The sequence below is a fragment of the Cupriavidus sp. 05T41 genome (genome assembly GCF_056396525.1).
In genome coordinates this window covers 1-114120 of the sequence record NZ_JBFTLQ010000013.1, presented here as the reverse complement: position 1 = coordinate 114120, position 114120 = coordinate 1, and the positions used below count along the sequence as shown (strand labels likewise).

The 114120-nt window shown below is 68.4% G+C and carries 99 protein-coding genes, 1 tRNA gene and 2 pseudogenes; 49 read left to right on the top strand and 53 right to left on the bottom strand.

The genetic code is table 11. The features are described 5' to 3' along the window. Nucleotides 1-96: 96 nt before the first annotated feature. On the bottom strand, nt 97-1020 hold the full coding sequence (locus AC1DKV_RS11115; protein ID WP_441649943.1) for a LysR family transcriptional regulator: 924 nt from the start codon (nt 1018-1020) through the stop codon (nt 97-99). A 164-nt stretch (nt 1021-1184) separates the two neighbouring features. Here AC1DKV_RS11115 and AC1DKV_RS11110 point away from each other — a divergent pair, with 164 nt between their 5' ends. After that, nucleotides 1185-2399 (top strand): MFS transporter, encoded by a 1215-nt coding sequence (locus AC1DKV_RS11110; protein WP_441620340.1) that lies wholly within the window; start codon nt 1185-1187, stop codon nt 2397-2399. Nucleotides 2400-2492: 93 nt separating this feature from the next. Here the strand turns inward: AC1DKV_RS11110 and AC1DKV_RS11105 are convergent, their stop codons facing one another. The 10 genes and pseudogenes from AC1DKV_RS11105 to AC1DKV_RS11060 form a co-directional block, all read right to left on the bottom strand. Then, a complete protein-coding gene (locus tag AC1DKV_RS11105; protein WP_441620187.1) occupies nt 2493-3449 on the bottom strand; it encodes a LysR substrate-binding domain-containing protein in 957 nt (318 codons plus the stop codon). Nucleotides 3450-3695: 246 nt separating this feature from the next. Further along, entirely contained in the window at nt 3696-4133 is a 438-nt protein-coding gene (locus tag AC1DKV_RS11100; protein WP_441620189.1) for an SRPBCC family protein, read from the bottom strand. A 9-nt stretch (nt 4134-4142) separates the two neighbouring features. Further along, nucleotides 4143-5165 carry an aldo/keto reductase gene (locus AC1DKV_RS11095; protein WP_441620191.1) on the bottom strand — a complete coding sequence of 341 codons (1023 nt, stop codon included), beginning with the start codon at nt 5163-5165 and terminating at the stop codon, nt 4143-4145. Nucleotides 5166-5369: 204 nt separating this feature from the next. Beyond that, nucleotides 5370-5474, bottom strand: a pseudogene (locus tag AC1DKV_RS11090) (acetaldehyde dehydrogenase (acetylating)); the annotation flags it as partial. Between the two features lie 41 nt (nt 5475-5515). Then, nucleotides 5516-6322, bottom strand: coding sequence for a 2-keto-4-pentenoate hydratase (locus AC1DKV_RS11085; RefSeq protein ID WP_441620193.1), 807 nt, complete (start codon nt 6320-6322; stop codon nt 5516-5518). Next, nucleotides 6319-7116, bottom strand: coding sequence for a 2-keto-4-pentenoate hydratase (mhpD, locus tag AC1DKV_RS11080; RefSeq protein WP_441620195.1), 798 nt, complete (start codon nt 7114-7116; stop codon nt 6319-6321). Before mhpD ends, AC1DKV_RS11085 begins: the two co-directional genes overlap by 4 nt. After that, nucleotides 7113-7328, bottom strand: a complete 216-nt coding sequence (locus AC1DKV_RS11075; protein WP_441620197.1) for a tautomerase family protein — start codon at nt 7326-7328, stop codon at nt 7113-7115. Before AC1DKV_RS11075 ends, mhpD begins: the two co-directional genes overlap by 4 nt. A gap of 25 nt (nt 7329-7353) precedes the next feature. Next, the gene (locus AC1DKV_RS11070; protein ID WP_441620199.1) at nt 7354-8088 is read right to left on the bottom strand and encodes a transporter substrate-binding domain-containing protein; all 735 of its coding nucleotides are present in this window, start codon (nt 8086-8088) and stop codon (nt 7354-7356) included. A gap of 46 nt (nt 8089-8134) precedes the next feature. Then, a complete protein-coding gene (locus tag AC1DKV_RS11065; RefSeq protein ID WP_441620201.1) occupies nt 8135-9139 on the bottom strand; it encodes a Bug family tripartite tricarboxylate transporter substrate binding protein in 1005 nt (334 codons plus the stop codon). 31 nt (nt 9140-9170) lie between these two features. Then, a complete protein-coding gene (locus AC1DKV_RS11060) occupies nt 9171-10061 on the bottom strand; it encodes an amidohydrolase family protein (RefSeq protein ID WP_441620202.1) in 891 nt (296 codons plus the stop codon). 156 nt (nt 10062-10217) lie between these two features. Here AC1DKV_RS11060 and AC1DKV_RS11055 point away from each other — a divergent pair, with 156 nt between their 5' ends. After that, a complete protein-coding gene (locus AC1DKV_RS11055) occupies nt 10218-11120 on the top strand; it encodes a LysR family transcriptional regulator (protein ID WP_441620204.1) in 903 nt (300 codons plus the stop codon). Nucleotides 11121-11315: 195 nt separating this feature from the next. Further along, nucleotides 11316-13346 carry a S8 family serine peptidase gene (locus AC1DKV_RS11050; RefSeq protein ID WP_441620206.1) on the top strand — a complete coding sequence of 677 codons (2031 nt, stop codon included), beginning with the start codon at nt 11316-11318 and terminating at the stop codon, nt 13344-13346. A 27-nt stretch (nt 13347-13373) separates the two neighbouring features. Here AC1DKV_RS11050 and AC1DKV_RS11045 read toward each other — a convergent pair whose 3' ends face one another. Further along, nucleotides 13374-14561: a hypothetical protein gene (locus tag AC1DKV_RS11045; RefSeq protein ID WP_441620208.1), complete on the bottom strand. Its 1188-nt coding sequence runs from the start codon at nt 14559-14561 to the stop codon at nt 13374-13376. A 165-nt stretch (nt 14562-14726) separates the two neighbouring features. Between AC1DKV_RS11045 and AC1DKV_RS11040 the strand changes: the two genes are divergently transcribed. Genes AC1DKV_RS11040 through AC1DKV_RS11030 form a run of 3 tightly spaced genes read left to right on the top strand, consistent with a single transcriptional unit; the run spans nt 14727 to nt 18421 of the window. Beyond that, nucleotides 14727-16931 (top strand): xanthine dehydrogenase family protein molybdopterin-binding subunit, encoded by a 2205-nt coding sequence (locus AC1DKV_RS11040; RefSeq protein ID WP_441620210.1) that lies wholly within the window; start codon nt 14727-14729, stop codon nt 16929-16931. A gap of 19 nt (nt 16932-16950) precedes the next feature. Further along, the gene (locus AC1DKV_RS11035; protein ID WP_441620212.1) at nt 16951-17427 is read left to right on the top strand and encodes a (2Fe-2S)-binding protein; all 477 of its coding nucleotides are present in this window, start codon (nt 16951-16953) and stop codon (nt 17425-17427) included. 1 nt (nt 17428) lies between these two features. Further along, the gene (locus AC1DKV_RS11030; RefSeq protein WP_441620214.1) at nt 17429-18421 is read left to right on the top strand and encodes an FAD binding domain-containing protein; all 993 of its coding nucleotides are present in this window, start codon (nt 17429-17431) and stop codon (nt 18419-18421) included. Between the two features lie 46 nt (nt 18422-18467). Here AC1DKV_RS11030 and AC1DKV_RS11025 read toward each other — a convergent pair whose 3' ends face one another. From AC1DKV_RS11025 to AC1DKV_RS11005, 5 genes are all read right to left on the bottom strand, one after another. Next, nucleotides 18468-19427, bottom strand: coding sequence for a Bug family tripartite tricarboxylate transporter substrate binding protein (locus AC1DKV_RS11025; protein WP_441620216.1), 960 nt, complete (start codon nt 19425-19427; stop codon nt 18468-18470). 157 nt (nt 19428-19584) lie between these two features. Next, complete coding sequence (locus AC1DKV_RS11020) at nt 19585-20538, bottom strand: 2-hydroxyacid dehydrogenase (protein WP_441620218.1); 954 nt, start codon at nt 20536-20538, stop codon at nt 19585-19587. Between the two features lie 363 nt (nt 20539-20901). After that, on the bottom strand, nt 20902-21687 hold the full coding sequence (locus AC1DKV_RS11015) for an SDR family NAD(P)-dependent oxidoreductase (RefSeq protein WP_441620220.1): 786 nt from the start codon (nt 21685-21687) through the stop codon (nt 20902-20904). 103 nt (nt 21688-21790) lie between these two features. Continuing rightward, entirely contained in the window at nt 21791-22591 is an 801-nt protein-coding gene (locus AC1DKV_RS11010) for an alpha/beta hydrolase family protein (protein ID WP_441620222.1), read from the bottom strand. Between the two features lie 192 nt (nt 22592-22783). Then, nucleotides 22784-24133 carry a hypothetical protein gene (locus AC1DKV_RS11005; RefSeq protein WP_441620224.1) on the bottom strand — a complete coding sequence of 450 codons (1350 nt, stop codon included), beginning with the start codon at nt 24131-24133 and terminating at the stop codon, nt 22784-22786. A 260-nt stretch (nt 24134-24393) separates the two neighbouring features. Between AC1DKV_RS11005 and AC1DKV_RS11000 the strand changes: the two are divergent. Then, nucleotides 24394-24942 (top strand): annotated as a pseudogene (locus tag AC1DKV_RS11000) (methyl-accepting chemotaxis protein); the annotation flags it as partial. A gap of 83 nt (nt 24943-25025) precedes the next feature. Here AC1DKV_RS11000 and AC1DKV_RS10995 read toward each other — a convergent pair. Continuing rightward, nucleotides 25026-27194: a TonB-dependent siderophore receptor gene (locus AC1DKV_RS10995; protein WP_441620226.1), complete on the bottom strand. Its 2169-nt coding sequence runs from the start codon at nt 27192-27194 to the stop codon at nt 25026-25028. 304 nt (nt 27195-27498) lie between these two features. Here AC1DKV_RS10995 and AC1DKV_RS10990 point away from each other — a divergent pair, with 304 nt between their 5' ends. The 4 genes from AC1DKV_RS10990 (at nt 27499) to AC1DKV_RS10975 (ending at nt 32552) form a co-directional block, all read left to right on the top strand. Further along, nucleotides 27499-27936 carry a MarR family winged helix-turn-helix transcriptional regulator gene (locus tag AC1DKV_RS10990; RefSeq protein ID WP_441649945.1) on the top strand — a complete coding sequence of 146 codons (438 nt, stop codon included), beginning with the start codon at nt 27499-27501 and terminating at the stop codon, nt 27934-27936. A gap of 38 nt (nt 27937-27974) precedes the next feature. Continuing rightward, nucleotides 27975-29465 carry an efflux transporter outer membrane subunit gene (locus tag AC1DKV_RS10985; protein ID WP_441620230.1) on the top strand — a complete coding sequence of 497 codons (1491 nt, stop codon included), beginning with the start codon at nt 27975-27977 and terminating at the stop codon, nt 29463-29465. A gap of 59 nt (nt 29466-29524) precedes the next feature. After that, the gene (locus AC1DKV_RS10980) at nt 29525-30844 is read left to right on the top strand and encodes an HlyD family secretion protein (RefSeq protein ID WP_441620232.1); all 1320 of its coding nucleotides are present in this window, start codon (nt 29525-29527) and stop codon (nt 30842-30844) included. Between the two features lie 145 nt (nt 30845-30989). Further along, nucleotides 30990-32552: a DHA2 family efflux MFS transporter permease subunit gene (locus AC1DKV_RS10975; protein ID WP_441620233.1), complete on the top strand. Its 1563-nt coding sequence runs from the start codon at nt 30990-30992 to the stop codon at nt 32550-32552. Between the two features lie 110 nt (nt 32553-32662). Here AC1DKV_RS10975 and AC1DKV_RS10970 read toward each other — a convergent pair whose 3' ends face one another. Together AC1DKV_RS10970 and AC1DKV_RS10965 are read right to left on the bottom strand one after the other, a co-directional pair. Then, a complete protein-coding gene (locus AC1DKV_RS10970) occupies nt 32663-35038 on the bottom strand; it encodes a DNA polymerase II (RefSeq protein WP_441620235.1) in 2376 nt (791 codons plus the stop codon). A 62-nt stretch (nt 35039-35100) separates the two neighbouring features. Continuing rightward, nucleotides 35101-36492 (bottom strand): aminotransferase-like domain-containing protein, encoded by a 1392-nt coding sequence (locus tag AC1DKV_RS10965; RefSeq protein ID WP_441620237.1) that lies wholly within the window; start codon nt 36490-36492, stop codon nt 35101-35103. 399 nt (nt 36493-36891) lie between these two features. On the opposite strand from AC1DKV_RS10965, the gene AC1DKV_RS10960 reads away from it, so the two are divergent. The 10 genes from AC1DKV_RS10960 (at nt 36892) to AC1DKV_RS10915 (ending at nt 46069) form a co-directional block, all read left to right on the top strand. Beyond that, complete coding sequence (locus AC1DKV_RS10960; RefSeq protein ID WP_441620239.1) at nt 36892-37374, top strand: MSMEG_0572/Sll0783 family nitrogen starvation response protein; 483 nt, start codon at nt 36892-36894, stop codon at nt 37372-37374. A gap of 22 nt (nt 37375-37396) precedes the next feature. Then, complete coding sequence (locus AC1DKV_RS10955) at nt 37397-38425, top strand: Nit6803 family nitrilase (RefSeq protein WP_441620241.1); 1029 nt, start codon at nt 37397-37399, stop codon at nt 38423-38425. Further along, complete coding sequence (locus AC1DKV_RS10950; protein ID WP_441620243.1) at nt 38418-39497, top strand: MSMEG_0568 family radical SAM protein; 1080 nt, start codon at nt 38418-38420, stop codon at nt 39495-39497. Before AC1DKV_RS10955 ends, AC1DKV_RS10950 begins: the two co-directional genes overlap by 8 nt. Beyond that, nucleotides 39494-40039 (top strand): MSMEG_0567/Sll0786 family nitrogen starvation N-acetyltransferase, encoded by a 546-nt coding sequence (locus AC1DKV_RS10945; protein ID WP_441620245.1) that lies wholly within the window; start codon nt 39494-39496, stop codon nt 40037-40039. Before AC1DKV_RS10950 ends, AC1DKV_RS10945 begins: the two co-directional genes overlap by 4 nt. Further along, nucleotides 40036-41028, top strand: coding sequence for a sll0787 family AIR synthase-like protein (locus tag AC1DKV_RS10940; RefSeq protein ID WP_441620247.1), 993 nt, complete (start codon nt 40036-40038; stop codon nt 41026-41028). The genes AC1DKV_RS10945 and AC1DKV_RS10940 overlap by 4 nt, the downstream gene beginning before the upstream one ends. 9 nt (nt 41029-41037) lie before the next feature. After that, on the top strand, nt 41038-41325 hold the full coding sequence (locus tag AC1DKV_RS10935) for an MSMEG_0570 family nitrogen starvation response protein (protein WP_441620249.1): 288 nt from the start codon (nt 41038-41040) through the stop codon (nt 41323-41325). Nucleotides 41326-41424: 99 nt separating this feature from the next. Further along, nucleotides 41425-42711: an MSMEG_0569 family flavin-dependent oxidoreductase gene (locus tag AC1DKV_RS10930; RefSeq protein WP_441620251.1), complete on the top strand. Its 1287-nt coding sequence runs from the start codon at nt 41425-41427 to the stop codon at nt 42709-42711. A 1-nt stretch (nt 42712) separates the two neighbouring features. Then, nucleotides 42713-43537 carry a Pnap_2097 family protein gene (locus AC1DKV_RS10925; protein WP_441620252.1) on the top strand — a complete coding sequence of 275 codons (825 nt, stop codon included), beginning with the start codon at nt 42713-42715 and terminating at the stop codon, nt 43535-43537. Next, nucleotides 43534-45657: a methylmalonyl-CoA mutase gene (gene scpA, locus AC1DKV_RS10920; protein ID WP_441620254.1), complete on the top strand. Its 2124-nt coding sequence runs from the start codon at nt 43534-43536 to the stop codon at nt 45655-45657. The genes AC1DKV_RS10925 and scpA overlap by 4 nt, the downstream gene beginning before the upstream one ends. A 187-nt stretch (nt 45658-45844) precedes the next feature. Continuing rightward, the gene (locus AC1DKV_RS10915) at nt 45845-46069 is read left to right on the top strand and encodes a DUF2188 domain-containing protein (protein WP_441620256.1); all 225 of its coding nucleotides are present in this window, start codon (nt 45845-45847) and stop codon (nt 46067-46069) included. Nucleotides 46070-46090: 21 nt separating this feature from the next. On the opposite strand, the gene AC1DKV_RS10910 is transcribed toward AC1DKV_RS10915, so the two are convergent. Beyond that, nucleotides 46091-47149 carry a LysR family transcriptional regulator gene (locus tag AC1DKV_RS10910; protein ID WP_441620258.1) on the bottom strand — a complete coding sequence of 353 codons (1059 nt, stop codon included), beginning with the start codon at nt 47147-47149 and terminating at the stop codon, nt 46091-46093. A gap of 112 nt (nt 47150-47261) precedes the next feature. Here AC1DKV_RS10910 and AC1DKV_RS10905 point away from each other — a divergent pair, with 112 nt between their 5' ends. After that, the gene (locus tag AC1DKV_RS10905) at nt 47262-48683 is read left to right on the top strand and encodes an aldehyde dehydrogenase family protein (protein WP_441620260.1); all 1422 of its coding nucleotides are present in this window, start codon (nt 47262-47264) and stop codon (nt 48681-48683) included. 121 nt (nt 48684-48804) lie between these two features. Here AC1DKV_RS10905 and AC1DKV_RS10900 read toward each other — a convergent pair whose 3' ends face one another. After that, a complete protein-coding gene (locus AC1DKV_RS10900) occupies nt 48805-49515 on the bottom strand; it encodes a hypothetical protein (protein WP_441620262.1) in 711 nt (236 codons plus the stop codon). 201 nt (nt 49516-49716) lie between these two features. Between AC1DKV_RS10900 and AC1DKV_RS10895 the strand changes: the two genes are divergently transcribed. Next, nucleotides 49717-50025, top strand: coding sequence for a high-potential iron-sulfur protein (locus AC1DKV_RS10895; protein WP_441620264.1), 309 nt, complete (start codon nt 49717-49719; stop codon nt 50023-50025). A 32-nt stretch (nt 50026-50057) separates the two neighbouring features. Here the strand turns inward: AC1DKV_RS10895 and AC1DKV_RS10890 are convergent, their stop codons facing one another. From AC1DKV_RS10890 to gtdA, 13 genes are all read right to left on the bottom strand, one after another. Beyond that, nucleotides 50058-50429, bottom strand: coding sequence for a Na+/H+ antiporter subunit G (locus AC1DKV_RS10890; RefSeq protein ID WP_441620266.1), 372 nt, complete (start codon nt 50427-50429; stop codon nt 50058-50060). A gap of 19 nt (nt 50430-50448) precedes the next feature. Beyond that, nucleotides 50449-50724 carry a K+/H+ antiporter subunit F gene (locus tag AC1DKV_RS10885; RefSeq protein ID WP_441620268.1) on the bottom strand — a complete coding sequence of 92 codons (276 nt, stop codon included), beginning with the start codon at nt 50722-50724 and terminating at the stop codon, nt 50449-50451. Next, nucleotides 50709-51212 (bottom strand): Na+/H+ antiporter subunit E, encoded by a 504-nt coding sequence (locus tag AC1DKV_RS10880; protein ID WP_441620342.1) that lies wholly within the window; start codon nt 51210-51212, stop codon nt 50709-50711. The genes AC1DKV_RS10885 and AC1DKV_RS10880 overlap by 16 nt, the downstream gene beginning before the upstream one ends. A gap of 13 nt (nt 51213-51225) precedes the next feature. Further along, a complete protein-coding gene (locus AC1DKV_RS10875; protein ID WP_441620270.1) occupies nt 51226-52743 on the bottom strand; it encodes a monovalent cation/H+ antiporter subunit D in 1518 nt (505 codons plus the stop codon). Next, nucleotides 52740-53081: a Na+/H+ antiporter subunit C gene (locus AC1DKV_RS10870; RefSeq protein WP_441620272.1), complete on the bottom strand. Its 342-nt coding sequence runs from the start codon at nt 53079-53081 to the stop codon at nt 52740-52742. Before AC1DKV_RS10870 ends, AC1DKV_RS10875 begins: the two co-directional genes overlap by 4 nt. Next, on the bottom strand, nt 53081-55894 hold the full coding sequence (locus tag AC1DKV_RS10865) for a monovalent cation/H+ antiporter subunit A (RefSeq protein WP_441620274.1): 2814 nt from the start codon (nt 55892-55894) through the stop codon (nt 53081-53083). Before AC1DKV_RS10865 ends, AC1DKV_RS10870 begins: the two co-directional genes overlap by 1 nt. A 73-nt stretch (nt 55895-55967) precedes the next feature. Then, on the bottom strand, nt 55968-56093 hold the full coding sequence (locus tag AC1DKV_RS10860) for a hypothetical protein (protein WP_441620346.1): 126 nt from the start codon (nt 56091-56093) through the stop codon (nt 55968-55970). A gap of 195 nt (nt 56094-56288) precedes the next feature. Continuing rightward, nucleotides 56289-58121 (bottom strand): OPT/YSL family transporter, encoded by a 1833-nt coding sequence (locus AC1DKV_RS10855; RefSeq protein WP_441620276.1) that lies wholly within the window; start codon nt 58119-58121, stop codon nt 56289-56291. A gap of 435 nt (nt 58122-58556) precedes the next feature. Then, entirely contained in the window at nt 58557-59915 is a 1359-nt protein-coding gene (locus AC1DKV_RS10850) for an MFS transporter (protein ID WP_441620278.1), read from the bottom strand. A gap of 119 nt (nt 59916-60034) precedes the next feature. Further along, the gene (locus AC1DKV_RS10845) at nt 60035-61243 is read right to left on the bottom strand and encodes a 3-hydroxybenzoate 6-monooxygenase (protein WP_441620280.1); all 1209 of its coding nucleotides are present in this window, start codon (nt 61241-61243) and stop codon (nt 60035-60037) included. A gap of 54 nt (nt 61244-61297) precedes the next feature. Then, nucleotides 61298-61942 (bottom strand): maleylacetoacetate isomerase, encoded by a 645-nt coding sequence (gene maiA / locus AC1DKV_RS10840; protein WP_441620282.1) that lies wholly within the window; start codon nt 61940-61942, stop codon nt 61298-61300. 33 nt (nt 61943-61975) lie between these two features. Continuing rightward, nucleotides 61976-62674: a fumarylacetoacetate hydrolase family protein gene (locus AC1DKV_RS10835; protein WP_441620284.1), complete on the bottom strand. Its 699-nt coding sequence runs from the start codon at nt 62672-62674 to the stop codon at nt 61976-61978. Nucleotides 62675-62771: 97 nt separating this feature from the next. After that, complete coding sequence (gtdA, locus tag AC1DKV_RS10830; protein WP_441620286.1) at nt 62772-63818, bottom strand: gentisate 1,2-dioxygenase; 1047 nt, start codon at nt 63816-63818, stop codon at nt 62772-62774. A gap of 164 nt (nt 63819-63982) precedes the next feature. Between gtdA and AC1DKV_RS10825 the strand changes: the two genes are divergently transcribed. Together AC1DKV_RS10825 and AC1DKV_RS10820 are read left to right on the top strand one after the other, a co-directional pair. Next, nucleotides 63983-64933, top strand: a complete 951-nt coding sequence (locus AC1DKV_RS10825; RefSeq protein ID WP_441620288.1) for a LysR substrate-binding domain-containing protein — start codon at nt 63983-63985, stop codon at nt 64931-64933. Nucleotides 64934-65174: 241 nt separating this feature from the next. Beyond that, nucleotides 65175-65732, top strand: coding sequence for a hypothetical protein (locus tag AC1DKV_RS10820; RefSeq protein ID WP_441620290.1), 558 nt, complete (start codon nt 65175-65177; stop codon nt 65730-65732). A 111-nt stretch (nt 65733-65843) separates the two neighbouring features. Here AC1DKV_RS10820 and AC1DKV_RS10815 read toward each other — a convergent pair whose 3' ends face one another. From AC1DKV_RS10815 to AC1DKV_RS10795, 5 genes are all read right to left on the bottom strand, one after another. Next, nucleotides 65844-67271 carry an MFS transporter gene (locus tag AC1DKV_RS10815; protein ID WP_441620291.1) on the bottom strand — a complete coding sequence of 476 codons (1428 nt, stop codon included), beginning with the start codon at nt 67269-67271 and terminating at the stop codon, nt 65844-65846. Between the two features lie 154 nt (nt 67272-67425). Continuing rightward, on the bottom strand, nt 67426-68346 hold the full coding sequence (locus AC1DKV_RS10810) for a cation diffusion facilitator family transporter (RefSeq protein WP_441620344.1): 921 nt from the start codon (nt 68344-68346) through the stop codon (nt 67426-67428). A gap of 13 nt (nt 68347-68359) precedes the next feature. Next, nucleotides 68360-68857: a DUF6691 family protein gene (locus AC1DKV_RS10805; protein ID WP_441620293.1), complete on the bottom strand. Its 498-nt coding sequence runs from the start codon at nt 68855-68857 to the stop codon at nt 68360-68362. 1 nt (nt 68858) lies between these two features. Next, entirely contained in the window at nt 68859-69293 is a 435-nt protein-coding gene (locus AC1DKV_RS10800) for a YeeE/YedE family protein (protein WP_441620295.1), read from the bottom strand. A 21-nt stretch (nt 69294-69314) separates the two neighbouring features. Next, nucleotides 69315-70154 (bottom strand): universal stress protein, encoded by an 840-nt coding sequence (locus tag AC1DKV_RS10795; RefSeq protein WP_441620297.1) that lies wholly within the window; start codon nt 70152-70154, stop codon nt 69315-69317. 318 nt (nt 70155-70472) lie between these two features. Between AC1DKV_RS10795 and AC1DKV_RS10790 the strand changes: the two genes are divergently transcribed. Then, the gene (locus tag AC1DKV_RS10790; RefSeq protein ID WP_441620299.1) at nt 70473-73061 is read left to right on the top strand and encodes an EAL domain-containing protein; all 2589 of its coding nucleotides are present in this window, start codon (nt 70473-70475) and stop codon (nt 73059-73061) included. Nucleotides 73062-73113: 52 nt separating this feature from the next. On the opposite strand, the gene AC1DKV_RS10785 is transcribed toward AC1DKV_RS10790, so the two are convergent. Further along, nucleotides 73114-74481, bottom strand: coding sequence for a M20/M25/M40 family metallo-hydrolase (locus AC1DKV_RS10785; RefSeq protein ID WP_441620301.1), 1368 nt, complete (start codon nt 74479-74481; stop codon nt 73114-73116). A 222-nt stretch (nt 74482-74703) separates the two neighbouring features. Between AC1DKV_RS10785 and AC1DKV_RS10780 the strand changes: the two genes are divergently transcribed. Together AC1DKV_RS10780 and AC1DKV_RS10775 are read left to right on the top strand one after the other, a co-directional pair. Continuing rightward, nucleotides 74704-75831: a DUF1275 domain-containing transporter gene (locus AC1DKV_RS10780; RefSeq protein WP_441649946.1), complete on the top strand. Its 1128-nt coding sequence runs from the start codon at nt 74704-74706 to the stop codon at nt 75829-75831. 131 nt (nt 75832-75962) lie between these two features. Then, the gene (locus AC1DKV_RS10775; RefSeq protein ID WP_441620305.1) at nt 75963-76142 is read left to right on the top strand and encodes a hypothetical protein; all 180 of its coding nucleotides are present in this window, start codon (nt 75963-75965) and stop codon (nt 76140-76142) included. 87 nt (nt 76143-76229) lie between these two features. Here the strand turns inward: AC1DKV_RS10775 and AC1DKV_RS10770 are convergent, their stop codons facing one another. Continuing rightward, nucleotides 76230-79271, bottom strand: a complete 3042-nt coding sequence (locus tag AC1DKV_RS10770; RefSeq protein ID WP_441620306.1) for a transglycosylase domain-containing protein — start codon at nt 79269-79271, stop codon at nt 76230-76232. Nucleotides 79272-79745: 474 nt separating this feature from the next. Between AC1DKV_RS10770 and AC1DKV_RS10765 the strand changes: the two genes are divergently transcribed. Beyond that, complete coding sequence (locus tag AC1DKV_RS10765) at nt 79746-81302, top strand: methyl-accepting chemotaxis protein (protein WP_441620308.1); 1557 nt, start codon at nt 79746-79748, stop codon at nt 81300-81302. Between the two features lie 51 nt (nt 81303-81353). Here the strand turns inward: AC1DKV_RS10765 and AC1DKV_RS10760 are convergent, their stop codons facing one another. Then, nucleotides 81354-82217: a LysR substrate-binding domain-containing protein gene (locus AC1DKV_RS10760; RefSeq protein WP_441620310.1), complete on the bottom strand. Its 864-nt coding sequence runs from the start codon at nt 82215-82217 to the stop codon at nt 81354-81356. A 137-nt stretch (nt 82218-82354) separates the two neighbouring features. On the opposite strand from AC1DKV_RS10760, the gene AC1DKV_RS10755 reads away from it, so the two are divergent. From AC1DKV_RS10755 to bluB, 5 genes are all read left to right on the top strand, one after another. Next, nucleotides 82355-82939 (top strand): cysteine dioxygenase family protein, encoded by a 585-nt coding sequence (locus tag AC1DKV_RS10755; protein ID WP_441620312.1) that lies wholly within the window; start codon nt 82355-82357, stop codon nt 82937-82939. Nucleotides 82940-83078: 139 nt separating this feature from the next. Continuing rightward, nucleotides 83079-84692, top strand: coding sequence for a rhodanese-like domain-containing protein (locus AC1DKV_RS10750; protein ID WP_477137603.1), 1614 nt, complete (start codon nt 83079-83081; stop codon nt 84690-84692). 57 nt (nt 84693-84749) lie between these two features. Beyond that, on the top strand, nt 84750-85754 hold the full coding sequence (locus tag AC1DKV_RS10745) for a Bug family tripartite tricarboxylate transporter substrate binding protein (RefSeq protein ID WP_441620316.1): 1005 nt from the start codon (nt 84750-84752) through the stop codon (nt 85752-85754). Between the two features lie 10 nt (nt 85755-85764). Then, on the top strand, nt 85765-86967 hold the full coding sequence (gene metC / locus AC1DKV_RS10740) for a cystathionine beta-lyase (protein WP_441620318.1): 1203 nt from the start codon (nt 85765-85767) through the stop codon (nt 86965-86967). Nucleotides 86968-87097: 130 nt separating this feature from the next. Further along, nucleotides 87098-87763: a 5,6-dimethylbenzimidazole synthase gene (gene bluB / locus AC1DKV_RS10735; protein WP_441620320.1), complete on the top strand. Its 666-nt coding sequence runs from the start codon at nt 87098-87100 to the stop codon at nt 87761-87763. A 12-nt stretch (nt 87764-87775) separates the two neighbouring features. Here the strand turns inward: bluB and AC1DKV_RS10730 are convergent, their stop codons facing one another. Beyond that, entirely contained in the window at nt 87776-88246 is a 471-nt protein-coding gene (locus tag AC1DKV_RS10730) for an Lrp/AsnC family transcriptional regulator (RefSeq protein ID WP_441620322.1), read from the bottom strand. 178 nt (nt 88247-88424) lie between these two features. Between AC1DKV_RS10730 and AC1DKV_RS10725 the strand changes: the two genes are divergently transcribed. From AC1DKV_RS10725 to AC1DKV_RS10715, 3 genes are all read left to right on the top strand, one after another. Further along, nucleotides 88425-88829, top strand: coding sequence for a hypothetical protein (locus AC1DKV_RS10725; RefSeq protein ID WP_441620324.1), 405 nt, complete (start codon nt 88425-88427; stop codon nt 88827-88829). Further along, a complete protein-coding gene (locus AC1DKV_RS10720) occupies nt 88786-89721 on the top strand; it encodes a LysR substrate-binding domain-containing protein (protein WP_441620326.1) in 936 nt (311 codons plus the stop codon). Before AC1DKV_RS10725 ends, AC1DKV_RS10720 begins: the two co-directional genes overlap by 44 nt. Nucleotides 89722-89829: 108 nt before the next feature. Continuing rightward, the gene (locus tag AC1DKV_RS10715) at nt 89830-91101 is read left to right on the top strand and encodes an MFS transporter (RefSeq protein ID WP_441620328.1); all 1272 of its coding nucleotides are present in this window, start codon (nt 89830-89832) and stop codon (nt 91099-91101) included. Here the strand turns inward: AC1DKV_RS10715 and AC1DKV_RS10710 are convergent. Beyond that, the gene (locus AC1DKV_RS10710) at nt 91076-91837 is read right to left on the bottom strand and encodes an NUDIX hydrolase (RefSeq protein WP_441620330.1); all 762 of its coding nucleotides are present in this window, start codon (nt 91835-91837) and stop codon (nt 91076-91078) included. The genes AC1DKV_RS10715 and AC1DKV_RS10710 overlap by 26 nt on opposite strands. 146 nt (nt 91838-91983) lie before the next feature. On the opposite strand from AC1DKV_RS10710, the gene AC1DKV_RS10705 reads away from it, so the two are divergent. Both AC1DKV_RS10705 and AC1DKV_RS10700 read left to right on the top strand, forming a co-directional pair. Further along, the gene (locus AC1DKV_RS10705; RefSeq protein ID WP_441620332.1) at nt 91984-93018 is read left to right on the top strand and encodes an SPFH domain-containing protein; all 1035 of its coding nucleotides are present in this window, start codon (nt 91984-91986) and stop codon (nt 93016-93018) included. 36 nt (nt 93019-93054) lie between these two features. After that, complete coding sequence (locus AC1DKV_RS10700) at nt 93055-93981, top strand: diacylglycerol kinase catalytic domain-containing protein (RefSeq protein WP_441620334.1); 927 nt, start codon at nt 93055-93057, stop codon at nt 93979-93981. Nucleotides 93982-93996: 15 nt separating this feature from the next. On the opposite strand, the gene AC1DKV_RS10695 is transcribed toward AC1DKV_RS10700, so the two are convergent. Beyond that, nucleotides 93997-94920 (bottom strand): LysR family transcriptional regulator, encoded by a 924-nt coding sequence (locus AC1DKV_RS10695; RefSeq protein ID WP_441620336.1) that lies wholly within the window; start codon nt 94918-94920, stop codon nt 93997-93999. A gap of 155 nt (nt 94921-95075) precedes the next feature. On the opposite strand from AC1DKV_RS10695, the gene metE reads away from it, so the two are divergent. Both metE and AC1DKV_RS10685 read left to right on the top strand, forming a co-directional pair. Further along, entirely contained in the window at nt 95076-97496 is a 2421-nt protein-coding gene (metE, locus tag AC1DKV_RS10690) for a 5-methyltetrahydropteroyltriglutamate--homocysteine S-methyltransferase (protein WP_441620338.1), read from the top strand. A 268-nt stretch (nt 97497-97764) separates the two neighbouring features. Next, nucleotides 97765-99867, top strand: a complete 2103-nt coding sequence (locus tag AC1DKV_RS10685) for a TonB-dependent receptor family protein (protein WP_441643242.1) — start codon at nt 97765-97767, stop codon at nt 99865-99867. Between the two features lie 91 nt (nt 99868-99958). Here AC1DKV_RS10685 and AC1DKV_RS10680 read toward each other — a convergent pair whose 3' ends face one another. Then, a complete protein-coding gene (locus AC1DKV_RS10680; protein ID WP_441616837.1) occupies nt 99959-101380 on the bottom strand; it encodes a DUF1254 domain-containing protein in 1422 nt (473 codons plus the stop codon). 750 nt (nt 101381-102130) lie between these two features. Here AC1DKV_RS10680 and AC1DKV_RS10675 point away from each other — a divergent pair. From AC1DKV_RS10675 to AC1DKV_RS10665, 3 genes are all read left to right on the top strand, one after another. Beyond that, nucleotides 102131-103240 (top strand): right-handed parallel beta-helix repeat-containing protein, encoded by a 1110-nt coding sequence (locus tag AC1DKV_RS10675; RefSeq protein ID WP_441616839.1) that lies wholly within the window; start codon nt 102131-102133, stop codon nt 103238-103240. A gap of 206 nt (nt 103241-103446) precedes the next feature. Further along, nucleotides 103447-103653: a hypothetical protein gene (locus AC1DKV_RS10670; protein WP_441616841.1), complete on the top strand. Its 207-nt coding sequence runs from the start codon at nt 103447-103449 to the stop codon at nt 103651-103653. Between the two features lie 148 nt (nt 103654-103801). Next, nucleotides 103802-104779 (top strand): tripartite tricarboxylate transporter substrate binding protein, encoded by a 978-nt coding sequence (locus AC1DKV_RS10665; RefSeq protein WP_441616842.1) that lies wholly within the window; start codon nt 103802-103804, stop codon nt 104777-104779. Between the two features lie 12 nt (nt 104780-104791). Here the strand turns inward: AC1DKV_RS10665 and AC1DKV_RS10660 are convergent, their stop codons facing one another. Further along, nucleotides 104792-105763, bottom strand: coding sequence for an alpha/beta fold hydrolase (locus tag AC1DKV_RS10660; protein WP_441616844.1), 972 nt, complete (start codon nt 105761-105763; stop codon nt 104792-104794). Between the two features lie 11 nt (nt 105764-105774). Next, nucleotides 105775-107403: a flavin-containing monooxygenase gene (locus tag AC1DKV_RS10655; RefSeq protein WP_441643243.1), complete on the bottom strand. Its 1629-nt coding sequence runs from the start codon at nt 107401-107403 to the stop codon at nt 105775-105777. A gap of 246 nt (nt 107404-107649) precedes the next feature. On the opposite strand from AC1DKV_RS10655, the gene AC1DKV_RS10650 reads away from it, so the two are divergent. Beyond that, nucleotides 107650-108318: a TetR/AcrR family transcriptional regulator gene (locus AC1DKV_RS10650; RefSeq protein ID WP_441616848.1), complete on the top strand. Its 669-nt coding sequence runs from the start codon at nt 107650-107652 to the stop codon at nt 108316-108318. 146 nt (nt 108319-108464) lie between these two features. Further along, nucleotides 108465-108650, top strand: a complete 186-nt coding sequence (locus AC1DKV_RS10645) for a hypothetical protein (protein ID WP_441616850.1) — start codon at nt 108465-108467, stop codon at nt 108648-108650. Between the two features lie 112 nt (nt 108651-108762). Here AC1DKV_RS10645 and AC1DKV_RS10640 read toward each other — a convergent pair. Together AC1DKV_RS10640 and AC1DKV_RS10635 are read right to left on the bottom strand one after the other, a co-directional pair. Beyond that, nucleotides 108763-108838: transfer RNA gene (locus AC1DKV_RS10640), tRNA-Met, on the bottom strand. A gap of 112 nt (nt 108839-108950) precedes the next feature. Beyond that, nucleotides 108951-109181 carry a hypothetical protein gene (locus tag AC1DKV_RS10635; RefSeq protein ID WP_441616852.1) on the bottom strand — a complete coding sequence of 77 codons (231 nt, stop codon included), beginning with the start codon at nt 109179-109181 and terminating at the stop codon, nt 108951-108953. 211 nt (nt 109182-109392) lie between these two features. On the opposite strand from AC1DKV_RS10635, the gene AC1DKV_RS10630 reads away from it, so the two are divergent. Beyond that, nucleotides 109393-109746 carry a hypothetical protein gene (locus AC1DKV_RS10630; protein ID WP_441616854.1) on the top strand — a complete coding sequence of 118 codons (354 nt, stop codon included), beginning with the start codon at nt 109393-109395 and terminating at the stop codon, nt 109744-109746. 108 nt (nt 109747-109854) lie between these two features. On the opposite strand, the gene AC1DKV_RS10625 is transcribed toward AC1DKV_RS10630, so the two are convergent. Continuing rightward, a complete protein-coding gene (locus AC1DKV_RS10625) occupies nt 109855-110445 on the bottom strand; it encodes a TetR/AcrR family transcriptional regulator (protein ID WP_441616856.1) in 591 nt (196 codons plus the stop codon). Nucleotides 110446-110840: 395 nt separating this feature from the next. Between AC1DKV_RS10625 and AC1DKV_RS10620 the strand changes: the two genes are divergently transcribed. Together AC1DKV_RS10620 and AC1DKV_RS10615 are read left to right on the top strand one after the other, a co-directional pair. Then, nucleotides 110841-112583 carry a nitrite/sulfite reductase gene (locus tag AC1DKV_RS10620; RefSeq protein ID WP_441616858.1) on the top strand — a complete coding sequence of 581 codons (1743 nt, stop codon included), beginning with the start codon at nt 110841-110843 and terminating at the stop codon, nt 112581-112583. Continuing rightward, complete coding sequence (locus AC1DKV_RS10615) at nt 112576-113115, top strand: DUF934 domain-containing protein (protein WP_441616860.1); 540 nt, start codon at nt 112576-112578, stop codon at nt 113113-113115. The genes AC1DKV_RS10620 and AC1DKV_RS10615 overlap by 8 nt, the downstream gene beginning before the upstream one ends. A gap of 46 nt (nt 113116-113161) precedes the next feature. On the opposite strand, the gene AC1DKV_RS10610 is transcribed toward AC1DKV_RS10615, so the two are convergent. Next, on the bottom strand, nt 113162-114120 hold a 959-nt coding region (locus tag AC1DKV_RS10610), incomplete at its 5' end, for a TolC family protein (protein WP_477137602.1).

The window sequence follows — 114120 nt, the reverse complement described above, 5'->3', positions numbered from 1 at the left end:
CCCAGAGCGACGGCGTGTCCAGGTCCATGACTCGCTCAACACCCAGTGCGCCCGGCACTTCGTCGTAGAAATGCCGGGCGCCATGCCCATCCGACATCAGTCATGTGGCGGCGGGACGGGTGCACTCTGCGCTGCGCGCGTTCGCAGGCGTGGTGTCGCGAAGTCCAGGAAGGCACGCAACTTCAACGGCAGCGGCGCTTGTCCTTTATGCACAAGACTGACTGGCAATGGCGCCGACTCGAATTCCTCGAGCACGATGCAAAGTGTCTTATTACGTATGGCATCCGCAACCTGGTAGGACAGCACACGTACCAGTCCAACGCCGAGTATCGCGGCTGCAATAGCCGCCTCCGCGGTATTGACTGCAAGCCGCGAATGAATGGGCACGGATAACTCGGACTTGCCGAATCCAAAAACCCAGGCGCGCATGGACGCGAGAACCTCGAAGGTAATGCATTTATGCCCGGCGAGATCGCGCGGTCCGGCCGGCACGCCGTGAGTTGCCAGATATGCCGGACTTGCACATACGACCCGGCGGACGACTCCGACTCGCGTCGCCATGAGCGTGCTATCGGGCAATTTACCAATCCGGACCGCCACGTCGGCGTGCTCGTCCATCAGATGCACGACGCGATCCGTGAGCGCGAGGTTGATGTCGATCTCCGGATATTGCGCGAGAAATTCCGCAACGACCGGCACGACGTGCAAGCGCCCGAAAGTGACAGGAGCCGTGATGACGAGCTCGCCCCTGGGCGAGGAATGTTCACCGGTCGCAGCGCGCTCGGCCTCTCCGATTTGCTCGAGAATCCGCCTGCAGGCGGCCACGTATGAATCCCCGGCTTCCGTCAGCGAAAGCTTGCGCGTCGTGCGGTGAAGCAAACGGACTTTTAAATGTGCCTCCAGCTCCCCAATCTTGCGGCTGACTGTTGCCAGCGGCACGCCGAGGCGACGCGCGGCGGCGGACAAACTGCCCGAATCGGCGACCGCGATGAGCAGAGACATGGAGTCAAAAAGGTTCATCTGATTCTATCGATTCTATCAATTGATGGAAGGATGACTCTCAATTTTGCTGGATTCTCTTTTCAGATGCAAGGAGGTAACTTACGAACCTAGTATCTCGAGAATGAAAGGAGAGTGCCGTGAGCAACCCATCCAACCCACCCGACAGTCCGCACGCGCCTGCGATGGCGTCCCGTAGCAAGATCGTGATGATGGCAATCATCGCGGGCGCGGTGATCACCAACATCTATTGCACACAGCCGATCTTGCCGTTGATCGCGTCGGACCTGCACCTCGACGTGACAACGGTTGATCTCGTTGCCGGCGCTGCGTTGCTTGGCTTCGCAACGGGGCTGGCGCTTCTGTTGCCTCTGGGCGACCGCTTCGACCGTCGCAAGCTGGTACTCGGCCAGATCGCGCTCGCCTTCGGCTTTGCCGTGGTTGCAGCGCTCGCCCCCGGTGTCTGGGCGCTGATCGCAGCTTCCTTTGGTCTTGGCATTGTCAGCTGCGTGCCGCAACAGCTCGTGCCTTTCGCGGCCGTCATGTCGCCGCCAAGCGAGCGTGGGCGCTCGGTGGGGACGGTCGTCAGCGGGATCATGGTTGGCATCCTGCTTGGCCGCACGATCAGTGGCGTGGTCGGCGCGGCCTATGGCTGGCGCGCGGTCTATGGCGTGGAAGCGGCGTTCATGATCCCGGTCTGGATCGCCGCCGCATCGCTGCTGCCGCGGGGTCGGCCCACCACGAATCTGTCCTATGGACGCCTGCTCGCGTCGCTCTGGCCGCTGGCGCGGGACAATCGCCCGATCCGGGAATCGATGATCATCCAGGCGCTGTTGTGGGCTTGCTTCAATGCGTTTTGGGTGAATCTGGCCGCGCTCCTCGTAAGCGGTCCGTGGCACCTTGGTAGTGCCTGGGCGGGCGGCTTTGGCATCATTGGCGCGGCTGGCGCACTTGCCGCTTCACTCGGCGGTCGCGCCACTGACCGGTTGGGGTCGCGCAGCGTCATTGGGGCCAGTATCGGCATAGTGACGCTTGCGTACGTGCTTCTCGCCGGCGCCGATTCCTCGCTTGCCCTTCTGGTTATCGGTGTCATCGTGCTCGATATTGGCGTGCAGTCAGGCCTTGTGTCCAACCAGACGCGCGCCTTCGCCGTTGATCCGAAGGCGCAGGGCCGCATTAACAGCCTCTACATGACCGCTACCTTCTTCGGCGGCGCCCTCGGTACGGTGATCAGCGGCTGGCTCATGACTCGCTTCGGCTGGACGGGCATCGTCGCATTTGGAATCGTGCTTGGACTCATCGCTTCCGCAATACACTGGATCGGCGCCCGGGGCGGCCAGCGGAGCCCGAATACCGATGCGGCGATCAAAGCGGGCAACATCTCAGCGAGCGCAGATTGAATTGCCCCGGAGCCGGTCCGCGAGGATGCGTCGCGGACCATCCAAGACCTTATTCGAGACGGCGGGGGCCGGGCTCGCGGCCGCAAGCGCGGGCTATTTGCCGATCGCCAACGCTGCCTCAGGAGCGGCCGCCGGCTGGTGCGCCGGACCGGTGATCTCGGCGCTCGTCCTGATGAGGGTCTTGCGGAAAATCTCCACCAGGGGCCGCAGATTGACTTTGTGCCACGCCGCCCACAACGGCGTGCGGTAGGTGAACCACGACAGTTCGTGCAGGACCACCCCGTCCGGCGCCTGGTGGCGCAGGCTCTGCTGGATCATGGTCATGCCGAGGCCTGCTGCCACCAGTCCCAGTGCTGCCAGCGGCTCGGTGGCTTCCATGGTGATGGACGGCGTAAAGCCGGCCCTGGCGCAGGCGGCAATGAAGGTGTCGTGCCGCAGGGCACTCTCCCTGTGCATCACGCCAATCCACTTCTGCGCCGCGAGGTCGTCCGGCGTGAAGCGCTGCGCCGTTGCCAACGGATGTCCCTCGGGAATGGCAAGCAGCATCGGGTCGTTCAGCACCTGTGCGGACTCCAGGTCCGGGTCGTCCGGAGGCGGCGGCTCGCATACCAGGGCGATGTCCAGGCTGCGCTGGCGCAGTCCTTCGATCTGCGCCGCGGAGGGATGGTTGTAGAGCGCGATATGCACGTTCGGGCGCGTCTGCCGCAGTTCGCGCAAGGCATTGGGCAGCACGCCGGAATGCATGGCGTATTCGAGATACCCGATGCACAGCCCGCCCTCGTCCCCCTTCCCCAGGCGCCGGGCCAGTGACTCCAGCCGGTTGCCATGGGTGAGGAAGGCGCGCGTTTCGGCCAGGAATGTGCGCCCGTCCGTGGTCAGGCGGATGCGCTGCTGGGAGCGCTCGAACAGCGTCAACCCCAGCTTTTCCTCGAGTTGCGCGATCTGCCTGCTCAGCGGCGACTGCGAGATGTGCAGCCGCTCCGCCGCCCGTCCGACGTGTTCTTCCTCGGCGACGGCGACAAAATAGTGGAGTTGGCGAATGTCCAGCATCTCAGACCTCTAGAGACTTAACTTTTTCCTGATCATGTCCCGTCGAGGCTCAACTTGCAACGCCCGACCGTGCCGCGATCTGCGGATCTTCATCTCCGCATATTGCATGAAGCATGCCTTGCAATGATTTCCCCGCCGCGCCAGGAAAGGCGTGGCGGGGAGACGATCATTCGCCGCGCCGGAACAGCACGCGCGACGTGCCCGGCCCGGAGCCGACGCAGTACCGGCTTAGGCCGTCGATGGCCTTCAAGACGAAGCGCTGTCGCTGCTGCTGCCAAACGACGCTTCGAGCGCCTTCAGGCCGTCCCGGTAGATACCGCCGAACAGGGCGGACGCCTCCTCATCGCTCACACCAACCGGCGTGAACTGGCCGGACCATTCGACCTGCGCGCCCTGCTCGCCTGGGATTTCCAGCACGCGCAGCGTCGAGCGATAGCCGGTCACGGGGAACGGCGCCTCGAGGATCGAATAGGTGTAGCTGCGCGCCGCGTTGTCGAATACCTCGAGCCGCTCGACGATGGCATTGCCGTCGGGATTGGCCAGGCGACGCACGCGGCCGCCCTCGCTCAACTCGCTCCTGGGAATGTAGGGCAGCCAGTCCGGCAGCGAATCGAAGCCGCCGATCCGTTGCCATACCTGGTCTGCCGGGACCGCGAGCGTGATGCTTGCAAAAGCTTGTGCCATGTTGGCTCCTCAGGCGAGATCGATGGGAAGCGGCGCATTGGGCGCGACCAGGCCTTGCTCGCGCATTTCGCGCCAGAAGCCAGCGGGGATCGGCTCCGACAGCGCGGCCATGTCTTCGGCGATGCGCTCGGGACGGCTCGCCCCCGGGATTACCGCGGCGACGGCGGGATTGGCCAGTGCGAATTGCAGGGCGGCGGCCTTGATGCCGACCTGGTAGCGCCGGGCGATCGCCTTGATGCGCTCGACTTTGGCGACGATGTCGGCCGGCGCCTTCTGGTACTCGAAATGCGTGCCGCCGGCCAGGATGCCGGAGCTGTAGGGGCCGCCGACGACGATCTCGACCTTCTGCGCGGCGGCCGCCGCCATCAGGCGCTGCAGGGCGCGCTCGTGATCCAGCAGCGAGTAGCGCCCGGCGAGCAGGAAGCCATCAGGCTGCGCTTCGGCCAGGTCCAGCGTCAGCTCCAGCGGTTCGACGCGATTGACGCCCAGGCCCCAGGCCTTGATGACTCCTTCCTCGCGCAGCCGGGTCAGCACGCGGAAGGCACCCTTGCGGGCAGTCTCGAAGTAGGACAACCATTCGTCGCCATAGAAGTCCTGCGCGATATCGTGCACCCAGACGATATCGAGGCGATCGGTGCCCAGTCGTTTCAGGCTGTCGTCGATCGAGCGCAACGTGGCGTCGGCCGAATAGTCGTTGACCAGCTTGTTAGGACGCCCGGTGGCGAACAAACCACCTTTTTCGCCAAGATCGCGCGCGCTGGCGTCTTCGACTTCGTCCAGGATCAGGCGGCCAACCTTGGTGCTGATCACATAGTCATTGCGGTTGCGCTTGGCCAGGGCCTGGCCCAGGCGGATCTCGGACAGGCCGGCGCCGTAGAAAGGCGCGGTGTCGAAGTAGCGGATCCCGTGTTCCCAGGCGGCGTCCACGGTGGCGGCGGCTTCGGCTTCGGGGATATCGCGGAACATGTTGCCCAGCGGGGCGGTACCGAAACCGAGGACGCTGCCGGCGGGCAACTTGTCTTTGATGCTCATGACTGCTCTCCAGAAGTGAGTTGAGTGAAGGCAGTCTAGGATCGCAAGTTGAGCCTGTCCAAGACGGAATAGGGAGAACTTAAGTCTCCCAAGGTCTTAATATGAACGAGCGGGCTGGGCCGGACGCGCGTACATTGGCGTCGCATGGGCTGCATCGGCCACTCGGCATGCATCGGCGCGCTTCGTCGATGCCCGCGGCGGTGGGGCGATGCCAAGGCGGCTGGCGCGGGCCAGCCCATCCGAGGCCGGGTCCACGCCGACCATCGCGCCCATTTCCAGGTGCCGGCTATTGCGCATCACCTTGAACATCAGGTCGGTGCCGATATTGCCCGGCCCGATGATGGCGACTTTCAGTTTGCGGTTTTTGCTTGTTTTCCTTCTGGCGGCGATACATGGAAGCCTGCATGCCCGAGCCCTTCCATATCGACCGAGACGTACTGCCCCGGCCGGATCCATTCGGCCTGCGTGGCGCCGCCGGCCATTACCAGCCAGCCTGTCTGCAGGGGCTCGCCGGCGGCTGCGGCGACGCGCGCCGCGGCCACCAGCGAGCGCAGCGGATGGCCGAGAATCGCCGCCGTGGAGCCCACCTGCACCGCCCGGCCGTCGATCGACAGCACCAGGCCGAGGTTGCCGAAATCGCGGTGCGGATCGTGCCAGGCGCCGATCACGAAGCCGCTCGACGAGGCGTTGTCCGCGATGACCTCGGGCAAGGTGAACTTGAAATCCCGGTAGCGCGAATCGATGATCTCGAGCGCCGGCGCGATCGCCTCCACCGCGGCAAGCGCCTCGGCAGCGGTCGCGTCGCCGGCCAGGGGCTTCTTCAGCACGAACGCCAGCTCCGGCTCGACGCGCGGATGCACGTAGCGCGAGAAATCGACCGCCCCGCCCTCCTCCACCTGCATGCCGCTGGTCAGGCGGCCCCAGATCACGTCGGACAGCCCCATCTGGATCATCTTGGCGCGGCTGGTAAAGCCCATCTTCACGCCGACCCGCCGCTCGCCGCGCGCCTCGCGGCGACGCACCGCGGCCGACTGGATCGCGTAGGCGTCGGCGAGCGACAGCGTGCCATCGGCATCGAACTGCGCCACGGCGGTCGCGCCGGCGGCGGCGTCGTCCAGCATTGCAGCAAGATCCTGGATCGATGTCAGCGAGGTCATTGCGCGTTCTCCGGTTCGAATACGGCCTTCACGCTGCCCAGGCCGTTGATATGGGCATCGAACACGTCGCCGGGCTGCACCGGCACCATCGGGCCGAGCGCGCCGGACAGCACGAGATCGCCGGCGCGCAGCGGGCTGCCAAGCGCGGCCATCGTGCGCGCCAGCCAGACCACCGCGTTGAGCGGATTGCCAAGGCATGCGGCGCCCGCGCCGGTCGAAACCGGCTCGCCGCGCCGCATCAGCGCCATGCCGCACAGGCGCGCGTCGAATGCCTGCAAGGTCTTCGGCGTGGTGCCGAGCACGTAGGCTGCCGAGGATGCGTTGTCGGCCACCGTGTCCACGAACCGGATATTCCAGTTGTCGATGCGGCTGCCGACGATCTCCAGCGCCGGCAACGCGTACTCGATGGCGCCGAGCACGTCCACCAGGCCCGCGCGCTCGAGGTCAAGGTCGCGGCCCAGCACGAAGGCGACTTCCGCTTCGATCTTCGGCTGCTGCAGCGCCGACACCGGAACCGGCTCGCCATCGCCATAGCCCATGTCGTCGAACAGCGTGCCGAAGTCGGGCCGGTCCACGCCGAGCTGCGCCTGCACGGCGCGTGCCGTCAGGCCGATCTTACGACCGACGATGCGATGCCCGCCAGCCACGCGTGCCTCGGTGTTGATGCGCTGGATCGCATAGGCTGCCTCGGCGTCGATGCCCGGGTACTGCTCGCGCAGCGGAGCGATCCATTCGCCGGTGCGCGCGGCCTCGCGCAGCGCAAGCGCGGCGGCTTGTTGTTGCTGGGGTGTCATGGGTTCTCCCTGGCGGCGCGCGCAGCGTCGATCTCGTCCTTGGTGCGGTCGCCCACGCTCCACTGCGTGGCGGGCAACTGGCTGACCAGCACGCGGATGCTCTCCAGCGGCGCGCCGAGCGTGGCGTGCACGGTGCGCGCCACCTCCTGGATGCAGCGCTTGACGGTCGCTTCGTCGCGACCTTCGATAAGGGTGATCTGTACGATCGGCATGAAGGTTTTCGCTATGGAGTGGAATTCAGGCGGCGGGCGGCGCCACCGCGATATCGGTCTTGCCGGCGCGCTTGAGCGCGTCGGCCACGAAGCCGTTGCGCTTCATGGCTTCGACGAAGTCATGCAACCAGGCGGCACCGGCCTCGCGGCCGCGCGGCAGGCACAGCGCCTGGTCGATCGCCAGGAAGTCGTCGGCCATCACGCGCAGGTGCGGCCGCGTCGCCGCGTATTGCTCGATCACGCGGCGCACGCCGGCGGCGGCGTCGAGCGGCGCGGACTCGAACAGCGCGAAGGCCTCGGCGGCCGTGGGCCGGCGCTCGATCCGCGCCTGTTTCAAGGTCCGCGTCAGGTGCAGGTCGTAGGCGGCCCCCTTGCCGACGGCCACGCTGCGGCCCGGCGCATCGACGTCCTGCGGGCGCTGCAGCGGCGAAGCGGCGTGGACCATGTAGCAGGCAGCGATCTGCACATAGGCCGGCGAGAACGCCAGGCGGTCGGCGCGCACGGGGTCGACCGCCAGGAAGGCTACGTCCCAGGCGTCGTCGGCGAGGGCATCGGTGACCTTGCCCGCGGCATCGTAGGGCACGAGTTCGGTCTCGAGTCCGAGCTGCTCGCCCAGCGCATAGGCCATGGCGACCGAGATGCCCCCCGGCGCGCCGGTGGCCGGATCGCGCTGCGCGAGCGCGGCATTGCCGAAGTTGATCGCAGCACGTACGCGGCCGTGCGGCGCCAGGTCCCGGAGGACGGAAGCATCGATAGTCATCAGGTTCATTCCTGGTCTGGGGGTGGGCCGGTCAGGGCGGGTCGGGTCAGTCAAGGTGCACGCCGGCCGTCTTGATGACCGTGCCCCACTTCGCGCTCTCGCTCTTGATAAAGCGCGCCAGCACCTCGGGGGTGCCGCCGCCGAGCTCCACGCCCGAAGCCGCGAATTTTTCCTTGACCTCCGGCCGCTTGAGCGTGGCATTCATCGCGGCATTGAGCGCCTGCACTACGTTGGCGGGCGTGCCCGCCGGTGCGACGATGGCGAACCAGGCGATGGACTCGAAGCCCTTCACGGTCTCGGCGATCGCCGGGACGTTCTTGAGCGCCGGCACGCGGCCGGGCGTGGCCACGCCCAGCGCCCGCATCCGCTGGGCCTCGACGAACGGCAGCGTTGCCGGCGAATTGTCGAACATCACCTGCACGTTGCCGCCCATCAGATCCGTGGCCGCGGGCGAGCTGCCGCGGTACGGCACGTGCAGCAGGTCGATGCCGGCGCGGCTCTTGAGCAGTTCCATGGTGAGGTGGCTGGTCGTGCCGTTGCCCTGGGAGCCGTAGGAAAGCTTGCCCGGATGCGCCTTGGCGTAGGCGATCAGCTCCGGCAGCGTCTTGAAAGGCTGCCCGGTATTGGCCACCAGCATGATGGGCACGGTGGCGATCAGGCCCACGGGCGCGAAGTCCTTGGCGGGGTCATAGCCAAGCCGGCGGTAAAGATACTGATTGATGCTCAGCGGGCCGGCGGTGGTCACCAGCAGCGTGTAGCCGTCCGGCTTGGCATGCGCGACGATCTCCGCGCCGACGTTGCCGCCAGCGCCCGCGCGGTTGTCGACGATGACTGTTTGCTTGAGGGCGTCGCCCATGCCGACGGCCAGGGCGCGCGCGACGATGTCGGTGGTCCCGCCCGCCGGGAACGGCACGACGATGGTGACCGGCTTGTCGAAGCTCTGTGCGGCGGCGGCGCCGGCGGCAAGCATGGCGGTGCCGGCGAACAGCCCGGCGGCGAGACGCCGCCATGGCGAACGGCCCGGGCGGGTACTGGTGATGCGCAAAGGCATTTCTGTCTCCTGTCTGAATCTTGTCCTGCGGTCAGTCGTCAAAGCCGTACAGGCGCGCCGGATTGTCCACGAGCATGCGCCGCTGCTGGTCCGCGTCAGGCACCCAGAGCGGAATCAGGTCGACGAGGTCGGCATCGTTGGGCATCGCCCCCTTGTAGATGGGATGCGGCCAGTTGCTGCCCCAGATCACGCGGTCGGGATACGCGCGCACCACGGCATGGATCATCGGCAGCATGTCCAGGTGCGGATATGCCTGCGACGACGAGCGATACAGGCTGGCGAGCTTGACCCAGCAGCGGCCTCCCTCCAGCAGGCCCATGAGCGCAGCGAATCCCGCCGACTGCACGCCCTCGTCGCCAAGCACATGGCCGAGATGATCGACGACGAACGGGTTGGGCAATGCCATCAGGCGCGGCGCCAGGTCGCACAACTCCTTCGACTCGTGCAGATGCAGCACCAGATGCCAGCCGAGCGGATGGGTCTCCTGCGCCAACGCCTCCAGGTGTTCGAAACGGGCGCCGCCGCGCACGACGGTGGAGATCCGGCAGCCGCGCATGCCGCCGTCGTGCATTGCCTGCAGCGCGGCTCGCCCGAGTCCCGGCCGGATTACCGCAACGCCGCGTGCGCGTTTTCCCATGCGTGCGATGGCGTCCAGCGTGACACGGTTGTCCGTGCCGTGCGCGCCGCCGTGCACGATCACGCAGCGGTCGATGCCCAGCGTGGCGAGCAAGGCCTCGTATTGTTCGACAGTGCAATCCTCCGGCGTGTAGCTGCGCTCTTCGGAAAAAGGGTACTGCGCCTGCGGGCCGAACACGTGGGCGTGGCAGTCCACGGCGCCCCGGGGCATGCGGAACGCCGGCATGCGCAGGTTGCGGTCCGGCCCCTGGCAGGGCGGGGGGGCGGCGGTGAGGCCGGTGGGCATGGCTTGTCTCCAGTCTGGTGCTTCGCGGGACTTCTGCCCCTGCGCTGATGTGGATCATCGGCCAGTCAGCCCTATACGGTCTAATACTATTTTTTTCCGATACCATACCGATCCGGTATTGCCCTTCCTGATCTCCTCCCAACACGCGGACCTCCCATGGATCTCAAACAGATGCGTTACTTCCTCGCGGTCGCGGAGGAGCGCAATTTCACCCGCGCGGCTGCGCGCCTGCATATGGCCCAGCCACCGCTGACGCGCCACATCCACGCGCTCGAAGAGGAACTCGGCGCCGCGCTGTTCGTGCGCACGGCCAAGGGCGTGGAACTGACGGAAGCCGGCACGGCCCTGCTCGAGGAGGTGCCCAATGTGCTCAGCATGGCGCGGCGGGCAAGCGAAAAGGCGCAGCGCGCGGGACGGGGCCTGATCGGCCGGCTCGACGTCGGCATCTTCGGCTCGGGCCTGCTCAACGTGATTCCGGTGCTGCTGGCGCGCTTTCACAAGGCACGGCCGGAGGTACGGATCGGCCTGCACAACATGGGCAAGGCCGAACAGATCGAAGCGCTGCGCGAGCGCCGCATCACGGTGGGGTTCAATCGGCTGGTACCGAACGAGCCGGACCTGATGGTCGAGACCGTGCTGCGCGAAACCATGCTGGTGGCGCTGCCGGAACACCACCGCCTGGGCAAGAAGCCGGTGCTGACGCTGAAGGATCTCGACAGCGAGCCGATGATCCTCTATCCCAATGCACCGCTGCCGGGACTGGCCCAGGAGGTCATGTCAGCGTTTCGCAGCGAGGGCGTGCGACTGGTGATCGAGCAGGAGGTGGAGGACGTGGTCACCGCCGTCGCCCTGGTTGCCGGGGGCTTCGGGCTTTGCGTGACGACCGAGTCGGCATCGAACCTGCGGCTGCCGGGCGTGGTCTATAAGCCGCTCAGGTCGCGTGTACTGAAGGACATCGAACTGAGCTGCCTGTACCGCCGCGACGATCAATCGCAAATTCTCCAGGCATTCCTCAACGTTGCGCGACAGGGCGCGCAGCTACCGCTGAGGCGGCGCTGACGCAGGCCTGACGCGCCAGGCATCGTGCCCCGCCCTGCCCCGGCGGCCGTCGTCGTGTTGTTGCATTTCAGCTGAAAAAAGAAAAATTCAATACGGAGCGGCGCCTCAGCGACTAGAACTGCATAGACAGCGCGCCGGCATGTCGGCGACGGGCCTTGCCCTGCGGCACCGGCGTGACGAGGGAGGAAAAACACGATGGCTTCCATCACGATCAACGGCATCGCGATCGACACGTCGGCACCCAGGGAGACCCTGGCGGCGTTCTCCCTGGCCAACGAGAACGCCAGCACGACCGACTACATCGTCGTGGTGCCCCATGCCCCGATGAATGCCGCACAGAAGCAGCAACTGGCGCGCGCCGGCGCCGAGGTCCTGGAAGCGGTGCCGGGCGGCGGGCTGGTTTGCTACTTCCCGAAGACCAGCCTCGCCAGGGTGCGGGCACTGCCGTTCGTCGACTGGGCCGACCTGTATCCCAACGTGGTCAAGCTCTCGCCGTCGCTGCGCCGGGTGGCGCCGCAGCCCGGCGGCGTTGCCGTGGCGGCGGCCGCGCTGGCGCCGCCGGCCGAGCTCGATAGTTCGCGCGTCACGGTCGACGTGGTGCTGCACCGGAACGCCAGGGTGGCCGAAGCGCACAAGCTGGTTGCCGCCGCCGCGCACCTGGACGTATCCGCGGTGACCGTGGCCGGGCACAAGCTGCGCGTGACGCTCAAGCGCCGGCGCCTGCCGGAGGTCGCGGCGCTGGACCCGGTGCGCCACGTCGAGGAAGTATTCCCGCGCCGGCTGGCCAACAATATCGCGCGCACCATCCTGCGCGCCCCGGCCGCGGCCGACCCCGCTGCGCTGCGCGGCGATGGCGAAGTGGTGGCGGTGGCCGATACCGGCTTCGACAAAGGCTCCACGACCAATGTGCACCCTGCCTTCAAGGGCCGCGTCAAGGCGCTGTACGCGCTGGGCCGGCCCGGGCGCAAGGACGATCCCGACGGGCACGGCACGCACGTGGCAGGCTCCGTGCTTGGCGACGGCGTGTCCAGCACGGACGGCGCCATCTGCGGCGCGGCCCCCGGCGCCAGGCTGGTGCTCCAGTCGGTGCTGGACAGCCAGTCAGGCCTGGGTGGCCTGCCCGGCGACCTGAACGATCTGTTCCTGCCGCCCTACAAGACCCACAAGGCGCGCGTGCACACGAACTCGTGGTGCAGCCAGGGCAACTTCGGCAAGTACGATCCGCAGGCGCATGAAGTCGATGAATTCGTCTACAAGAACCGCGACATGCTGATCTGCTTCGCCGCCGGCAATGCGGGCACGGACAGCGACGCCAACGGCCAGGTCAACCCGTCTTCGGTCCCGCCGCCCGGGACCGCCAAGAACTGCCTGACCATCGGTGCCAGCGAGAACGACCGCCCGGCCATGAAGATGACCTACGGCGCCGGCTGGCCGGCCGATTTCCCGACCAATCCCATCAAGTCGGACCGGCTCGCCAACAACCCGGAAGGCATGGTCGCGTTCAGCAGCCGCGGCCCGACCATGGACCTTCGCTTCAAGCCGGACGTGGTGGCGCCCGGCACGTACATCTTGTCCACCCGCTCGCGCGCGACCAGGTCCGAAGGCTGGGGCCTGTCGGGCGATCCGCTCTACATGTTCGACGGCGGCACCAGCATGGCCACCCCGCTGGTGGCCGGATGCGCAGCCGTCGTGCGGCAGTTCCTGCGCACCCGTCACCGCTTGCGCAAGCCCAGCGCGGCGCTGGTCAAGGCGCTGATCATCAACGGCGCACGCCCGCTTGCCGGGCAATACTCGCCTTCCGAGGCCGGGGCCGTGCCGAACAACAACCAGGGCTTCGGCAGGGTCGACCTGCAGGCGGTGACCGGCCCCTACGCGGACCACGAGACGCTGCAGTTCTTTGACGAAGCCACCCGGCTCGACACCGGCGAGCGCGAGGACTACGAGGTGACCATCGCCGCCAGCGCGCGCAGGCTCAAGGTCACGCTGGTATGGACCGATCCGCCCGGCGAAGGGCTGCAGAGCGACCTCGACCTGGTGGTCGTGGCGGGCGGGCGCGAGTGGCACGGCAACATGGCCCTGGGCGCCACGGATTTCGACCGCGTCAACAATGTGGAGCAAGTGGAATGGAATCAGATCCCGGCCGGCAGCGTCACCGTATCGGTGGTGGCCCACGCCATTGCGCTGGCGAAGCAGAACTACGCGCTGGTGATCCGCGTGGGCGGCTAGCAGGGCCGCCCTGCCCCGCCCGTGCCGCTACAGCCCGGCAATCACGGCCCAGCACGCGAGCGCGCTGTTCATGCTGGTCCAGTAGCCGAAGCCCTCGTAGTAGTAGACCGCCCACATCGCCTGCAGGCTCTGCTTGGCCGGCTTGTTGCGCAGCTTGCCGTTGATCTGTGGGTCCGAGCAGTTGCGCACCACCAGCCAGTGTGGCGTGGACTTGCCGGCGGCGGCGCGTTCTTCCACCACCATGCCCAGCACCGCATCGCCCATCTCCACCGCGCTGCCGATCTGGTCGAGGTGGTTGAGCGACGTGCCGAACTCGAAGTAGTCGGTGGTGAGAATGGGATGGAAGGCCGGCAGCTCCCTGCCGTCGAGCTTGATGTCGGGATCGTTCTTGCGCACCGGCTTGGGCAGGTTGTCCAGCGGTGCGTAGTTGATCGTGGGCGGGAGGAACTCCGGCTCGGCGATCTGCTCCTTGAAGCCGGCCATCAGCTCCACGGCCTTGGCGAAGTGCGTGGTCTTGACCTGCCAGTCCGACTTGTAGACCTTGTCGTTGAACGGGCTGTCGCGGAACTCCTGCTTGAGGCGGAATTTCGCGCCGCGCGTAACGATCACGTCGCCGAGGTCGTGCTGCGCGAACACCGCGCCCGCGGTGCCCGTGGTGATCACCAGCTTCGCCTGCGTTTCGTCGATGATCTGGTGGAGCAGGTCCCTGATCGGCAGGGATGCCTTGTGCGGGCTGCCCGCCGGCGGCGTGGTGACGCCGTCCTGGTTGAGGTGGAGTTCCGACTTCATGCACAGCACGCGCTTGCTGCCGATCTTCACCGGGAAATAGCTGCCCAGGCGCATCACGCCGCGCGCGGGCGCGTGGGCACGGATGTTCGGCAGGTATTGGGCGAAGTTGCGCGCGTAACGATACCAATGATCGCGCGAGAAGCCCGGCGTCATCACATCACCGAGCGCCATGGTTTCATCCACCGTCCAGGTGATCACCACGACGTCGGCCTTGGGCAGCGGGTCGTTCAGATCGGGGATGGTGGCCAGTGGCACCGGTGTCGGGCGCAGCGCGGCCGGGAAGGCGATCTGCGGGTGTGCGGCCAGCCCCGGCGCGGCCGCGAGCGTGGTCGCCACGGTGGGATGGTTGTCGAAATCGGCGGCCGTCATGCCGGACGACAGCAGCTGGCGCGCCAGCTCCTTGCGGAAATCGAGTTCGTCGCTCATGGCTTCCCCTTTGCGCGCTCTGCGCGTTGCTGTGGCGTAGATAGCCTATGTCGCCGCAAAGCAGACATCAACCGTAGCGCACAACCGTAACGCACAACCGTAACGCGCCATTGAAGGCGGCCGGTTCATGTACTAGAGTCCTTTCCGGATGTGGGAGGTTAGCCAATGAAGTCAGTCGGCAAATCAGTACCGCGCATCGATGGCCACGCCAAGGTTACCGGGCATGCGAAATACGCCGCGGATACCGCGCCGGCCGATGCCGTGCATGCCGTCATCCGCGCCAGTGCCATTGCCAAGGGGCGTGTCCTGTCGATCGACGAAACCACCGCGCGCGCGGTGCCTGGCGTGCTGGAAGTCATCACCTCGTCGAACTGCCTCGCGCTCCATGCGGCCGACCCGTTCCCCGACTCCGCCGGGCAGCACCGCCTGCCGCTGCAGGATGACCGTGTCGACCACCTGGGCCAGGCCATTGCGGTAGTCGTCGCCACCAGCCGCGAGGCCGCCGAATACGCGGCGGACTGCCTGCAGGTGCGCTACACGCCGAAGGCGGCAGTGCTCGAGCCGGCCGCGCAGCCGGTGGCCCGGCCCGCGGCCTCGCCGCTGCACAACTTCCGCTGGGCTGCCGATGTGCCGGACAACGGCCCTGCCCCCGCCGCGGCCGACGTGACCATCGACCAGACCTATGTCACGCCCTTCGAGCACCACAACCCGATGGAGCGCCCCGCCGTGGTTGCCGCATGGAACGGAGCCGCGCTGACGCTGCACGATGGCTCGCAGTGGATACGCGGCGTGCAGGCCATGGTGGCGGCCTGTTTCGGCATGCCGGTGGCCAAGGTCCGCGTGCAATCGAAATTCGTCGGCGGCTCGTTCGGCTCGAAGCGGCTCACATGGCCGCATGTGCTGCTGGCCGCCGTTGCCGCGAAGATGGTAGGCAAGCCGGTGGTGCTGGCGCTCTCGCGCAACCAGATGTTCTCGATGGTCGGGCACCGCCCCCATACCGAGCAGCACCTGACCTTGCAGGCGGCCAGCGACGGCACGCTGAAGGCGCTCACGCATGCCGCCAAGACCACCACCTCGATGAACGACGACTTTGTCGAGCCGGCCACTTCGCGCACGCGCATGATCTACCGCTGCCCCACCGGCCAGGTCAGCCGCGCGCTGGTCCGGCTGGATCTGCCCACGCCCACCACCATGCGCGCCCCCGGCGAAGCGACCGGCTTCTTTGCGCTGGAGTCGGCCATGGACGAACTCGCGGTGGCGGTTGGCATCGACCCCGTGGCGCTGCGGGTGAAGAATTTCGCCAGCACCGACCCGGTCTCGGGCGCGGCATGGACCTCGAACAGCCTGCGCCAATGCTATGAGATGGCCGCGCAGCGCTTCGGCTGGTCGGCACGCACCAGCGCGCCGGGATCGATGCACGATGCGCAGGGGCAGCGCATCGGCTGGGGCATGGCGAGCGCCGCCTATCCGGTCAACCGTTCGGCCGCCTCCGCCAGCGTGGGCATCGATGGCACCGGCACGGTCACGGTCAAGAGCGGCACGCACGAGATGGGCGGCGGCATCTGCACCGCGCTGGCGCAGATCGCGGCCGACGGCGTGGGCGTGGCGCTGGCGCGCGTGCGCGTGGAGATCGGCGATACGGTGCTACCGAAGACCACCGTCTCGGGCGGATCGCGCACGCTGGCCAGCGTCGGGTCAGCCGTGCTGGCGGCCAGCCGTGACCTGCAGGGCAAGCTGCTGGCCGCCGCCTCTGCGCAAGCGGGCACCGTGTTGTCAGGCGCAGCCCCGGCCGACATGGACACAGCCGACGGCCGCGCGTTCCTGAAGGCCACGCCCCAGAGCGGCGTCGCGCTCGAAGCCATCATCGCGGCCAGTGGCGGGGCCACGCTGGAGGCCGCCGCGAATGCCGCGCCACCGGCTACGCCGCCGGGGCCGATGCTGTCCTTCGGTGCGCATTTCGTCGAGGTCGTGGTGGACCCCGGGCTGCCGGTGCCGCGCGTGAGCCGGGTCGTCAGCGCGTTCGGCGTCGGGCAGGTAGTCAATCCGATGCTGGTCAGGAGCCAGCTGGCCGGTGGCATCGTCGGCGGCATCGGCATGGCGCTGCTGGAAGACTCGCCGGCCGATTCGGTTGCGGGCGGCTTTGTCAATGCCAGCCTGTTGTCTTACCTGCTTCCCACCTGCGCCGACGTGCCGCAGATCGACGTGCTGCTGGTCAAGGAGGTGGACGACAAGGCAAATCCGCTGGGCAGCAAGGGCGTGGGCGAGCTGGGCATCGTCGGCCTGGCCGCGGGTATCGCCAACGCGGTCTACCATGCCACCGGCGTGCGCGTGCGCCGCCTGCCGATCCGCATCGACGACCTGCTGAACTGAAGCGCTGGAGAGGCACGCCATGGCTATCGCCACGATCCACCTGACTGTCAACGGCGCTCCGCACGAGCTCAGCGTCGATACCCGCGCCACCCTCGCCGACACGCTGCGCGATACCCTGGGGCTGTACGGCACCAAGGTAGGCTGCAACCGTGGCGAGTGCGGCAGTTGCACCGTGCATGTGGACGGACGGCGCGTGCTCGGCTGCCTGATGCTGGCGGTGATGGCGGACGGGCATGCCGTCAAGACCATCGAGGGCGTGGCGCCATCGGCGACGAAGCTGCACGCCCTGCAGCGCGCGTTCGTCAAGCAGGATGCCTTCCAGTGCGGCTACTGCACCGCCGGCCAGGTCATGTCGGCGCTGGCCTGTGTAACCGAAGGCCATGCCGGCACCGAAGACGAAGTGCGCACCTGGATGTGCGGCAACCTGTGCCGCTGCGGCGCCTATCCGAATATCGTGGCGGCGGTACTGGCCTACGCCCGCGACGGCGGGACCTGACGTGCGCGCGTTCGCGTGGGTACGCGCCACCAGCGTCGCGGACGCCCTGACGGCGATCGCGGCGGGCGACGCCATGTGCATCGCCGGCGGCGTGGAGTTGCTGAACCTGATGCGCGAAGGCGTCTGCGCACCCGGCACGCTGGTCGATCTGAGCGGCATTGCCGAGCTCGGCCAGATCGAGCTCACCGCCACCGATCTGGTGCTTGGCGCGCTGACGCGCATGAGCGACGTGGCAGCCCACGCCGACGTGGTGCGCGAGTGCCCGGCGATCGCCATGGCGCTGGAACAAAGCGGCTCGCCGCAGACCCGCAACGCCGGCACGCTGGGCGGCAACCTGCTGCAGCGTACGCGCTGCGTCTACTTCCGCAACGGTGCCGTCGATGCGGCCTGCAACAAGCGCACACCCGGCAGCGGCTGCGCCGCGCTCGCCGCGGGCGCCACCCGCGCGTTCGCGCTGTTCGGCCGCAGCAGCCAATGCATCGCCACTCACCCGTCCGACCTGGCGGTCGCCCTGGCCGCGCTGGACGCGCAGGTCGTGCTGCGCGGCGCGAGCGGCGAGCGCACGCTGGCGGCGGCGGATTTTCTCCGCCTGCCCGGCACCACGCCCCAGCGCGACAACAACATGAAGCCGGGAGAGCTGCTGATGAGAATCGTCGTTCCGCGCAGCGCGCTGGCCAGACGCAGCATCTACCTCAAGGTGCGCGACCGCGCAGCCTACCAGTCGGCGCTGGTCTGCGTGGCGGCCGCCGTGGCGCTCCAGAACCAGAAGATCACGCAGGCAAGGATAGCCCTGGGCGGGGTAGCCCACCGGCCATGGCGGCTCACCACGGTGGAGGCGGCCATCGCCGGCAAGCGGCTCGACGCCGCGGGCTTCCACGACGCCCTCTCGGCGGCCATGCTGACGCTTGCGCCACAGAGCGCCGATGCCACCAAGCGCCTGATCGCCATCCGGGCCGTGGAGCGCGCGCTCAGGAACGCGGCGGCGGTGCCCTGAGCGACGCGAGGCGCGCCGTCCAGCCGCATGCCGCACGGAGCGCGCCTTATTCTGGCTCGATACCGGCGACCTTGATGATCTTGCCCCAGCGCTCCAGCTCCGCGAGCTGGAACTTCGCGAGCTCCTCCGGCGAGGACACCTTGACCTCCATGCCGTTGTCCGCCACGTAGTGACGGATCGATTCGGTGGCCATGGCCTTGCGCATCAGCTCGTTGAGGCGGTTGATGACCGGCGCCGGCGTGCCTGCGGGCGCGTAGAGCGCATTCCAGTAGCCGAAGTCATAGCCGGCCACGCCCTGTTCGGCGATGGTGGGCACGTTGGGCAGCAGCTGCGAGCGGTGCGGGCTGCTGACGCCGAGCGCGCGCAGCTTGCCGGCCTTGACCTGCGGCAGGCTGGTGGTCAGGTCGACGATCATCACGTCGGTCTGTCCCGCCACGAGATCGATCACGGCGGGCGGATTGGCCTTGTACGGGACATAGGTCAGCTTCGTCCCCGTCATGTGCTCGAACTGCTCGGTGGCGACGCGCGCCGACGACGACCCCGAGCCGAACGTCATCTTGCCGGGCTCCTTCTTCGCCAGCGCGATGAACTCAGGCACGGTCCTGGCCTTCACGCCGGGGTTCACGACCATCAGCATGTAGCCCTGCACTACCTGGCCGATCGGCGCGAAATCCTTGATGGGGTTGTAGGGAAGATTCTTGACCAGGTGCGGGTTCGCGGCCTGCGTGGTGTTGGTGGTCATGAACAGCGTGTAGCCGTCCGGAGCCGAGCGCGCGACCAGCTGGGCCGCGATGCCCCCGAACGCGCCGGGACGGCTGTCGACCACCACCGCCTGCCCCGTCTCCTTGGTGATCTGGGCGCCCATGGCGCGGGCCAGGCCGTCCGTGGTGCTGCCGGGGCTGGAGCCGATCACGATGGTGATCGGTTTCGACGGATAAGATTGCGCGCCGGCCAGGCCGGCCGCAAGCATGGTGACGGCGGCCGCCGCCAGATGGGTGATTCGCATTACTGTCTCCTGATATCTGTTTTTTGATCTTGCCGATATTGCCGATATTGCCGATGTTGCCGGCGTTGCCGGTGTTTCCTGTTCTCTCGATTTTGCCTGTTATGGCTGCTTTACCTGTTTTGCCGACCGTGCCGGTTTTTGCCGGGGCGTCGGCCGGTCAGGTAGTCAGGCTGAACTCCGGCCGCTGGCCGGCGAGCGCCTGCGCGATGCTGGCCAGGACCATCTCTCCCATGGCCGTGCGCGTCTGGTGCGTGGCGCTGGCGCGATGCGCCTGGAGCGTGACGTTGTCCAGCCCCAGCAGCGCTTCGGGCACGTTCGGTTCGTCGACGAACACATCCAGGCCGGCACCGGCGATGCGCCCGGACGTCAGCGCCGCGACGAGGTCGTCTTCCTTGACCAGCCGGCCGCGTGCGATGTTGATCAGGTAGCCGCCCGTGCCCAGCGCGTCGAGCACCGCCGCGTCGACGATGCCCTCGGCCTTGTCCGCGGCGGCGGCGAGCACCAGCGCGTCACTCTTCGCGGCCAATTGCACGAGGTCCGGCACGAAGGTGTAGGGCACATCCGCCATCGCCTTGAGGTCGGTGTAGGCGATGGGGCAGCCGAACGCCGCCAGGCGGGTGGCGATGGCGCGGCCCACCCGGCCCATGCCGACGATGCCGACGCGCATGCCGCTGACGCGGCGCGCCAGCGGAATCGCGCTCGGCTGTGGATTGCGCACCCAGTCGCCGTTGCGGATGAACCGGTCGCCCGGGCATATGCCCCGGCAGGTGGCGATCAGCAGCCCGACGGCGAGATCGGCGACGTCCTCGGTCAGCGCGCCGAAGGTGCCTGTCACCGGGAGGCCGCGCGCGCGGGCATATGCCAGGTCCACCGCATCGGTGCCGACGCCGTTGACCGCCACCACCTCGAGCGCAGGCAACTGCTCCATCATCGCCCTGCCGATGCCGGTGTGGCCGCCGGTGATGACCGCGCGGATCGAGGCGCCGTGTTCGCGCAGGTAGGCGTCCTTGTCGCCCTGCTCGAACAGCCGGTGCACGGTGTAGAGCGTGCCCAGCTTGTCATTGATCTCGGGAATCAGGATCGGATTCAACTGCAGGATGTTGGCCTTCATGCGGTGTCTCGTCGTTATCGTCATCAGTTGTCTTATGACATGAAGGCTAGTGCAGTGGATGAAGACAGTCAAGATCTATTGAATCGCTACCAACTATCGGCGTTTAAAGTGGCTATACAGGCCTTTAATTTTGAAATTCACGGGGGAATCAAACTGAAATATTACGCACCATCCACCTGAGAGCTGAAATCGGTTCCACCGGAGGCTCGACCCAAATCTGGCTCGTTATTATGTGATGTCATATAACATGAGGCGGAATTACCTCCTTTCGTGACGCCAACCCCGCCCTCCCCATGGAGAAGCGCGTTCAAACCCCCGGAACCGCCCGCCGCGGCACAGCCGGGCGGGCTCGCTGGCACAGGCTCAGATGACCGGATTGCGGCCGCCGTTGACCGACAGGATCGCGCCGACGATGTAGCTGGCGCGGTCGCTGGCCAGGAACAACGCGGCATCGGCGACTTCCTCCGGACGGCCATAGCGGCCCAGCGGCACCTCCGCAGATCCGCGGGCAAACGCTTCGTCCCGGCTGATATCCAGCCGCTTGGCTTCCAGCGCCAGCGATTGCTCGACTCGCCCGGTCAGGGTGTAGCCCGGGTTGATCGCGTTGATCCGGATGCCCAGCGCGGCGTAGTGCGCCGCATGGCCGACCGTGGACAACATCAAGGCAGCGTTCGCCGCGCCGCCGGAGATATGGGTGGACGTCGGCATCTTGCCGCCGGAACCGATGATGTTGACGATCACGCCGCTGCCGCGCGGCCGCATATGGGCCAGCACCGCCTCCTGCGCGTTGGCGACCGGGAAGTATTTGTCTTCCATGCCGGCCCGCAAGGCGTTGCCGTCGAGCGCCTCCGGCTCGTAGCGCTTCGCCGCGCCGGCGCTGTTGATCAGCACGTCGACCGGGCCATGCGCGCCTTCGATCTCCGAGACCACGCGCGTGGCGTCCTCGTACGCCGACAGGTTGGCGGCGTAGCCATGGGCCTGGATGCCCTCCTGCGCGAGCCCGGCCAGCGCGCGCTCGACATTGGCCGCATCCCTGGAGACGATGACGACGCGCGCCCCTTCACCGGCGAATGCCCGCGCGCACGCCAGTCCGATCCCTTTGCTGCCGCCCGTCACGACGACGAGCTTGTCCTTCAGGTTGAGTTCCATCGTTGCATTCCATTGTTGCCGTTGAGACCGCCCACATCCTACCCGGGCTTGCTATCCGGCGTGCGGCCGCGGCCTGCCCGGCAAGCAGCCTCGCATCGCCAGGCTAGCTGGCCGCGATCATGCCCTGCAGCGCCCTGAGGACCTCGGGCGAGCGGAACGCGCTGTTGTGGGTGTCGTCCGGCAGGAGCCGGAACGAAGCGTTGATCCCGCGCTGCGCGAGCGCATCGATGTAGCTGCGGGCGAGGTCCGGCGCTGTGTTGTCGTCCCTGGCGCCGGTCAGCGCGACGACCTTCGCGCCGGCGTCAACCTTGCCCGCCCAGGCCATCGGGTTCTCGCTGCGGCTCCATGCGCGGCGTCCGCTGCGCCAGGCCACGGTGTCGCAGGGGCATGAAACCAGCACCGCGCCGTCCATCAGCCTGGGCTTCAGCCCGAGCAGGATCGCGGCAGTCGCAGCGCCGCCCGAGTGGCCGACCACCAGCACGAGCCGGGGCCTGAACCGCTCGCGCAGACGCTCGATCGCCGTGCCGACCTCGGTGACGTTCTCCCGCGTGTAATGATCGGCGCGCCCGCTATGGCTGAACGCGACGGTCGACTCATTCCCGCTGCCGTCCGGATAGCCCGGACGCACCAGGGCGATGGACGCCACGTTGCCACCGAGTTCCTTCGTTGCCGCCTCGGCGGCAGCGAACTGGTAGTTGGCCGGCCCGCCCGTGGAAAGGTCCCCGTGCAGCCAGATCACCATCACTTCCGGCGCATCGGAGCCGAACCGGCGCATCACCAGGCACTGGGACGCGCCGCTGACGTGCAGCTCGGTGATGTCGGGGGTGCAGGTGGCGGCCTGTGCCGGCTGGCCGGAAAGGAACAGGAGAAGCGCGGCAAGGAGGGCAGTGGCTAGCTTCGGCATGGGAAATTCCGTTTCATCAGCGTCCGGTCCGGCAGCATCCCGAGGCTGCGGACAACGAGCGCAAGCATTGCCCGAAACCACGTGCTTGTCCATCCGGCAGGGTACGCCGCCCTGCCCTGGCGCAACGCCGGCCTTTCGCAGGTCATTCTCCGGTCTGTCCCCTGGCGACACACCGCAGGCAAACGGATTCCCTCAGTGCGTCGGGAACACCTCCAGCTGCTTGACGATCAGCGAAGCGCCGTCGCGCGCGGCCCAGAGCATCAGCACATCGTAGGGTGCATGCTCGAGGACGGCGATCGCCACCAGCGGAGAATCGCGGCCCGCGGCGTGGGCGACGAATATCGCCTGCTCGCCGCTGCGTGGCCTGACAAGCAGGCTGCGCCAGTCTGCCGGTGATGCAGTGACGTACACCGGACTTCCGCCGCCATCGGCCTGGCGCTTCAAGCCGGGATCGTTCGCCAGCCCGCGATCGCGCAGGCGCAGCCGCGCGAGCGCGCGGATCGGGGGGCTTTCGGCGCTCATCTTGGCGCCGGCACCAAAGAACGGCGAGAGCACCGGCCCCAGCTCCGCCACCGAGGTGGTCAGCCAGGCTTGCATGAAGCGCTCGACCCATTGCGCTTCGTCCTTGTCCACCTCCGCGCGGGCCTGGCGCGCGGCTTGCTCGGCCAGCGCATTGACCGAGGCGTCGAGCTGCGTGACCGCGCGCGGTTCGGCCAGCGGGACGCGGGCGCCGCGGTAAAAGGCGGGACCTTCCTGCGGCTCGCCACCATCGTTCAAGGACAGGCCGCGCACGATGGCATCCGGATCCGGCACGCCCTCGCCCTTCAGCCACCCGGCCTTGTCGGCCTTGGTCGCGGCATGGCAGAACACGTCGACCCGCGGTTCCAGCCGGTCCCAGGTGGCTTTGCCCTTCGGCAGGCGCTGTGCGCGGCGGTATGCCAGCAGACGCTCGAAGGTAGCGCGGGCAGCGCTACGGCACTGGTCCGGGTACTTGTATGTGAGGTCGGCGTCGTGGGAGAGCGCGCCGCCCTTGGCAGCCGGATGCGCCCACATCAGCAGCCTGTCGCACGGCCCTGTCGAGGGCTCGCCGCCGTGCGAGAAGCTGTCCTGCCAGCCGTGCAGCGCCTGTCCCAGGCGCGTGAGCCGGTCGCCGGCCTCGCTGCCATGCTCGCCGGTGACGGCTTCGACCGCGATCGCGGCGAATGGCTGCCTGGCATCGACCACCCGGTTTGCCGGCTCGGCCGGCGGCGGGTGCTGGGAGCGGAAGTGCAGTTCGCGGGTCAGCGCGCTGGCCGTCTGGTCGTGACGCACGCACAGCGAGTAGAGCATCGCATGGACCGCATCGAGCATGCCCGTATCGCTTCGCTCGTCTCCGGCTGCGATCAGGCGGCTGTCGCCGCCGTCAAAGCCTGCCTGCCCCGCCAGCCAGTAGGTCAGGCCGTAGTGGAAGTCCATCTCGTAGGCCTGCGCGCCGCCCGCGAAGCCCAGCCACACAAGCATCGCTGGTACGACGCGACGTAGAACGGACGAGGAAGCTGGCATGGCGCGTCTCTCCTGGATGACATCGCGAGCGGGAACTCACGACCGGACGGGGGATGCCCGGTGCCGGCCTCCAGCGGGAAGTCTGTTGGCTGGCATGGTCAGGTTCCGTGCGCCACCGAACGGAGCCGCGGAGCCAGGCAGCACGGCAGGCAAACCCGGCCCGGCCCCCTTCCCGGCCGTCATCGCACGGCCGCATGCACCGCGGCTGAACCCCACTTCAGCGGGGGGGAAGTGGCGCTACCGATGATCCGATAAGGTAGGCGGGGCGCGGCAGCTCGCTGGTATCCCGTGTGGTGGATACCATGGGCACCATCAGCGAATCGTCGGGCAAGATCGTGGAGATCATCGGCGTGATCGAAGGCATCGCCTTCCAGACCAACATCCTGGCGTTGAACGCCGCGGTCGAGGCAGCCCGCGCCGGCGAGCAAGGCCGGGGCTTCGCGGTGGTGGCCGAAGAGGTACGCAGCCTGGCCCAGCGCTCGGGCTCCGCCGCCAAGGAAATCAAGGTGCTGATCGACGACTCGGCCTCGAAGGTGGCGATCGGCAACGACCTGTTGGCGCAGACGGGCCGCACCATGGACGATGTGGTCGACAGCGTCAGGCGCGTGACCGACATCATGGCCGAAGTCACCGCCGCCACGCACGAGCAGGCGGCCGGCATCGAACAGATCAACGAGGCCGTGAGCCAGATGGACCACGTGACGCAGCAAAACGCTGCCCTGGTCGAGCAAGCGGCCGCGGCGGCCGGCTCGCTGCAGGACCAGGCCCGCGGCCTGATACAGGCGGCCGGGCGCTTCCAGGTCGCCTAGTTGCCTGCCCCAGGGCCGGCCGGCATCGGTGGTTCAGCCGGCTGGACGCCTGCGCGTGGCGGCCAGCCCGCTTCCGATGCGGGTCAGAACGCCAGCCTGGCGCTCACGCTGACACTGCGCGGATCCGCCGGCTGGATGTAGTCGGCGTACTGGAAGCCCCAGTAGCGCTTGTTGGTCAGGTTGTTGACGGCCGCGCGCAAGGTCAGCTCCTTGCCGGCCACGCGGGTGACGTAGCTGGCACCGAGGTTGAACACGGTATAGCCGGCCAGCGTGATGTCGCCGGCCGGGCGCAGCTTGGTGGTGCCGGTGTACTTGCCGTCGATGCCCACGCGCAGGCCCGGCACGAACGGCACGTAGTACGCCAGCCGCGCCGCCAGCACGAAGTTCGGCGCCCCGGCCACGCGGTTGCCGTTGAAATCGGCGCCGCGCGCGTACCAGCTATCCAGGTACATGGCGCTGCCGCCCAGTTCGAACTGCCCCACGCGCGCGGCGCTGGCCAGCTCCGCGCCCTGGTAGATCGACAAGCCGTCCTGCACGAACACGTTGTCGCTGTTGGCGTACTGCGCGCCGCGTTCGATGCGGAACAGCGCGGCGGTGCCGGTCCAGCTGCCCTGGTCGGTCTTGGCGCCCAGTTCGTACTGCTTGCTGCGGATCGGCTTGAGCTGCGCGCCGGCGTTGGCGTAGATGGTGTCCACGGTGGTGCCGCCTTCGAGCGACTCCACGTAGCTGGCGTACAGCGTGGTGCTCCGCAGCGGCTTGTACATCAGGGCGACGGTCGGCGTGACAACACCGTTCTTGCTGTAGCTCGAGGTGGTGGCCCCGCCGCGCGCATAGCCGTTCTGCTCGTAGTTGGTGTAGCGCACGCCGCCGAGCACGGACCATTTCTCGGTCAGCTCGATGGTGTCGCTCACGAACAGCGCCATTTGCGAGATATCGCTGGCGCGGTACTGGCTGAAGCCACCCTGCGAGTAGTAGGTACGCGTGTTGGGCAGCGCCAGGTTGCCGGAGCCGAGCGAGAAGTACACGTCAGAGCCGGTGCTGTAGCGGTCGATCTGCTCCTGCCACGCCGTGCCTGCCACCAGCTGGTGGCGCAACGGACCGGTGGCGAACTTGCCCTCGACCATGGTCGTCCACTGGCTGAACTGATGCCCCTGCGTGCCGTCGTAGCGGAAGTCCTCGTAGTCGCCGTTCACGTTGGCGAGCACGAAGGAGGTCTCGTTGCGGCTGCGCGAGACCTTGCTGAAGCTGTAGCTGGTGCTGACGGTCCAGTCCGGGTTGATGTTGTAGCGCAAGCCGGTGCTGTACAGCTGCAGGTTGGTGAACAGGTGCTGGTCCGGGCCGGCGAACAGGCCGCCGCGGCCGCTCACCACGCCCGGCAGCGAAGTGCCGGTGTACGAATACGTGGCGAAGGTCGGCGTCTGGCCGAAGGTGCGGCGGTCCTGGTAGATGCCGTCGAAGGTCCAGGTCAGGTCCCGCGTCAGGCGGGCATCCAGCCCCAGCGAGACGGAATCGCGCTTGAGGCCGACCGCGTTGGATGGCTTGCCCTCCTCGTGCGTGACATTCAGGCGGTAGCCGAACATCTGGTCCGGCCCCGCACGCCCGCCGAGGTCCAGGTGCTCGGTCCAGACGTGGGCGCTGCGGTAGCCCAGCTCCAGGCTGCCGGTGAAGGTGTCGGTCGGGCGCTTGGTCACGTAGTTGACCGTGCCGCCCGGATTGGCGAAGCCGTACATGAAGCCGGACAAACCCTTGAGCAGTTCGACCTGCTCCAGTTGCTCGTATGGCAGCGTGATGCCGTATCCCACATACGGCATGCCGTTGATCTTGTAGCCGTTCTGCCAGTCGAGCTGCAGCCCGCGCACGGTCAGGTAGCTGGCCCAGCTATTGTTGGCGTTGCTGTTGTCGGAGACCGACGCATCCACGGCGAACACGTCGCCAAGCTTGGTGACCTGGCGGTCGGCCAGGTCTTCGCCGCTGACGATGGTGGTGGAGTACGGCGTATCGATCTGCGCGCGGTTACCCAGCGCGCCGCTGCCAACCTTCTTCTCGAGCTGCTGGCCGGCGTCCGCCATGGCGCCCGCGCTGACGGTCACGGCGGGTAGTGCCTGCTCGGTGGCTGGCGCGGCCTGCTGCGCCAGCGCCGCGCCACAGAGCGGGAATCCGAACAGGACCGCCATCCTGGCCAGTGAGGCAAGTTGGCGGGCTTGAGGCGCAGCAGGGTTCCGGCGCGCAGCGGGGCCGAGGTGAACGGTCATTGGGTCCTGGAAAGCGAAGTGAACAAGCGAAGTGAACAATTGGATACAACGCAAACGCAAATGCGATTGATTTGCATTTCGTTTTAGAGGTCTCGGATAATGCCCAAAATTGCTGGCTATCGCAACAGGCGCGGTGAATACGAAGCAGACAGGTGCAGGCAAGCCACCATCAGAGTGGCGTAACAGGCATAAAATGGTCGTCCCGGCGAGCCCGCCACCGGTATTCGCTGACTTTCCACAAATTCCGCTTGTATTTATCTGACCTGTCAGCTACTGTTGCATCAACCAAGACGAGGAGCACATCGTGGACCACTACTCGAAGGAAAACTTCCCGCTGACCTACAGCGTCGGGTTCTTCCTCAATCGTGCCCGCAACAGCCTGATGGAAGAACTGGATGCAGCGCTGAAGGAACTGGGCATCAGCAGCCAGCACATGGGCATCCTGCTGTCGATGCTCCGCGGCAGTGCGTCCACCCCGTTCGAACTGTGCAAGCGGCTCGGCGTGGACACCGGCCTGATGACGCGCATGCTGGACAAGCTGGAGAACGAGGGCCTGCTGAAACGCAGCCGCAGCGTGAGCGACCGTCGCGTGGTCAACCTGGTGCTGACCGACAAGGGTCGCGCGATCACCGAGCAGGTTTCCGAAATCGCGCCGCAAGTGCTCAATGCACGGCTCACCGCCTTTTCCCCGGATGAATTCGCCGAATTCAGCCGGCTGCTTGTGAAATTCGCGAGCGCCTGAACCTTTTTTTTTCGCTTAATTAACTGATAGGTCAGAAAATGAACAATCAGAAGATGCAGCCGGCTCGCAGCGTCAGCCGCTTCGTTCGCCCCGCCGGCCTTGCCCTCTCCGCGCTGATGGTGGCCGTTCTTGCCGGGTGCGCCAACTACGCGGGCATTCATAGCGACAAGCAGATCGCCGATACCAAGGCCTACGCCAGCACCCAGAGCATCCCTGCCGAGCAAGGCCGCTGGCCGTCGGCCGACTGGGCCGACCAGTTCGGCGACGCGCAGCTCAAGGCCCTGGTGGCCGAAGCGCTGGAAGGCAGCCCGTCGCTCGAGAAGGCCAGGGCCCGCCTGGCCGCCGCCGTGGCGGCCAGCGAAGGCGCCAACGCCAATACGCTGCCGCAGGTGGGCGCCGGATATTCGTGGACCCGCCAGCGCTTCTCGGAAAACGCCATGACGCCGCCCCCCTTCGCCGGCTCCTGGCAATCGGAAAACAAGGCCATGCTGGGCGCCACGTTCGAGCTGGACCTGTGGGGCAAGAACCGCGAAGCGCTGAAGTCGTCGGTCTCCGCCGTACATGCCACCGAGGCCGAATCCGAGCAGGTCAAGCTGACGCTCAGCTCGGCTATCGCGCGCGCCTACAACGAGCTGGCCCGCCTCTATGCGCTGGCCGATATTGCCCGCGACGAAGTCACCCAGCGCGCCGCCGTGCTGCGCGTGACCAGCGGCCGCGTGACGATGGGCCTGGAAACCGAAGTGGAGAAGCGCACCGCCGAAGCCAACCTGGCCACCAGCGAAGTCGCCGTCTCCGCGCTCGAAGGCAATATCCAGCGCACCCGCTACCAGCTCGGCGCGCTGCTCGGCAAGGGCCCGGACCGCGGCCTGGCCATCGCCCGCCCCAGCCTGGGCACCGGCGAGGAAGTGCGCCTGCCCGACAACCTGCCCGCCGACCTGGTCTCGCGCCGCCCGGACATCGTGGCCGCGCGCTGGCGCGTGGACGCCACCACGCATGACGTGAAGGTGGCCAAGGCCGAGTTCTACCCCGACATCAACCTGTCGGCCGCCATCGGCCTGGACGCCTTCGGCTTCGGCCACTTCCTGCGCGCCGCCAGCCGCACCGCTTCGGCCGGCCCGGCCATCCACCTGCCGATCTTCGACGGCGGCGCGCTGCGCGCCCAGCTCAAGGGCCGCTATGCGGAGTTCGACTTCGCTGTCGCCAACTACAACGAGACGCTGATCAACGCGCTGTCCGACGTGGCCACGCAGCTGTCGGACATCCGCGCCATCGACGTACAGATCGCGGGCGCCGTGCGCAGCGACGAAGCCGCCCGCCGCGCGCTGACCCTGGCCATGGCCCAGTACAAGGCCGGCCTGACCACGCAACTGACCGTACTGAACGCCCAGACCAACGCGCTGGCCAGTGCCCAGGCAGTCGCCAACCTGCGCATGACCCGCCGCGACCGCCAGATCGCGCTGGCCGCGGCGCTCGGCGGCGGCTACACCGACACCTCGGATTCCATCAAGCAGGCGGCCCTGATCCGCTGAGCCAGCCATCGCAATAACGCTAACCGCCAATCGCCAGTTTCCCGCATACAGGTACTGCCATGACTACCCAGAACCAAACCGAACAAGCTGCTCAACCGAACAACCCGCAAGCCGTTGCGCAGGCCGCCAGCCCGGCACCAGGCAAGCGCAAGCGCGCCCTCGCCCTGCTGGGCCTGGTCACCGCGCTGGCCGCCGCCGGCTGGGGCACGTACTACTACACCGAAGCCCGTTTCCATGAAGACACCGACGACGCCTACGTCAACGGCAACCTGGTGCAGATCACGCCGCAGGTGACCGGCACGGTGATCGCGGTCAACGCCGACGACACGCAGATCGTCAAGGCGGGCGAGCCGCTGGTGAACCTCGACGCGGCCGATGCCAGGGTGGCGCTGGCCAATGCCGAAGCCATGCTCGGGCAGACCGTGCGCCAGGTCAGCGCGCTCTATGTCAACAACAGCGTGCTCGAAGCCACCATCGCCCAGCGCCAGGCCGACCTGGCGCGCGCCCGCGACGACCTGCGCCGCCGCACCGAAGTCAGCGAGACCGGCGCCGTCGCCGCCGAAGACGTGGCGCACGCCCGCGATGCCGTCAAGACCGCCGAGGCCGCGCTCGAGACTGCGCGCCAGCAACTGGCATCGAACCACGCGCTGACCGACCAGGCCACCGTGCCCGACCACCCCAGCGTGCAGGCCGCCGCCGCCAAGGTGCGCGACGCCTACCTCGCCAATGCCCGCAACAGCCTGCCGGCGCCCGTGACCGGCTACGTGGCGCGCCGCTCGGTGCAGGTCGGCCAGCGCGTGGCCCCGGGCAACCCGCTGATGGCCATCGTGCCGCTGGACGGCGTGTGGATCGACGCCAACTTCAAGGAAGTGCAGCTCAAGAACATCCGCATCGGGCAGCCGGTGGAGCTGCATGCCGATCTCTACGGCAGCAGCGTGACCTATCACGGCCGCGTGGTGGGCTTCTCCGCCGGCACCGGCAGCGCGTTCTCCGCCCTGCCCGCGCAGAACGCCACCGGCAACTGGATCAAGGTCGTGCAGCGCCTGCCGGTACGCGTCCAGCTCGATGCGGCTGAGCTGCGCGCGCACCCCCTGCAGATCGGCCTGTCGATGCAGGTGGACGTGAACACGCGCAACGCCGGCGGCTCGCACCTGGCGCCGGTGGCCGACGCCGCCAACGCCTACCGCACCACCTACAAGACCAATGTGTTCGAGCGCTACGGCGCGGAAGCCGACGACGAGATCGCACGCATCGTCGCGCACAACAGCAATAGCCAGGGCCAGGGCGCGCAGGTCGCCCGGGCCGCGCAAGCGCCCAAGCCGCAGGCCAGCGCACCGGTGCAGGCAGCGCGCGCGGGAAAGCAAGGCGCGGGCGCCTGAAGCGTTCTTTTTCGTCCAAATATCTGACTTATCAGGCGATGCCGGCAGGGCGCGGGACAGCGACCCTTCCCGCGGCCCTCCCCGGCCGGCATCCCAAGCGACCTGAATACGCGACCAAACAAGCGAAACCTCGCCGGAGCGCACCATGCAAGCCCAATCCCGACCACTCGCCCCGCCACCGCCGCTCACCGGCGGCAAGCTCGCGCTGGCAACCTTCGCCGTGGCGCTGGCCACCTTCATGAACGTGCTCGATTCGTCGATCGCCAACGTGGCCATCCCGACCATCTCCGGCAACCTGGGCGTCTCGATCGACGAGGGCACCTGGGTCATCACGCTGTTCGCCGCCGCCAACGCGGTGTCGATTCCGCTGACCGGCTGGCTGACGCAGCGCATCGGCCAGATCCGCCTGTTCGTCGGCGCCATCCTGTTGTTCGTGCTGTCGTCGTGGCTGTGCGGCATCGCCCCCAACCTGCCTGTGCTGCTGGCCGCGCGTATTCTCCAGGGCGCCGTGGCCGGTCCGCTGATCCCGCTCTCGCAGGCCATCCTGCTCGGCTCGTATCCGAAGGAAAAGAGCGCGACCGCGCTCGCGCTGTGGGCCATGACCGCCACCGTGGGCCCGATCGCCGGCCCCGCGCTGGGCGGCTGGATGACGGACAGCTACTCGTGGTCGTGGATCTTCTACATCAACATCCCGGTCGGCCTGTTCGCAGCCGCCGTGACATGGGCCATCTACCGCGAGCGCGAGACCCCCCCGCGCAAGCTGCCCATCGACGTGGTCGGCCTGGGCTCGCTGATCGTGTGGGTGGCCGCGCTGCAGATCATGCTCGACAAGGGCAAGGACCTGGACTGGTTCAGCTCGCCGGTGATCGTCATCCTGGCCGTGGTGGCGGCGCTTGGCTTCGCCTTCTTCGTGATCTGGGAGCTGACCGAGAAGAACCCCATCATCGACCTGCGCCTGTTCAAGGGCCGCAACTTCCTCGGCGGCACGGTCGCCATCTCGGTGGCCTACGCCCTGTTCTTCGCCAACCTGGTGCTGCTGCCGCAATGGATGCAGCAATACCTGAACTATCCGGCCGTGAACGCCGGCATGGTGACCGCGCCGCTCGGTATCTTCGCCGTGCTGCTCACGCCCGTGCTCGGCAAGCTCTTGCCCAAGATCGACCTGCGCGTGCTGGGCACCATGGCATTCCTTGGCTTTGCCGGGGTGTTCTTCATGCGTTCGCAATACACCACTGGCGTGGATACCTGGACGCTGGTCCTGCCGACCTTGCTGCAAGGCATACCGACCGGGCTGTTCTTCGTGCCACTGACCGCGATCATCCTCTCGGGGCTGGCCCCGGAGAAGATTCCCGCCGCGGCAGGCCTGTCCAACTTCGCCCGCGTGTTTGCCGGCGCGGCAGGCACGTCGATTGCCAGCACCGCATGGAACAGCCGCAGCATCCTGCACCACAGCCAGCTTGCCGAGCAGGCCAGCCCGACCAACCCGCTCTACAACGCCGCGCTCGAATCGATCCAGGCCACGCTGCATTTCAGCCCGGCGCAGGCGGTGGCCTACTTCGAGCGCAGCCTCAACACGCAAGCGATCATGCTCGGCCTGAACGACATCTTCTGGATCTCGGGCGTGATCTTCGTGCTGATCGTGCCGCTGATCTGGCTGACCAAGCCGGTGAAGGGCGCGGTGTCGGAAGCGGCGGCTGCCGCGCACTGAAGCACCCGAGCGCGCCACGGCGCGGTCGCGCCGTGGCCAGCAAGCTTGCGCCTCCCGCCGGGAGGCGTTCCCGCTTTCCCGCTTTCCCTGCGCAACCCCTCGTCAGAACGTCAGAACAAATCCCGTTGCCCCGTCACCAGCCTGGAGAAATCCTCTTCCAGGAACGGCAGGATGGCATCCGCCACCGGCTGCAGCTGGCGCTCCAGGTAGTGCGCGTAGTCGAGCGCGCCGCGCCGCGTTTCCAGCGGCTCGGGCCCCGTGGTGGTCATCACGTAGCTGATCCAGCCGCCGTTCTGGTATTGCAGCGGGCGCCCCTCGCGCTGATTGAATTCGTCGGCGATGCGCGCGGCGCGCACGTGCGGCGGCACGTTGCGCTGGTACTCCTCCAGCGGGCGCCGCAGGCGCTTGCGGTAGACCAGCAGATCGTCGAACTCGCCGCCGAGCGTGCGCGCCACGTAGTCCCGCACGTACTCGCGAAAGGGTTGCTTCTTGAACACGCGCTGGTATAGCTCCTGCTGGAACTGCTGGGCCAGCGGCGTCCAGTCGGTGCGCACGGTTTCCAGGCCCTTGAAGACCATTTCGTCTTTGCCATCCGCGCCGGCGACGAGCCCCGCATAGCGCTTCTTGCTGCCTTGCTCCGCGCCGCGCACGGTGGGCATCAGGAAACGCAGGTAGTGGGTATCGAACTCCAGCTCCAGCGCGCTTTCCAGTCCATAGGACTGCCGCAGGTGATCGCGCCACCATTGGTTCACGTATTCCACCAGCGCGAGCCCGAGCCGGCGGGCATCCTGCTCCGAGTGCGGGTGCTTCAGCCAGACGAAGGTGGAGTCGGTATCGCCGTAGATGACCTCATAGCCCCTGGCCTCGATCAGCTCGCGCGTGCGGTGCATGATCTCGTGGCCGCGCATGGTGATCGACGAGGCCAGGCGCGGGTCGAAGAAGCGGCAGACGCTCGAGCCCAGCACGCCGTAGAAGGCATTCATGATGATCTTGAGCGCCTGCGACAGCGGCTGGTTGCGCTGGCGCTTGGCCGCTTCGCGCTCCTGCCAGATCTGGCTGACGATGGCCGGCAGGCTGTGCTTGCTGCGCGAGAAGCGCCCGCCGCGGAAGCCCGGCACCGAATCGGCATCATCGGGATGCAGCATGCCTTCCACCAGCCCTACGGGATCGATCAGGAAGGTGCGGATGATGGACGGATACAGGCTCTTGTAGTCCAGCACCACCACCGAGTCATAGAGCCCCGGCCGCGAGTCCATGACAAAACCACCGGGGCTGGCCGCCTCCGGCACGTCCCCCAGGTTCGGCGCGACATAGCCCTGCCGGTGCATCAGCGGCATGTACAGGTGGCAGAATGCCGCCACCGAGCCGCCGCTGCGGTCCGCGGCCAGCCCCGTGACCGCGGCGCGCTCCAGCAGGAAATGCAGCAACTCGGTCTTGGCGAAGATGCGCGTGACCAGTTCGCAGTCCTTCAGGTTGTAGCGCGCCAGTGCGGGCTTGTCCTCGGCAAAGCGGCGGTCGATCTCGGCCATGCGCTGGTATGGGTTGTCGATGGACTTGCCCTCGCCGAGCAGCGTCTGCGCCACGTTCTCGAGGCTGAACGAGGGGAAGTTCCAGGTAGCCGAGCGCAGCGATTCGATGCCGTCGATGATCAGCCGGCCGGCGGCGGAGGCAAAGAAATGCTCCTGCTTGAAGCCGTGCTCGCGCCATTCCAGCAGGCCGCCGCCGCGGCCGAAGCGCAGCGGTATGCGGTAGCGCTCCGCATGCTTTTGCAGCACGCGCAGGTCGAACTGCACCACGTTCCAGCCGATGATGGCATCGGGATCGTGCCGTTCCAGCCACTGGTTGAGCTTCTCCAGCATGTCGGCATGGCTGGCGCAGTAGTCGAGGTCGAAGTCGATGCCGCTTGCATCGCCGTTGGGCGGCCCGAGCATGTAGACCTGGCGCTGGCCGCAGCCTTCGAGCGCAATCGAATACAGCTCGCCGTGGGCGGTGGTCTCGATATCGAGCGAAACCAGCTTCAGGCGCGGGCGGTAAGCCGGCGCGGGCTTCATCTGGGCGTTGAGCAGCGGCCCGCGCGGATCGGCCGCGTTGGCTTCGCCGCCGAACCACACCGGCGCATTGATGAAGCGCTCCATCAGGTAGCGGTCGGGGGGGCGGATATCGGCTTCGTAGACATCGATGCCGTATTCGCGCAGCTGCTTTTCCAGCTTGCCGAGCTGGCGGTATTGCGGGCAATACAGGCCCAGCACCGGGCGCTGGTGGAAGTCGGTCAGCGGCAGGGGTTTCAGTTCGGCGCCGCGCTCGCCGCGCAGGACCAGTGCTGCGCGCTCGCCGTGCTCGGCCGGGATGAAGGCCACGGACTGCTGCGGGGCGAGACGGATATGGCGCGGCCCGTCGTCCGTCGCGAGCCAGAACTCGACCTCGGTGCCCGCCGCGGTGTCGCGCCAGTGCCGGGTCAGAAGAAAACCCTGATGTAGTTGATCCACCCTGCTGCTGCCTTGGAAAGCCCTGCCTTTGCGGCCACCGGCTATTCTACCGGCCCGCCGGCCTAGAGCATGGCCGAATGCAGGTGATGGGGATCGTCCAGCGTCTCGGCGACGATCTGCAGCGACTCTTCCACTTCGTCGCGGTCGCTCGGCCCGCCGAGGCAGATGCGCACGGCTTCCGGCGGATTGCCGTCGGTCGAGAACGCGGCGCTGGACACCGCGCCAATGCTCCGGGAGCGCAAGTGCAGTGCCAGCTCCGACGGGCTCCATACGCTTTCGCCGGGAATCGGCAGCCACAGGTGAAAGCCGCTCGGATCGGCGTCGAAGGGGCGGCCCGCCAGCACCCGCTGCGCGATCGCCTGGCGCGCCACGCTCTCGGCGCGGATCGCCTTGAGCATGTCGTCCACCGTGCCGTCCTTGATCCAGGCCGTGGCCAGCAGGGTATTGAACGGACTGGCCATCACCGTGGTGGCGCGCAAGGTGCCGGCCAGCCGCTGGGTCTGGCGGGCGCTGGGGCCGTGGATGAAGGCGATGCGCAGGCCCGCGCCGAAGCATTTCGACAGCCCGGTCACGTAGTAGGTGAGCTCCGGTGCCAGGGTGGCGAATGCATCGGGCACGCTCTGCGGCAGCATGCCGTAGGCATCGTCCTCGATGATCGGCACGCTGTAGCGCAGCGCGATATCGGCCAGGATCTCGCGCCGGCCCTGCGGGATCGTCCTCGTGCTCGGATTCTGCAAGGTGGGATTGCAGTAGAACGCGGCGGGTTTCTGCGCCTTGCACAGCGCCTCGAAGGCCGGCGCGAGCGGCCCCTCTTCGTCGCCGGGCAAGGCCAGCAGCTGCACCCCGAGTTGCGCGGCGATGGCCTTGATGCCGGGATAGGCCAGCGTGTCCAGGCAGATGGCCTGGCCGGGGCGCGACAACTGCGACAGCAACGCCACCAGCGCGCTATGGATGCCGGGGGCGATCAGCACGGTCTCCGCGCTGCATGCCGGCACCAGCCGGCGCAGCCAGCCGGTCGCCACCGCACGGTCGGCCGGCGTGCCGCCGAAGTCCTGGTAGCGCAGCAGCGCATAGGGATCGGTGGCCCCCATCAGGCGCGTCATCGATTCGCGCAGCCGCGCGGCCAGCGCCGCCGGCTCCGGCGGCATGTTCATCGTCATCTCGGCGCCCGTGCCCGCGCGCAGCGGCAGCGCCGGCGCGCGCCCGCGCACATAGGTGCCGCTGCCGGCCTTGGTGTCGATCAGGCCGCGCTTGCGCGCCTCGTTGTAGCCGCGCGCCACGGTGGTGTAGTTGAGCTTCAGCGCGTCGGCCAGGTCGCGCAAGGCCGGCAACCGGTCCCGCGCCTGCAGGCGGCCGCTGGCAAGCGCCTCCTCGATCAGCTCCGGGATCATCAGATAGGCCGGCTTCGCGCTCTCCGCGATGCGCTTTTCCCAATGGTTCGTCAGGCCAGACAAGACGGACTCCGCGATATGGATTCAGCCATTCAGGCTAGCACAAGTGATCGCATTCACCATGCAATATTGATTGCACCCGGATACGCAACATGATGGTGCGCGAATGAGCCTGATTGCACCGATTGAGCGCACGCGATTGCCGCAAAGCCGCCACCCGGTGCATCCCTGCGGCGCCGCGCGCCCGGCCCCGAGTGGTGCCGGCAGTACCTTGCGCGGCCGCCGCGTTGCCGATCACCGATGCGATCAATCCGGCGGCGCCTGCCAGATCGCGGATTGATCGCATGGCTGGACCGCGCGGATGGCATACCGGTTGCACAAGTCTCCACGTCGGCCCCCCGGCCGATCGATCGATCGACGGATCGCTTGATCGACTGAACCACCAACGAATTGGAGCAAAACATGCCCGCAGTGAACAAACCGGCCCACCAGAAGGGCGATTTCCTGGTCGACTACGAAGAGAAGGTCTTCGAGGACGTAAAAGCCGAGCGGGGCGAGAAGGCGCTGGTCACCTTCCACACCGTGGCCTTCGAAGGCTCGATCGGCTTCGTCAACATGCTGCAGGCCACCCGCCTGCAGCGCAAGGGCTTCGAGACCTCGATCCTGCTGTATGGCCCGGGCGTCACGCTCGGCCTGCAGCGCGGCTTCCCCACGCTGGGCGACGAAGCCTTCGCCGGTCACCTGAACTTCAACAAGCAGCTCACCAAGTTCATGGACGAAGGCGGCAAGGTCTACGCCTGCCGCTTCGCGCTGCAAGCGCTGTACGGCCACGGCGAAGCCTCGCTGATCGAAGGCATCCGCCCGATCAACCCGCTCGACGTGCTCGACCTCCGGCTCCTGCATCGCAAGGAGAACGCACTGATCGTCGACACCTGGACTGTTTAAGTAAAGAGAGGCGGGTATCACCATGTCACAGAAACGCATCGTGCGCGCGGCCGCGGTCCAGATCTCCCCGGACCTCGAGAACGGCGAGGGTACGCTCGGCAAGGTCTGCGAAGCGATCGACAAGGCCGCCCTGGAAGGCGTGCAACTGATCGTCTTCCCCGAGACCTTCGTGCCGTATTACCCGTATTTCTCCTTCGTGCGGCCGCCGGTGCAGTCCGGCAGCGACCACATGCGCCTGTACGAGCAAGCCGTGGTGGTACCCGGCCCGGTCACGCACGCCGTCGCCGAGCGCGCGCGCCGGCACGGCATGGTGGTGGTGCTCGGCGTCAACGAGCGCGACCACGGCAGCATCTACAACACCCAGCTGATCTTCGACGCCGATGGCCGCCTGGTGCTCAAGCGCCGCAAGATCACGCCAACCTTCCACGAACGCATGATCTGGGGCCAGGGCGACGCTGCCGGTCTCAAGGTCGCCGACACCGCCGTCGGCCGCGTGGGCGCGCTGGCCTGCTGGGAGCACTACAACCCGCTGGCGCGCTACGCGCTGATGACCCAGCACGAGGAAATCCATTGCAGCCAGTTTCCCGGCTCGCTGGTGGGCCCGGTCTTCGCCGAGCAGATCGAGGTCACCATCCGCCACCACGCGCTGGAATCGGGCTGCTTCGTGGTCAACGCCACCGGCTGGCTGACCGAGCAGCAGATTGCCTCGGTGACCACCGACCCGGGCCTGCAGAAGGCCCTGCGCGGCGGCTGCAACACCGCGATCATCTCGCCCGAAGGCCAGCACCTCGCCACGCCGCTGCGCGAAGGCGAAGGCCTGGTGATCGCCGACCTGGACATGTCGCTCATCACCAAGCGCAAACGCATGATGGACTCGGTGGGGCACTACGCGCGCCCCGAACTGCTGAGCCTAGCCATCAACGACCGGCCGGCCGCCACGTCCTCGGCCATGGCTTCGGCCATGAGCACCGCATTCGCCAACTTCAACGGGAGCACCCAACATGCACTCCAGCGAGACGACGCCGGCCTCGAGCCGGCAGTTGATGACTGAGCTTCAATCTGTCGGGATGCGCCTGGAAGACCCCCGTGCCGGCGCGGCCAGCCGCCGCGGCGGGGCGGGCCCTTCGGACCACAAGGCAGTGACCATCGACGGCGTGACCATCATGGTGCCGGTGCATACCAGCACGGCCTGGGACTCCCCGTTCGTGGCCTCCGCCCCGGATGCCCGGGGCGAGGTGAAGCTCTCGCGCGGCACCATCCCCATCGCCAGCATCAGCTTCCCGAAGGCGCCGCGCTTCTATGCGATGCAGACCATGGAAGGCATCCCCTACTCCCACATCGCCACGCTGCACGGCGCCGACGTGCTGGCCACCACCGTGCTGCAGACCTGCATCCGCTATGAAAGCCGGCGCAAGACCTGCAAGTTCTGCTCGATCGGCCAATCGCTGGCGGCCGGGCGCACCATCGCCCGCAAGACCCCCGAGCAGCTGGCCGAGGTGGCCCGCGCGGCCGTGCTGCTCGACGGCGTCAAGCATATGGTGCTGACCACCGGCACGCCGCCCACGCCGGACCGCGGCGCCAGCATCCTGTGCGACAGCGCGTTCGCCATCCGCGCCGCGGTCGACCTGCCGATCCAGGCGCAGTGCGAGCCGCCCGACGACGACCGCTGGTTCGGCCGCATGCGCGCCGCCGGCATCGACACGTTGGGCATGCACCTCGAAGTGGTCACGCCCGCCGTGCGCGAGCGCATCATGCCGGGCAAGGCCTCGGTGCCCATCAGCCGCTACATGGAGTCGTTCAAGGCGGCGGTAGCGGTGTTCGGGCGCGGCCAGGTCAGCACCTATATCCTGGCCGGCCTGGGCGACACCGCCGAGGCCATCCTGTCGATCTCGCGCGAACTGCTCGACATCGGCGTCTACCCGTTCGTGGTGCCCTTCGTGCCGATCTCCGGCACGCCGCTGGAAGACCATCCCGCGCCCACGCCCGAGTTCATGAAGTCGGTGCTGCAGCCGCTGGGCGCGATGGTCGGCGCGGCCGGCATGCGCTCGGCCGACATCAAGGCCGGCTGCGGCAAGTGCGGCGCCTGCTCGTCGCTGTCGTCCTACGAAGGATTGCCAGCATGAAAGCCGATCTCTGCGTGGAAGTGCCGGCCGCCGACGTCTTGCGCGTGCGCTGGGCCGATGCAGCCTGGGAAGCCGAGCAGGCCTACCGCCTGCGGCAGGCGGTGTTCTGCGACGAGCAGGGCATCTTCGCCGGCGACGACCGCGACGCCGTCGATGACGTGGCCCAGTTGCTGGTAGCGGTGGCGTCCCGGCCCGGGCAGGCGGACCAGGTGGTCGGCACGGTGCGCATCCACGAGAGCGAGCCCGGCGTGTGGTTCGGCTCGCGCCTGGCCGTGGACGCCGCCTTCCGCCGCCACGGCAAGATCGGCGCCACGCTGATCCGCCTGGCCGTCAGCAGTGCCAACGCGCTGGGCTGCCAGCGCTTCCTGGCCCACGTGCAGAGCCAGAACGTGCCGCTGTTCCGGCGCCTGCACTGGAGCGTGCTGTCGGAGGAAACGCTGCTGGGCCATCCGCACCACCTGATGCAGGCGGACCTCAATATGTATCCGCCCTGCCATACGCCGCGCATAGGCTTCGTCGCCGAAGGCAGGGCCGCACGATGACCCTCGACGAACTCGTCCAGGCGCAGCGCGCCAGCCGCGGCTTCGGCCACAAGACCGATATCGCCGGCATGCTCTCCTCGCTGGGCAGCGCGCTGCCCAACGGCGCGCGCGACCTCGCACAGGCCGTGGCGGTGGGCGACGACTGCGCCGCCATTGCCGACGGCGACGACTATCTGCTGTTCGCCATCGAAGGCATGGTCAGCGACTTTATCCGCACCATGCCGTGGTTCGCCGGCTACAGCGCGGTCATGGTCAATATCAGCGATGTCTATGCCATGGGCGGGCGCCCGCTGGCCGTGGTCGACGCGATCTGGAGCCAGGGCGTGGCCGACGCCGCCGAGGTGTTCAAGGGCATGGCCGCGGCGGCGTCGCGCTATGGCGTGCCGATCGTCGGCGGACACAGCAATGCCCGCAGCGACCAGGCCCAGCTCGCGGTGGCCATCCTTGGCCGCGCCACGCGCCTGCTGTCGAGCTTCGCCGCGCGTCCCGGCCAGCGCCTGCTGATGGCGGTGGACCTGCGCGGCGCCTTCGTCGAGCCGTATCCCTACTGGAACGCTTCCACCGAGGCGCCGGCCCAACGCCTGCGCGGCGATCTCGAGATCCTCCCCGCGCTGGCCGAGGACGGCCTGTGCGGTGCCGCCAAGGACATCAGCATGGCCGGCACGCTCGGCACGGCGCTGATGCTGCTGGAGTGCTCCGGCGTGGGCGCCAGCATCGACCTGGCGCGCATTCCCATGCCGCCCGGCGTGGACATGCAGCGCTGGCTGACGGCCTTCCCCAGCTATGGCTTCCTGCTGGCGGTGGACGAACAGGACGTGCAGGCCGTCAGCGCGCGCTTCGGCGCGCGCGGCATCGCCTGCGCGGACATCGGCGCCATCGACGCCTCGCGCACGGTGCAGGTCAAGCGGCATGGCGAGCGCGCCTTGCTGTGGGACTTCGCCCGCGACGCCTTCATCGTTCCGCGCGACGCGGAACCGCTCACCGCATAAGGAGTACCCATGCCAGTCACGCATTTCCGGGTGCAATGGCCGGACCACAGCCAGGCTACCTGTTATTCGCCGTCCTCCGTCGTCACCGAGTACTTCGCCGCCGGGCAGGACTATCCGCTGGAAGACTTCCTGGCGCGCGCGCGGCAGGCCCTGGGCAGCGCCTCCGAGCGGGTCATGGCCAGGTACGGCTACGCCTGCTCCTCGGCCATGGACCAGCTCGGCCAGATCGAGACCACCGCGGCCAGATGGCAGGCCCAGCCCGGCGCCACCGTGCGCGTGCTCGGCTTCGGGCGATAGCCCCCACATACGGCACCCGCAGTTTCGTTTCATCGATTTCATTTCATCGATTTCGTCTCACCGATTTCGTCTCACCGAACGCCAAGAAGGAAAACCATCATGTCCAGCACACACAGCCAAAGCCAGGCCAGCGGGGCCGCCGCAAAGCATTACAGCGTGATCGTGGTCGGGGGCGGCCAGGCGGGCCTGTCCATGAGCTACTACCTGCAGCAGGCAGCCATCGACCACCTGGTGATCGAAAAAAATACCATCACGCACACCTGGCGCAAGCAGCGCTGGGACGCCTTCTGCCTGGTCACGCCCAACTGGCAGTGCGCCCTGCCCGGCTACCCCTACCAGGGCGACGATCCCCACGGCTTCATGAGGAAGGACGAGATCACCGCCTACCTGGATGGCTTCATCGCCATGGTGAACGCCCCCGTGCTGGAGCACACCGAGGTGCGCCGCGTCCGGCCGCGCGAGCGCGGCGGCTACGAGGTCTCGACTTCGCAGGGTGACTTCACCGCCGACCAGGTGGTGGTGGCCTCGGGCGGCTATCACTCGCCCATCGTGCCGCGCATGGCCGAGCGCCTGCCGGCCGGCATCCGCCAGATCCAGTCGTCCGAGTACCGCAGCCCGCAGGCGCTGCCCGCGGGCGGCGTACTGGTGGTGGGCTCGGGCCAGTCGGGCGCGCAGATCGCCGAAGACCTTCACCTGGCGGGGCGCGATGTTTACCTGGCCGTGGGCGAGGCACCGCGTTGCGCGCGCTTCTACCGCGGCCGCGACGTAGTGGACTGGCTCGCCGACATGCAGTACTACGACATGCCGGTGCAGGAACATCCGCTGCGCGAAGGCGTGCGCGACAACACCAACCACTATGTGACCGGGCGCGACGGCGGCCGCGACATCGACCTGCGCAAGTTCGCCACCGAGGGCATGGAGCTGTACGGGCTGCTGCAGGACTACCGCGACGGCAGGCTGCACTTCGCGCCCGACCTGGCGGCCAACCTGCAGGACGCCGACGACACCTACAACCGCATCAACGCCGGCATCGACAAGTACATCGAGAAGCATGGCATCGCTGCGCCGCCGGCCAGCATCTACGAGCCCGTATGGCAGCCCGCCGCGGAGCGTACCGCGCTGGATCTGGCCAGCGCGGGCATCGGCACCATCATCTGGTGCATCGGCTTCCGCCCGGATTTCAGCTGGCTGGAAGCGCCGGTCTTCAACGGCCGCGGCTACCCCGGCCACGTGCGCGGCGTCACCGCCCAGCCCGGCCTGTACTTCCTGGGCCTGCCCTGGCTCCATACCTGGGGATCGGGCCGCTTCTCGGGCATCGCGCGCGATGCCGAGCACCTGGCTGGCCAGGTGCGCGCCTCGCTGGCCAGCGAAGCCCTGGCCGCCTGACATGCACCGCGCTCGCACCCGCTACGTGGCGGGCATGCCGCAACTGTCGTACACGGGCCTGTCGGAAAACTGGCTGCTGAAGACCTGCGGGGACCTGCACTGGCAGGGCCTCGCGGCGCTGGCCGGGCAGCCCGTGCCCGAGTTCCGCGACGCCGGCGGCCACAAGTCCTACGCCGCCTTCCTGGCGATCCGCGTGCGCGAGGCCGCGCTGGAGACGATGGGCGAGCATGCGGCGTTCGCCATCGACACCGGGCTCCAGCGCGTGACCGGCGCGCGCCACCACAGCACGCACCGCGTCATGGCGGGCGACGCGCGCCGCGCCGAGGTATCGATGATGTCCACCTTCATCCGCCGCGAGCGCGAGCGCGACAACCGCTCGGTGGTGCGCGCCGCCTTCGGCCCCGCGGCCGAGGCGCCGCTGGCGCAGGCCACCGAGATGGCAAGCCTGGCCAAACGCTTCCGCGCCGCCGACTGGGGCGCGCACCTTGGGCTGGCGCAGGACACGGCGCCCGCGCGCCATACGGCCGAGTACCTGCCCTGCCCGTACACCGACTTCAACGGCGCCGACCTGCTTTACTTCGCCAGCTTCCAGGCCATCGTCGACCGCGCCGAATGGCAATGGCAACGATTCGACGAGCCGCCGGCGGTATCGCAGCGCGACCTGTTCTTCCACGGCAACGTCAACCTGGGCGATGCGCTGGAGCTGTCGTTCAGCGCCGTGCAGAGCGGCCCCGCCGGGCTCGCCCACTGGTGCGAGATCCGCCGCGCCAGCGATGGCGAGAAGATCGCCGACGCGGTCACGCGCAAACGCTGGAGAACGAGATGACAGCGCAGGACAGCACCACCCTCGCCATGCCCGGCGGCGACCACGGCGTGCCCCGGCGCGCCGTCTATGCCGCCGCCGACCTGGACGGCATCGCCCACCTCGGCACCCCGCCCGGCGAGGCGCCCTTCGTGCGCGGCGTGCACCGCACGATGTACGCGGGCAAGCCGTGGACCGTCCGCCAGTACGCCGGCTTCGCCGATGCCACGGCCTCCAACCTCGCCTTGCGCACCGCGCTGGAACAAGGCGCGCAGGGCCTCTCGGTGGCCTTCGACCTGCCCACCCACCGCGGCTACGACTCGGACCACCCGCTGGCGCAGGCCGATGTCGGCATGGCCGGCGTGGCGATCGATTCGGTCGAAGACATGAAGCGGCTGTTCGAGGGCATTGCGCTGGACCGCGTCTCGGTCTCGATGACCATGAGCGGCGCGGTGCTGCCCGTGCTGGCTGCCTTCCTGGTGGCCGGAGAAGAAAGCGGCGTGCCGCTGGCGCGCCTGAGCGGCACCATCCAGAACGACATCCTCAAGGAGTACATGGTCCGCAACGCCTGGATCTTCGGGCCGGCGCCGTCCATGCGCATCGCCGGTGACGTGGTGGCCTGGCTGGCCCGGCACGTGCCGCGCTTCAACGGCATGTCGATCTCCGGCTACCACTTCCAGGAGGCCGGCGCCGACCCGGTGCTGGAACTGGCGCTGACGCTGGCCAATGGCCAGGCCTATGTCGAGGCCATCCGCGAGCGCGGCATCGGCGTGGACGCATTCTGCGGCACGCTGAGCTTCTTCTTCGGCGTCGGCAAGGACTTCTACCTGGAGATCGCCAAGCTGCGCGCCGCGCGCCTGCTGTGGTGGGAGATCATCCAGGCCGCCGGCGGCACCAGTGCGCGCGCCGGCGCGCTGCGCATGCACTGCCAGACCTCGGGCTGGTCGCTCACCGCGCGCCAGCCGCAGAACAATGTGGTGCGCACCACGGTGGAGGCGATGGCGGCGGTATTCGGCGGCACGCAGTCGCTGCATACCAATGCCTATGACGAAGCGCTGGCGCTGCCCGGCGCCGACGCCGCGCGCCTGGCGCGCGACACCCAGCTCATCCTGCAGCGCGAGATGGGCCTGTGCGAGGTGGCCGACCCGTGGGCCGGCTCCTACATGATGGAGTCGCTGACCCGCGACGTGGCCGACCAGGCACGCGCGCTGATGGCGCAGATCCGGGCGCGCGGCGGCGTGCTCGCCGCGCTCGAATCCGGCTGGGTGCACGCCATGATCGCGCGCAGCGCCGCGCGCACCCAGGCCCGCATCGATGCCGGCCATCAGGCCATCATCGGCGTCAACCAGTTCGAGGCGCCGGATGAGGCGCCGGCCTGCTTCGCGGTGGACGGGCGCGCGGTGCTGGGCGCGCAGGCGCAGCGCCTGGCCACGCTGAGGGCAAGCCGCGATCCGGCGGCGCTGCAGCGCGCCTTGTCCGCCCTCACGGCGGCAGCCCGCGACGGCGGCGGCAACCTGCTCGCGCTCAGCGTCGACGCCATGCGCTGCCGCGCCACGGTGGGCGAATGCACCGCCGCGCTGGAGCAGGCGTGGCCGCGCCACCGGGCCAGCCCCGTCTTTGCCGAAGGCGAGTATGGCGGCGCGCGCGCCGGGGATGCGGCCTGGGAGCAGGCCGTCGCGCGGGTGCGGGCGCTGGGCGCGCGGCTGGGCCGGGCGCCGCGCATCCTGGTCGCCAAGCTGGGGCTGGACGGGCACGACCGCGGCGCGAAGGCCGTTGCCGCGGCGCTGTCAGACGCCGGCTTCTCGGTCACGCTCGGCCAGCTTTTCCAGCAGCCGGAAGAGGTGGCCGCCGAAGTGGCACGCGGCAGCTTCGACGCCGTGGGCGTTTCCACGCTGGCCGGCGCGCATCTCGCGCTGCTGCCCCGCCTGCTGCAGGCGCTGCGGGCCAGGCAGTTGCAAACCCCCGTTTTTGCCGGCGGCATCGTGCCCGACGGCGATGCGCGCATGCTGCTCGGACTCGGCGTGCGCCGCATGTTCGGCCCGGGAACCGCGATGGACGTCATCGTCCGGCAGATCGCCGTTGTACTGGAGGACGTCGCACATAGAGATCCGGCGCGGCCGGGTGCCCTGCATGCAACTGCCTGACAGGCTGCGCCTTCCGGCGCGCTGACCCGGGTCGGCTCCAGGGCACACGGGTGGCCCCGGCACCGCCACGTGTCAGACGGTCCCCGATTGCCATGCCTGCCAGGGCGACCCAGAATGCAGGTATGCCCTGGCCAGGTACCACGCCGGCAACCAGGCAATAGTCAGGAGAAACAGTCAGGAGATCGAGATGACAGTCCGCAATATCCACGTCGTCCCCCACGGCAACGGATGGGACGTGATCCACGAAGGGGCCAGGTATGCCGACTCGCATCACGACTCGCAAGAGGATGCCATCGAGGCTGGCACGCGCGATGCACAGCGCGAACGCGTCGAGTTGCTGATCCACGGGCAGGACGGCCAGGTCCGCTCGCGCAACAGCTATGGCGGAGATCCGCGCGGGGTGGAGGGCTAGGTTTGCCGCCCTCGCCCGGCTTTAGCCTTGTCTCTGGCTTTTCTTGCGCGCCTTCGCGTCCTCGCCGGGTTCTCCAGCGTCGCCAGAGTCTCCGGGCTCTCCAGCCTGCTCAGGCACTTCAGGCTCGGAGGGCTTGGTGTGACTTCCCACCGTTCCCCGCCAGGCCGGCATCGCGCGCTGCGTTGGCGCGGACCCTGCGTCCTCCCGGATCATCTCGATCAGTGCGCGTAATCCCGCCGGCACATGGCGGCGGCTGGGGTAATACAGGCACAGGCCGCCAAACGGTGGCGTCCAGTCTTCCAGCACCCGCTGCAAGGTGCCCGCGGCGAGGTCCGCGGCGACATTCCATTCGGTCAGATAGGCCAGCCCCAGGCCTGTGCGTACCGCCTCGAGCATCAGCGAGGCATCGTCCAGCGTCAGCGCGCCCTGGACATCGATGCTCATCGATTCGCCATGGCGCGCGAATTCCCAGCGGTAGAGCGCGCCGCTTGGCATGCGCGTGCGGATGCAGCTGTGCGCGAGCAAGTCGGCGGGCGTGCGCGGCACCGGATTGGCGGCGAAGTAAGCCGGGCTGCCCACCACGGCAAAACGCTGCGGCGACCCCAGCGGCACCGCGACCATGTCCAGCGGCAGGCTCTCGGCAAGGCGGATGCCGGCATCGAAGCCGGCCACCACGATATCGACCAGGCGGCCTTCGGTGACGATATCCAGCTTCATCTCCGGATAACGGCGCAGGAAGGCCATGAACAACGGCATCGCCTGCAGGGCGGCACCCACCGCGGTATTGATACGCAAGGTGCCGGAGGGCGTATCGCGAAAGCTGCCCGCCTGCTCCATCGCGCCGCGGATCGTCGATAGCGCAGGCGCAACGCCGTCGACGAACTGCGCGCCGGCCTCGGTCAGCGAGACGCTGCGCGTGGTGCGATGAAACAGCCGCACGCCGATGCGCGCCTCCAGCGCGGCAATGGCGTGGCTCAGCGCCGAGGTGGAAACGCCCAGCTCCGTCGCCGCGGCACGAAAACTGCGCAGGCGCGCCACGGCGATCACGCCTTCGAGTTCACTGAGTCCCGATGTCTGCATTATCCCAATCTGTTCAACAGTCCATGCGAAATTATATGGCTAGACCGGCTAATTAGCAGGGCTTATCGTTGAGCCCATGTTGCTACGCGTCCTGCGCATTCCCGGAGTCTTCATGCATCGCATCGATCAGATCTACATCGACGGCGCCTTCGTCACCCCGCACGGTGAAGAGTGGTTCGACCTTTTCAATCCCGCCACCGCCGAGGTCATCGGCCAGGTGCGGCTGGCCGACGCGCAAGATGCCCGGCGCGCCATCGCCGCCGCCAGGCGGGCCTTTCCCGCCTTTTCGCAAACCACCAAGGCCGAGCGCATCGGCTGGCTGCGGCGCATGCACGCCGCGATGCTGGCGCGCGAAGACGAACTCTTCGAGGCCATCGTCGAAGAATATGGCGCGCCGGTATCGCGCGGGCGCTGGATGGCGCAGCACGCCTCCAGCGTCCTGCTGGAAGCCGCCAAAGTGCTGGAGGATTATGCGTTCCGGCGCACCATGGGCACGGCGGAAGTGGTCATGACGCCGCTTGGCGTGGCCGGGCTGATCACGCCATGGAACAGCAACGGCGGCTTTATCTGCGGCAAGCTGGCCGCAGCCGTGGCGGCGGGCTGCACCGCCGTGATCAAGCCCAGCGAGATGAGCGCCATCCAGACCCGCATCGTCACCGAGGCGCTGCATGAGGCGGGCCTTCCACCCGGCGTGTTCAACATCGTGACCGGGCGCGGGGACACCGTGGGCGCCGAGATCAGCGCGCATCCCGATGTGGCCAAGGTATCGTTCACGGGTTCCACCGCTGTCGGCAAGACCATCCTGCGCGTCGGCGCCGACACGCTCAAGCGCGTCACGCTGGAGCTTGGCGGCAAGTCGCCCGTGCTGGTGCTCGACGATGCCGACCTGGCGCATGCCGTGCCGCTGGCGCTCCAGGCCGGCTTCATGAACAGCGGCCAGGCCTGCGTTGCCGGCACGCGCATCCTGGTGCCGCGCGCGCGGCTGGACGAGTTCGAGGCGGCCGTGGTGGCGGAGGTGGCCCGCACCCGCAGCGGCGACCCGCGCGACCCCGGCACCGCCATCGGCCCGATGGTGAGCGAAAAGCAATGGCAGCGCGTGCAGCGCTACATCCGCATCGGCATCGAAGAAGGGGCGCGGCTGCTGGCCGGCGGCGAGGGCCGGCCCGAAGGCGCGGGCAAGGGCTGGTTCGTGCGCCCGACAGTGTTCAGCGGCGTGCGCAATGACATGACCATCGCGCGCGAGGAGATCTTCGGCCCGGTCCTGTCGATCCTGCCTTACGGCGACACCGAGGAGGCCATCGCCATCGCCAATGACACCAGCTACGGCCTGCAGGCCTATGTGCTGTCGTCGGATGCCGCCCGCGCCCGCGCGGTGGCGCAGCGCATCGAGGCCGGCCGCGTGCTGGTCAACACGCTGGCCCACGAGCCCGCCGCACCGTTCGGGGGATTCAAGCAATCGGGCATCGGCCGCGAATACGGCACGTTTGGCCTGGAAGCCTTCATGGAACCGAAATCGCTGCTGGGCGTGGCCTGAGCGGGCTGGCCAGCGGGTGCACGGGGATCAGGCCGGGTTCCGTGCGACCGGGCCGCACCTGCACGGTGCCAGCCTGGCCGTTCCCCGACAGTTCCCCGACGGTTCCGCGACAGTTCCGCGTCTATTCCTGCGAACTGGCAGAAATGACCGAGACATTCACCGCGGCGATGCCCAGCGGCTGGCGCTCGGCATCGCTTGCCGCCGAGGCGCCGGTCCATGCGCGCAGGGTCTGCCCGAGCGACTGCAGCACCGCGCTGCCATCGGTGGATTCCTGCTCCAGGCCCAGCAGCACTTCGAGCGAGACGCTGTGTTCACCGGCCTGCTGCAAGCGCGCGTCGAGTTCCGCGAGCACCGCATGGACGGCATTGGCCATCTGCAGCACGAAGCCGCGCTGCGCGCCCAGGGACTGGTATTGCGGGCGGATCCAGGATTCCACCAGGGTGACGAAGACCACGCCGGTCTCGTCGGCATTGATTTCGAAGGCGCAATAGCCCGCCGGATCCAGGTCGTGCGCGAGGATCAGGCGGTAGAACAGCACCTGGCCGCACACGTCGTCGCTCTCCATGTCCATCTCGAAGGCCTGGCCCGGCTCCCAGTCTTCGCTGTCGAGCACCTCGCCGCTGGCCTCGGCGTCGCTCTGCGCGGCCAGCAGGCCGCGCAGCCTCCCCAGCACCTCGTCACGGCCCGGGGCCTCGGGCGGCTCGGTATAGATCGCGAAGCGGTTGCCCTCGCCGCGATCGATGAACCCGGTGCCCATCAGCGGCGCGAGTTGCAGCGGCAACGGCTCCTGCAGGGCTTGCCGCAGGGTGTTGGTATTGGAGGCAGAAGTCATGGGTGTGGAAGGGGCGGGATGACGATCGGAAAAAGTAGCGCCGAGTTTGCCACAGATGTGGCGCCGCAAGCCATTGCACCGTCGGCGGGCCGGGCGGCGTGCGCTGTGCCACAATCCACAGCGCGCGCCGCTGCCTTCCCCGCAAGACACAGATCCGGGCACCGGCCGCAACCAGTTCCTCTTGCCAGAAAAGGAAACAGCATGTCGACCCGCCGTCAGTTCCTGAAGACCGTGCCGCTGGCCGTGGTGGCGGGCCTTGGCGCCAGCGCCGCCGCGCACGCGGCATCCCCCGTGCTCGACGAGAAAGACCCGCAGGCCGTCAGCCTCGGGTACAAGGCGGACACCCGCAAGGTGGACCAGGCCAGGTACCCCAGGCACGCGGCCAGCCAGACTTGCGCCAACTGCCAGCTGTTCCAGGAAGGCAGCAGCCCTGCCGCCGGCAGTTGCGTGCTGTTCGGCGACAAGCAGGTGGCGGCCGCCGGCTGGTGCAGCGCCTGGGAACAAGGCTGAGTCAGCGCCCGCGGGCGCAACCGGAGAGCCAACTAGGAAGCCCCGTCGGCGTCCCCTGCCGATGCGCCGCCCTGCGCTTCCCATGGCCGCCCGCGCGTGCGCGGGTCCACCGGCAGGCGCTGCTGCATGGCCGCCTTGGCCAGCATATGCGCGCTGATCGGCGCGGTGAGGAACAGGAAGGCCGTGATCAGCAATTCGTGCAGGCTCAGCCCGTCGCCCCCGGTGCTGAAGCACACCACCGACGCCACCACGATGCTCCCCACGCCCAGCGTGGTCGATTTGGTCGGCCCGTGCAGGCGCATGTAGAAATCGGGCAGCCGGAACAGGCCGAACGCCCCGACCAGGGTGAAGACACTGCCCACCAGCAGCAGCACGCAGGTGGCGATCTCGGCAACGGCGCTCATGACGTCTCCCTTGCTCCGCTCACTTGAGTTCGATGATGTCGCCGCGCTGCAGGTACTTGGTCAGCGCGACCGTGCCGATAAAGCCCATCACGGCGATCAGCAGGGCGATTTCGAAGAACAGCGCCGAATGCAGCCAGATACCGAGCACCATGATCAGGGCGATCGCATTGATATTGAGCGTATCGAGCGCCACGATGCGGTCCGGCAAGCTGGGGCCGCGCACCAGGCGGATGAAGGTCAGCACGAAGGCCAGGCCAAGGATGGCCAGGGCTACCGGTATCACGATGGCAAGCATGCGAATATCTCCCGCAGGGGCGCTTCGTAGCGCGATTTGATCAGTGCTGCCAGCGCGGCCTCGTCGTCGAGGTCGAGCACATGGACCAGCAGGCGGCGGCGGTCGTCGCTGAGTTCGGCGCACAGCGTGCCGGGACTGAGCGAGACGATGCTGATCAGCATGGCCAGCGCCAGTTCATGCTCGACGTCGAGCGGCACCACGATGAACGTCGGACGCAGCCGCGCTACCGGGCCCAGCACCAGCATGGCTACTTCCACATTGGCCACCACGATATCGATCAGTACATGTCCCGCCAGCCGCAGCAGCAGCCCCGGGCGGGCCAGCCGCACCGGCCGCAGCCACAGCCGCTGGCCGACGCGCAGCGCGATGGCCCAGCCCAGCAAGGCGCCCAGCACCCAGCTGGCGGGCGACGCGCTGTTGGACAGCAGCAGCCACGCGGCCAGCAGCACCAGGCTGAGCCAGGGATGGGGGAACAGGCGCCGGGCCAGCGTGCGCATGCGCCTAGCCCTTCCCGGCAGGCAGCACCGCGCGCAGGTAGGCAGCACGGTCGAACAGCTGGGTGGCGGTGGCGGCCAGGTACTGGTGCAGCGGAAGCGCGAACACCACCAGCGCCACGCTGCAGCCCAGCAGGAACGCGCAGCAAGCCAGCTTCCATCGGTCCGGCGCCTGGCGGTGGACGCTGGCGTGCCGCTCCGCCGCCTGCTGCGGCAGGCGCCACAGCAGGCGCGTACCGGTGCGGCTCACCGCGACCAGCAGCGCCAGGCTGGACAGCAGGATGACCGGCCATAGCACGGCCGCGCTGGCCAGCGGCGTGCTGCGCATCACCATGACCTTGCCGATGAAGCCGGACAGCGGCGGCAGCCCGATCGCCGCCACCGCGCCGACCAGGAACAGCACCCCGGCCAGCCGCGACGGCTGGACCACGGCCGGGGCCGCCTTCGCCGGCGCCGGCTCCAGCGCGTCCGCCAGCAGGAACAGGGCCGCCGTGCACAGCGTGGTGCTGAGCAGGTAATACAGCGCGCCGCTCCACGCCGGCCCGGTCTGCATCGATATGCCGGCGGCCAGCAACCCCACCGATGCGAGCACGAGGTAGCCGGTCAGCGACTTGAGGCCCTGCGCGGCCAGCGCCCCGGCCGCCCCGAAGGCCATGGTCGCCAGCCCCAGCGACCAGATCCAGTCGTGCATGAACGCGGCCAGCATGCCGTCCGGCGCACCGAACACCAGCGCCGCGCAACGCAGCATGGCGTAGAGGCCGACCTTGCTCATGATGGCGAACAGCGCGGCCACCGAGCCCGTGGCGCTGGCGTAGGCCCGGGGCAGCCAGAAGGCCATCGGAAACAGCGCCGCCTTGAGCGCAAACACCAGCATCAGCATGGCCGCGGCGGCCGTTGCCAGCGGCATGGCGCCGGGCTCGAGGCCAGCCAGGCGCAAGCCCATGTGCGCCATGTTCAGGGTGCCGGTCAGGCCGTACAGCACGCCGACCGCGATCAGGAAGAACGCCGACCCCGCCAGGTTCAGCAGCACATAGTGCAGCCCGGCGCCGATGCGCGCGCGGCCGCCGCCATGCACGAGCAAGGCATACGAGGCGATCAGCAATATCTCGAAGAAGACGAAGAGATTGAACAGGTCGCCTGCCAGGAAGGCGCCGTTGAGGCCCATCAGCTGGAACTGGAACAGCGCGTGGAAATGCCGGCCGAGGCGCGCGTCGCCGCGCCCGGCGCACACCGCCGCCGCCGAAGCCAGCACCGCGGTGAGCAACAGCATCATGGCGCCCAGGCGGTCGAGCTGCAGCACGATGCCGAAGGGTGCGGGCCAGTTGCCGGGGCTGTAGACCTCGATGGCGCCGCTGGCGGCGTGCCACACCAGGGCACAAGCCAGCGGCAGCAAGAGCAAGGTGGCGACGATGTTCAGGGCCCGCCACGCGCCGCTCCAGCGGGCCGGGCCGGCGGCCAGCAGGCCACCGGCGAACATCGGCAGCAGGACCACAAGCAGGATCGGCAGCGGCGGGGCGGCACTCATGCGTCGGGCTCCCCGTCCGGCTCCTGGCCATCGACATGATCGCTGCCCGAGATCCCGAGCGAGCGCAGCGCCAGTACCGCCGCGAACGCGGTCATCGCAAAGCCGATGACGATCGCCGTGAGCACCAGGGCCTGCGGGAGCGGATCGGCATACTGCGCGCCGGCGGCGATCACCGCCGGCTTGCCGGTCGCCAGCCGGCCCATGCCCAGCAGGAACAGGCTCACCGCGTAGGAAACCAGCGCCAGCCCCAGCACCACGGTAAACGTGCGCGCGCGCAGCAGCAGGTAGAGGCCGCTGGCCATCAGGACGCCGATCGTGCATGCGTAGGCCGCCTCCATTACGTGCCCTCCCCGGCGCCTGCCTGGCTTGCCTGGCCGGCGCGCTTGTCGCGCACGCCCAGGTGCGACACGATCAGCAGCGTGGTGCCGACCACCGTGAAATACACCCCAAGGTCGAACAGCATGGCGGTGGCAAGCTCGACCTCGCCCAGCAGCGGCACGTGGAAATGCCCGAAGGCGGTGGTCAGGAACGGATAGCCGAAGGCCCAGCTGCCCAGCCCGGTCAGCCCCGCGAGCAGGATGCCGCCGCCCGCCAGCGCACGGTGGTTCAGCGCGATGCGGGCTTCGGTCCACAGCACGCCGCTCGCCACGTATTGCAGCAACAAGGCCACCACCGTGACCAGCGCGGCGACAAATCCGCCGCCCGGCAGGTTATGCCCGCGCAGCAGCATGAACACCGCCACCATCATGGTCAGCGGCAGCATCAACCTGGCCAGGATGGCGAGCAGCAGCGGATGGCTCTGGCCCGACCATGGCAGCCCGTTGGGCCCTGCCGGCGGCGCCGCCAGCCTCAGCCCCTTGAGCATGGCGTGCACGCCCAGGCCGGCGACCAGCAGCACGCAGATCTCGCCCAGGGTATCGAAGCCGCGGAAATCCACCAGGATCACATTGACCACGTTGTGGCCGCCACCGCCGCTCACGCTGTTGTCGACGAAGAAGGAGGCAATCGAATCGTAGGGGCGCGTCATGACGGCGTAAGCCAGCACCGCGGCCAGCGCGCCGCCGCCCAGCGCGAGCACGGCGTCGCGGACATGCCGCAGCGGCCTGGCGGCCTCGGGCCGGTCGACCGGCAGGAAGTACAGCGCCAGCACCAGCAAGAGGATGGTCACCACCTCCACGGACACCTGGGTCAGCGCCAGGTCGGGCGCCGAGAAACGTGCGAACGCCAGCGTCACCAGCAGCCCGCAGGCGCCCAGCAGGATCAGGGCGTTCAGGCGCTGCCGGCGGGCGATCGCCACGCCGATGGCCGACAAGGCAAGCAGGCCCATGCCGCCGAGGGTGACGCTGTCGGGCGGCGTCGGCGGCAGCGGGCCGGCCAGCGTGTCGAGGTCGGCCAAGAGGAGCGCGGGGATGCCGAGCATCGCGGCCAGCATCCAGGCAAGGTATGCCTGCAGCGAACCGTTCTCGAACACGGCCGCGAGACGCCCGGCGGCCCGCGCGATGCAGGCAATGCCGGCCTCGAACACATCGCGCGCGCTGAGATGCGCGATGCGCGCGTGATAGCGGTGGAAGGCGCCGCGCCGCAGGATGAAGAAGGCCGTGCCGGCCGCCATCGAGACCAGGCTCATGAGCAGCGGCAGGTTCACGCCGTGCCACAGGCTCAGGCTGTAGTCCGGCAGCGGCGCGGCCAGTGTGGCCAGCGCCGCTGCCGCCAGCAGCGGGCCGACCGTATAGGCGGGGAACAGGCCCACCACCAGGCAGGTCACGACCAGCACCTCGACCGGGATCTTCATGGACCGGGGCGGCTCGTGCGGCGGGTAGTGCGGCAAGGCGTCCGGCTTGCCGTCGAAGAACACCCCGTAGCTGAAGCGCAGCGAATACGCCACCGTCAATGCCCCGGCAAGCGTCGCCGCCGCCGGGATGACCCAGTTGAAGTCGCCGAGCAGGCCCTGCGCCAGGGTCTCGCCGAAGAACATCTCCTTGCTCAGGAAGCCGTTGAACAGCGGCACGCCCGCCATCGAGAGCGAAGCCACGATGGCAAGCAGCGCGGTGTGCGGCATGTAGCGGCGCAGCCCGCGCAGCAGCTGCAGGTCGCGCGTGCCGGTCTCGTGGTCGATGATGCCCGCGGCCATGAACAGCGAAGCCTTGAACACCGCGTGGTTGATGATGTGGAACAACGCGGCCACCGTGCTCAGCTGCGTATCGAGCCCGAACAGCAGCGTGATCAGGCCGAGGTGGCTGATGGTCGAATACGCCAGCAGGCCCTTCAGGTCGCGCTGGAACAGCGCCATGGCGGCGCCCGCCACCAGCGTGGCCAGCCCGGTCAGGCTGACCAGGTAGAACCACCAGTTGCTGCCGTCGAGCACCGGATAGAGCCGCGCCAGCAGGAACACGCCGGCCTTCACCATGGTGGCGGAATGCAGGTAGGCCGACACCGGCGTGGGCGCGGCCATGGCGTGCGGCAGCCAGAAATTGAATGGAAACTGCGCCGATTTGGTGAACGCCGCCAGCAGGATCAGTACCAGCATCGGCACATACAGCGGGTGGTGCTGCACGGTGCCGGCCTGGGCCAGCACATCCGACAGCTCCATGCTGCCGCAGATATGCCCCAGCAGCAGCACGCCGGCCAGCAGCGCCAGGCCACCCCCGCCGGTCACGGTCAGCGCCATGCGCGCGCCCTTGCGTGCGTCGGCGCGATAGGACCAGAAGCCGATCAGCAGGAACGACACGATGCTGGTCATTTCCCAGAACACGGCCAGCAACAGCAGGTTGGAGGACAGCACCACGCCCAGCATGGCCGCCATGAACAGCAGCAGCAAGGCAAAGAAACGCGCGCTCGATTCGCCGCGCGGCAGGTAGTAGCGCGCGTACAGGATGACCAGCAGCCCGATGCCGAGCACCAGCAGGGCGAACAGATAGGACAGCCCATCCAGGCGCAGGCTGAGGTTCAGGCCGATCTCTTCCAGCCAGGGCTGGCGCCACGCGATCACGCCGCCGTCCAGCGCCTGCCCGCCCATGCCCAGCAGCAGCGCCAGGCCCGCCAGCGGCGCGCCTGCCACGATGGGTGCGGCCAGCACGCGCGCATGGCGGCGCGCCGGCAGTACCAGCATCGCCGCCAGCAGCGGTAGCGCGATCAGGCAAACCATCAACATCGCCCATCTCCAGGAACCGGCTTGCCAGGCACCGCCATGCGCGCAATGCAGATGCGCGCGGTCCCGGGCATGCTCAATGGTGGTCGGCGCCCGCCGTGGGCGGCCGCGCTTCGGGCACGCTCAGGCCATGTTCGGTAATGTCTTGGACCATCTCCAGTCGTCGGCAGAAGGTGAGTCGGGCATTCTGATGGCTGTTCATCCGGCTGGGCTCCTGGAAGTCTGGGAGTCCACTGTCATTGTGCAAGACCCTCCAGTCCGGCGCGGTCCCGGCGGGCGCCTGCGGTCATTCTGCGCCACAACGGCCATGGCCCGCCCGCACGGGGCCATGGCAGGGAAAAAATTCAGATCGGCTGCGAAAACGCTAAAGTCGGCGCCCCGGCGAACCGGGCGGCGCTCACGCCATCGCCGTGAACAGCAGGCCGGCGATGCCAAGCCCCACCGCGGCCAGCGCGTCGCCCGCGATCAGCCCGCCGCCCAGCAGCGAGGTCGTGCTCATGTCCTGCGGCAACGGATCCGCCGCGCCGCGGCGTCCCGGCAGGCCGTTGGCCACGCTGGCCACCACGCCGCCGGCGGCGAACCAGGCCGAAGTCGGCAGGTTCACGAAGCCGCCGAACGACGACGCATAGGGCGAAGGCAGCAAGACCGTATCCACCAGGAAATCCACCGCCCTGCCCCGCCCGCCCCCATCGACGAAGCGCCGGTACGCCGGCCACGACCGGACCAGCAGCCGCAGTACCGCCGTGGCCAGGCCGATGCCCATGCCGATCGCCACCGCCAGCCGCTGGTGCGGCAGGTCCTGCGCCAGCCCGCGCAGCGCGCCGACGATCTTGTAGGTCATGGCGGACGCCCAGCGGTGCGGCTGCGCGTCCGCCGCCAGCACCGTCTGGTCCAGCGCCAGCTCGGGATAGGCGCGCATGAACAGCCGCGCGAACAGCACCGCCAGCACCGCGCCGGCCACGATCCCGGCCACCTGGAAACGGAACTGGACGGTACGGTCCGTGCCCAGGCGCCACCCGGTGGAGCGGTCCTGCTGCATGTCGCAGGCCTGGCTGGTGGAGACCAGCAGCACCGTCGCCGCGATCAGCCCCACCTGCGGATCCTTCAGGCCGAGCGCCGCCATCAGGATCACCGACAGCACGAAGGCCGAGGAAATCGGGTTCTGGTCCACCATGCCGACCGAGATGCCATTGACCATCGCGAACACGAACACCAGCACCACCGCCAGCAGCAGGTAGCCCGCCGGCTGGTGCAGCAGGCCCGAGCCCACCGCGACGATGGCCGCCCCCCAGAACACCACCCACGCCAGCAGCCGCCATGAGGCGCCGCGCCCTTGCGCAGCCAGCCGCGCGCCGGGTGCGGCCCGGGCCTGGCGCAAGGCCCGGCGCAGGATCAGGGAGATATCGACCAGCGCCGCGCCCATGATCATGCCGAGCGCGATCAGGAAGGTGATCTTGCGGAACGGATCGCCCGGTGCCAGCCAGCCGATCGAGACGAAGTAAGGCACCAGCGCCTGGCCCGCGAGACCCGCCACCAGCGCCGCCAGCCCGATCCGCGCCCCCACGATCATGCCAGCGCCAAAGGTGGAGGCAGACAGATCGATGGCCGCCAGCCGCGCCACGCGCGCCGCGCCGACGCCGCACGCGATGCCCAGCAGCGTGCCGCCGGCCAGGCGCGACACCGAGTGCCGCAGCAGCACCGGATCGGTCAGCGCGCGCAGGATATTGGCCACCGCCAGCCCCGACGGGAACGTCAGTTGCAGGCGGTCCACCAGGACCGGCGTATACAACATGCCCACGCCCACGCCGAACATGCCCACGCAGAGCATGTACAGGATCAGCTGCCACAGCGGCGGCTCCGGCAGGCCCAGCCACGTCATCGCCTGGATCACCACGGCCATGCCGCTCATGCCGGCGACCGACGCGGCGATGGTCTGGATATAGTTGGCGCCGTGGCGGCCATCCGCGCCGTAGCCGTAGGTGATGGTCGAGCCGAGGATGCCGGCCAGCACCTGCCCGCCCACGAAGAACCCGAGCGAGAAGTTCATATAGGCCGCGGCGATCCCGCCCAGCGGGCCCAGCACCAGCACCCCGATGGCGCCCAGCAGCGTGTAGTAGCCCCACCCGCCCTGGGCGGGCAGCCAGGCCCAGCGGCGGCCGCTGGCGGCATCCGCGACCGGCGGGGCGTCGTATGGCGGTGGACCGCCGGCTTCCGTCATTGGTTTGCCCATGCGCGTTGGCGGGGATCGGATCTGCGGGTTGGAACGAGACGACGAGAACGACCAGGACGACGAAAAAACCCGGGAAAGCCGGGCGACGGGAACGCGGGGGATACAGGGACAGATGCTACCGCAACGCCGCGCGACCGGGCGATGCCGGGCGATGCCGGGCTATTTCTGGCGGTGCCGGGCGATTCCGGGCGGTGCCGGGCGATTCCGGGCGGTGTCGGGAGAACGAGATGCCGGAGGGAGACGGGCGCGGTGAATCCGCTGCCTGGAAAAAAAGTCCGGACACGAAGCGTGTCCGGAAACCCATTTGCTGACTCAGATCGTGTCACAAACCTGAGACTCAAATAATAATGATTATCATTTGATTGGTCAAGGAAGGAACGCGCCGGGCCCGGAGATTGCCGTCACGGACAGGCGCCGGGTCTGCTCCACCGCACCTCAATGCGCCGCCGGCACGGCAGGACGCGCCGCAATGACCACCCCGGCCCGATACCGCCCCAGCCGAAGCATGGTGGCACCCGCGATCACCGCCGGCACGCCCACGATCAGGAACAGCGCCGGCATGGTCAGCCCCATCGACAACATGGCGCCGCCCCCGACCGATCCCACCACCGAGCCCATGCGCCCTACGGCGTTGGCCCAGCTCACGCCGGTGGCGCGGCAGTCGGTGGGATAGTAGGCGGCCGACAAGGCGTTGGCACCGACCTGCGAGCCTGAGATGCAGAAGCCGGCGGCGAATACGGCCACGCTTGCCAGCCACGGCGCCGACGTCAGGCTGCCGATGGCGGCGATGAACAAACCCGCCAGGGCGTAGGTCACGGCCAGCACGTAGTGCGGGTTGATGCGGTCCATCAGCCAGCCAAGCACGATGGCGCCGACGGTGCCGCCGACCTGGAACATCATGGTCACCAGCGCCGCGGTCTTGAGCGACGCGCCGGTGGCGCGCAGCAGCGTGGGCAGCCAGCTCGACAGCAGGTAGATCACCAGCAGGCTCATGAAGAAGGTGAGCCACAACAGCAGCGTGCCGCGCACCAGTTCGGGCTTGAACAGGTGGGCCACCGGCGAGCCGGGCCGGGGCGCGTCGGTGATTTTGAAGCTGCCGGCAACGACCTGCTCGCCCGGTGCGATGCGCTGCAGGGTCGCCGCCACGCGCAGCGGATGCTTGCCGCGCATCACGAGATAGCGCACGGATTCCGGCAGTTGCCACAGCAGCAAGGGCAGCAGCAACAGCGGCAGCACACCGCCCAGCAACAGCACCGAACGCCAGCCGTGCTCTTCGATCAGGCTGGCCGAGGCCAGGCCGCCCAGCGCGGAGCCAACGGTGAAACCGCAGAACATCGTGGTCACCAGGAAGGAGCGGCGCCGCGCAGGGCAGTACTCCGAGGTCAGGGTGATCGTGTTGGGCATGGCGCCGCCGAGGCCGAGGCCGGTCAGGAAGCGCAGCGCGACCAGTCCCCACAGCGAGCCGGCAAAAGCACTGGCCAGGCTGGCGATGCCGAAGAACAGCACGCAGAAGACCAGCACGCCCTTGCGGCCGAAGCGGTCCGCCAGCGGGCCGAACAGGAAGGCACCGGCCATCAGGCCGGCCAGCCCGGCGCCGAACAGGGGCGCCAGATGGGCCGGGCCGAGCTGCCATTCGGCGCGGATGGCCGGGGCGATGAAGCCGATCGCGGCGGTGTCGAAGCCGTCGATGGCGACGATCAGGAAACAAAGCGCGACGATCATGACCTGGTATGCCGATAGCGGCCGGCCGTCGATGAACTCGGTGATGCCGATGGATGGCTTGGGGGTGGGCACTGCGGTCTCCTTTGTCTTTCTCAGGCGGCCGGCTGGAGCCGGCCCGTCCCTGCCCGGCCGGGTATCGCTGACCCTGGCGCGGCTTTGCTGCCTGTCGTTGTCTGCTGCACCCAGGGTGCTTAGCGCGCGCCCTCCAGGCAGTCCTCGGCACGCCAGCCATGCAGCCATTGCAGCGCGTCGTAGAACTGCTCCTGCGTGCGGCCCACCCAGAGCGAGTTGCGCACCAGCCGCTCCACGCCCTTGGCGTGGTAGAGCCGGCCCATCTCGCGGGCGGAATACAGCACGCGCGCGGTACGCGGGATGCGGACCTTCTCGTACAGCGCGAAGGCAGCCTCGAAATCGCCGTCCCTGGCCGCGACGGCCGCGCCCAGCGTGACGGCATCCTCCAGCGCCTGGCAGGCGCCCTGCGCGAGGTACTGCGTCATCGGGTGCGCGGCATCGCCGAGGATGGTGGCGCGACCGAAGCTCCAGCGCTCGACCGGGTCGCGGTCGGCGGTGGCCCAGCGGCGCCAGGAGGTCGGACGGTCCAGCATCTGGCGGGGACGCGCGTGGATGCCCTCGAAATAGGACAGCACTTCTTCCTTGCTACCGTCGCGCACGCCCCATACCTCCTGCTCGCGGCTGTGGAAGGTCACCACCAGGTTGTACTGTTCGCCGCCGCGCAGCGGGTAGTGCACGAGATGGCAGTGCGGGCCCGCCCAGACCACCGGCGCATTGATCTGCAGGTCGGCGGGCATGTCGGCCACGTCCACCACGGCGCGATACACCACATGGCCGGTCACCCTGGGTTCGTCGCCCAGCAAGGCCTCGCGCACGGCCGATTTCACGCCGTCGCAGCCGATCACCGCATCGGCCCGGTGACGTTCGCCATGCTGGTCGACCACGGTCACGCCGCGTTCGTCCTGCTCCAGGGCGCGCACCTGCGTGGCGGTGCGAAAGCGGATCAGCGCATGGTCCTGCACCGCTTCCAGGATGGAGAGATGGATGTCGGCACGGTGGATGACCGCGTAGGGGTTGCCGAAGCGCTGGCGGTAACGCTCGCCGACATCCACCCTGGCCACTTCGGTGGCGTCGATGGCGTCCATCATCACCAGGTGGTCGGTGAAGACCGAGCGCCTGCGCGCCGCCTCGCCCACGCCCAGCGCGTCGAGCGCGGCAAAGGCGTTGGCGCCGAGCTGGATGCCCGCGCCGATCTCGCCGATCTTCTCGGCCTGTTCGAGCAACTCCACGCGGATGCCCTGCCGGGCCAGCGCCAGCGCTGCGGCCAGGCCGCCGATGCCGCCGCCCACGACGATCACCTTGCGGTCCGTGCTGCGAATGTCATTCATATTGGTCTCCTGGTTGCGGGCCCCGGCCTTGGCGCCGGCTGCCCGCGCTACCGGTTAGCGCGCCGTGTAGTCCGGCTGGCGCTGGGGTTCTGCCTGCACGAACGCAGGGTGTTCGCTGGCGTGACGGTAGACGGCCATGGCGCGCGCAAAGGCGGTGGTGTCGCAACCCATGCGCTGCGCGTTGGCGATCTGCGGCACCAGGCAGCAATCGGCCAGCGTGGGCTGGTCGCCGAAGCACCACGGGCCGCGGCCGTCCCCGGCCAGCAGGCGCTCGACCATGCCCAGGCCGTCCTCGACCCAGTGCCGGTACCACGCGTCCTTCTGCTCCGGCGATGCGCCCAGCTTGTCCTGCAGGTAGCGCAGGACGCGCAGGTTGTTGACCGGATGGATGTCGCAGGCAACGGCATAGCTCAGTTCCAGCACCCGCGCGCGCAGCGCGGGCTCCAGCGGGATCAGGCGCGGCTGCGGGTGGCGGGCATCCAGATAGTCGATGATCGCCAGCGACTGGCCGAGGTGGAAATCGCCGTCCGCCAGCGCCGGTACCGCGGCCGACGGGTTGATGGCGCTCACATAGTCCGCGGCGCGATGCTCGCCGGTGCGGATATTGACCCCCCGGTAGTCGTACGGCAGGCCCTTGAGCGCCAGCGCGATGCGCACGCGGTAGGACGTGGAGCTGTTGAAGAAACTATAGATCTGCACGATGCAGCCCTCCTGCTGAAAGCCGCCGGTACATCAGGCCACGCGCACCGACAACTCGCCCAGGCGCTCCACGCCCACCGCCATCAGGTCGCCCGGCTTGACGGCGCCCACGCCTTCGGGCGTGCCGGTGTAGATCAGGTCGCCCGGTTCCAGGCGGAAGAACTTCGACAGGTCCGCCACGGTTTCGGCCACCGACCAGATCAGGTGGGTCACGTCGCTGCGCTGCTTGTCCGCGCCGTTCACGGTCAGCCAGATCGCGCCCTGCTCGAAATGGCCCACGTCGCCGGCCGGGTGGATCGGGCCGATCGGCGCGGACACGTCGAAGGCCTTGCCGATTTCCCACGGGCGGCCCATCTCGCGCATCTTCATCTGCAGGTCGCGGCGGGTCATGTCCAGGCCCACGGCGTAGCCCCACACATGCTCCAGCGCCTGTTCCAGCGCGATGTCGGAGCCGCCCTTGCCGATCGCCACCACCAGCTCGGCCTCATAGTGGAAGTTGGCGGTCTGGGCGGGGTACGGCAGCGTCAGCGTCTCGCCGTAGGCCACGGGCACCACGGCATCGGCCGGCTTGCAGAAGAAGAACGGCGGCTCGCGGTCCGGATCGAAACCCATTTCACGGGCATGGGCGGCGTAGTTGCGGCCGACGCAGTAGACGCGGCGCACGGGAAACTGATCCTGGCTGCCGACGACCGGAATGGCGACGGTGGCGGGCGGGGTGACAACGAACGACATGCGGAACCTCATGGATAAATGGAAAACGGGAGGGCGTGCCGGCAGGCGCGCGCGGCTCAGGCGCGGCGCCTTGCCTTGCCTGCCGGAAAGCGTGAGATCAGCTGCGCTCTTCGCGCAGCAGGTTGAGCGCGGACAGCACCGGGCGGTCCGAATAGCTGAACAACACCGTATCGTCCAGCGAGGCCAGTTGCACCGGCGCCCATGAGGGCACCACGAAGGTGTCGCGCGGCTCGAACTGGAACTGCGCATCGCCGATGCGCACGGTGCCGCGCCCTTCCACCACGGAATACACGGTGGCATCGGTGCTGCGGTAGGTCTTGCCCTGGAAACCCGCCGGCAGGTACTGCATGAAGGTCGCCATGGTTGGCATCGGCCAGCCGCCGGTGGCGGGATTCACATAACGCAGCTTCACGCCGTCCCAGGCGTCCAGCTCGCCATTGCGGTAAAGCTGGTCGAGCGCCTCGCGGCTGCGGGCATAGGGATAGCTGAAGATCGGCGAAGTCGGATCGGTCACGCGGTGGCGCACCGGCAGCATGTTGTGGCCGAAGCGCGCGAAGCTGTCGCCCTCGGGGCGCAGCACGGGCTGCGAAGCCTCCGGGTAGTTCTCGGCAAAGCCGGCATCCAGGTGCACCAGCAGCGGGATGTCCAGTCCGTCGAGCCAGACCACCGGCTCGCCGCCGTCTTCCAGCGAAGGATTGCCATGGTCGTGCCAGGTCCACGACGGCGTGATGATGAAGTCACCGGGTTGCATGGTGGTGCGCTCGCCGTTGACGGCGGTCCAGGCGCCGCGGCCTTCCACGATGAAGCGCAACGCGGACTGCGTATGCCGGTGGCTGGGCGCGATCTCGCCGGGCAGGATCAGCTGCAGGCCGGCATAGAGGGTAGAAGTGATGCTCGACTTGCCTGGCAGGCCCGGGTTTTCCAGCACCAGCACGCGGCGCACCGCCTCGGCCGCGCTGATGACATTGCCCGCCTGCATCACCAGCGGGCGCACCTCGGCGTACTTCCAGATGGCAGGCTGCGCCTGCGGGCGCGGCTGCGGCGGCACCAGGGCGTGCAGGGATTCCCACAGCGGCGTCATCTGGTTGCGGCCGATGCGGTCGTAGTAGGCCGCGCGCTCTGCATTCCTGTTTGCGTCTGACATGGTTGTCTCCGGATCCTGCGCCGTGGTCCGGCGAGGTGCAGCCGCGGGTGAATGGAAGGATGCGGGCTGCGATGACGTATTTATACTTCCGGAGATATACCCTGTAAAATAATCAATTCCTCTTATCCATATTCCAATGGATATACCTCAAAGGGATAACCCTTATGGATTGGACCCAGCGCCTCCGTCTGCGCAACCTTCAGATGCTGCTCAGCCTGGCCCAGACCGGCAATATGAGCCAGACCGCCGTGGCGCTCAGCACCACGCAGCCGGCCTTGTCGAAGTGGCTCAAGGAACTGGAGGACGACATCGGGCTGCCATTGTTCGAGCGCCATGCGCGGGGCCTGCGGCCAACGCCCTACGGCGAGTCGATGATCGCGCATGCCCGGCGCATCGAAGCGCACCTGGACACCGCCCGCGACGACATGCTGGCCATGCGCGAAGGCGGCAGCGGGCTGGTGGTGCTCGGTACCTCGGGCGCGTCGGCCGCCGATACCGTGCCGCTGGCCGTCACCGCACTGCTGCAACGCCTGCCCAGGGCACGAGTGCGGCTGGTCGAAAGCACCATGAACCTGCTGATGGCGCAGCTCGCGCGCGGCGAGGTCGACATCGTGGTGGGGCGTTCCGCGCCGGAACTGCAGGACGGCCATATGCGCACCGAAGCGCTATACATGGAGCCGATCCACTTCGTGACGCGCCCGCGCCATCCGCTGTTCGAACTGGCGGAGCCCGGCTGGAGCGATGTGCAGGCCTACCGCTGGATCATCTGGCCGCGCGGCACGCCAATCCGCAATACGCTGGAATCCGCCCTGAACGCCGCCGGCAAGAGCATGCCGGCCGACTGCGTGGAATCGAACTCGGTCATCCTGAACCTGACCCTGCTCAACCACAGCAATATGATCGGCGTGGCCTCCCATCGCACCGCGCGGCGGCTGGAACAGCTGGGCGCGCTGCGCATCCTGCCGCTGCGCCTCGCCGGGTTCGGCTCCGTGTCGATGTACTGGCGTGAAGATGGCTTCGGCAGGATTGCCGTCAGTGCCGCCCTGGACGCGTTGCGCCGGGTCGCGGCGCGCTCCGCCCTGGATGCTCCGGACGAGGAGGAAAGAAGCGTATGAGTCGCTTTTCGCCGCGCCGCGATTAGCGGTTTTCCTCCATTTTTTCCGCACATTGCTGCGGTGCACCGGCGCCGGAAAAACGGCCACATCCGCCAGCCCGCCCCAGTGCTGGCCTGGCGGACGCCTCGCCAGCCAAGGTGGCAAGTGCGTCATAATTTCTTGCAGTGCAATATATCGTTTCGCCTGCTTGTCATGACAAGCTTTCGGGCTCAGTGTATGGGGCGTACAGCAGGAGTCCGTCATGAACGCCACCAATCTCGCCTGGCACTACACCACGGGGAGCCATCTACCGACGATCGCCCAGTCCCAAGGGCTGATCCCGACCGCCTTGCCGGTGTCCGCCGGCGCCGCCAAGGTGCTGTGGTTCTCGCGCCGGCAACAATGGGATCCGTCCGCGGCCAAGACCGAATGGAAGCGCCGCGACATGTTCCGCCACCGCCCGCAGGCCGGCCTGCGCGCGCAGGCTCCCCTGTTCCGCTTCGGCCTGCCGCGCAACGACACCCGCCTGCTGCCGTGGCCGGCCATCACCCGCGTGGCAGGCATCGATGTGCCCGAAGCCATGGTCATGGTGACCAAGGGGCTGCGCGCCGGCGCGAACCCGACCGACTGGCTGGGAACGATGTCCGCCATCCCGCTGGCCGACCTGCATTTCCAGGCCTGGGACGGCAAGCAGTGGCAGGACGCCAGCCTGCATGAGCATGAACTGGCGGCGCGCCACGGCGATGCCGCCGCGCCGGCCGCATCGCCGGGCGTGCCGGGCGTCGCGGCCCGCAGGGGCGCGGCACACGATCTGCATTGAGCACGGCCGCGGCACCAGCCGACGAGCACGCTGGCGATGGCGCAGGAGATTCCGGCCGCGGACGCGGAACTGCCGCAGCGGCGCCCGGGCCATTCAAGCCATTCAAGCCATTCAGGCCGTCTTGCCCCGGCTCGCCAGGTGACGCCCCGCGTCCGGCGCAAGGCGGACATAGCCGATCAACGACACCAGCGTCAGGACCCCCGCGAACAGGAAGGCCCAGCGGAAATCGCCGAGGGTGAAATGCGGCATATCGGCCTGGCCGCTCTCCCCGCGCATCGACGCCGCCACGCGCAGCGACAGCGAGCCGAACGCGATGCCCAGGCCGATCGTCATCTGCTGGGCGGCGTTCCACAGCGTGTTGGCGCTGCTCATCTGCGGCTGCGGGATATCGGCATAGGCCAGCGTGGCGAGTGTGGAAAACTGCATCGAGCGCGTCACGCCGTAGACGAACACCACCAGCAGGACCACGGCCAGCGGCGTTGCGGGGGTGAGCAGGCCGCACGCGACGATAAACAGGCTGGCGAAAGCCACGTCCACGATCGCCGTGGTGCGGAAACCGTAGCGGTGCAGCACGCGCGTGGTCAGCGCCTTCATGCCGAGGTTGCCCAGCGCACTGGCCAGCAGCAGCAGGCCCGAGCGGAACGCCGACAGCCCGAAGCCGATCTGGAACAGCAGCGGCATCAGGTACGGCACCGCGCCGATGCCCACCCGCGTGACCGAACCGGTGAGCACCGTGACCGAGAACGTCGGCACGCGCAGCGTGGTGAAGTCGAGCAGCGGATGCGGGTGGCCCGCCGCGTGGCGCACGGCCAGCACGCCCAGCACCAGCCCCGCGGCCACGAAGCCGCCTGCCGTCGCCAGGCTGGAGCCTTGCTGGCTGGCCAGCTCGGTGCCGTACAGGACGAAGGTCAGCGTGGCGCCGCTGAGCAGGAAACCGACCACATCGAGCGGCCTGGGCTCGGTCTCGCGCACGTTGCGGATCATCATCAGCGTGGCGACCAGCGCCGCGATGCCGAACGGCACATTGAGCAGGAAGATCCAGCGCCAGGACGCGTAGGTCGTGATGAAGCCACCGATGGGCGGCCCCACCACCGGCGCCACGATGGCCGGCCAGGTGATGGTGGAGATGGCCTTGATAAGGTGGCGCTTGTCCGTATTGCGCACCACGATCAGGCGCCCCACCGGTACCATCATCGCCCCGCCGATGCCCTGCAGCACGCGCGCCGCGGTGAATTCGGCGAGCCCGCTGGACGCGCCGCACAGCACCGACGCCACCGTGAACACCACGATCGCGGCGCCGAACACGGTCCTGGAGCCAAAGCGGTCGGCCACCCAGCCGCTGACCGGGATAAACACCGCCAGCGCCAGCATGTAGGAAGTCATGCCCAGGCTGAGGTCGTTCGGCCCGACCCCGAACGAGTGTGCCATCTGTGGCAAGGCCGTGGCCAGCACGGTGGTGTCCAGGTACTCCATGAAAAAGGTAGCGGCGACGAGATACGGCAGGAATCTCATCGAGGACTGGCTTTGCGTGGTTTCCATTGACGGGCGTGCGTGGAGCGGCGCGATGCCGTCCGGGGCGGAGGATTGGCAGTCTCGGGAAGCGCACCGGGGCCGGCGCGCCGGGGCAAAAGCGCCATCATACCGGGCATCGCCATTTGCCGTTGCGCCCCGGGCACCCCGCCCTGCCGCGCGCTCAGCCCCGCGGGCGCACCGGATCCACGTGCGTCATCACGTCCAGCACGTCGGTCACCTGCATGGCGCGCCGGCGCGCTTCCACCGCGATGCGGTGGCCCGCCTCCACCGTGATCGCGCCGTCGATCTCCAGATGCACGTCGGCCAGGATGAAGTCGCCCATCTTGCGCGTGCGCAGATCGTGCAGGCCTTGCACGCCGGGGGTGGCGGCCATGGCCTGGCGGATGGCTTCCACGGTCTGCGCGTCGACGGCGCCGTCCATCAGGTCATGCAGCGCCGACCACGAGAAGCGCCAGCCCATCTTGCTCACCATCAGGCCGACCACCAGCGCCGCGATCGGATCCAGCATGTGCATGCCCAGCATATTGCCGCCGACCCCCAGCGCCACCACCAGCGAAGACGCCGCGTCCGAGCGCGCGTGCCAGGCATTGGCCACCAGCATGCCCGAGCGCACGCGCTGCGCCACCGCCAGCATGTAGCGGAACAGCAGTTCCTTGGCCACCAGCGCGCCCAGCGCCACCCACAGGGCAATGCCCTTGACCGCCTGCAGCAATTCGGGATGCTCGAGCTTCTGCACCGCCGTCCACAGCATGCCGACGCCCACGGCCAGCAACAGCACGCCGATGGCCAGCGAGGCGGCCGTTTCGAAACGCTGGTGGCCATACTGGTGATCGGCATCCGCGCCCTTGCGGCTATGGTGGCTGGCGAACAGCACCACGAAGTCCGAGACCAGGTCCGACAAGGAATGCACGGCGTCGGCGATCAGCGCCTGCGAGCCAGCGACCAGCCCGGCCACCATCTGGGTGCAGGACAGCAGGATATTCACCCCGACGCTGACCCAGGTGCTGCGGCGCGCCGCCGCCGACTTGGCGGGCGTGTCGGGGGCGTCTTTCTCGTTGATTGCGTGGGCTTCGGCCTTCATGCGTTCCATGTCTTCAGTGCGTGCCGCGGTTTGCCTGCGTCCCCGGCGCGCGGGTCCGCCCGAGCCGTTCCAGCCATTCGAACAAGACCATGCCCGCCAGCATGGCCAGCACGAAAACCATGCCCTGCCACACGCCGGAGCCCAGCAGCACCAGCGCCGGGCCCGGGCAGATGCCCGCCAGTCCCCAGCCGATGCCGAACAGCAGGCTGCCGGCGAGCAGGCGCCGGTCGATCTGGCGCGTGGCGGGCAGCTGCATGGGCAGCCCAAGCCATGACGCGCTGCGCCGCCGCGCCAGCGCGAACGCCGCCAGGCCGACCGCGACGGCGCCGCCCATCACCAGTGCCAGCGAGGGATCCCAGGCCCCCGCCAGATCGAGAAAGCCAAGCACCTTGGCCGGATTCGCCATGCCGGCCAGGATCAGCCCGAAGCCGAACACCAGGCCGGCCAGCAGCGCAGACAGCAAGGGCGCGACACGGCGAACCAGAGGGAATGGGGAAGCACGTACTGTCATCTCAGCCGCCCCACAGGTGGCGAACGCCATAGACAGTGGCGAAGCCGGCCGCCATGAACGCCAGCGTGGCCACCAGTGAACGCGGCGACAGCCGGGACAGTCCGCACACGCCATGCCCGCTGGTGCAGCCCGCGCCGTAGCGGGTGCCCACGCCGACCAGCAGGCCGGCCACGACCAGCACCCCGGTGCCCGCCTCGACGTGGATCCCGGGCAGGGCCGCGAACAAGCGCCAGGCCAGGGGCGCGCCGAGCAGGCCCGCCACGAAAGCCAGCCGCCACGCCACCTCCCGCCGCGCGGGGCGCAGCAGCCCGCCCACGATGCCGCTGATGCCGGCGATGCGTCCGTTGCACAGGACAAGGAGGGCCGCGGCCAGCCCGATCAGCAAGCCGCCGGCCAGCGCGGGCAGCGGCGTGAAATGCGCCCAGTCGATAGTCATGGTGAGCCCTTGGTGGTCCAGTCAGTGCGACATGAATACGGGGATGTCGGCCTGCCGCATCAGCGTGCGCGTCGTGCCGCCGGTGACCAGCTCGCGCAGCCGCGCGTGGCCGTAGCCGCCTGCGACCAGCAGGTCGGCCTGCAGGGTGCCCACCGCCTCCAGCAACAGCGGCCCGGGCCGCTGGCTGCCGCTCACGGCATGCACCGAGGCGGCGATGCCGTGCCGCGCCAGGTGCGCGCACAATGCTTCGGCGGTGGCGGGCGGCTGGAGCACGCCGGCGTCCGCGCCAGTGGCCGATACCACGGTCACGCGCGCGGCCTCGCGCAGCAGCGGCATGGCGTCGGCCACCGCGCGGGCCGCTTCCCGGCCACCATCCCAGGCGATCGCGATGTGCCCGCAGGACAGGCTGCGCACGCCGGGCGGCACCAGCAGCACCGGCCTGCCCGCTTCCAGCATCACGTATTCGGCGGTCTGCGCCACCAGCACGGGCAGCGCTTCCGGGCCCGCCAGCCGGGCCAGCACGATCAGGTCGGCCAGCCGGCCTTCCCTGGCCAGCGCCCAGCCCGTGTCTTCCTCGACGACGCGGTGGGCGCAGCTCACCGCGGGCGCCGTCTCCTGCATGACGCGGTGGAAGTCGGCACCGGCGGCGGCACCCTGCGCCAGCAACTGGCGCCTCGCCAGCTCGGCATAGCGGCCAGCATCATCGCCGGCGCCGCGGAACGGCTCGAGCCGCATGCCGGTCGCGGTCAGGCCGGTCACATGCGCCGCGCTGCGCTGCGCCAGCCCGGCCGCCAGCCGCACGCGATCGGCGCAGCCGGGGTCCGGGCCAAGTTCGACCAGCAGGCTCTTGTATTCCATCATGTCGGTGGCTCCGGGCGGAAGACGGTTGGCGGTTGACGGTTGACGGCTGCGAAACGCGCCGCGGCCAGGGGCAACGCGGCGTGCACTGCCGGGACTCGCCGCAATTATGCCAAGGCCAGGCGCCGCGTGGCAGGCCATTCGCCACCTGCCGGCCCAGACCGGCCCGCACCGTGCCGGGCCGGGCCGGGCCAGCGCCGAAAAAATAACTTCAGGTTCCAGCCCCGGATGCCGATAGCTGTCCCAGAGCCGAGTCATTGTCCCGCGAGGCCAAGCCGGGGCGGGCAGGCATTATCGGTCGTTAGCGACGCATACTCACTCATGTCAGACAGAGACAAAGCGCTCAGCATAGCCGACCCACATCAGCTGTTCCGCAACTCGCTCGAGCAGGCCACCGACGCTGTCTTCGTCCTGAACGCAGACAACCATGTGCTCTTCCTCAACGCTGCGGCGGAAGCGCTCTATGGCGCGAGCCGCAAGCAGGTCGTTGGCATGGATGCCGCGACGGTGGTGCAGCGGCTGCCCGCCGGCGCCGCGCCCGGCGCGCACCCGGGGCCGGCCGGCGAGCACGGCGAGCCCCTGCCGGCGGTGCAGATCCTGCGCGCGGATGGCCAGGTGCGCTTTGGCTTCGTCGCGGAATCGAGCACCACGCTGGGCGATGTCACCCTGCGCACGCTGCTGGTCAAGGTGGCCGGCGGCGCCGGCGCACGCCGCGAAGACCATCCGGTGCTGTCCGTGATCGCCGACGAGATCGACAGCGCGGTCCTGGTGGTGGATGCCGACTGGCGCATCGTCTATGTCAACGCCGGCCTGACGCGCATGCTCGGCTACGCGCCGCACGACATGGTAGGCAGGATGCCCTGCGAGGTCCTGGCCGGCGAATTCACCAATATGGCCGCCATGCAGCGCCTGCAGGCCAACCGTCCCACGCCGGGCGTGGAACGCCACGAGGCCCTGATCTACGCGAGCTGCGGCAGCCCGCTGTGGGTATCGGCCACCGTGCGGCATCTGGTCAGCACCGCGGGCCAGCACCACCACGGCATCGTCATCCTGTCCGACATCACGCAGAAAAAGACCTACGAGCTGCTCCAGCGCAAGGTGCTGCACGCCATGGTGATGGAACAGCCCCTGCCGGCCGTGCTGGAGCTGATCTGCCAGGAGGTGCAGCGCGTGGCGCCTTCGGTGATCGCCACGGTGCTGCGCGTGGATAGCGAACGGCGCCTGCGCCCGCTGGCGGCGCCGGCACTGCCGCCCGAGTATGCGGCCGTGCTCGACGGGCTGCGCATCGGCCCGCAGGTGGGCTCCTGCGGCACCGCCGCCTGGCTGGGCGAGGCGGTGGTGGCCAGCGATATCTCCACCGATCCGCGCTGGGTGGATTATCGCCACCTGGCCTTGCCGCTCGGCCTGGCGGCCTGCTGGTCGTACCCGATCAAGGCCGGCGACGGCCGCGTGCTTGCTACCCTGGCCTTCTATTTCCGCAGCGTGCGCGCGCCCGACGCCTTCCACCAGCAGGTGGTGGAGGTGTGCGCTTCGCTGTGCAAGCTGGCTTTCGAGCGCGACGACGCCGCCGAACGGATCCAGCAGCTTGACCAGTACGACTCCCTCACCGGCCTGCCCAACCGCAGCCTGCTGCAGCGCCAGGCCGGCAAGCTGCTGCTGGCCACGCGCCAGGCTGGCGCGGCGCTCAGCGTGCTGTTCGTCGACCTGGACCGCTTCAAGTACATCAACGACTCGCTCGGCCACAGCGGCGGCGACAAGATGCTGCGCGAGGTGGCCAAGCGCCTGACCGCCCATGCCGGCGAGAGCGCGCTGGTGGCGCGCCTGTCGGGCGACGAATTTGCCCTGGTGCTGCCGGAATCCGACCGCACCAAGACCATCGCCACGGGCCAGCGCCTGCTGGCCGCGCTGCGCCTGCCGCTGCGCATCGACCATGCCAGCATCGCCCCCTCGGCCAGCATCGGCATCAGCCTGTTCCCGTCGGACGGCGACACGCTGGACTACCTGCTGCATTGCGCCGAGATGGCCATGTACGACGCCAAGGCAGCCGGGCGCAATCTGTTCCGCTTTTTCAGCATCGAGATGAACTGGGCCGCGCAGGAGCGCCTGGCCCTGGAGTCGGCCCTGCGCGAAGCGCTGCTGGGCAACGAGCTGCACCTGAATTTCCAGCCACAGGTATTCCTCAGCGACGGCCGGCTGTATGGGCTCGAAGTGCTGGTGCGATGGCACCACCCGCATTTCGGCAAGGTCCCGCCCGACCGCTTCGTGCCGCTGGCCGAAGACAGCGGCCTGATCGGCACGCTGGACCGCTGGGTGCTCGAGCGCGCCTGCGCGCAGATGGCCGCCTGGCGCCGCGACGGCATCCCGGTGCCGACCATCTCCGTGAATATCTCCCCGGCCAGCTTCCGCGACCCGGCGCTGGCCGGCCATGTCGCCGAGACGCTGTCGCGGCACGGCCTGCCCGCCCAAGCGCTGGTGCTGGAGATGACCGAAGGCCTGCTGATGGAAGACGATGCCGGCATCGCCGCCACCGTGGCCGCCATCCACGCGCAGGGCGTGCGCCTGTCGATGGACGACTTCGGCACCGGCTACTCGAGCCTGGGCTACCTGCGCCAGCTACCGGTGCACCAGCTCAAGCTCGACAAGAGCTTCGTGATCGACCTGGAGAGCGACGCCGCCGCGCGCGAGCTGGCCAGCGCCGTGATCCGCATTGGCGACAGCCTGAAGCTCGCGGTGGTCGCCGAAGGCGTGGAGAACGAGGCCCAGCGCCAGTTCCTGCTCGCGCAGGGCTGCCACATGGGCCAGGGCTACCTGTTCTCGCGTCCGCTGGACGCCGGCGCGGTAGCGCAATGGATCAACACGCCGCGGCCGCTGGAGCGCCCCGCGCCACCGCCCGGCCATTCGCTGCGATAGGCGCCGCACCCGGCGGCGGCGGCCCGAGGGCCGGGGCCTGCGCGCGCGGGGCCTACTTCGCCGCCGGGCGCTTTTCCAGCAGCGGCTGGCTCACGCCCTGCACGCCCACCAGGCCAAGCACGGTGGTGAGCCCGACCTGGGCGCCTTCCCAGGCGTTGGCCGGGTCATACCATTCGTCGCGCGCGTGGAAACCGCCGGTCTTGCCGCCGCTGCCGATGATGATGGCCGGAATGCCGAGCGCCATCGGCACGTTGGCGTCGGTGCTGCCGCCGCGCAGGCTGGGCTTGCCCTTGCCGTAGCCGTCGATGGCGCGCACCGCGGCCTGCACGATCACCGCGTCGGGCGGCGTGCGGCCGGCCGGGCGGTCACCGATCTGGCGCACCTGGTAGGTGATCTGGCTGCCGGCGTGGGCCGGGTGCCAGCGCCGGTTTTCCTCGGCCACGCCGGCATCGATCGCCGCCATGATCTGCTTTTCCGTCTCGAGCAGCGACGGCGTGGCGTTGGAGCGGATATCCACGGCCATGCGCGCATCGCCGGCAATCGCGTTGACCGACGTGCCGCCGCCTACGGTGCCCACGGTGAAGGTGGTCTTGGGATCCTCGGGCGGACGTACGTCGCTCACCTTGGCGATCGCGCGGCCCATCGCATGGATGGCGCTGGGCAGGCCGAACGCGCCGAAGCTGTGGCCACCGGGGCCGCGGAAGGTCACTTCGTAACGGTGGCTGCCGGTGCCCAGCGCCAGCACGCGGTCGCCCTCGCCCGGCTCCATCCCGACCATGCCGTCGATCTCCGGATGATCGCGGAACACCGCCTTCATGCCACGCAGGTTGCCCAGCTCTTCCTCGCCCACATTGCCCACGAAGACCAGGTCGCCGACGGTGCGGACATTGTTGTCGTTGAGCACCTTCAGCCACGACAGCAGCACGGTCAGGCCGCGCGTGTCGTCCGAGATGCCGGGCGCGTACAGGCGGCCGCCGCGCGGCTTGACGGTGACGTCGGTGCCCTCGGGGAACACGGTGTCGAGGTGGGCGGAGATCAGCAGCACGGGGCCGTTGCCGCTGCCCTTGCGGGTCCCGATGGCGTTGCCTTCGGCGTCGAGATGGGCGTCGGCCAGCCCCAGCGCCTTGAGGCGGCCCAGGAAATATTCGGCGCGGGCGCGCTCCTTGAAAGGCGGCGCGGGGATCTCGGTCAGGGCCTTGAGGTCGCCCAGCGAGCGCGCATCGTCCGCCTTCACATCGGCCAGGACCTTCTTGAACAATGGATCGGCTTCCAGGCTGGCGTAGGCGCGGTCCACCGCGGGCGACACCGCCGGCACCGGAATGGTCTGCGCGAAGGCCGGCGTGGCGGCCAGCACCAGCGCCGCGAGGGTCAGCGAGAACGGGCGGGACGCGATGGCATCGGGTTGGGGGCGTGCTTGCATGTTGTGGCAATGGCTCCGGTGACGTTGGGTCGATGGGCTGAGATGGGGGCGCGCGCGCACGACGCGGGCCAGGCGAGGCGCCGCCGCGTGCGGGCGAACCGCCATTCTGCCAGCGGATGGCCTCCGGCGTGGCGTATCGGGCATGCCGGCGCAAGGCCCGGGGTGGATTACCATCTGAGGCAAACGCCCACGGCCCCACGGCCGCCCACGGAACCCGCCATCATGCCGATCCCTTACCTGCGCAGCCTTGCCGGACGCCGGCGCAGCCCGCAGGCCAACCGGCAGCTCGCCTGCTACCTCAGCTTCGTCGCCGGCGCCACCAACGCGGGCGGCTTCCTGGCGGTCCAGCAGTACACCTCGCATATGAGCGGCATCGTCTCCGCCATGGCCGACCACCTCGCGCTCGGCCAGGTGGCGCTGATCCTGGAAGGGCTTGGCGCGCTGCTGTCGTTCGTGGCGGGCGCCGCGACCTCGGCCATCCTGATCAACTGGGCGCGGCGCGAAGACCTCCACAGCGAATATGCCCTGCCCCTGCTGCTGGAGGCCGTGCTGCTGTTGTGCTTCGGCTTGCTCGGCGGCAACCTCGGGACCCACAAATGGATCCTCGGCACGGCCACGGTGATGTTGCTGTGTTTCATCATGGGCCTGCAGAACGCCATGATCACCAAGGTCTCCAATGCCGAGATCCGCACCACCCACATCACCGGCATGGTCACGGATATCGGCATCGAACTCGGCAAGCTGTTCTACTGGAACGCGGCCGGCGCCGGCCGGCCGCCGGTGCTGGCCAACCGCGCCAGGCTGCGCACGCTGGCCACGCTGGTGGCGCTGTTCTTCATCGGCGGCGTGACCGGGGCGCTGGGATTCAAGCATCTGGGCTTCAGTGCCACGCTCTGGCTGGCGGCGCTGCTGCTGGCGCTGGCCGTGGTGCCGGTGGCCGACGACGTGCGCGGCCACCTGCTGCGCCTGGGCGCGTGCTGGCGCGGCTGGGCCCGCGATGCGCTGCGCGATGTGCATGCCCTGTGGCTGGCCGCGCGCGACGCGCGCACGCCCTGGTATGCGAAGGCAATGGCCCTGCTGGTGGCGGGCTACGCGCTGTCCCCGATCGACCTGATCCCGGATTTCATCCCCGTGCTGGGCTACCTGGATGACGTGGTGCTGGTCCCGCTCGGCGTGCTGCTGGCCGTACGGATGATCCCGCCCGAGCTGATGCACGAATACCGCGCGGCAGCCGTTGCTGCACAGCAACGCCCCCGCAGCCGGGCCGCGGCGGTGGTGATCGTGGTGTTGTGGATTTGCACTACCTTGCTGGCTGCGGGGCTGCTTGCCCGCCACTTTGGCTGGATCTGAAGTGGCGCTTCGAATCCTTGCGCCACAAAGGGTTCGCGCGGACACATTCCCTTGCATTTGCCCTGCCCCCGGCTCACTACACTCGAATCATCGAGCGGCACAAACCGCCTATCCAGAGCCAGCAACGCATCATGCAGCAAGAAGCCAATATCCCCACCGTGATCGGCCTGCAGGGCCTGCGCGATCTCGCGGCCCTGCTGACCACCGGATCCCTGCTCCAGCGCGCCACCCTGCAGGTCATCGCCGAGTACGAGCGCGAGGCGCGCAGCTCCGAAGACCGCTACTGCGCCCTGCGCCATTGCTGGGACTAGGTCGCTCAGGCAACACGGGCGGCACGGGCGGCACAGACAACACAGGGCAACACAGGGCAGCGCAGGCGGCAGCCCCCGCTCCCCCGCTCAGTGCTTGCAGGCCAGCGGCGAGCGCACGCCACCGTCGCGCACCAGCGGCAGGATGGTCGGCGCCAGCGATCTCAGCAGCGCCACCGACAAGGCACTCGTGAAGTTGTAGCGTGCCGCATAGGGTTCCTGCACGTAGGCGGTGACATTGCCGAAGTAGCGCTCGCCAAGGAAAAACACGAAGGTGGCCGAGCGGCTGACCACGCGCGACGAGATCAGCCTGCCGCCCGGCCCGTAGACCTCGTAGCGGTGGTCGCCGGTACCGGTCTTGCCGCCGGCCACGATGCCGCTGCTGCCCAGCGCGGTCCGCAGCGACCCCGCCGTGCCCGACTGCACCACGCCCACCAGCGCCGCGCGCACCACCGTGGACAGTTCCTCGCTCAGCAGCCGCTTGCCCTCCATGCCCAGTCCGAAATCGGTGGCATACGGCGTGCCTTGCGCAAAGTCCAGGTTGCGCAGCGCGGTGGCCTGCTGGCGCACGCCGTTGTTCTGGATGATGCCGACCAACTCGGCCAGGGCCGCCGGGCGGTCGCCGGCGGCGCCGATGGCCGAGGCATAGGACGGCGTGATGGCGCTGAACGGATAGCCCAGCCGCTGCCAGCGGCGCGCGATCTCGGCGAAGGCCTGGCGCTCGAGCTGCCCGCGGATGCGCCGGGTCTGGCCGCCCGGATTGCGGGTCTTGAACAGCCAGGCGTAAACCTCCTGGCGCTGCTCGGTGCTGTCGCGCAGGACCTCATCCAGGCTGGCATCGGGGCGCTCGCGCAGGTAGTCCAGCAGCCATAGCTCGAGCGGATGCACGCGCGCCAGGTAGCCGCGATCGTTCAGGTTGAAGCTGCGCGGGCCGTACTTGTTGTACATCTTGGCCAAGACTTCGTCGGTCAGCGGCGCGCCCGCGATCTTCGGCAGCGTGGCCCGCATGGTCTTGCTGAACTGCTCGAGGTCGGCGTCCGGCTCGATGCTGCGCAGCGTGACCGCCAGCCCGACCTGGCTGAAGCGCCGGTTCTCCAGCGCGCGCCGGACCCGCTCCGGCCAGGTCTTGCCGCGGTACTTGCCGTAGAAGGCGCGCAGGTAGTCGCTGCCTTCCTTGTCGGCAAAGCGCACCAGGTAGCCACGGCGCTGCGGCGCGGCCGGGTTGTTGAGCCATTCGTCGGCATCGGGATGCAGCCGGTAGGTCTCGTAGCGCACGATGTCGCGCATCAGGCGGACAAAGACCAGGTTGACCGAATGCTCGAAGGCTTCGCGCACCGGCATGATCTTCAGGTTTTCCCAGCGCTCGAAATTGGTGAAGGTTTGCAGCCCGCCGCCGGTGAAGAAGGCTTCGCCCGCGCCGCCGGAATACTTGCGCAGCATGGCGGCATCCAGTATGGCGCGCAGGCTCTTGTCCGGCGCGGTGAGCATGAAGTTCTGCACCCACAGGCTGAGCGCGTCGAGCTTGGCCGGCTTGACCTCCTTGAGTTGCTCGGGCGTTATCGAGGAGAACTTCTCGTGCAGCTCCGAGATGATCTCCAGGTAGGCCACCAGGGTGCGCAGCTTGGCGGTCGAGCCCAGGTTCAGCCGCGCGCCGCGGTTGAGGTCGAATGGCAGGTCGAGGTTGTCGGCCTGTACGCGCAGCAGGTTGGCGCCACCGATGCGCTCGTACAGGGTGAAACTGATCGCCAGGCGGCCGGGGTCGTCGCCCTCGCGCAGGAGGTTGTGCCCGTATAGCCCGGTGGCGCGCGCGCCGTCGCGCGTGCCGGCCTTCAGCAGGGCATCGGTCACCACGCCCTGCAAGGTGGTGTTGATGGTGCTGTGCGCGGTCAGGTCGAGCCGGTCCAGCTCGTAGCTGCTGTCCAGGTTGAGGTAGCGCAGCAGGTCCGTGCGCACGCCGCTGATGGCCTTGCGCGACACAAAGGAGATCTCCGGGCGATCCTGCGCGCCGGCGGCCAGCTTCAGCGGCTGGGCCAGCGAGGCGTCGCGCAGCCAGGGCGGGATGGCGCCGGCGGCCGAGAGCAGCCGGATATAGCTGTCGGTCAGCGTGGACAGCGTGGCGGTATCGCGCCGCAGGAAATGCGACGGGCCGCGCTGCGCGATGATCAGCGAAAGCGCTTCCTTGAACACGCGGGCCTGCTTCTCGCCCTGCTCGCCGGCGGCCTGCCCGCTGTCCGGTCCCGGCCCCGCGCCGGCGGCGCCGGCCAGCAGCCGGTTGGTCTCGTCGAAATCCTGCCCGTACCAGGCCCACAGCCCGTCGCCCAGCCCGTTGACCTCCCCGAGGCCGGGGCGCGCCGACAGCGGCACGGTGTTCAGGTAATCCAGCAGGATGCGCTGGCGCGCGCCGATGGTGTCCGGGCCGTCGAGATAGGCCCGCATGGACGCGCTCGCCATCTGCTTGAGCTTCTCGCGCGGCGAGCCGGTGCGCCCGGCGCGCGAATGACGGTATTTCTCGATCTGGGTGGCCAGCGTGCTGCCGCCGGGCGCCTCGTGGCGCTCGTTGAAGAAACGCAGCCCCTGGTCCATCGCGGCGCGCGTAAAGCGGCGCACGTCCAGCGCGGGGTTGCGAGTGGGAAACTCCGGATCGAGCAGGTCGCGGTTCTCGATATAGAGCAAGGCGTTCACCAGCACCACCGGAATGTCATGGAAGCTGCCATAGGCGCGGCGCGGCACGCTGCGGACATTGAATGGCTCGTCATTGCAGTCGAGCAGCTCCAGCCCTGCGAAGGTCTTCTCGCGGTACGGCGCAAACAGCCCGGAATCGGTCAGCTCCAGCATGCGGTCGGACCAGCGCGCCTGCCGCTCGCGCTTGTAGCCGCGCGCTTCCAGCAGCTCGGTGAACTGCGGCAGGCGGCTATAGCCGAAACGCACGTCATAGGGCCCGTCTTCCGGGAAACGGATGCGCTCGCTCGGCCCCGGCGCTTCTTCGTAGGCCACGCCCTTGACGCGCCCGCTGAAGTAGCGTGCCTGCAGGCGCGAGGTGGCAAGTTCCTCCGCGACGATCGCGCACAAAACGTAGATGCCCCCCACGAGCAGGGCCAGTATCACGAGCCTGGGCCAGAGACGTCGTCGCACGATTCAGGTCCGTTTGCGAGGAAACCGGGGAATGCCCGGCGCTTCGGCCAATGCTGGCATGCTGGCCGCCTGCTGGCAACGATGGCACCATTCAGGCGCCCTCGTCACAGCGTATACCCTAGTCCAATGGGGCCTAACGCACAAAGTGCGCGTGCTGCATCTTGACCACGGAAGCTGCGGCGTGCCGTGGACAAGCCGGAAAGCGCCTCGCGTGGCGGCAGCCACCGCCGGCGAATGCCCGGACCGGACTCCGGACCGGGCGCCTTCGCCCGCGGGCGCGACGCGGCGCCGCCGGGGGCCAGTGCCGCGCCGCGCCCGCGCGGGTGAACGCCGACGCACCCCGGCAACGGTGCCTTCGGTTTGATCTGGCGCAAAAATCCGGCACCCGCGCGCGCGGCGACCATCAAGTCCTGACCGCGCCGTCCGTTAGCGTAAGGATCCCAATTTCCGGCCTGTCCCGGCCTGTTCCCGAGCATGAAAAACCTGAGCGTACGCACAGCCTTGCTGGCGATTCTGGTGACCTTTGCATTGATGATCGTGTTCGGCGCGGTGGTCGGCGTGTTCGCCCTCGGCGCCGCCAACCAGGCCACCGGACGCGTGCAGCAGCTCTCGGCCAGCACCCTGCTGCTCAACGATGCCTACAAGGACATGACGCGGGCCCGCTCCGCGCTGACCCGCGCCTATGCCTCGGCGCGCGAAGGCGGCGGCGACGTGAATGCCAGCGCGCTGGAATCCGCCGCCAAATCGCTGGGCCGCTCGGCACAGCAGATGCAGCGCTTCGCCGCGCAGCCCGCGCAGGAAGGCGAGGCCGACGGCCAGCGCCGCCTGCTCGCCGAGGCCGCGCAGCGGCATGCCGGCGCGGTCGAACGCGCCGCCGCGGCGCTGCGCGCGGGCGACCCTGCCGGCTATGCGGCGATCAACGACAAGGAGATCACGAGCTCCGGCGCCGATTTCTCCGGCGGCGTGGAACGGTTCCAGCAACAGGCGAGCGAACTCGCCCAGCACGAAACCGAGGCCAGCAGCGCGCGCTACCGCCTGGTGGTCAAGCTGGTGGCGGTCGGCATCGCCGCCGCGCTGGCCTTGATCGTGGCCGTGCACCTGGGCCTGCGCGCCTTCGTGGTGGCGCCGCTGGCCGCCGCCGCCGAGCATCTCGACCGCGTGGCCGAGGGCGACCTGACCCAGCGCGCCGAAGCCGCCAGCGGCAACGAGGTCGGCCGCGTGCTGGGCGCCGTGGCGCGCATGCAGGCGGCGCTCACCCGCACCGTCAGCCAGGTGCGCGCCAGCTCGGACTCCGTCAATATCGGCGCGCGCGAGATCGCCGCCGGCAATACGGACCTCTCCTCGCGCACCGAACAGCAGTCCGCGTCGCTCGAACAGACCGCCGCCAGCATGGAGCAGCTCACCTCCACCGTCGGCAACAACACCGAAAGCGCACGCCAGGCCAGCGAGCTGGCCGCCGAAGCGGCCCGCCTGGCCACGCGCGGCGGCGACGACGTGCGCGGCGTGGTGCAGACCATGGGCGATATCAGCAGCAGTTCGCAGCGCATCGCCGACATCATCGGCGTGATCGACGGCATCGCCTTCCAGACCAATATCCTGGCGCTCAACGCCGCCGTGGAGGCCGCCCGCGCCGGCGAGTCGGGCCGCGGCTTCGCCGTGGTGGCGGGCGAGGTGCGCGCACTGGCGCAACGCAGCGCGCAAGCCGCGCGCGAGATCAAGAACCTGATCGACGATTCCGCCGGCAAGGTCGCCGCCGGCAATGCGCTGGTGGCCCAGGCCGGCCAGACCATGAGCGAGACCGTGGACGCCGTGCAGCGCGTGGCGAGGATCGTGGAAGACATCTCGGCGGCCTCGCTCGAGCAGAGCGCGGGCATCGTCCAGGTCAGCCGCGCGGTGACGCAGATGGAGGACGTCACCCAGCAGAACGCGGCGCTGGTGGAACAGGCCGCGGCCGCGGCCGGCTCGCTGGAGACGCAGGCACGGCAGCTGGCCGAGGCGGTGGGCGCGTTCCGGCTGGCGCCGGCGGCCTGAGCGGCGGCAGTTCTCCGGGGCGCCGGCGCCACGCCGCCGCCCCCGGGTCCGTCATCCCGCCAGCCCGCGTTGCAAGGTGGTCTTGAGCATCGAGAAGACCTGGCGCGCGACCGGGTTGGCCGCGTTGGGCCGGGCCCACAGGTAATACGTCACGTCCGGCAGGCGCGGCAGGCCATCCTTGTCGCCCAGCACCCGCATGTCCGCGCCGAGCAGATCGATGCTGCGGGCGGTGATGCCCAGCCCCGCGCGGATCGCTGCCTTGATGCCGATCAGGCTGGGCGCCAGGTATGCCGCGCGCCACGGCACGCCAGCCTCCTTGAGCGCCTCGAGCGCCAGCTTGCGGAACAGGCTGGGCTCGTCGGCCAGGATCAGCGGCACGGTGCTGCCTTGCTCGTAGGCAAAATCCGCCGCGCATACCCAGATGGTGGGCGAAGTGCGCAGCACCAGGCCGTCCAGGCTGGCGTCTTCGCGCGTGGACACCGTCAGGTCGATCTCGCCGCGCCGCAGCGACTCCATCAGGAAGGGGCTGCGCCCCACGTGAATCTCCAGCCGCAGCGCCGGCGACGCCTTCGCGATATGCGACAGCAGCGGCGGCAGCATGGTGTCGGCCACGTCGTGCGGTGCGCCGATGCGCAGCGAGCCGGTCAGGTCGCCCTCGCGCAGCACGCGCAGCGCTTCGTCGTTCAGGCCGAGCAGCTGCCGCGCATATTCCACCAGCTTGTTGCCGTGCCGGGTGAGCTGCTTGCCGCGCCCCTGCCGCTCGAACAGCGCCAGCGCCACCTGTTCTTCGAGCCGCTGCATCTGCTGGGTCACGGCGGACTGCGTGCGGTGCAGGCGCTCGGCGGCGGCGGCGAAGGTGCCGTGGTCGGCAATGGCGACCAGGGTGCGCAGCAGGTCCAGATCGAGATTACGCATTCATTAGACTTGCTTAAGTGTTTTCATGGCTGATTTAGTGGTTTCGGGCGGCTGTCTTCATTAAAGTGAAACCCAGCAACGATAGCCAGCGCCCCGCAAACCCCGAAACATCAAGATTCAGCAAGGATTCTAAAGACATGTCGATCGTACAACAACGCCAGGAAGCCGTTGGGGACACCATCCGATCCATCAAGGAAATCGTAGCCGGCGGCGTTACGCGCGCTTCGCTGGCGGCCGTGCTGGGCCAGGTCGAGGCGCTCGCGGCGCGCCCGCAGTTGTGGGCCGAGAGCGAGTTCGCCCCGCCCGAGGAAGGCGAGCGCCAGGCCCGCTACCTGATCGCCGAAGACCCGGACCAGACCTTCGCGCTGTACCTGAACGTGATGCGGCCCGGCAAGCGCATCCCGCCGCACAATCACACCACCTGGGCCTGCGTGGCCGGCGTGGTGGGCACCGAGTTCAACGACGTCTACCTGCGCACCGACGACGGCAGCGAACCGGGCGTCGGCACGCTCGCGCACTCGCACACGGTGGAAGTCGGCCCCGGCGGCGGCATCGCGCTGCTGGCCGACGACATCCACTCCGTGGAGATCCGCGGCGACAGCGTGATCCGCCACCTGCATATGTACGGCCGCGCGCTGGAAACCCTGACCGAGCGCCTGTCCTTCGACCTCGAGACCGGGCGCTGCCAGGTCATGAGCATGGGCGTCAAGACACGGCGCTGAGCGGCACCGGGCTGGTGCACCGCACCAGCCCCGCACCCTCCGGGGCCGCCCCGGATCCCCATTCGAACGCATTACCGCTTGCCTTCCGCCCTTAGCACGGCCAGGAGGTCAGGCCCCCTTCTTGCCTGGACAAACACACATGCCGGACAACGCTCACGACCTGCCCCGCCACATCGACCCCGCCACGCTCAAGACCTGGCTGCACGGCGAAGGGGAAATCGCCCTGTTCGATATCCGCGAGCACGGCCAGTATGGCGAAGGCCATCCCTTCCATGCGGTGCCGCTGCCGTACAGCCGGCTGGAACTCGAGATCGGCCGCCTGGCGCCGAATACGGCTGCGCGCATCGTGCTGGCCGACGATGGCGACGGCGTGGCGGCGCGCGCCGCGCGGGCGCTGGCCGGCCTCGGCTATGCGCAGGTATTCGTGCTCGCGGGCGGCGTGCCGGGCTGGCAGGCTGCCGGCCATGCGCTGTTCGCCGGCGTCAACGTGCCCTCCAAGACCTTCGGCGAACTGGCCGAGCATCACTACGGCACGCCGCGCGTATCGGCCGCGGAACTGGCCGCCATGCAGGCCGGGGAGCGCCCGCCGGTGGTGCTCGACGGACGGCCCGTGGCGGAATTCCGCAAGATGAATATTCCGGGCGCGATCTGTTGCCCGAACGGCGAACTGGCCTACCGCCTGCGCGACCTCGTGCCCGACCCCGCCACGCCCGTCGTGATCAACTGCGCCGGGCGCACCCGCAGCATCATCGGCGCGCAGACGCTGATCAACTTCGGCGTGCCGAACCCGGTGTTCGCGCTGGAGAACGGAACGCAGGGCTGGTACCTGAACGATTTCAAGCTGGAGCATGGCGGCACGCGGCGCTACCCGGACAACGCCGTGCCGTCGGGGCTGGCCGATGCCCGCGACGCCGCGCAAGCCATGGCCACGCGCTTTGCCGTGCCGCGCATCGGCGCCGCCGAAGCCGCTGCCTGGCTGCGCGACGCCTCGCGCACCACCTTCCTGTGCGATGTGCGCACGCCGGAGGAATTCGCCGCCGGCTCGGTGCCCGGCGCGCAAAGCACGCCCGGCGGCCAGCTGATCCAGGCCACCGACCAGTACGTCGGCGTGCGCCGCGCGCGGCTGGTGCTGATTGACGCCGATGGCGTGCGGGCCACCGTGGTGGCGAGCTGGTTGCGCCAGATGGGCCATGACGCAGTCGTGCTCGAAGGCGGGCTCGATGCCGCCCGCCCGGCACAGCTGGCCGCGCCGTCCGGCCCGCGGGCGCCTGCCTGCGCGCTGCCGCGCATCGACGCCCGGACGCTGGCCGCCGGGCTGGCCGGCCAGGGGCTTGTGGCGCTCGACGTGCGCCCCAGCATGGCGTACCGGGCTGGCCACGTGCCTGGCAGCCGCTGGTCGATCCGCCCGGTCTTCGCGCGCGGCCTTGACAGCGTGCCGCGCGATACGCCGCTGGCGCTGGTCAGCGACGAAGACGGCGTGGCCGCGCTGGCCGCGGCAGAGCTGGCGGCGCTGGGCTACCGCGACGTGCGCCTGCTCGACGGCGGCACGCAGGCCTGGCAGTCGGCCGGCCTGCCGCTCGCCAGCGACGGCGGCGAACACACCCTGCCGGACACGCGCTGCATCGATTTCCTGTTCTTCGTGCACGACCGCCACGACGGCAACAAGGAGGCCGCCCGCCGCTACCTGGCCTGGGAGACCAACCTTATCGGCCAGCTCGACGCCCAGGAACTGGCCACCTTCCGCTTCGCCTGACCCGCACTTCCCCTGCCCCAGACGTCCCCCACGAACAAAGCACAGAAGGAGGTTCTCATGTCCCGCCCCACGCAAGTCCTCGCCGGCGCGTTCGCCGCCATTGCCGTGCTTTGCGCCGGCGCCGCCGCGGCCCAGCCGCTGGCGCCGCTCGCCCCCGTAGGCGGCTTTCCCGCCCAGCCGTTGCGCATCGTCTCGCCCTTCCCGGCCGGCGGCGGCAACGACGCCGTCACCCGCATCGTGGCCACGCGGCTGGGCGAAGTGCTGGGGCAGACCGCCGTGACCGACAACCGCGGCGGCGCCGGCGGCAATATCGGCACGCGCTTCGTGGCCGAGGCCAAGCCGGACGGCTATACCTTGCTGACCTCGCAGGTGTCGGTGATGGCGGTCAACCCGACGCTGTACAGCGCGCCCGGCTTCGACCCGGTGAAGAATTTCGCGCCGGTCACGCAGATCAACGCCGCGCCGCTGGCCATCGTGGTGGCCGCCAACGCGCCGTGGCAGAGCTTCGCCGAGCTGGCCGCGCAGGCCAGGGCGCAGCCGCAGAAGATCACCTTCGCCACGCCCGGCAACGGTACCTTGTCGCACCTGGTCGGCGTGGTGCTAGACAAGGACAGCGGCATTGCCTTGCAGCACGTGCCGTACAAGGGCGCCGGCCCCGCCATCAACGACCTGATGGGCGGACAGGTCAACGTGCTGATCACGTCGACGTCCTCGGTGGCAAGCTTTATCCAGAGCGGGCGCATGCGCGCGCTGGCCGTCACCAGCCCGCGCCGCCTGGGCGTGTTCGCCAAGGTGCCGACGCTGGAAGAGCTCGGCTACCGCAATGCCCGCTTCGAAGACTGGTATGGCGTGTTCGCGCCGGCCGGCACCTCGCCCGAACGCATCGCCCTGCTCAATCGCGCCATCGTGCAGGTGCTGCAGATGCCCGACGTGGTCAGGCTGATCAACGAGGGCGGCAGCGACGTGGTGGCCAGCAAGCCCGAGGCCTTCGCCAGCCAGCTCAAGGGCGACATCGCACGCTGGTCGCAGATCGTGAAGCTGTCCGGCGCGCGGGTGGACTGAGGCCATGCCGATGAAACACAGCGCCCTGACCCAGCTCGCGCACGGCGGCCGCGCAGCCGCCGTGGACGGCGGCCGGCCGGTCAACCCGCCGGTGGTGCGTGCCAGCACCGTATTGTTCGAATCCACCGCGCAGATGCGCGAGATGCGCAGCCGGCGCGGCAGCGAACGGCTGTTTACCTATGGCGCGCGCGGCAACCCCACCGCCTTCGCCCTGGAGGACATGGTCACCGAACTGGAGGGCGGCTACCGCACGCGCCTGTTTCCCAGCGGGCTGGCCGCCGCCGCGATGACCCTGCTGGCCTTCCTGCGCCCCGGCCAGCACGTGCTGCTGCCCGACTGCGTCTACGAGCCGGTGCGCAAGCTGGCCGCTGGATTCCTCGCCCGGCATGGCATCGCCGCCAGCTTCTACGCGGCCGACGGCCATGACCTGCAGCGCTGCCTGCGCCCGGAAACCCGGCTGGTCTACGTGGAAACGCCCGGCTCGCTCGCCTACGAGATGTGTGACCTGCCCGCCATCGCCGCCATCGCGCACCGCCATGGCGCGCTGGTCGCCGCCGACAACACCTGGGGCTCCGGGCTGCTCTACCGCCCGCTGGCGCTCGGCGCCGATATCTCCCTGATGGCCGCCACCAAATACCTGTCCGGCCATTCCGACGTGATGATGGGCACCGTGTGCACCACCGAAGCCGCGTGGCCGGCGCTGGCCGACGTGGCCGATGCCTTCGGCATCGCCGTCAGCCCGGATGATGCTTACCTGGTACAGCGCGGCATGCGCTCGCTCGGCGCGCGCATGGCCCAGCACGAACGCAGCGCGCTGGGCGTGGCCCGCTGGCTGCAGGCGCGTGCCGAAGTGGCCGAAGTCTTCTGCCCCGCCCTGCCCGGCGACCCCGGGCATGCGCTCTGGCTGCGCGACTGCCACGGCACCAACGGCCTGCTGTCGTTCTCGCTGCGCAGCGCCGCGCCCGGCGCCGCCGAGCGCTTGGTCGACAGCCTCGCGCTGTTCGGCATCGGCGCCTCCTGGGGCGGCTTCGAAAGCCTCGCCGTGGTCGCCGACATGCGCGGCGCGCGCAGCGTGACCGACTGGTCCACGCGCGGGCAGGTGATCAGGCTGCATATCGGCCTGGAAGACGTGGACGATCTCGTCGCGGACCTGGCGCGGGGATTCGCGGCCATCGCGCAGCAAGCGCAGGTGGGCGAACCGGCGGCAATGTAACGCGGCGGTGGCCGGCAAATCTGCCGGCATGCGCGTTCGCGACCGGCCCGCCTGCGGGGCACAGGCGGGCGCCGCACGCCTGCGCGCCTACAATGCCGCCTTTGGCGTCCGCGCTCCCAAGGCATTGCCCATGACCGACACCCCCAGCACCGTCTTCTCGCCCGAGGAACGCGAGAGCTTCTACCGTCTCGTGGCGGCGCGCCGGGATATGCGCCATTTCATCGCCGGGGCGTCGGTCGACGAAGCGGTGCTGCTGCGGATCCTGCAGGCTGCGCATGCCGCGCCTTCGGTCGGCCTGATGCAGCCCTGGCGCTTTATCCGCATCGCCGATCCTGCCGCGCGGCTGGATATTGCGGCGCTGGTGGAGGCGGAGCGGCAACAGACCGCGCAGGCGATGGGCGAGCGCAACAGCGAATTCCTGCGGCTGAAGGTGGAAGGCGTGCGCGAATGCGCGGAGCTGCTGGTGGTCGCGCTGGCGCCCGACGACGGCACCGTGTTCGGGCGCCGTACCATGCCGCGCGAGATGGCGCTGTGCTCGGCGGCCTGCGCCATCCAGAACCTGTGGCTGGCGGCGCGCGCCGAGAACCTGGGCATGGGCTGGGTCTCGATGTTCGCGCCCGCTGCGCTGGCGCAACTGTTGCGGCTGCCGCCAGGCGGCGAGGCGGTCGCCATCCTCTGCCTGGGCCCCGTGCAGGCTTTCTATCCGGCGCCGATGCTGGAACTGGAGGACTGGCGCCACGCCCGCCCGCTGGCCGCGTTCCTCTGCACCGATCGCTGGGAAACGCCCGCGGCCTGAGCGCCGACCCTCTCAGGGCTCGACGGAGGGCTCGCGCTTCATGGTGCGCAGCACGAAGGTGGAATGGCTGTGCCGCAACCCGGGCAGCTTGTAGAGCTTGTGGCGCAGGAATTGCTCATAGCCCTCCGTGCCGGCCACCGCCACCTTGATGAGGTAGTCGTACTCACCCGTCAGCAGGTAAGCCTCCATCACCTCGGGCAGTTCCGCCAGGGCCTCGCCGAAGCGGTCGAGCATGTCGTCGTCGTGCCGGTCGAGCGTGACTTCGATCAGCACGGTGTCGGGCAGGCCCAGCGCCTTCTGGTTCAGCAGCGCCGCGTACCCCTCGATCACCCCGCCTTCCTCCAGTGCGCGCACGCGGTTCCAGCACGGCGTAGGCGAGAGGCCGACCTGCTCCGCGAGCTTGAGGTTGGAGAGCCTGCCGTCGCGCCGCAGCGCGCGCAGGATGCGGCGGTCGGTTTCGTCGAGCTTGGGAGAGGTTGGCATGGCTTCACGGGTCAAAGAAGAATAATTCACCAACATTAGCACATATCAAAGACAAATTATCCACAATCAAGGCAAAACAGAAGACAACAAAGAAGCTCATTCCGGGCCGGCGCTGGTAAATTTTCTGCATGTATCCGGTACCTCTTTCCTACTTCTTTGCGCTTGCGCCCTGTCTCCCATGCCTACCCTGAATCTCGCACTCCGGCTCGATCGCAGCGATGTCTTCGGCACCATCGAATGGACGCTTGCCAATGCCCGCCGCACCGGCCTGACACTGGCCGGCATGGACTTCGATCCTGCCGCGCCCTATCCGCTCGCGCTGTCGGTCGCCGCCGAGGACGCGGACCTGCTGTCCTTGTTCGTCAGGCGCCTGGAGAACGGCGTGGACGTGCTCGAAGTGCGGGAGATGCCCGGCCTGGCCGGACTTGCCGGTGATGCGCACGAACACGATGCGCGCACGCCCGCCCTGCCCGCCCTTGCGGCCGCAACCCCGGCTCGGTATGCTCAGGCCGCCAACAGGCTGCCTTCTGGACCGTCTCATGCCGCTTCGTCTTCCGCCCCTCTCGGCGCTGCGCTTCTTTGAAGCCGCCGGGAGGCACCAGAGTTTCAAGCTGGCCGCCGCCGAGCTGAACGTGACGCCGGGCGCCGTGAGCCACGGCATCGCCGGCCTGGAACAGGCGCTCGGCGTGGCGCTGTTCGTGCGCGAGCCGCGCGGCCTTTCGCTGACGCCGGCGGGCGCGGACTACCTGAGCTATATATCGGAAGCTTTCGCGCTGATCGCCACCGGCACGCAGCGCCTGCCGGACCGCCGCGCCGGCCGCACCATCGCCGTGAGCTGCGCGCCGACCCTGGCCTCGCGCTGGCTGTTGCCGCGCCTGCACGATTTCCGCCAGCGCTGGCCGGAGATCAATGTCACCGTCGATACCTCGCGCCGGCAGGTAGGCTTTCCCGCCGACGGCTTCGACTTTGCCATCCGCATGAGCCGGGCGCCGGCCGCCAGCGCGGCCTGGTGCCGCCTGTTCGGCGAGCAATTGCTGCCGGTGTGCAGCCCGGCCTGCCGCGCTACGGTGCTCGATGCGCAAGGCAACTTCGATCCGCGCCGCGCCACGCTGATCCATGTCGAGCCGGCCAGCGAGGACTGGCCGGCCTGGCTCGACAGCACCGGCATGGCGCACGTGACGCCTGCGGGACACCTGCGCCTGGACACCTTCGGGCTCGCGCTGGAAGCCGCCGCCGCCGGCCTCGGCGTGGCGCTGGGACGACGCCCGCTGGTCGATCGCGATCTGGCGGCCGGCACGCTGGTCGCGCTCGGCGCGCAGCCGCTTGCCGCGCAGACGGCGTACTGGCTGGTCAGCGCCGAAGGCAGCGGCGAGGCAAGGCAGCGCCCCGATCTCGCCGGTTTCCGCCAGTGGCTGCTCGACCAGGCCCGGACCTGCGATGCCGGCGCCGTGGCCGGGCACGCTGCCGCCCCGTGATCGCCGGCCGCGCCCTGCGCAAGTGAGAAATCCTCACTTGTAGTCGACGTCTTTTCCTTTGCCGCGCCATCCGCCCGCTGCCACTATTGGCGCCAGGAGGAACCCGACATGCTGACGGCACAAGGCAACGACCAACGCTTTGCCACCCTGAAGAACCCGGCGCTGCTGGTGGTGATCTCGGCCGCGCTGATCCTGAGCGCGGCGATAGGCGTGCGGCAGACCTTCGGGCTGTTCCTGGGGCCTTTGTCATTCGACCGCGGCATGCCGGTCACGCTGATCGCCTTCGCGATAGCGCTGCACAATCTCGTGTGGGGTCTCGCCCAGCCGTTTGCCGGTGCCGCCGCCGACCGCTACGGCTGCGCCCCGGTGGTGGCCTTCGGCGCGGCGGCGTTTGCCGCGGGCCTGGGCCTGGCGGCGGTGGCGCCCACTGGCGCGATGCTGGTGGTCGGCATGGGGATGCTGGTGGGCATCGGCATCAGTTGCACCAGCTTCGGCGTAGTGCTGACGGCGGTCGGGCGCGTGGCCAGTCCGGAACAGCGCAGCATGGCGATGGGCCTTGCCAGTGCCGGCGGCTCGCTCGGGCAGGTGCTGCTGGTGCCGCTGGCGCAATCGGTCCGCGCGGGTGCCGGCGTGAGCGCCTCGCTGTTCACGATGGCGGCCGTGATCCTGCTGGCGGCGCCACTCGGCCTCCTGCTCGAAAAACGCAAGCCGGGGAGCGCCCATGCGCCCGCGGTGCCGGCGGCTTCCCTGCGCGCGGTGCTGGCGCTGGCGTGCCGGCATCGCGGCTACCGCCTGCTCACGCTCGGCTTCTTCACCTGCGGCTTCCAGCTCGCCTTCATCGGCACGCATCTGCCGGGCTACCTGACGCTGTGCCACCTGCCGGCAGGGCTGGGGGCAACCGCGCTGGCGCTGATCGGCTTGTTCAATATGGCCGGCAGTTGGGCATGCGGCTGGCTGGGCGGGCGTTTCCGGCAGCAATACGTGCTGGGCTGGCTGTACCTGACAAGGGGCGCCGCCATCGGGATCTTCGTGCTGCTGCCCAAGAGCGCCGTCTCGGTGATCGTCTTCGCGGCCGTGATGGGCCTGACCTGGCTGGGCACGGTGCCGCTCACGAGCGGGCTGGTGGCCAAGGTGTTCGGCACGCGCCACCTGGGCACGCTGTTCGGCGTGTGTTTCCTCAGCCATCAGGTCGGCTCCTTCCTCGGCGCCTGGCTGGGCGGCTTCATGTTCGACCTGACCGGCTCCTACTCGATCGTGTGGGCCGGCACGGCGCTGGCCGGGCTGGTGGCCGCGCTGCTGCACTTCCCGATCGACGACACCGCGGCCGGCACGCCCGCGCCGCAGCCGGCAGCGCTCAGCGCTGCTCGAAACTCCGCGTGAAATACACCAGCCCGGCCTGTTCCCGCAGCTTGTAGAGCGACGCGGGGCGGCGCCCGGTCTCCTTCTGTTCGCCCAGGTCTTCCAGCAGGTCGGCGGCCAGCATGCGCGTGCGGAAGGCCTTCTTCTCCAGCGCCCGGCCGAGCACGGTTTCATATACCTGCTGCAGCTCGCCCAGCGTAAACGCCGCCGGCAACAGATGCGCCGGCAGCGAGGTGTACTCCGTCTTGCCGCGCACGCGCGCCAGCGCCGCGCCCAGCAGCACCGCGTGATCGAAGGCCAGCGGCACGGCCACGCCGTCGCCCTCCACCGGCGCCCAGCGCAGGTCCGCCGCGTTGCCGCCCTTGTGCGGCGCCAGGCTGGCATCGGCCAGCAGCGCCACATACACATGGGTGGCCGACCAGCCGCGCGGATCCCGCGTGGCGCCGCCCCAGCTGCCTACCTGTTCGAGGTAGGGACTTGCCACGCCCGTCTTCTCCGCCAGCTTGCGCAAGGCGCAGCCTTGCAGGTCTGCGTCGCGCGCGATATCGACAAAGCCGCCCGGCAATGCCCAGCGCCCGGGATACGGCTCGCCCGCCTGGTCCGGACGCTGCACCAGCAGTACCTGCAGCGCACCGCCGCGCACGGTGAGGATGACGACGTCCACCGTGGTCAGCGGCCGCGGAAAATCGGCGCCGGCCGCGTCTTCCCTGGCGGGTGTCGTGGCGGAGGTCGGTGCGTTCCTGGCGGGCGTGGGCATCTTGGGGTGGCGTCCGGTGTGCGATGAGGCGGATTATAAATTGACAAGTGTCACAGTGCCACTTATATTAGTGGCACACACACACTTATTCGCGCCGGACCGGCCAGGCCGGCGCGGGCACCACGGCAACCAGGAAAGGAACCATCATGTTCGGCATCCGTTTCATCAAGGCAGATCCCACCACCTACCTGATGCAGATGAAGGGCGGCAGGATCCTGCGCGAAGGCAGCGGCCAGTCGTTCTACTACTACGCGCCCACCACGTCGCTGGTCGCGGTGCCGGTGGGCAGCCAGGTGCTGCCCTACATCTTCGAGCTGATCACGGCGGATTTCCAGTCGGTCACGGTGCAGGGCAACCTCTCCTACCGCATCACCGAGCCACGCAAGACCGCGGCCATGCTGAACTTCGCGCTCAAGCCGGACGGCCGCAGCTATATATCCGAAGACCCGCAGAACCTGCGCGCACGCGTCGAAGGCGTGGTCGAAGTGCTGGTGCAGCAAGCCGTGAGCGCCGAGACGCTGCGCGCCGCGCTGCAGGGCTCGGACCGCATGGCACGGCAGGTCGAAGCTGCGCTCAAGAGCCACCCGGACGTGCTGGCGCTGGGGCTGGAGGTGCTGTCCTTCTCGATGGTGGCCGTGAAGCCGCGCGCCGAAACCGCACGGGCGCTGGAAGCCGAAGTCCGCGAGCAGATCCTGAAGGCCGCCGACGACGCCATCTACGCGCGCCGCAATGCCGCGGTGGAGAACGAGCGCGCCATCAAGGAAAGCGAGCTCGATACCGAGGTGGCCGTCGAGCTCAAGCAGCGCACCATCCGCGAGACGCAGATGGAGGCCGAGGCCGCCGTGCAGGAAAAGCAGGCGCAACTGCAGGCCAGCGCCATGGAAGCGCGGATCACGCTGGAAGCGCGGCGCAAGGAGTTCGTCGGACTCGAGGCGGACAATACCCGCACCACGGCCGAGGCCGAGGCGCACCGCCTGGGCGCCGTGATGCAGGCGCTGCAAGGCGCGGACGCGCGCATCGTGCAGGCGCTGGCCGCCTCCGGCATGGCGCCGGGACAGCTGATAGCGCAGGCCTTCGGCGGCATCGCCGACAAGGCCGAACGGATCGGGCAGCTCAATATGTCGCCGGAGCTGCTGCAATCGCTGCTGGCACCGCAGGCCAGGGGCCGCGCCCGCGATTGAGCCACGCTTGCTTCAAGCCTCGGGAGCAGACACACCATGAGCAACGCCGCCGACCGCAAGGTAGTGCTGGTCACGCGCAAGACGCGCCTGGAGGAACTGCTGGCGCGCTATCACTCGCTGGCGCAGGCACGCTTCTACCTGGAGCACCTGGGGGCGGACATCAGCGACTACCAGCGCGAACACGACGCCTACCAGGCCGCGCGCGCCCAGGTGGGCAACGCGCTGTCGCGCTACCAGCGGCGGCAGGTGGTGGACCGGCAGTTCCTGCCCAACTTCCTGTTCGGCCCGGACGATATCGTGGTGGCGCTAGGCCAGGATGGCCTGGTCGCCAACACCATGAAATACCTGGACGGCCAGCCGCTGCTTGGCGTGAACCCGGACCCGGCGCGCCATGACGGCGTGCTGCTGCCGTTCCGGCCCGGCGATGTGGCGCGCGTGCTGGCCGAGGCCATGCAGGACCGCCGCCCCGCCCGCCCGGTCACGATGGCACGCGCCGAGCTCTCCGACCAGCAGGTGCTGTACGCGGTCAACGACTTCTTCGTCGGGCCGCGCAGCCACACCTCGGCGCGCTACGAGATCCAGCTCGGCGGGCGTGGCGAGGTGCAATCGTCGAGCGGCATCATCGTCTCCACCGGTCTCGGATCCACCGCCTGGCTCAAGAGCATCGTCACGGGCGCGCGCGCCATCGCGCTGCCGGACGGTGGCGAGGCGCCCTACCAGCCGCTGCCCTGGGATACCGACCGGCTGGTGTTCGCCGTGCGCGAGCCCTTTCCCAGCCGCGCCAGCCAGGCCACGCTGGTGTACGGCGAGATCCCGCGCGGCGAGCAGATCGTGCTGCGCTCCCTGATGCCCGAGGCCGGCGTGATCTTCAGCGACGGCATCGAGGCGGATTTCCTGCAATTCAATGCAGGCACCGAGGCGCGCATCGGCGTGGCGCAGCGCCGCGGACAACTGGTGCAATAGCGCGGCTCTGCGCCGCTATCTTCCTTCCGCCAGCAGTTCGATGCCGTCCAGCTCGGCGGCGCAGGTATCGCGCACGATAGAGACGAAATCGCGCACATAGGGCCGCCCGGCCAGTCCCGCCGGCGTGGTGGCGTACAGCTCGCTCCACAAGCCCTTGGCCCCGATGCGCTTGGCCAGCACGTAGTCATGGTCCACGTAGTTCTTGACGCCCCAGTTGGGCAGCGCGGCCACGCCGCGGCGGCTGGCCACCAGTTGCAGCACCGCCACCGTCAGTTCGGCCGTGCGCCGCTGCAGCTTGATGCCAGCCGGCTCCAGCACTTCGCGGATCAGGTCGATGCGCTGCTCGGGCACCGGGTAGGTGATGAGGGTCTCACCGTCCAGGTCGGCTGCCTCGATACGGCGCTTGTTGCGCAGCCGGTGCTCGTTGGCGATCACCGCCAGGATCTCGAAACGGAACAGCGGCGCCACCGCCAGCCCGCGCTTGGCCGGCGGCAGCGAGCCGATCACCATGTCGGTCCGGCCCTCGGCCAGCAGCGCCAGCGGATCGGCGTGGAAGCCCGCCACCAGGTCCACCTCGACCTCGGGCCAGCGGCGGCGGAACTCGTCCATCACCGGCATCAGCCAGTCGAAGCAGGTGTGGCACTCCAGCACGATGCGCAGTTCGCCGCGCGTGTCGCCCTTGAGCCGGATCAGGTCGCGCTCGGCCGTACTGATGGCAGCCAGCGTCTCGCGCGCCAGCGCCAGCAGGCGCTCCCCCGCCGGCGTGAAGCGCAGGCCCTGGCGGGTGCGGTCGAACAGCGGCAGGCCGTAGTGCGCCTCGATGCCCTTGATCTGGTGGGACAGCGCAGACTGGCTCACGTGCACGCGCTCGGCGGCGGCCGCGAGCTTGCCGGACTCCGCGATGGCCACCAGGGAACGCAGGTGCCTGACTTCGATCACGGCGCGCTCCACCCTGTACATCCGCACGCCCGAAAACCTGGATATGGTTTGATATGAAATCCATTCATACGTTGATTAAATCTTATCGCTTGATTCATTTTACGCCGGATTCCACACTGGGCGCCATCGTCACATACCAATTGCGAGAGCACCTGATGGCAAGCACACATATCGCGGGCTTCCCCCGCATCGGCGCCCAGCGCGAGCTGAAATTCGCCCAGGAGGCATTCTGGCGCGGCGAGACCGGCGAAGCCAACCTGCGCGAAGTGGCCGCCGGCCTGCGCCAGCGCCACTGGCAGGCCCAGGCCGAAGCGGGCCTGGACAGCGTGGCGGTGGGGGACTTCGCCTACTACGACCAGGTGCTCGGCCTGAGCGCGCTGCTCGGCGCCCTGCCCGCGCGCTTCGGCTTCGAGCCCAGGCAGCTGAGCCTGGCGCAGTATTTCGAGCTGGCGCGCGGCAACAAGGCGCAGCCCGCCATGGAAATGACCAAGTGGTTCGATACCAACTACCACTACCTGGTCCCTGAACTAGGGCCGCAAACGCGCTTCGACGGCGGCGTGGACTGGTTCTTCGATGAAGTGGACGAAGCGCTCGCGCTGGGCCTGGCAGCCAAGCCGGTGCTGATCGGGCCGGTCACCTACCTGTGGCTGTCCAAGAGCCATGCGGAGGGCTTCGAGCGCCTCAGCCTGCTGCCGGCGCTGGTATCCGCCTACGCCCGCGTCCTGGGCCGCCTGCGCGAACGCGGCATCGAATGGGTGCAGATCGACGAGCCGGCGCTGTGCCTGGATCTGGAGCCGGCCTGGCTCGACGCCTATGACAGCGCCTACGCCGCGCTTGCCGGCTCGGGCGTCAAGCTGCTGCTGGCCACCTACTTCGACACCGCGGCCGACCACGCGGCGCGCGCCGCCGCGCTGCCGGTGCAGGGCTTCCATCTCGACCTGGTGCGCGCGCCGCAGCAGCTCGACGCCTGGCGCAAGGTCCTGCCGGCCGGCGCGGTGCTGTCCGCCGGCGTGATCGACGGCCGCAATATCTGGCGCACCGACCTGCGCCGCGCGCTGGCCGTGCTGGCGCCGCTGCACGCGGAGCTGGGCGAGCGCCTGTGGGTGGCGCCGTCCTGCTCGCTGCTGCATGTGCCGGTGTCGCTCGAGGCCGAGCAGAGCCTCGATGCCGAGATCCGCGACTGGCTGGCCTTCGCCACCGAGAAGCTCGACGAGGTAAGCGTGCTGGCACGCGCGCTCAACGAGGGCGAAGCCGCCGTCGCGGCGGAACTGGCCGCCAACGAGGCCGCGCTGGCCTCGCGCCGCGACTCGCGTCGCGTGGTCAACCGGCAGGTGCAGGCGCGCGTGGCCGCGCTCACCGCCGGCATGGCCGAGCGCAACAGCCCGTTCGACGCGCGCATCGCCCGCCAGCGCGACGCGCTGCAATTGCCGGCGCTGCCCACCACCACCATCGGCTCCTTCCCGCAGACCACGGCGATCCGCCAGACGCGCGCGGCCTACAAGCGCGGGGACATCGGCGCGCTGGAATACCTGCAGCGCATCCGCGCCGAGATCGAGACCGCCGTGCGCAAGCAAGAAGCACTGGGCCTGGACGTGCTGGTGCACGGCGAGGCCGAGCGCAATGACATGGTGGAATATTTCGGCGAACAACTGTGCGGCTACGCCTTCACCGCCAATGGCTGGGTGCAGAGCTATGGCTCGCGCTGCGTCAAGCCGCCGGTGATCTACGGCGACGTGTACCGGCCCGAACCGATGACCGTGGAGACCACGCGCTACGCGCAGTCCCTCACCGAGCGGCCGATGAAGGGCATGCTCACGGGCCCGGTGACCATGCTGCAATGGTCCTTCGTGCGCGACGACCAGCCGCGCGCGGCCACCACGCTGCAGCTCGCCCTGGCGATCCGCGATGAGGTGTCCGACCTGGAACAGGCCGGCATCCGCATCATCCAGATCGACGAGCCGGCGCTGCGCGAAGGCCTGCCGCTGCGCAAGGGCGACTGGGAAGCCTACCTCGCCTGGGCCGTGCATGCGTTCAAGATCTCGGCCGCCTCGGTAGCGGACCAAACGCAGATTCACACCCATATGTGCTACGCGGAGTTCAACGACATCCTGCCCGCCATCGCGGCGCTGGACGCCGACGTGATCACCATCGAGACGTCCCGCTCGGCGATGGAGCTGCTCGAGGGCTTCGGCGCGTTCGACTACCCCAACGAGATCGGGCCGGGCGTATACGACATCCACTCGCCGCGCGTGCCGAGCGTGGAAGCCATCACGCACCTGCTCGAACGCGCCTGCGAGGTGATCCCGCCGCAGCGCCTGTGGGTCAACCCGGACTGCGGCCTCAAGACGCGCGCCTGGCCGGAAACCGAAGCGGCGCTGGCCAATATGGTGACAGCCGCGCGCAGCCTGCGCGAGCGGGTCGGCAAGGCTGGCGCCACCCGGTGGCAGCGCGCCACGCGGGCGGCCGGGCCGGGCGGCCTCACGGGCCATCACGTAGCGCATCAGGCAACACATCAGGCAGCACATCACGCCGGCCATGCGGCGGGCTGCGTCGATTGCGCGACGCACGCCAGCTAGCCCGGCATCCTCCCGCGCCCCCCTTGCGCGGCGCGCCAACCGGCCGGTGTGCTGCGCCAGTTCCATGGCCAGAGCTATGGCGTGCTGGCCGGTTAGCTGTATTGTGTTCCCTTGAGCGCCTGCAGGCGGCAGGAATGTGCCGCATTCCACACGGTTGCGGCACTGTGTCACATAGCGCGCGGCGGGCGATATTCCGTATCGTACGCGGCTATCCAAGCACGGTAAAAAAGGCGCGGCCCCACGCAGGTCCGGCGCCACAAGGGAAAACATGAAGAGAGCCAGACACTGGAAGCGGCGCGCCGCCGCCCTGCCCGCCGCGGCATTCACGACCGCCGCACTGGCCCAGGCCACCGCCCCGGCAGCGCCGGATGCCACGGTGACGCTGCCGACGACCACGGTGACGGCCAAGGCGCATGGCTCGCTGACGGCGCCCTCGGTGGGCCAGCAGAAAGAGACGCTGTTCGGGACTGCCGGCTCGGTGGGCTTCGTCGATGCGGCTTCCTACAGCGACACCTACGCCAGTAACCTGCGCGACGTCCTCAAGGACTCGCCAGGCGTCTATGTGCAGGAGCGCTACGGCCAGGAACTGCGGCTGTCCATCCGTGGCTCGGGCATCGCGCGCGGCTTTCATACGCGCGGCCTGGACATCCTGCAGGACGGCGTGCCCACCAACTTCGCCGACGGCAGCGGCGACTACTACCAGATCGACCCCCTCGGCCTGAGCGCGGCCGAAGTCTACAAGGGCGGCAACGGCCTGGCCTACGGCACCACCACGCTGGGCGGCGCGATCAACTTCACCACGCCCACCGCGCTGACCGCCGACGCGCCCAACCTGGTGCGCGTGGACGGCGGCAGCTTCGGCACGGCACGGGCCAGCGGCCAGGTCTCGCGCCAGATCGGCGCCTTCGATTTCCTGGGCAACCTGAGCGTCAACCATTCCAACGGCTACCGGGACCACGAGCGCGGCCAGTACGAGCAGTTCAACGCCAACTTCGGCTACCGTTTCAGCCCGGCGGTGGAAACCCGCTTCTACCTCGGCGCCTACATCGTCGACCAGCAACTGCCGGGCTCGCTCTCGCTCAGCGATGCGCTGAACAACCCGCGCAAGGCCTCCGCCAGCGCGCTGGCCGGCGACCAGGCGCGCAACACCCGCACCGAGCGCGTGGCCAACGTGACCACCGTCAAGCTGGACAGCGGCCAGCTCGACTTCAGCACCTGGGTCATCCACAAGAGCCTGTACCACCCGATCTTCCAGGTGATCGACCAGGACTACTGGACCTACGGCTTCGCCCCGCGCTACACCGGCAACCAGACCATCGGCGGCCTGCGCAACCAGGTGATCGTCGGCGCGCGCTTCTTCGGCGGCAACAACGATGCGCGCCAGTTCATCAACATCAACGGCAACCGCGGCGCGCAGACGCTCAACGCGGCGCAGGACGCCTACAACTACGAGGCCTACTTGGAGGACCGCCTCTGGGTCGTGCCCACGGTCGCGCTGATGGCCGGCGCCAAGGCCTACCGCAACGTGCGCGACTACCACGACTACGGCGGCCTGGCGGCGAACCCCACGCCCAAGTCGGATCGCACCACCTACAGCGGCGTCAATCCCAAGTTCGGCGTGCTGTGGGAACCGGTGCGCGACGTGCAGGCCTTCGCGGACATCACGCGCAGCGCCGACGTGCCCGACTTCACCGACCTGACCCAGACCATCGCCACCACCACGCGCTTCGTGCCGCTGGCCGCGCAACACGGCTGGACGCTGGAACTCGGCACGCGCGGCAAGCGCGAACGCTTTTCGTGGGACGTGACGGCGTACCGCTCGCTGGTGCGCGACCAGCTGCTTCAGTTCACCACCAACCCGGATGTACCCGCTGCCACCTTCAACGCCAATCGCACCACGCTGCAGGGCGTGGAGCTGGGCGTGTCCGGCGACGTGCTGCAGAACGTATTCGGCAGCGGCGACAGGTTCACGCTGTCGCAACTGTGGAACTACAGCGATTTCCGCTTCGACAATGATCCGCAGTATGGCAACAACCGCATCGCAGGCGTGCCGGAGCATGTGTTGCGCACCACCGTCGCCTACAGCCGCGCGGCCGGCCTGCGCGTGGCAGGCACCATCGACTGGGTGCCGGGCGGCGCCTACGTCGACTACGCGAATACGCTGCGCACGCCGGGCTACGTGCTGCTGGGAGTGCAGGCCAGCTACGACTTCCAGCGCGGGGTCACGGTATTCCTCGACGCCAGGAACCTGACCAACAAGCGCTACGTGAGCGATTTCAGTACGGTGGCCGATGCGCGCACCGCCAATACCGCGGTCTTCTATCCAGGCACCGGGCGCGCCTTCTATGCCGGGGTGAAGTACAAGTTCTGAGGCCCGCCGCCATGGCGCAAGGGGCAGGGGTGCTCGCCGCGCAGCGCCCCTGCCCCTTTGTCTTTCCTGCCGCTGTTCCCTTCCCTGCGCCTTAGTCGATCCGCTCCACCGGCGGGACCACCCAGGTGCCATCGAGCATGGCCTGCTTGGGCCAGTAGACTCGCAGCATCAGGTTGAAACCGTCCGCCGGCGCTGGCAGCCAGTTCGGCAGCTGGCTGGCCGGCGGACGTGCATTCTGGATGACGAGGTCGAGCGAGCCGTCGCGGTTGTACTTGAGGCGGTCGCGGTCGCCGATGGCGTAGCGGTTCAGCGGGTTCGCCGCGAACGCCTGCTTGTCGTTGTAGAGCGTGAGCGACCAGAAGGCGCTGGTCGGCGGCAGCTGGTTCTTGTCGAAATGCATGACATAGCGCTTCGCTCCGCTGAGCGGCTTGCCGGCCGAGTCGACGCGCGTGCTGGGGTAGAGCGCGTCCGCCGGCAGGTTCGCCCCGAGGCCGACCCACGCCACCAGCGCGCGCTTGCCATAGGCGGTGCCATAGCTGCCGAGGTCGCGGCGGATGTTCCACTCCGCGCCGGTGTCGGCGCCGCGCCTGGCAGCGCCCGAGATGCCGGCCAGCGCGGCGGTGGCGCCTTCCTGCACGGCACGGGCCGTGGAGGGCTCGAGCGCGGTCACGGAGAACGGGGCGCCGGGCACGATGCCGAGCTTCTTGATCGATGCCACCATGGCGGCGTCTGCCGGCGCGGGCGGATTGGCAGGCAGCAACTCGGCGAAGCGCGTGAAGAACGCCTGCGCGTCCATGGCTGCCACCTGCTCCACCGGCGGGGTTTCCACATCGGCCGTGCTGCTTTCCGGCGCGGCGGCCGGCGCGGCCTTGCCGCGTGTCTTGCCGGCGCGCTGCCAGGCCGACAGCGGCATCAGGCGGTATTGGTTCTGCAACTGGCGCACCGCCGCGTAGTCCTGCTTGCCGTTGGTCTGGGTACGGCCGATCAGCCAGACCATTTCGGTGGGTGCGTGGATTTCCTTCACATCAGGCGGCAAGGTGCCCGTCCACTTCGGGCCGGTGATAGCGAACACGGCCTTGCCGGTGCCGGTGGTGCGCTTGCCCGGCGAAGCGAACACATTGGTCCAGCCGTCCATCAGCGGCATCAGGTAGTAGCGGCCGTGGGTATCCGGCAAGGACAGGATCACCGGTTCCGCGCTCAGGTCCAGCCATGCCGACGAGTAGAGCGTGTCGGCATTCGGGCTGACCACATCCGTAAAGGTGGCGTCCGGGAAGCTGCGCTTGTGCGCGAAGGTATTGGCCGGCGTGCGCGCGGTCATGACCTCGCGCGTGACATCCATCAGCACCAGCGGATAGGCGTAGGTGAAGACCTGGGCCGACAAGGCCTTGATGGTCGCGTCCGGCTGGGTGGAAGCGCCCTTCGGCGCTTCCACCTTCTGCGGTGCCGTGGCGCACCCGGCCAGCAGCAGGCCGAGCGCCGCTGCGCCCGCGATCTGGCGAATCGAAAAACTCATGACCCCGATCCCTTGTTTTTGGATTGACTACCCGACACGTCGGTCACGTCGGTTACCGCTGGAGCGGCGACATTTTTCCCGCGTGTGATTGAGCGATTTTATTCGATCGATGATGTGCTGGCGAGTCCGCACTTGTCAATTCCGGGCACGGGAATAATGCGGCATAACGCACCAAAGGCCGAGTCTTATGGCGCGCTTCCGGGCGGGGAGCGGCGCTCCCGCCTGGCCGCGCCTCCTGCGTCCCGCGTGCCTCTTGCATGGGGCGCCGGCTTCGTCCGCCAGGCCCCCGCAGGTTCCTCGCGTTGCCTTCTGATCTTAGATATGCCGCGCCCTGCGCGCCATCCGGATTTTCTTCCCCGTCAGCCGCCGGGATTAAAGGGTAAACCACACTCTGATCGACCCTGAAATACCATCAAAAATAGGACTGCTCTTATATGAAATCATGAAAACCGTACCTAGAATTCTCTCATCGTAAATAACGAAATTTCCCAACAAAGGACACGGACCTATCTCGATAGCGGAGGAAGAACAGAACAGGGAAGCCATCGAAGGGAAAATCATCGGCGCGTCCGGATCGAGAAGCCGTGGCCATTGAATAATCAATGGCCCGCAGCACGACTCCTGTCCGGAAAAATCGCGAGATAACCCTATTCATCCAGCAAGAAACAAGATGACGCCAGCGCTCGGCACGCGGGCGCAGGGCCTCCTTTTGTCCGGCGGTCCAATAACAACCGCATCGGAGACGCCCTCATGCCAGCCTGGAAGCGCCCCTTTCTTCATCTGCTCTGCCCCGGCATTGCCCTGACCCTGGCCGGTTGCGGCGGTGGCGGCGACGGCATGGCCAGCGGCGACACGCCATCCGCCGTGCCAGGCACGGCCAGTTGCGCATCGCCCGCCGAAGTCACGGTCGATACCGTGCTCGACAGTGCCTGCGTCTACAAGCAGACCTTCACGATCAGCCGGTCCGGCATCACGCTGGACTGCGGCGGCGCCACCATCGACGGCCGCGGCACCGATGTCAAGGGCATCTACGTGGACTCGCGCGGCGGCGCGCTGCGCCATGTCACCATCCGCAATTGCCGCCTGAAGAACCAGGCCTCCGTGGGCATCGCGATCGGCTGGAGCGGTGCGCTCGCGGCCAGGCTCCAGGCCTACACCCGCGACGACATCTACGCGCGCTCACCGCAGCAGGTGCTGATCGAGAATGCCAGCGTGGAGGGCGCCGGCAACGTCGGCATCTATATCGAGTCCTACGCATCCGGCAACACGCTGCGCAATGTCACCGTGACCAGTTCGCGTGGCCCGGGCGTGTACCTGGACGCCTCGACGCGCGACAACCGGATCGTGAACTCCACCTTCACCGGCAACGGCCTGCCGCGCACCCGCGAAGCCATCGCCATCGATTCTTCGGCCGGCAACGTCATTGCCGGCAACAAGTTCAGCGGCAACGCCCTTGCCGCCATCACGCTCTACAAGAACTGCGGCGAGAACCAGGGCCCGGCGCGCTGGCAGCACTCTGACGGCAATCTGATCCAGGATAACGATTTTGCCGCGGAAAGCGTGGGCGTCTGGATCGCGTCCAGGCAGAGCCGGGACCTGGGTAACTGGAATTGCAGCGACCCCTCCTACTATGCCGGCCGGTATTTCCTCGATTATGCGCAGAACAACCAGGTGATGAATAATCGCTTTGCTAATGTCCGCCAGGGCGTCATCGTGGAAGACGACAATAATACGGTGAGCGGAAATACGTTCTCCGGCACCAGAAACGCCGATATCGTGACCGGTGCCCAATATCGTGCAATGTATCTCGGACGCCCCGTTTCCGGGCTGATCGCGCAAGACAATACTTACCTGCCATAGACGACAGGCCGATGACGGCAAAGCAACAAAAATCCCCCGAAGCGGCGGGATCGTACGGGCACCGATGGGCACTACAATGCCGCAGCACAACAAGGATACCCATTCCGGGAAACGCCCTCATCGCCGTCAGACTACACCAGCGGAGACTGGAAAGATCCTCAAGAGGCGCGGATCCGGCACAGGAAACTGACACAGGAAGCAAGGCAATGACGTTTTATCTTCTGGGGTTCCTCGCTTTCGAAGCTATCTGGTTCCTTCCGCTCAGGAAGGTTTTCCGCGCCGCGCACTTCAGCACGACGTATGCCTACCTGGCGCTGATTCCACTGGTCGGGCCCCTGCTGTGCATCTGGATCCTGGCGGCACGGCCGTGGCCGCTCAAGAACAAGCTGGTGCGAACGTTCTCGGCGTCCTGAAGCGCCGCAGCACCGGGCGCCCGCCGATCCCGGCACCATGCATGGGATCGTAGCAAGGGTATCGCCCGATTCCGCCGGAAGTCGAACGTCCATGACCATGTAGCGGGGCCAATAGCGCCCATACATGCCTTAGACAGGAGACATTTACGTGGATCGACGACAATTCCTCGCCGCCGCCGCGGCCATGGCCGCGGCTGGTGCCGCACCCGCCGTGGCGGCCAACTGGCCCAGCCGCCCGCTGCGTCTTGTGGTTGCCTATCCCGCCGGTGGCGGCACCGACGTGGTGGCCCGGCTGTTCGCGGACTTCCTGGGCAAGGCGCTCGGCCAGTCGGTGGTCGTGGAGAACAAGCCCGGTGGCGCCACGATCCCCGCCACCCAGGATGTCATCCGCGCCAAACCCGATGGCCATACCCTGCTGATGACGCTGGGATCGTCCGCCACCTCGGGCGCCCATATCAACAAGGTGCCCTACGACCCGATCACTGACCTGACCGCGCTGGCCGAGGCGGCACGCGCGCCGGTACTGCTGGTGGCGAACAAGAACGCGCCCTTCTCCACGCTGGCCGAGATGATCGCCTATTCCAAGGCCGCCAAGGCACCGGTGCACTCGGCCTCGTACGGGCCGGGCACATCCTCGCATTTCGGTCCGCTGCTGCTCAACAAGCTGTCCGGCAGCCGGCTCGAGCCGGTGCTGTACAAGGGCTCGGCACCCGCCACGCAGGACCTCGTCGGTGGCGTGGTGCCGGTGATGATCGACGGGCTGACCACGGCCGTGCCGCTGTACCAGTCCGGCAAGACCAAGCCGCTGGCCATCACCACGCCGGAGCGCTCCGACATGGCGCCGGGCGTGCCCACGTTCCGCGAACAGGGCTTCGCTGGCATGGAGCAGCTCAGCGGCTACTTCGCGCTGTTCGGCCCCAAGGCCATGCCGGCGGATGTGGTGGCGCCGGTGTCGGCGGCGATCCAGAAGGTGCTCACCGACCCGGCCTATCACAAGCGTCTGTTCGCGGTGGGCGTGCTGCCACCGCAGGCCATCACGCCACCGGTGTTCGCGGCACAGGTCAAGGCGGACTATCAGCGCTGGGGCGAGTTCATCAAGGAGATCGGCTTCAGCCTCGACGCCTGAAGCCGAACGGCGTCATGCGGGCGCGAGGGTACTGCGCGTGCGCTCGACCGCCGCCGAAAGCCAGGCCGCGGCCTGGTCAGGAATGGTGACCGGCAGCATATGCCCGCCGGGCACCAGTTCCAGCTCCAGCGCCGGCAGCTTGTCCTTCATCGCCTGGCCGTGGATGCGCCAGTCGAGCACGGCGTCGGCCGTGCCGTACAGGATGCTGATCGGCAGGGCCAGCGATGCGTAGCGCCCAGCCATGGAGGGCAGATCCTCTTCCAGGCTGTTCATGTCGGTCGACGCGGCATAGAAAGCGCCCGGCCGCAGGCCAAGCAGGCCGCCGCCGGCCGTGCCGAAATCCGCCGGCGGCCGCTCCGGGCTGAACACGAATTCGACCATCGCGCGCCCGCGCAGGATCGACCGCGGGATTGCCAGCGTCCAGGCGACCACGCGCCGCAGCGCGGCCGGGGAAACCGCAAGCGCGCGGAACGAGGCCGGCACGCCTTGCACCGGATGGGTCAGCGGCGCGATCAGCGCCAGGCCGGCCGCCGTGCCGGGATGATCGAGCGCCACGCCCAGCGCCACGGCGCCACCCAGCGAATGCCCTACCAGCAGGGGATCCTCCAGCTCCAGCGCCCGGATGAACCTGGCGATGACTTCGCTTTGCTTGCTCAGGCGCGCCGACATTCCCGCCGGCCGGGTCGAGTATCCCGAGCCGGGCCGGTCGACCAGGATCACGCGGAAGCGCGAGGTCAGTCGTTCGAGCAAGGCATACGAGAAATTCCCGGTCTGTCCGCCCAGCCCGTGCACCATCACGATGGCCGGACCCTGGCCCTGGTCGATGTAGTGCAGGCGGGCGCCATCGATTTCGATGAACTTGCCGCGCGGCGGCAGCGCCTTTTCCACCTTGCGCGCGATGAGGGCGCTAAACGCCACCAGGCCAAGGATGACGATGGCGGCAATGGCAATAACAATGGCAATGCAGGCAATCAGGATGGTCATGGTGTCGCTCCTCAGCCCTGCACCGATTCCGCCGCCCGGGCAGGCGCCGCCTGCGCGCGCGGCGCGGCAGTGCCGGCCCGCCCGAACACCATCGCATCGTCCTCCACCTTGCCGAACTTGAGCGCCATCAGGTCGAACAGGTAGTTCTGGTGGACCTTCCACGGGCGCTTGCTGCCCTGCCTGGGCAGGATGCCGTTGGCGCGCTGCACGTAGCCGGAGGTCAGCGACAGCGACGGCTCGTCGTCGCCGGACGCATCGCCGCGCCGCGGCACGCACCAGGCATGGCCGGCGGCGTCCATGTGGTTGAGCAGGCGGCAGACATACATCGACGACAGCTCCGCCTTGAGCGTCCACGACGCATTCACGTAGCCCATCGCCACCGCCAGGTTGGGCATGTCGCTATACATCATGCCCTTGTACATGAAGGCCTGCGCGGGCGTGGCCGGCACGCCGTCCACGCCGAGCTGGATGCCGCCCGCCACCTTGAGTTGCAGGCCCGTGGCCGTGACGATCACGTCGGCATCGAGCTTCTCGCCCGAGCGCAGCCGCAGCCCGGTTTCGGTGAAGGATTCGATATGGTCGGTGACGACCGAAGCCTTGCCCGCGCGGATCGACTGGAACAGGTCCGAGTCCGGCACCAGGCACAGGCGCTGGTCCCACGGCTTGTAGGCGGGCGTGAAATGCTTGCCGATGTCGTAGTCCGGGCCGAGTTGCGCGCGCGTTGCCTCGATAATCTTGCGCTTGACCAGTTCCGGCTTCTTGCGCGCGAGGTTGTAGAAGTACATGCCGAGCAGGACGTTCTTCCAGCGCGTCACGCGGTGCGCCATGCCAGCCGGCAGCTTGCGCTGCAGCCACGCGGAGACGCGATCGCTGGACGGCCGCGCCACCACGTATGTGGGAGAGCGCTGGAGCATGGTCACGTGCGCCGCGCGCTTGGCCATCTCCGGCAGCAGCGTCACGGCGGTAGCACCGCTGCCGATCACCACCACGCGCTTGTCGTCGTAGGCCAGGTCCTCGGGCCAGTGCTGGGGATGCACCACGCGGCCCTGGAAGCGCTCCATGCCCGGCCAGCCCGGCATATAGCCGTCGGCGTAGTCGTAGTAGCCGCTGCACAGGTAGAGGAAGTTGCAGGTAAAGCGCGCCGGCGCGCCCTGCGGGCCCACGCTGGCTTCCACCGTCCACCGGGACGTCCCGGACGACCACGAAGCGTGCGTGGCGCGATGGCCGAAGCGGATATGGCGCTCGATATCGAAGGCCTTGGCGGTGCCGCGGATGTATTCGAGGATGGCGCCGCCATCGGCGATCGACTTCTCGCTGCGCCATGGCCGGAAGCTGAAGCCGAGCGTGTACATGTCCGAATCGGAACGCACGCCGGGATAGCGGAACAGATCCCAGGTACCGCCGATGGCGTCGCGACCTTCCAGGATGGCGTAGGTCTTGCCCGGGCAACTGGCCTGCAGGTGGTAGGCCGCGCAGATGCCGGAGAGGCCCGCGCCTACGACCAGCACATCGAAGTGACGGGCGGGCTCCCGCTGCGCCGCCTGCTGCTCCGGAGTGGCGGCCTGCGCCCTGGGGTGCGCCTGGTCGTGCCCCTGGTCGTGCGCGTGCTCGTGCGCCTGATCCGCGTTGCCTGCTAGCATCGTTTGTCTCCTGTTGGCCAGATCCCGCCGGAAGCTTCTCGCATGGGCATTCCCTTGGTGCGTCCGTGCAGTGCTCCGACTAGACTAGGGTGTTCACCCTAATTAATCAACCCAGATTCCTCTAACCAGGGATTTCCCTTAAGCCCGCATACGCCCGGACGCTGTTCCGCCACCACCCGAGATGCCAGAAATGCAGCATACGAAACACCGCCGGCCACGCACCGCCACGCGCAGGGGCCTCGCAACATGAGCGCGGACCACACGCCGGCGCGGCGGCCCAAGACCCGCGAACGCATTCTCGAAACCTGCCTGAGCCTGTTCAACGAACGCGGGCCGATGCTCGTGACCACGGCGGAGATCGCCGCGGCGGTCGGCATCAAGGAAGGCAACCTCCATTACCACTTCAACCGCAAGGAACAGATCCTGGAAGCGTTGTTCGGTGCTTTTGAAAGCGCGCTGCGCGCCACCGCCGTGGCGGATCTTGCCAAGGGCGATAGCCCGGACCGCTTTGCCGGCTACCTGAGCGGCTGGTTCAACCTGATGTGGGAATGGCGTTTCTTCTATCGCGACTCGGCTTCGATCCGCGCGCTGGCGCCCGCGCTGCGCGCGCGCACCGAAGCGCTGGCCGATGACGGACAACGCCATGTGCGGCGCGTGTTCGACGGCATGGAAGCGGCGGGGCTGCTGCGCGCCACGCCGGCGCAGCTCGATCACCTGGTGGTCAACAGCTGGATCGTCTCGACCTACTGGATCGACTACCTGCGCTCGCGCCACGGTATCGATGCGCTCAAGCGCGAACATATCAGCTGGGGCGCATCGCAGGTGATGAGCCTGTTCGGGCCTTACCTCACCGAGACGGGGCTGGCGCAGCTGAATATCGACGCGGCGCGCGATCCGCGCACCGGCGCGCACTAGCCGCCATGCGCGTGCCGGCGAGCCATCGTCATTGACGTCAGGCAAGCGCGGCAAAGGCGCCTAAGGTTAAAACTTGCCCCGCTTGCACGCACCGGCAGGCGGATCCATTGATTCACAATTCCTTGAGTCACTTACCGGAGATGAACATGACAGTGACGCTCAGGTATTGGTCAGAAGACGGCGATGAGGAAACCGTCGATGTACCTTCCGCACGGGTCTTGTCCCAGATGGCGCCCCATCCCCCCTCGCAGGCGCCGAAGCGCACGCCCGACACCGAAGACAAGCCACCAAAGTGGACCATTCCAGACGACCCTCCGGGCGATTTCGCCTGAGAGGCATTCGAGTGGCAGGCAAGGCAAGGCGATGCGACCGAAACATCGTCGGCTGTTACGAATTGGAAAGCAAAAAGCCCGTGCGGCAAGGACCGGACGGGCTTCGGGAAAGTGGTTGCGGGGGCAGGACTTGAACCTGCGACCTTCGGGTTATGAGCCCGACGAGCTGCCAACTGCTCCACCCCGCGGGGCGAAATATACGCGGATCGGTGGCATCTGGATACCCCTTCTTGGAAATAAACCGGAAAGTGGTCGTTACGCGGGCGCCGGGCGGCTTGCGGGGCGCCCTGTGCCGGCAATTCAGCTATTGCCGTCGATCCATTGGCGTGCCCACGCATAGGCAGCCGCTGTCGCATCCGCGGGCGTGGCGTGGTTGTGCCCTACCGCCCTCGCATCCTGGACGATCGCCCCATCCTCCCAGATCGCGCACGAGGCGATGTGCAGCCCGTCCTTGATGGTCTTGCAGAACACGTGGATGACGAATCCTTTGTACTGCGCCTTGTATTCCGTGACGTTGCTTTGGTTTTGCATCTGGCTTTGCTGGTCTGGCCGCCTGTTCTCGCCCCGCGGCGAATCCTGCGGCGCATCCTAGCATGGGCACCCCGGGCCGGTTTTTCCATCGCCGCCGTCCCGCCGGCAATCATCATCGTCCTCCGCACCAGGGAGCCCGCGACCCGCTTGCCAAAACCAGGCAGCTCGTTATACTGTATATCCATACAGTACCCTGTAAGGCAACCACCTCATGTTCAGCTGCGATCCCGGCACCCTCTATCTCTACAGCCAAAGCCCCGCCGCGGCCAGGCTGTCGATTCGCTGCCCGCTCCTGACCGTGGACGATCCCCTGCTCACGGCTGACACCTGGAACCCCGAGGCCGAAGCGGCCGCACAGGCGGCCGGGGCAACGCTATACCTCTCGGGCATCGACACCTCGGCACTGAAGGCGCTTCCCTGGACCATCGACGCGCTGGCGTTCGAGCGCGACGGCGCGCGCATCAGCTTCTGCCTCGCTGAAGGCATGGAGTTTCTCAGCCCCATCACACTTCGCTTGCGCAGCCGCGGCGAACGCCACTATGCCACTTTGCAAGAGCCGGCGTGAAGTCGATCAGCCCGGCGCCCTGGCGCGACGGTGGACGCGGCGCCGCTGCAGGAATCCTGCTAGCCGGTCAGCCCGCGGCCTGCGCCCGGGCCTGGTGAATCCGCGGCGCTAGGCGGCGATGGCGCGCGGACTGGCGGCGGCCGTGGCCTGCTCGATACGCGCGAGCAGCCGCTTCCCGGAAGCCACCACGGCAGGATCAGCGGTCATCTGGTAACGCACGATCATGCCTTCGACGCAGAGCATGGCCTCCTCCGCGACTTCGTCGGGCGTCGCCAGCTTCAGTCTCTGCGCAAGCTCCGCGATATACGCCTTCAGTGACACCTTGTGCGCGGTGGCCTGCTCCAGATGTCCAGGGGCACCGGTCGAGCCGGCCTCCGCAACCACGTTGATGAACGCGCAGCCGCGGAACGTTTCCTGACCGAACCACACGCCCAGCGCATCTGCAATCGCCCCGAGGCTGGGCGCGGAAGCAAAGCGCGACTCCACCTCCTCGATGAACCAGGACATCCAGAACTCGTGGCGCCGGTCGAGAAATGCGGAGATCAGTTCATTCTTGGAAGCGAAATGCCTGTAGAGCGACATCTTCGCCACGCCCGACTCGGCAATGATCTTGTCGATGCCCGTCGCCCGAAAGCCGTCTTGATAGAACAAGCGGGCTGCCGTGTCGAGAATCCGCTCTCGCGCCGAAGGCTGGGTCATGGCACGTCTTTCCAAAGTGAAAGTTGATAGACCAAGTATTGCAGACAGACCTGTCTCTGTAAAGCAGAGATACGACTCTGTCTCCTCCGTCTCCTCCGTTTCCATTACGCGGGCTTCTCCGGCTTTCCTTATTGGGGCCCTGTCGAAGAGCTGAGTCTTTCGCGCTTCGCGGGCGGGCGTGAGATCGATCGCAAGCGTGGTGCATCCATGGCGAGAAGCCACCCGTAGCGCCGCCATCAGCGCAGGCGGCACTGCCGCACGCCCTATTCGCGCTGGTATGCCCTAATTCACCCGAACTGATCCTGTTCGGCCCGCGGGCCAGGCGCTAGCCTTGCTTCTCCTCCTATTCAAGCGTTCGGGACCTGCCGCGCGGCAGCACCTGTCGAGACTTCCCCATGTACTTGTATGACTCCATAGACCAGCAGGTGGTCGACCAGCGCGTCGCCCAGTTCTCCGACCAGACCACGCGTTTCCTGGACGGCCGGCTCACCGAGGACGAGTTCCGCGTGCTGCGGCTGCAGAACGGCCTCTATATCCAGCGGCACGCGCCAATGCTCCGCGTGGCCATCCCCTACGGCATGCTCGTCAGCCGGCAGTTGCGCAAGCTCGCCGGGATCGCGCGGCGCTGGGACCGCGGCTACGGCCACTTCAGCACGCGGCAGAACATGCAATTCAACTGGCCGCGCCTGGAAGACGCGCCCGCCATCCTGGCCGAACTGGCCACCGTGCAGATGCATGCGATCCAGACCAGCGGCAATTGCATTCGCAATACCACCACCGACCACTTTGCCGGCATCGCCCCGGACGAGATCGTGAACCCGCTGGTCTGGTGCGAGATCATCCGGCAATGGTCGATGCTGCACCCCGAGTTCGCCTTCCTGCCGCGCAAGTTCAAGATCGCCGTAAGCGGCGCCCGCACGGACCGGGCCGCGGTCGGCGTGCACGATATCGGCCTGCAGGCCGTCAGCAAGGATGGCGAGACCGGATTCCGCGTATGGGTGGGCGGTGGCATGGGCCGCACGCCGATCGTGGCCAAGCTGATCAACGAATATGTGCACTGGTCGGATCTGCTGACCTACCTGCAGGCCACGCTGCGCGTCTACAACCTGCACGGCCGCCGCGACAACAAATACAAGGCGCGCATCAAGATCCTGGTCAAGGACCTGACACCGGCCGTCTTCGCCCGGCAGGTCGACGAGCAATGGCAGCGCATCCGCGGCGGCCCCGACACGGTGAGCGCCGAGTTCGTGCAGGAGATCGCGGGCCGCTTCACCGCGCCTGGCTATGACCCCGCGGCGGCGAACGACGAAGATGCCTCGGCGAGCTTCGCCGAACAGAATCCCAGGTTCCGCCGCTGGCTGCGCAGCAACGTCCAGGCTCACCGCGTGGCGGGCTATTGCGCGGTGACTGTTTCGCTGAAGGCCACCGGCATGCCTCCCGGCGATATCACGGCCGACCAGATGGACGCCGTCGCCGACCTGGCAGACGCCTACGGCCTTGGCGAGCTGCGTGTCTCGCACGAGCAGAACCTGATCCTGGCCGATGTGCGCCGCACCCATCTGCACGAAATCTGGGAACGGCTGGACGGCCTGAATCTCGCCACGCCGAACATCGGCCTGCTCACCAACATCATCGCCTGCCCGGGCGGCGATTTCTGCTCGCTGGCAAACGCCGTTTCCATTCCGCTGGCCGAGGCCATCCAGCAGCGCTTCGATGACATGGATTTCCTGCACGATATCGGCGAACTGGATCTCAACATCTCCGGCTGCATCAACTCCTGCGGGCACCATCACGTGGGGCACATCGGCATTCTCGGCGTCGACAAGGCCGGCGAGGAGTGGTACCAGGTGACCGTCGGCGGCCGCCAGAACGGGGCACTGTCGGCCGGGCGGCACGACGAGATGGAAGGCGCCGGCGGCGCGGCCATCGGCAAGATCATCGGACCGTCCTTCGCGCGCGGGGAAATCCCGGATGTGGTGGAACTCCTCGTGCAGACCTACTTGTCGCTGCGCGACAGCGATGCCGAACGCTTCATCGATGTCGTCGAACGCACCGGCATCGAACCGTTCAAGACCGCCGTCTACAGCGACGCCCGGATCGTCAAGCGGAAACAGCAAGCGGAGAGCGCACGTGCCTGAAACCAAATCGCAAGACCTGGCGCCCAACGTCATCCGCAACGGTGCGCTCGAAACCGACAAATGGCGCGCCTTCATCTCAGATGACGGCCCGGCATCCGCCGCGTTGCCACCCGACGAGGATGGCTGGCTGGTTTCCCTCGGCGCATGGCAGGCAGCAAAGGCAAGCCTGCGGCAACGGACCCATCCGGTTGCGGTGTACCTGGTGCCCGACGCCGACCCCGAGGCGCTGCTCGATCCCGGCGCAGCCATCATCGATCCGACCGGCATTGCCCACCTGGCCATCGATTTCCCCGTCTACACGGACGGGCGCGGCTACTCGCTCGCGCAGTTGCTGCGCACGCAGTACGGATGGGCCGGCGAGCTGCGCGCCGTGGGAGACGTGATGATCGACACGGTGCACTACATGGCCCGCTGCGGCTTCGACAGCTTTGCCGTCAAGCCCAGCCACGATCCCCAGGCAGCCCTCGAGGCGCTGGGTACGTTCACGGTCCACTACCAGAAAGGCTACCGGCGGCCCGCCGCGCCGGGGTGAGCCGCGCCAATCCTCTCCATGCCGCGCGATTCCGCGCTATTCCTTGCTATTCCGCGCTGGCCACTTCCTTCGCCTGCGCCGCATGCGTACTCTGCCAGCCGCCGCCGAGCGCCTGGAAGAGGTTCACCTGGTCCGTGGCCACCTTCGCATCGGACGCCGCCAGCGCCGCCTCCGCGCGCGCCAGGGCGCGGTCCGCATCGAGACTGGCGAGATAGGGCTGGCGCCCTCCCGCATAGAGCTGCCGGTGCTCGCGCGCCACCACCGACGCGGCGTCGCGTGCCTTGCGCAGGCCCTGGTTGCGTTCGAGCTCGTTGGTGTAGCTGGCCAGCGCGGTCTGCGTTTCCTCCAGCGCCTTGAGCACGACCCCGTCGAAGCGCGCCAGGGCCGCATCCGCGCCGGCTTCCATGCCATGGATGCGCGGCCGCACGCCATTGGTCGGGAAGTTCCAGGTGATCAGCGGACCGAACCCCCAGTGCGCGGTGGGACCCGTTCCCAGGTCCGCCAGCAGGCCGGTCGCGCCGACCGAGGCACCAATGCGGATCGAGGGATAGAGATCGGCCGTCGCCACGCCGATCCTGGCCGTCGCCGAGGCCAGCTCCCGCTCGGCCTGCCGCACGTCGGGCCGCCGGCGCAGCAGCGCCGCGCCATCCCCGACCGGAATCGCTTGCCGCGGCCGGGGCTCCTCGCGGCATGCCGCCTGCGCCCCGGAATCCGCCCCGGGCGGCTGCCCCAGCATGACCGACAGCCGATAGGCCGCCGCCGCCTGCTCTGCCCTGAAATGCGGCAGCGCCGCCCGCAATCCTTCTGCCTCGCCCTGCGCCTGCGATGCGTCGCTGGGCTGGCTGCGCCCGGCAGCGACCAGGCGCCTGACCACCTCGGCGCCGCGCTCCTGCAATGCCAGCTGGCGCTGCGCCACCTCGAGCTCATGCGTGGCGGCGCAGCCCTCGACGTAGGCGCGCACGGTCTGCGCCACCACGCTCACCCGGGCGGCATCCAGCGCTGCCT

Coding starts and splice junctions, on each gene's coding strand:
- AC1DKV_RS10960 (WP_441620239.1), top strand. CDS start 36,892: ATGCCCGCAGTGAACAAACCGGCCCACCAGAAGGGCGATTTCCTGGTC.
- AC1DKV_RS10725 (WP_441620324.1), top strand. CDS start 88,425: ATGCCTACCCTGAATCTCGCACTCCGGCTCGATCGCAGCGATGTCTTC.
- metC (WP_441620318.1), top strand. CDS start 85,765: ATGAAACACAGCGCCCTGACCCAGCTCGCGCACGGCGGCCGCGCAGCC.
- AC1DKV_RS11115 (WP_441649943.1), bottom strand. CDS start 1,020: ATGAACCTTTTTGACTCCATGTCTCTGCTCATCGCGGTCGCCGATTCG.
- AC1DKV_RS10790 (WP_441620299.1), top strand. CDS start 70,473: ATGTCAGACAGAGACAAAGCGCTCAGCATAGCCGACCCACATCAGCTG.
- AC1DKV_RS10930 (WP_441620251.1), top strand. CDS start 41,425: ATGTCCAGCACACACAGCCAAAGCCAGGCCAGCGGGGCCGCCGCAAAG.
- AC1DKV_RS11085 (WP_441620193.1), bottom strand. CDS start 6,322: ATGACCTCGCTGACATCGATCCAGGATCTTGCTGCAATGCTGGACGAC.
- AC1DKV_RS10995 (WP_441620226.1), bottom strand. CDS start 27,194: ATGACCGTTCACCTCGGCCCCGCTGCGCGCCGGAACCCTGCTGCGCCT.
- AC1DKV_RS10650 (WP_441616848.1), top strand. CDS start 107,650: ATGAGCGCGGACCACACGCCGGCGCGGCGGCCCAAGACCCGCGAACGC.
- AC1DKV_RS10715 (WP_441620328.1), top strand. CDS start 89,830: ATGCTGACGGCACAAGGCAACGACCAACGCTTTGCCACCCTGAAGAAC.
- AC1DKV_RS10855 (WP_441620276.1), bottom strand. CDS start 58,121: ATGGGCAAACCAATGACGGAAGCCGGCGGTCCACCGCCATACGACGCC.
- AC1DKV_RS10635 (WP_441616852.1), bottom strand. CDS start 109,181: ATGCAAAACCAAAGCAACGTCACGGAATACAAGGCGCAGTACAAAGGA.
- AC1DKV_RS10680 (WP_441616837.1), bottom strand. CDS start 101,380: ATGAGTTTTTCGATTCGCCAGATCGCGGGCGCAGCGGCGCTCGGCCTG.
- AC1DKV_RS11010 (WP_441620222.1), bottom strand. CDS start 22,591: ATGCCGAAGCTAGCCACTGCCCTCCTTGCCGCGCTTCTCCTGTTCCTT.
- AC1DKV_RS10945 (WP_441620245.1), top strand. CDS start 39,494: ATGAAAGCCGATCTCTGCGTGGAAGTGCCGGCCGCCGACGTCTTGCGC.
- AC1DKV_RS10700 (WP_441620334.1), top strand. CDS start 93,055: ATGAGCAACGCCGCCGACCGCAAGGTAGTGCTGGTCACGCGCAAGACG.
- AC1DKV_RS10710 (WP_441620330.1), bottom strand. CDS start 91,837: ATGCCCACGCCCGCCAGGAACGCACCGACCTCCGCCACGACACCCGCC.
- AC1DKV_RS11035 (WP_441620212.1), top strand. CDS start 16,951: ATGGCTATCGCCACGATCCACCTGACTGTCAACGGCGCTCCGCACGAG.
- AC1DKV_RS11015 (WP_441620220.1), bottom strand. CDS start 21,687: ATGGAACTCAACCTGAAGGACAAGCTCGTCGTCGTGACGGGCGGCAGC.
- AC1DKV_RS10845 (WP_441620280.1), bottom strand. CDS start 61,243: ATGAATGACATTCGCAGCACGGACCGCAAGGTGATCGTCGTGGGCGGC.
- AC1DKV_RS10755 (WP_441620312.1), top strand. CDS start 82,355: ATGTCGATCGTACAACAACGCCAGGAAGCCGTTGGGGACACCATCCGA.
- gtdA (WP_441620286.1), bottom strand. CDS start 63,818: ATGTCAGACGCAAACAGGAATGCAGAGCGCGCGGCCTACTACGACCGC.
- AC1DKV_RS10675 (WP_441616839.1), top strand. CDS start 102,131: ATGCCAGCCTGGAAGCGCCCCTTTCTTCATCTGCTCTGCCCCGGCATT.
- AC1DKV_RS10955 (WP_441620241.1), top strand. CDS start 37,397: ATGTCACAGAAACGCATCGTGCGCGCGGCCGCGGTCCAGATCTCCCCG.
- AC1DKV_RS11095 (WP_441620191.1), bottom strand. CDS start 5,165: ATGAGCATCAAAGACAAGTTGCCCGCCGGCAGCGTCCTCGGTTTCGGT.
- AC1DKV_RS10805 (WP_441620293.1), bottom strand. CDS start 68,857: ATGACAGTACGTGCTTCCCCATTCCCTCTGGTTCGCCGTGTCGCGCCC.
- AC1DKV_RS10865 (WP_441620274.1), bottom strand. CDS start 55,894: ATGTTGATGGTTTGCCTGATCGCGCTACCGCTGCTGGCGGCGATGCTG.
- AC1DKV_RS11110 (WP_441620340.1), top strand. CDS start 1,185: ATGGCGTCCCGTAGCAAGATCGTGATGATGGCAATCATCGCGGGCGCG.
- AC1DKV_RS11100 (WP_441620189.1), bottom strand. CDS start 4,133: ATGGCACAAGCTTTTGCAAGCATCACGCTCGCGGTCCCGGCAGACCAG.
- AC1DKV_RS11055 (WP_441620204.1), top strand. CDS start 10,218: ATGGATCTCAAACAGATGCGTTACTTCCTCGCGGTCGCGGAGGAGCGC.
- AC1DKV_RS10890 (WP_441620266.1), bottom strand. CDS start 50,429: ATGAGCGCCGTTGCCGAGATCGCCACCTGCGTGCTGCTGCTGGTGGGC.
- AC1DKV_RS11025 (WP_441620216.1), bottom strand. CDS start 19,427: ATGCGAATCACCCATCTGGCGGCGGCCGCCGTCACCATGCTTGCGGCC.
- AC1DKV_RS10785 (WP_441620301.1), bottom strand. CDS start 74,481: ATGCAAGCACGCCCCCAACCCGATGCCATCGCGTCCCGCCCGTTCTCG.
- AC1DKV_RS10765 (WP_441620308.1), top strand. CDS start 79,746: ATGAAAAACCTGAGCGTACGCACAGCCTTGCTGGCGATTCTGGTGACC.
- AC1DKV_RS10860 (WP_441620346.1), bottom strand. CDS start 56,093: ATGAACAGCCATCAGAATGCCCGACTCACCTTCTGCCGACGACTGGAG.
- AC1DKV_RS11065 (WP_441620201.1), bottom strand. CDS start 9,139: ATGCCTTTGCGCATCACCAGTACCCGCCCGGGCCGTTCGCCATGGCGG.
- AC1DKV_RS10625 (WP_441616856.1), bottom strand. CDS start 110,445: ATGACCCAGCCTTCGGCGCGAGAGCGGATTCTCGACACGGCAGCCCGC.
- AC1DKV_RS10705 (WP_441620332.1), top strand. CDS start 91,984: ATGTTCGGCATCCGTTTCATCAAGGCAGATCCCACCACCTACCTGATG.
- AC1DKV_RS10870 (WP_441620272.1), bottom strand. CDS start 53,081: ATGGAGGCGGCCTACGCATGCACGATCGGCGTCCTGATGGCCAGCGGC.
- AC1DKV_RS10810 (WP_441620344.1), bottom strand. CDS start 68,346: ATGAAGGCCGAAGCCCACGCAATCAACGAGAAAGACGCCCCCGACACG.
- AC1DKV_RS10895 (WP_441620264.1), top strand. CDS start 49,717: ATGTCGACCCGCCGTCAGTTCCTGAAGACCGTGCCGCTGGCCGTGGTG.
- AC1DKV_RS11105 (WP_441620187.1), bottom strand. CDS start 3,449: ATGCTGGACATTCGCCAACTCCACTATTTTGTCGCCGTCGCCGAGGAA.
- AC1DKV_RS10950 (WP_441620243.1), top strand. CDS start 38,418: ATGACTGAGCTTCAATCTGTCGGGATGCGCCTGGAAGACCCCCGTGCC.
- bluB (WP_441620320.1), top strand. CDS start 87,098: ATGACCGACACCCCCAGCACCGTCTTCTCGCCCGAGGAACGCGAGAGC.
- AC1DKV_RS10825 (WP_441620288.1), top strand. CDS start 63,983: ATGGATTGGACCCAGCGCCTCCGTCTGCGCAACCTTCAGATGCTGCTC.
- AC1DKV_RS10940 (WP_441620247.1), top strand. CDS start 40,036: ATGACCCTCGACGAACTCGTCCAGGCGCAGCGCGCCAGCCGCGGCTTC.
- AC1DKV_RS10800 (WP_441620295.1), bottom strand. CDS start 69,293: ATGACTATCGACTGGGCGCATTTCACGCCGCTGCCCGCGCTGGCCGGC.
- AC1DKV_RS11020 (WP_441620218.1), bottom strand. CDS start 20,538: ATGAAGGCCAACATCCTGCAGTTGAATCCGATCCTGATTCCCGAGATC.
- AC1DKV_RS10750 (WP_477137603.1), top strand. CDS start 83,079: ATGCCGGACAACGCTCACGACCTGCCCCGCCACATCGACCCCGCCACG.
- AC1DKV_RS11060 (WP_441620202.1), bottom strand. CDS start 10,061: ATGCCCACCGGCCTCACCGCCGCCCCCCCGCCCTGCCAGGGGCCGGAC.
- AC1DKV_RS10885 (WP_441620268.1), bottom strand. CDS start 50,724: ATGCTTGCCATCGTGATACCGGTAGCCCTGGCCATCCTTGGCCTGGCC.
- scpA (WP_441620254.1), top strand. CDS start 43,534: ATGACAGCGCAGGACAGCACCACCCTCGCCATGCCCGGCGGCGACCAC.
- AC1DKV_RS10835 (WP_441620284.1), bottom strand. CDS start 62,674: ATGTCGTTCGTTGTCACCCCGCCCGCCACCGTCGCCATTCCGGTCGTC.
- AC1DKV_RS10815 (WP_441620291.1), bottom strand. CDS start 67,271: ATGGAAACCACGCAAAGCCAGTCCTCGATGAGATTCCTGCCGTATCTC.
- AC1DKV_RS11005 (WP_441620224.1), bottom strand. CDS start 24,133: ATGCCAGCTTCCTCGTCCGTTCTACGTCGCGTCGTACCAGCGATGCTT.
- AC1DKV_RS10985 (WP_441620230.1), top strand. CDS start 27,975: ATGAACAATCAGAAGATGCAGCCGGCTCGCAGCGTCAGCCGCTTCGTT.
- AC1DKV_RS10910 (WP_441620258.1), bottom strand. CDS start 47,149: ATGCAGACATCGGGACTCAGTGAACTCGAAGGCGTGATCGCCGTGGCG.
- AC1DKV_RS10730 (WP_441620322.1), bottom strand. CDS start 88,246: ATGCCAACCTCTCCCAAGCTCGACGAAACCGACCGCCGCATCCTGCGC.
- AC1DKV_RS10670 (WP_441616841.1), top strand. CDS start 103,447: ATGACGTTTTATCTTCTGGGGTTCCTCGCTTTCGAAGCTATCTGGTTC.
- AC1DKV_RS10620 (WP_441616858.1), top strand. CDS start 110,841: ATGTACTTGTATGACTCCATAGACCAGCAGGTGGTCGACCAGCGCGTC.
- AC1DKV_RS10975 (WP_441620233.1), top strand. CDS start 30,990: ATGCAAGCCCAATCCCGACCACTCGCCCCGCCACCGCCGCTCACCGGC.
- AC1DKV_RS10935 (WP_441620249.1), top strand. CDS start 41,038: ATGCCAGTCACGCATTTCCGGGTGCAATGGCCGGACCACAGCCAGGCT.
- AC1DKV_RS10905 (WP_441620260.1), top strand. CDS start 47,262: ATGCATCGCATCGATCAGATCTACATCGACGGCGCCTTCGTCACCCCG.
- AC1DKV_RS10900 (WP_441620262.1), bottom strand. CDS start 49,515: ATGACTTCTGCCTCCAATACCAACACCCTGCGGCAAGCCCTGCAGGAG.
- AC1DKV_RS10630 (WP_441616854.1), top strand. CDS start 109,393: ATGTTCAGCTGCGATCCCGGCACCCTCTATCTCTACAGCCAAAGCCCC.
- metE (WP_441620338.1), top strand. CDS start 95,076: ATGGCAAGCACACATATCGCGGGCTTCCCCCGCATCGGCGCCCAGCGC.
- AC1DKV_RS11070 (WP_441620199.1), bottom strand. CDS start 8,088: ATGACTATCGATGCTTCCGTCCTCCGGGACCTGGCGCCGCACGGCCGC.
- AC1DKV_RS10820 (WP_441620290.1), top strand. CDS start 65,175: ATGAACGCCACCAATCTCGCCTGGCACTACACCACGGGGAGCCATCTA.
- AC1DKV_RS11045 (WP_441620208.1), bottom strand. CDS start 14,561: ATGAGCGACGAACTCGATTTCCGCAAGGAGCTGGCGCGCCAGCTGCTG.
- AC1DKV_RS10745 (WP_441620316.1), top strand. CDS start 84,750: ATGTCCCGCCCCACGCAAGTCCTCGCCGGCGCGTTCGCCGCCATTGCC.
- AC1DKV_RS10760 (WP_441620310.1), bottom strand. CDS start 82,217: ATGCGTAATCTCGATCTGGACCTGCTGCGCACCCTGGTCGCCATTGCC.
- mhpD (WP_441620195.1), bottom strand. CDS start 7,116: ATGACACCCCAGCAACAACAAGCCGCCGCGCTTGCGCTGCGCGAGGCC.
- AC1DKV_RS10795 (WP_441620297.1), bottom strand. CDS start 70,154: ATGATGGAATACAAGAGCCTGCTGGTCGAACTTGGCCCGGACCCCGGC.
- AC1DKV_RS10720 (WP_441620326.1), top strand. CDS start 88,786: ATGCCGCTTCGTCTTCCGCCCCTCTCGGCGCTGCGCTTCTTTGAAGCC.
- AC1DKV_RS10655 (WP_441643243.1), bottom strand. CDS start 107,403: ATGCTAGCAGGCAACGCGGATCAGGCGCACGAGCACGCGCACGACCAG.
- AC1DKV_RS11050 (WP_441620206.1), top strand. CDS start 11,316: ATGGCTTCCATCACGATCAACGGCATCGCGATCGACACGTCGGCACCC.
- AC1DKV_RS10915 (WP_441620256.1), top strand. CDS start 45,845: ATGACAGTCCGCAATATCCACGTCGTCCCCCACGGCAACGGATGGGAC.
- AC1DKV_RS11040 (WP_441620210.1), top strand. CDS start 14,727: ATGAAGTCAGTCGGCAAATCAGTACCGCGCATCGATGGCCACGCCAAG.
- AC1DKV_RS10780 (WP_441649946.1), top strand. CDS start 74,704: ATGCCGATCCCTTACCTGCGCAGCCTTGCCGGACGCCGGCGCAGCCCG.
- AC1DKV_RS10980 (WP_441620232.1), top strand. CDS start 29,525: ATGACTACCCAGAACCAAACCGAACAAGCTGCTCAACCGAACAACCCG.
- AC1DKV_RS10660 (WP_441616844.1), bottom strand. CDS start 105,763: ATGACCATCCTGATTGCCTGCATTGCCATTGTTATTGCCATTGCCGCC.
- AC1DKV_RS10645 (WP_441616850.1), top strand. CDS start 108,465: ATGACAGTGACGCTCAGGTATTGGTCAGAAGACGGCGATGAGGAAACC.
- AC1DKV_RS10685 (WP_441643242.1), top strand. CDS start 97,765: ATGAAGAGAGCCAGACACTGGAAGCGGCGCGCCGCCGCCCTGCCCGCC.
- AC1DKV_RS10925 (WP_441620252.1), top strand. CDS start 42,713: ATGCACCGCGCTCGCACCCGCTACGTGGCGGGCATGCCGCAACTGTCG.
- AC1DKV_RS10775 (WP_441620305.1), top strand. CDS start 75,963: ATGCAGCAAGAAGCCAATATCCCCACCGTGATCGGCCTGCAGGGCCTG.
- AC1DKV_RS11075 (WP_441620197.1), bottom strand. CDS start 7,328: ATGCCGATCGTACAGATCACCCTTATCGAAGGTCGCGACGAAGCGACC.
- AC1DKV_RS10875 (WP_441620270.1), bottom strand. CDS start 52,743: ATGAGTGCCGCCCCGCCGCTGCCGATCCTGCTTGTGGTCCTGCTGCCG.